General features: G+C 60.0%; 103 protein-coding genes and 13 pseudogenes (1 of these 116 cut by a window edge). 48 read left to right on the top strand and 68 right to left on the bottom strand.

The annotated features are described in order from the left end of the window. Both AC1D1L_RS26635 and AC1D1L_RS26630 read right to left on the bottom strand, forming a co-directional pair. Positions 1-636, bottom strand: a pseudogene (locus AC1D1L_RS26635) (TniB family NTP-binding protein) (it extends 225 nt beyond the left edge of the window). 1 nt (position 637) lies between these two features. Then, a pseudogene (locus tag AC1D1L_RS26630) lies at positions 638-1,322 on the bottom strand (Mu transposase C-terminal domain-containing protein); the annotation flags it as partial. Between AC1D1L_RS26630 and AC1D1L_RS26625 the strand changes: the two are divergent. After that, positions 1,205-1,891, top strand: coding sequence for an EAL domain-containing protein (locus AC1D1L_RS26625; RefSeq protein WP_477344284.1), 687 nt, complete (start codon positions 1,205-1,207; stop codon positions 1,889-1,891). The pseudogene AC1D1L_RS26630 and the gene AC1D1L_RS26625 overlap by 118 nt on opposite strands. Before the next feature lie 924 nt (positions 1,892-2,815). On the opposite strand, the gene AC1D1L_RS26620 is transcribed toward AC1D1L_RS26625, so the two are convergent. Next, the gene (locus tag AC1D1L_RS26620; RefSeq protein ID WP_477344283.1) at positions 2,816-4,267 is read right to left on the bottom strand and encodes a CYTH and CHAD domain-containing protein; all 1,452 of its coding nucleotides are present in this window, start codon (positions 4,265-4,267) and stop codon (positions 2,816-2,818) included. Positions 4,268-4,456: 189 nt separating this feature from the next. Between AC1D1L_RS26620 and AC1D1L_RS26615 the strand changes: the two genes are divergently transcribed. From AC1D1L_RS26615 to AC1D1L_RS26600, 4 genes are all read left to right on the top strand, one after another. Next, positions 4,457-4,642 (top strand): hypothetical protein, encoded by a 186-nt coding sequence (locus AC1D1L_RS26615; RefSeq protein WP_199201365.1) that lies wholly within the window; start codon positions 4,457-4,459, stop codon positions 4,640-4,642. A 224-nt stretch (positions 4,643-4,866) separates the two neighbouring features. Continuing rightward, positions 4,867-5,100, top strand: coding sequence for a hypothetical protein (locus tag AC1D1L_RS26610; RefSeq protein ID WP_477344282.1), 234 nt, complete (start codon positions 4,867-4,869; stop codon positions 5,098-5,100). 15 nt (positions 5,101-5,115) lie between these two features. Then, positions 5,116-5,325: a hypothetical protein gene (locus AC1D1L_RS26605; RefSeq protein ID WP_477344281.1), complete on the top strand. Its 210-nt coding sequence runs from the start codon at positions 5,116-5,118 to the stop codon at positions 5,323-5,325. A gap of 64 nt (positions 5,326-5,389) precedes the next feature. Beyond that, the gene (locus tag AC1D1L_RS26600) at positions 5,390-5,602 is read left to right on the top strand and encodes a hypothetical protein (protein ID WP_199201362.1); all 213 of its coding nucleotides are present in this window, start codon (positions 5,390-5,392) and stop codon (positions 5,600-5,602) included. 159 nt (positions 5,603-5,761) lie between these two features. On the opposite strand, the gene AC1D1L_RS26595 is transcribed toward AC1D1L_RS26600, so the two are convergent. The 4 genes from AC1D1L_RS26595 to AC1D1L_RS26580 all read right to left on the bottom strand — a co-directional run bounded on the left by AC1D1L_RS26595 (position 5,762) and on the right by AC1D1L_RS26580 (position 7,035). Next, complete coding sequence (locus tag AC1D1L_RS26595) at positions 5,762-6,223, bottom strand: phasin (RefSeq protein WP_199201361.1); 462 nt, start codon at positions 6,221-6,223, stop codon at positions 5,762-5,764. A gap of 73 nt (positions 6,224-6,296) precedes the next feature. Then, a complete protein-coding gene (locus tag AC1D1L_RS26590; protein WP_477344279.1) occupies positions 6,297-6,689 on the bottom strand; it encodes an antitoxin Xre/MbcA/ParS-like domain-containing protein in 393 nt (130 codons plus the stop codon). Continuing rightward, on the bottom strand, positions 6,611-6,955 hold the full coding sequence (locus AC1D1L_RS26585) for an antitoxin Xre/MbcA/ParS-like domain-containing protein (RefSeq protein WP_477344278.1): 345 nt from the start codon (positions 6,953-6,955) through the stop codon (positions 6,611-6,613). Before AC1D1L_RS26585 ends, AC1D1L_RS26590 begins: the two co-directional genes overlap by 79 nt. Further along, positions 6,922-7,035, bottom strand: coding sequence for a hypothetical protein (locus AC1D1L_RS26580; protein WP_477344291.1), 114 nt, complete (start codon positions 7,033-7,035; stop codon positions 6,922-6,924). The genes AC1D1L_RS26585 and AC1D1L_RS26580 overlap by 34 nt, the downstream gene beginning before the upstream one ends. A gap of 296 nt (positions 7,036-7,331) precedes the next feature. Here AC1D1L_RS26580 and AC1D1L_RS26575 point away from each other — a divergent pair, with 296 nt between their 5' ends. From AC1D1L_RS26575 to AC1D1L_RS26555, 5 genes are all read left to right on the top strand, one after another. Beyond that, positions 7,332-7,640 (top strand): GGDEF domain-containing protein, encoded by a 309-nt coding sequence (locus AC1D1L_RS26575; RefSeq protein WP_199201360.1) that lies wholly within the window; start codon positions 7,332-7,334, stop codon positions 7,638-7,640. Positions 7,641-7,816: 176 nt separating this feature from the next. Next, complete coding sequence (locus AC1D1L_RS26570; RefSeq protein WP_477344277.1) at positions 7,817-9,013, top strand: DUF932 domain-containing protein; 1,197 nt, start codon at positions 7,817-7,819, stop codon at positions 9,011-9,013. 220 nt (positions 9,014-9,233) lie between these two features. After that, entirely contained in the window at positions 9,234-11,384 is a 2,151-nt protein-coding gene (locus tag AC1D1L_RS26565) for a ParB/RepB/Spo0J family partition protein (RefSeq protein ID WP_199201358.1), read from the top strand. Between the two features lie 234 nt (positions 11,385-11,618). Beyond that, the gene (locus AC1D1L_RS26560) at positions 11,619-11,867 is read left to right on the top strand and encodes a hypothetical protein (RefSeq protein WP_477344276.1); all 249 of its coding nucleotides are present in this window, start codon (positions 11,619-11,621) and stop codon (positions 11,865-11,867) included. An 83-nt stretch (positions 11,868-11,950) separates the two neighbouring features. Then, on the top strand, positions 11,951-12,631 hold the full coding sequence (locus AC1D1L_RS26555; protein WP_477344275.1) for a DUF1419 domain-containing protein: 681 nt from the start codon (positions 11,951-11,953) through the stop codon (positions 12,629-12,631). A gap of 108 nt (positions 12,632-12,739) precedes the next feature. On the opposite strand, the gene AC1D1L_RS26550 is transcribed toward AC1D1L_RS26555, so the two are convergent. Further along, positions 12,740-13,135, bottom strand: coding sequence for a hypothetical protein (locus AC1D1L_RS26550; RefSeq protein ID WP_199201356.1), 396 nt, complete (start codon positions 13,133-13,135; stop codon positions 12,740-12,742). Between the two features lie 468 nt (positions 13,136-13,603). On the opposite strand from AC1D1L_RS26550, the gene AC1D1L_RS26545 reads away from it, so the two are divergent. Next, a complete protein-coding gene (locus AC1D1L_RS26545; protein WP_244748466.1) occupies positions 13,604-14,287 on the top strand; it encodes a transposase in 684 nt (227 codons plus the stop codon). Positions 14,288-14,323: 36 nt separating this feature from the next. On the opposite strand, the gene AC1D1L_RS26540 is transcribed toward AC1D1L_RS26545, so the two are convergent. Continuing rightward, positions 14,324-15,517: a DUF1173 domain-containing protein gene (locus AC1D1L_RS26540; RefSeq protein WP_477344290.1), complete on the bottom strand. Its 1,194-nt coding sequence runs from the start codon at positions 15,515-15,517 to the stop codon at positions 14,324-14,326. Positions 15,518-15,699: 182 nt separating this feature from the next. Between AC1D1L_RS26540 and AC1D1L_RS26535 the strand changes: the two genes are divergently transcribed. From AC1D1L_RS26535 to AC1D1L_RS26515, 5 genes are all read left to right on the top strand, one after another. Beyond that, positions 15,700-20,262, top strand: a complete 4,563-nt coding sequence (locus AC1D1L_RS26535; RefSeq protein WP_477344274.1) for a strawberry notch-like NTP hydrolase domain-containing protein — start codon at positions 15,700-15,702, stop codon at positions 20,260-20,262. Positions 20,263-20,275: 13 nt separating this feature from the next. Further along, positions 20,276-21,331 (top strand): DUF7146 domain-containing protein, encoded by a 1,056-nt coding sequence (locus tag AC1D1L_RS26530; RefSeq protein ID WP_477344273.1) that lies wholly within the window; start codon positions 20,276-20,278, stop codon positions 21,329-21,331. A gap of 248 nt (positions 21,332-21,579) precedes the next feature. Then, on the top strand, positions 21,580-22,521 hold the full coding sequence (locus AC1D1L_RS26525; RefSeq protein ID WP_477344272.1) for a DUF2493 domain-containing protein: 942 nt from the start codon (positions 21,580-21,582) through the stop codon (positions 22,519-22,521). 63 nt (positions 22,522-22,584) lie between these two features. Beyond that, positions 22,585-22,845 (top strand): type II toxin-antitoxin system prevent-host-death family antitoxin, encoded by a 261-nt coding sequence (locus tag AC1D1L_RS26520; protein ID WP_057143280.1) that lies wholly within the window; start codon positions 22,585-22,587, stop codon positions 22,843-22,845. Continuing rightward, a complete protein-coding gene (locus tag AC1D1L_RS26515) occupies positions 22,835-23,254 on the top strand; it encodes a hypothetical protein (protein ID WP_199201351.1) in 420 nt (139 codons plus the stop codon). The genes AC1D1L_RS26520 and AC1D1L_RS26515 overlap by 11 nt, the downstream gene beginning before the upstream one ends. 512 nt (positions 23,255-23,766) lie before the next feature. On the opposite strand, the gene AC1D1L_RS26510 is transcribed toward AC1D1L_RS26515, so the two are convergent. Beyond that, positions 23,767-24,159, bottom strand: a complete 393-nt coding sequence (locus tag AC1D1L_RS26510) for a transposase (protein ID WP_477344289.1) — start codon at positions 24,157-24,159, stop codon at positions 23,767-23,769. A gap of 19 nt (positions 24,160-24,178) precedes the next feature. Continuing rightward, the gene (locus tag AC1D1L_RS26505) at positions 24,179-24,802 is read right to left on the bottom strand and encodes an IS110 family transposase (RefSeq protein WP_477344271.1); all 624 of its coding nucleotides are present in this window, start codon (positions 24,800-24,802) and stop codon (positions 24,179-24,181) included. Positions 24,803-24,941: 139 nt separating this feature from the next. Between AC1D1L_RS26505 and AC1D1L_RS26500 the strand changes: the two genes are divergently transcribed. Beyond that, positions 24,942-25,475, top strand: coding sequence for a hypothetical protein (locus AC1D1L_RS26500; protein ID WP_199201349.1), 534 nt, complete (start codon positions 24,942-24,944; stop codon positions 25,473-25,475). 40 nt (positions 25,476-25,515) lie between these two features. Here AC1D1L_RS26500 and AC1D1L_RS26495 read toward each other — a convergent pair whose 3' ends face one another. Continuing rightward, positions 25,516-25,812: a DUF736 family protein gene (locus AC1D1L_RS26495; RefSeq protein ID WP_446720631.1), complete on the bottom strand. Its 297-nt coding sequence runs from the start codon at positions 25,810-25,812 to the stop codon at positions 25,516-25,518. Positions 25,813-26,171: 359 nt separating this feature from the next. Between AC1D1L_RS26495 and AC1D1L_RS26490 the strand changes: the two genes are divergently transcribed. Further along, complete coding sequence (locus tag AC1D1L_RS26490) at positions 26,172-26,495, top strand: DUF736 domain-containing protein (RefSeq protein ID WP_006205585.1); 324 nt, start codon at positions 26,172-26,174, stop codon at positions 26,493-26,495. A 57-nt stretch (positions 26,496-26,552) separates the two neighbouring features. Beyond that, positions 26,553-26,894 carry a hypothetical protein gene (locus AC1D1L_RS26485; protein WP_199201348.1) on the top strand — a complete coding sequence of 114 codons (342 nt, stop codon included), beginning with the start codon at positions 26,553-26,555 and terminating at the stop codon, positions 26,892-26,894. Positions 26,895-27,011: 117 nt separating this feature from the next. Here AC1D1L_RS26485 and AC1D1L_RS26480 read toward each other — a convergent pair whose 3' ends face one another. After that, positions 27,012-27,419, bottom strand: a complete 408-nt coding sequence (locus tag AC1D1L_RS26480) for a hypothetical protein (protein ID WP_477344270.1) — start codon at positions 27,417-27,419, stop codon at positions 27,012-27,014. After that, the gene (locus AC1D1L_RS26475; protein ID WP_199201346.1) at positions 27,416-28,096 is read right to left on the bottom strand and encodes a ParA family protein; all 681 of its coding nucleotides are present in this window, start codon (positions 28,094-28,096) and stop codon (positions 27,416-27,418) included. Before AC1D1L_RS26475 ends, AC1D1L_RS26480 begins: the two co-directional genes overlap by 4 nt. A 439-nt stretch (positions 28,097-28,535) precedes the next feature. On the opposite strand from AC1D1L_RS26475, the gene AC1D1L_RS26470 reads away from it, so the two are divergent. Together AC1D1L_RS26470 and AC1D1L_RS26465 are read left to right on the top strand one after the other, a co-directional pair. Next, positions 28,536-28,943: a hypothetical protein gene (locus tag AC1D1L_RS26470; RefSeq protein WP_477344269.1), complete on the top strand. Its 408-nt coding sequence runs from the start codon at positions 28,536-28,538 to the stop codon at positions 28,941-28,943. Then, a complete protein-coding gene (locus tag AC1D1L_RS26465) occupies positions 28,940-31,180 on the top strand; it encodes a relaxase/mobilization nuclease domain-containing protein (protein WP_477344268.1) in 2,241 nt (746 codons plus the stop codon). Before AC1D1L_RS26470 ends, AC1D1L_RS26465 begins: the two co-directional genes overlap by 4 nt. A gap of 213 nt (positions 31,181-31,393) precedes the next feature. On the opposite strand, the gene AC1D1L_RS26460 is transcribed toward AC1D1L_RS26465, so the two are convergent. Both AC1D1L_RS26460 and AC1D1L_RS26455 read right to left on the bottom strand, forming a co-directional pair. Then, a complete protein-coding gene (locus AC1D1L_RS26460) occupies positions 31,394-32,032 on the bottom strand; it encodes an FMN-binding negative transcriptional regulator (RefSeq protein WP_199201343.1) in 639 nt (212 codons plus the stop codon). Between the two features lie 28 nt (positions 32,033-32,060). Further along, the gene (locus AC1D1L_RS26455) at positions 32,061-32,726 is read right to left on the bottom strand and encodes a helix-turn-helix domain-containing protein (RefSeq protein ID WP_477344267.1); all 666 of its coding nucleotides are present in this window, start codon (positions 32,724-32,726) and stop codon (positions 32,061-32,063) included. A gap of 87 nt (positions 32,727-32,813) precedes the next feature. On the opposite strand from AC1D1L_RS26455, the gene AC1D1L_RS26450 reads away from it, so the two are divergent. Beyond that, the gene (locus tag AC1D1L_RS26450; RefSeq protein ID WP_477344266.1) at positions 32,814-33,950 is read left to right on the top strand and encodes a trans-sulfuration enzyme family protein; all 1,137 of its coding nucleotides are present in this window, start codon (positions 32,814-32,816) and stop codon (positions 33,948-33,950) included. A gap of 38 nt (positions 33,951-33,988) precedes the next feature. Beyond that, positions 33,989-34,291: pseudogene (locus tag AC1D1L_RS26445) on the top strand (LysE family translocator); the annotation flags it as partial. Positions 34,292-34,387: 96 nt separating this feature from the next. On the opposite strand, the gene AC1D1L_RS26440 reads toward AC1D1L_RS26445, so the two are convergent. The 12 genes from AC1D1L_RS26440 to AC1D1L_RS26385 all read right to left on the bottom strand — a co-directional run bounded on the left by AC1D1L_RS26440 (position 34,388) and on the right by AC1D1L_RS26385 (position 47,348). Further along, positions 34,388-36,535 (bottom strand): type IV secretory system conjugative DNA transfer family protein, encoded by a 2,148-nt coding sequence (locus AC1D1L_RS26440; RefSeq protein ID WP_199201340.1) that lies wholly within the window; start codon positions 36,533-36,535, stop codon positions 34,388-34,390. Positions 36,536-36,546: 11 nt separating this feature from the next. Beyond that, on the bottom strand, positions 36,547-37,572 hold the full coding sequence (gene virB11, locus AC1D1L_RS26435) for a P-type DNA transfer ATPase VirB11 (RefSeq protein WP_006339839.1): 1,026 nt from the start codon (positions 37,570-37,572) through the stop codon (positions 36,547-36,549). Further along, entirely contained in the window at positions 37,569-39,032 is a 1,464-nt protein-coding gene (virB10, locus tag AC1D1L_RS26430; RefSeq protein ID WP_477344264.1) for a type IV secretion system protein VirB10, read from the bottom strand. The genes virB11 (AC1D1L_RS26435) and virB10 (AC1D1L_RS26430) overlap by 4 nt, the downstream gene beginning before the upstream one ends. Continuing rightward, entirely contained in the window at positions 39,032-39,817 is a 786-nt protein-coding gene (locus tag AC1D1L_RS26425) for a TrbG/VirB9 family P-type conjugative transfer protein (protein WP_477344263.1), read from the bottom strand. The genes virB10 (AC1D1L_RS26430) and AC1D1L_RS26425 overlap by 1 nt, the downstream gene beginning before the upstream one ends. 8 nt (positions 39,818-39,825) lie before the next feature. After that, positions 39,826-40,545 (bottom strand): VirB8 family type IV secretion system protein, encoded by a 720-nt coding sequence (locus AC1D1L_RS26420; protein WP_477344262.1) that lies wholly within the window; start codon positions 40,543-40,545, stop codon positions 39,826-39,828. A gap of 66 nt (positions 40,546-40,611) precedes the next feature. Further along, positions 40,612-41,655, bottom strand: coding sequence for a TrbL/VirB6 family protein (locus tag AC1D1L_RS26415; protein ID WP_477344261.1), 1,044 nt, complete (start codon positions 41,653-41,655; stop codon positions 40,612-40,614). Between the two features lie 182 nt (positions 41,656-41,837). Then, on the bottom strand, positions 41,838-42,545 hold the full coding sequence (locus AC1D1L_RS26410) for a type IV secretion system protein (RefSeq protein ID WP_477344288.1): 708 nt from the start codon (positions 42,543-42,545) through the stop codon (positions 41,838-41,840). Between the two features lie 36 nt (positions 42,546-42,581). Continuing rightward, complete coding sequence (locus AC1D1L_RS26405; protein ID WP_477344260.1) at positions 42,582-43,739, bottom strand: transglycosylase SLT domain-containing protein; 1,158 nt, start codon at positions 43,737-43,739, stop codon at positions 42,582-42,584. Beyond that, positions 43,723-46,125: a VirB4 family type IV secretion/conjugal transfer ATPase gene (locus AC1D1L_RS26400; RefSeq protein ID WP_477344259.1), complete on the bottom strand. Its 2,403-nt coding sequence runs from the start codon at positions 46,123-46,125 to the stop codon at positions 43,723-43,725. The genes AC1D1L_RS26405 and AC1D1L_RS26400 overlap by 17 nt, the downstream gene beginning before the upstream one ends. Then, complete coding sequence (locus tag AC1D1L_RS26395; RefSeq protein WP_006339854.1) at positions 46,122-46,415, bottom strand: VirB3 family type IV secretion system protein; 294 nt, start codon at positions 46,413-46,415, stop codon at positions 46,122-46,124. Before AC1D1L_RS26395 ends, AC1D1L_RS26400 begins: the two co-directional genes overlap by 4 nt. 3 nt (positions 46,416-46,418) lie before the next feature. After that, the gene (locus tag AC1D1L_RS26390) at positions 46,419-46,733 is read right to left on the bottom strand and encodes a TrbC/VirB2 family type IV secretion system protein (RefSeq protein ID WP_023720448.1); all 315 of its coding nucleotides are present in this window, start codon (positions 46,731-46,733) and stop codon (positions 46,419-46,421) included. Positions 46,734-46,745: 12 nt separating this feature from the next. Continuing rightward, positions 46,746-47,348 carry a lytic transglycosylase domain-containing protein gene (locus AC1D1L_RS26385; protein WP_477344258.1) on the bottom strand — a complete coding sequence of 201 codons (603 nt, stop codon included), beginning with the start codon at positions 47,346-47,348 and terminating at the stop codon, positions 46,746-46,748. A gap of 138 nt (positions 47,349-47,486) precedes the next feature. Between AC1D1L_RS26385 and AC1D1L_RS26380 the strand changes: the two genes are divergently transcribed. The 3 genes from AC1D1L_RS26380 to AC1D1L_RS26370 are packed head-to-tail and all read left to right on the top strand — an operon-like array spanning position 47,487 to position 48,795. Then, a complete protein-coding gene (locus tag AC1D1L_RS26380; RefSeq protein ID WP_477344257.1) occupies positions 47,487-48,089 on the top strand; it encodes a hypothetical protein in 603 nt (200 codons plus the stop codon). Continuing rightward, positions 48,086-48,634, top strand: coding sequence for a thermonuclease family protein (locus tag AC1D1L_RS26375; RefSeq protein WP_477344256.1), 549 nt, complete (start codon positions 48,086-48,088; stop codon positions 48,632-48,634). The genes AC1D1L_RS26380 and AC1D1L_RS26375 overlap by 4 nt, the downstream gene beginning before the upstream one ends. Beyond that, on the top strand, positions 48,631-48,795 hold the full coding sequence (locus tag AC1D1L_RS26370; protein ID WP_477344255.1) for a hypothetical protein: 165 nt from the start codon (positions 48,631-48,633) through the stop codon (positions 48,793-48,795). Before AC1D1L_RS26375 ends, AC1D1L_RS26370 begins: the two co-directional genes overlap by 4 nt. On the opposite strand, the gene AC1D1L_RS26365 is transcribed toward AC1D1L_RS26370, so the two are convergent. Next, positions 48,792-49,136, bottom strand: coding sequence for a hypothetical protein (locus AC1D1L_RS26365; protein ID WP_477344254.1), 345 nt, complete (start codon positions 49,134-49,136; stop codon positions 48,792-48,794). The genes AC1D1L_RS26370 and AC1D1L_RS26365 overlap by 4 nt on opposite strands. Before the next feature lie 338 nt (positions 49,137-49,474). Here AC1D1L_RS26365 and AC1D1L_RS26360 point away from each other — a divergent pair, with 338 nt between their 5' ends. Further along, positions 49,475-51,088, top strand: coding sequence for an RcgA family putative transporter (locus AC1D1L_RS26360; protein ID WP_477344287.1), 1,614 nt, complete (start codon positions 49,475-49,477; stop codon positions 51,086-51,088). Beyond that, positions 51,078-52,103, top strand: coding sequence for an RcgR family putative quorum lactone hydrolase (locus tag AC1D1L_RS26355; RefSeq protein WP_477344253.1), 1,026 nt, complete (start codon positions 51,078-51,080; stop codon positions 52,101-52,103). The genes AC1D1L_RS26360 and AC1D1L_RS26355 overlap by 11 nt, the downstream gene beginning before the upstream one ends. A gap of 452 nt (positions 52,104-52,555) precedes the next feature. On the opposite strand, the gene AC1D1L_RS26350 is transcribed toward AC1D1L_RS26355, so the two are convergent. Continuing rightward, positions 52,556-53,062: a helix-turn-helix domain-containing protein gene (locus tag AC1D1L_RS26350; RefSeq protein WP_477344252.1), complete on the bottom strand. Its 507-nt coding sequence runs from the start codon at positions 53,060-53,062 to the stop codon at positions 52,556-52,558. 118 nt (positions 53,063-53,180) lie between these two features. Between AC1D1L_RS26350 and AC1D1L_RS26345 the strand changes: the two genes are divergently transcribed. The 4 genes from AC1D1L_RS26345 to AC1D1L_RS26330 all read left to right on the top strand — a co-directional run bounded on the left by AC1D1L_RS26345 (position 53,181) and on the right by AC1D1L_RS26330 (position 57,142). Continuing rightward, positions 53,181-53,783 (top strand): hypothetical protein, encoded by a 603-nt coding sequence (locus AC1D1L_RS26345; protein WP_477344251.1) that lies wholly within the window; start codon positions 53,181-53,183, stop codon positions 53,781-53,783. A 57-nt stretch (positions 53,784-53,840) separates the two neighbouring features. After that, entirely contained in the window at positions 53,841-54,299 is a 459-nt protein-coding gene (locus tag AC1D1L_RS26340; RefSeq protein WP_477344250.1) for a hypothetical protein, read from the top strand. A 178-nt stretch (positions 54,300-54,477) separates the two neighbouring features. Beyond that, complete coding sequence (locus tag AC1D1L_RS26335; protein ID WP_477344249.1) at positions 54,478-55,953, top strand: hypothetical protein; 1,476 nt, start codon at positions 54,478-54,480, stop codon at positions 55,951-55,953. A 19-nt stretch (positions 55,954-55,972) separates the two neighbouring features. Continuing rightward, positions 55,973-57,142, top strand: a complete 1,170-nt coding sequence (locus tag AC1D1L_RS26330; RefSeq protein ID WP_477344248.1) for a restriction endonuclease — start codon at positions 55,973-55,975, stop codon at positions 57,140-57,142. An 837-nt stretch (positions 57,143-57,979) separates the two neighbouring features. On the opposite strand, the gene AC1D1L_RS26325 is transcribed toward AC1D1L_RS26330, so the two are convergent. Further along, a complete protein-coding gene (locus AC1D1L_RS26325) occupies positions 57,980-58,939 on the bottom strand; it encodes an aminotransferase class IV (protein ID WP_436175220.1) in 960 nt (319 codons plus the stop codon). 226 nt (positions 58,940-59,165) lie between these two features. After that, a complete protein-coding gene (locus AC1D1L_RS26320) occupies positions 59,166-59,621 on the bottom strand; it encodes an Lrp/AsnC family transcriptional regulator (RefSeq protein ID WP_199201326.1) in 456 nt (151 codons plus the stop codon). A gap of 451 nt (positions 59,622-60,072) precedes the next feature. On the opposite strand from AC1D1L_RS26320, the gene AC1D1L_RS26315 reads away from it, so the two are divergent. The 3 genes from AC1D1L_RS26315 (at position 60,073) to AC1D1L_RS26305 (ending at position 62,530) form a co-directional block, all read left to right on the top strand. After that, complete coding sequence (locus tag AC1D1L_RS26315) at positions 60,073-60,291, top strand: hypothetical protein (RefSeq protein ID WP_244748511.1); 219 nt, start codon at positions 60,073-60,075, stop codon at positions 60,289-60,291. Between the two features lie 159 nt (positions 60,292-60,450). Then, positions 60,451-60,630: a hypothetical protein gene (locus tag AC1D1L_RS26310; protein WP_199201325.1), complete on the top strand. Its 180-nt coding sequence runs from the start codon at positions 60,451-60,453 to the stop codon at positions 60,628-60,630. A 712-nt stretch (positions 60,631-61,342) separates the two neighbouring features. Continuing rightward, positions 61,343-62,530 carry a Fic family protein gene (locus tag AC1D1L_RS26305; RefSeq protein ID WP_477344247.1) on the top strand — a complete coding sequence of 396 codons (1,188 nt, stop codon included), beginning with the start codon at positions 61,343-61,345 and terminating at the stop codon, positions 62,528-62,530. A 297-nt stretch (positions 62,531-62,827) separates the two neighbouring features. Here AC1D1L_RS26305 and AC1D1L_RS26300 read toward each other — a convergent pair whose 3' ends face one another. From AC1D1L_RS26300 to ccoN, 13 genes and pseudogenes are all read right to left on the bottom strand, one after another. Further along, a complete protein-coding gene (locus AC1D1L_RS26300) occupies positions 62,828-63,097 on the bottom strand; it encodes a type IV toxin-antitoxin system AbiEi family antitoxin domain-containing protein (protein WP_244748507.1) in 270 nt (89 codons plus the stop codon). A gap of 43 nt (positions 63,098-63,140) precedes the next feature. After that, positions 63,141-63,740, bottom strand: a pseudogene (locus tag AC1D1L_RS26295) (MBL fold metallo-hydrolase); the annotation flags it as partial. A 4-nt stretch (positions 63,741-63,744) separates the two neighbouring features. Next, a pseudogene (locus AC1D1L_RS26290) lies at positions 63,745-63,927 on the bottom strand (fumarylacetoacetate hydrolase family protein); the annotation flags it as partial. Next, positions 63,888-64,100 (bottom strand): hypothetical protein, encoded by a 213-nt coding sequence (locus AC1D1L_RS26285; RefSeq protein WP_199201601.1) that lies wholly within the window; start codon positions 64,098-64,100, stop codon positions 63,888-63,890. The gene AC1D1L_RS26285 and the pseudogene AC1D1L_RS26290, both read right to left, overlap by 40 nt. A gap of 290 nt (positions 64,101-64,390) precedes the next feature. Continuing rightward, positions 64,391-64,655: pseudogene (locus AC1D1L_RS26280) on the bottom strand (alpha-hydroxy-acid oxidizing protein); the annotation flags it as partial. A 20-nt stretch (positions 64,656-64,675) separates the two neighbouring features. Then, positions 64,676-64,831: a cbb3-type cytochrome oxidase assembly protein CcoS gene (gene ccoS / locus AC1D1L_RS26275; protein ID WP_136622694.1), complete on the bottom strand. Its 156-nt coding sequence runs from the start codon at positions 64,829-64,831 to the stop codon at positions 64,676-64,678. Further along, entirely contained in the window at positions 64,828-67,128 is a 2,301-nt protein-coding gene (locus tag AC1D1L_RS26270; protein ID WP_477344246.1) for a cation-translocating P-type ATPase, read from the bottom strand. The genes ccoS and AC1D1L_RS26270 overlap by 4 nt, the downstream gene beginning before the upstream one ends. Beyond that, positions 67,125-67,622 carry a FixH family protein gene (locus AC1D1L_RS26265; protein WP_477344245.1) on the bottom strand — a complete coding sequence of 166 codons (498 nt, stop codon included), beginning with the start codon at positions 67,620-67,622 and terminating at the stop codon, positions 67,125-67,127. Before AC1D1L_RS26265 ends, AC1D1L_RS26270 begins: the two co-directional genes overlap by 4 nt. Continuing rightward, complete coding sequence (gene ccoG / locus AC1D1L_RS26260; protein ID WP_436175218.1) at positions 67,619-69,184, bottom strand: cytochrome c oxidase accessory protein CcoG; 1,566 nt, start codon at positions 69,182-69,184, stop codon at positions 67,619-67,621. Before ccoG ends, AC1D1L_RS26265 begins: the two co-directional genes overlap by 4 nt. A 203-nt stretch (positions 69,185-69,387) precedes the next feature. Continuing rightward, the gene (gene ccoP, locus AC1D1L_RS26255; RefSeq protein WP_019856557.1) at positions 69,388-70,251 is read right to left on the bottom strand and encodes a cytochrome-c oxidase, cbb3-type subunit III; all 864 of its coding nucleotides are present in this window, start codon (positions 70,249-70,251) and stop codon (positions 69,388-69,390) included. 2 nt (positions 70,252-70,253) lie between these two features. Beyond that, a complete protein-coding gene (locus AC1D1L_RS26250; protein WP_027033462.1) occupies positions 70,254-70,403 on the bottom strand; it encodes a CcoQ/FixQ family Cbb3-type cytochrome c oxidase assembly chaperone in 150 nt (49 codons plus the stop codon). Between the two features lie 10 nt (positions 70,404-70,413). Continuing rightward, positions 70,414-71,145 (bottom strand): cytochrome-c oxidase, cbb3-type subunit II, encoded by a 732-nt coding sequence (gene ccoO / locus AC1D1L_RS26245; protein WP_027033461.1) that lies wholly within the window; start codon positions 71,143-71,145, stop codon positions 70,414-70,416. Positions 71,146-71,156: 11 nt separating this feature from the next. Then, a complete protein-coding gene (gene ccoN, locus AC1D1L_RS26240; protein WP_199201320.1) occupies positions 71,157-72,767 on the bottom strand; it encodes a cytochrome-c oxidase, cbb3-type subunit I in 1,611 nt (536 codons plus the stop codon). Between the two features lie 150 nt (positions 72,768-72,917). On the opposite strand from ccoN, the gene AC1D1L_RS26235 reads away from it, so the two are divergent. Next, a complete protein-coding gene (locus AC1D1L_RS26235) occupies positions 72,918-73,436 on the top strand; it encodes a hemerythrin domain-containing protein (RefSeq protein WP_006329234.1) in 519 nt (172 codons plus the stop codon). 3 nt (positions 73,437-73,439) lie between these two features. Here the strand turns inward: AC1D1L_RS26235 and AC1D1L_RS26230 are convergent, their stop codons facing one another. Beyond that, positions 73,440-74,195, bottom strand: a complete 756-nt coding sequence (locus AC1D1L_RS26230) for a Crp/Fnr family transcriptional regulator (protein WP_136622685.1) — start codon at positions 74,193-74,195, stop codon at positions 73,440-73,442. Between the two features lie 157 nt (positions 74,196-74,352). On the opposite strand from AC1D1L_RS26230, the gene hemN (AC1D1L_RS26225) reads away from it, so the two are divergent. Beyond that, the gene (gene hemN / locus AC1D1L_RS26225) at positions 74,353-75,702 is read left to right on the top strand and encodes an oxygen-independent coproporphyrinogen III oxidase (protein ID WP_436175217.1); all 1,350 of its coding nucleotides are present in this window, start codon (positions 74,353-74,355) and stop codon (positions 75,700-75,702) included. Positions 75,703-76,239: 537 nt separating this feature from the next. Here the strand turns inward: hemN (AC1D1L_RS26225) and AC1D1L_RS26220 are convergent. The 6 genes and pseudogenes from AC1D1L_RS26220 to AC1D1L_RS26195 all read right to left on the bottom strand — a co-directional run bounded on the left by AC1D1L_RS26220 (position 76,240) and on the right by AC1D1L_RS26195 (position 80,657). Beyond that, the gene (locus AC1D1L_RS26220) at positions 76,240-76,509 is read right to left on the bottom strand and encodes a DUF2274 domain-containing protein (protein WP_436175216.1); all 270 of its coding nucleotides are present in this window, start codon (positions 76,507-76,509) and stop codon (positions 76,240-76,242) included. Positions 76,510-76,521: 12 nt separating this feature from the next. Continuing rightward, a pseudogene (locus AC1D1L_RS26215) lies at positions 76,522-77,015 on the bottom strand (TraB/TrbI/VirB10 family type IV secretion system protein). A gap of 689 nt (positions 77,016-77,704) precedes the next feature. After that, positions 77,705-78,714 (bottom strand): annotated as a pseudogene (gene trbG, locus AC1D1L_RS26210) (P-type conjugative transfer protein TrbG). Between the two features lie 8 nt (positions 78,715-78,722). Continuing rightward, a pseudogene (locus tag AC1D1L_RS26205) lies at positions 78,723-79,221 on the bottom strand (VirB8/TrbF family protein). A gap of 657 nt (positions 79,222-79,878) precedes the next feature. Further along, on the bottom strand, positions 79,879-80,268 hold the full coding sequence (locus AC1D1L_RS26200; protein ID WP_477344244.1) for a hypothetical protein: 390 nt from the start codon (positions 80,266-80,268) through the stop codon (positions 79,879-79,881). Continuing rightward, the gene (locus tag AC1D1L_RS26195) at positions 80,259-80,657 is read right to left on the bottom strand and encodes a hypothetical protein (RefSeq protein ID WP_477344243.1); all 399 of its coding nucleotides are present in this window, start codon (positions 80,655-80,657) and stop codon (positions 80,259-80,261) included. The genes AC1D1L_RS26200 and AC1D1L_RS26195 overlap by 10 nt, the downstream gene beginning before the upstream one ends. A gap of 302 nt (positions 80,658-80,959) precedes the next feature. Here AC1D1L_RS26195 and AC1D1L_RS26190 point away from each other — a divergent pair, with 302 nt between their 5' ends. Continuing rightward, positions 80,960-81,250 (top strand): ZinT/AdcA family metal-binding protein, encoded by a 291-nt coding sequence (locus AC1D1L_RS26190; protein WP_436175212.1) that lies wholly within the window; start codon positions 80,960-80,962, stop codon positions 81,248-81,250. 1 nt (position 81,251) lies between these two features. Here AC1D1L_RS26190 and hemN (AC1D1L_RS26185) read toward each other — a convergent pair whose 3' ends face one another. Then, on the bottom strand, positions 81,252-82,577 hold the full coding sequence (gene hemN / locus AC1D1L_RS26185) for an oxygen-independent coproporphyrinogen III oxidase (protein WP_477344242.1): 1,326 nt from the start codon (positions 82,575-82,577) through the stop codon (positions 81,252-81,254). A gap of 1,345 nt (positions 82,578-83,922) precedes the next feature. Between hemN (AC1D1L_RS26185) and AC1D1L_RS26180 the strand changes: the two genes are divergently transcribed. Both AC1D1L_RS26180 and AC1D1L_RS26175 read left to right on the top strand, forming a co-directional pair. Continuing rightward, positions 83,923-85,086: a porin gene (locus AC1D1L_RS26180; RefSeq protein WP_477344240.1), complete on the top strand. Its 1,164-nt coding sequence runs from the start codon at positions 83,923-83,925 to the stop codon at positions 85,084-85,086. Positions 85,087-85,409: 323 nt separating this feature from the next. Continuing rightward, positions 85,410-85,673, top strand: a complete 264-nt coding sequence (locus AC1D1L_RS26175) for a hypothetical protein (RefSeq protein ID WP_436175209.1) — start codon at positions 85,410-85,412, stop codon at positions 85,671-85,673. Positions 85,674-86,068: 395 nt separating this feature from the next. On the opposite strand, the gene glmS is transcribed toward AC1D1L_RS26175, so the two are convergent. Both glmS and AC1D1L_RS26165 read right to left on the bottom strand, forming a co-directional pair. Then, positions 86,069-87,892 carry a glutamine--fructose-6-phosphate transaminase (isomerizing) gene (gene glmS, locus AC1D1L_RS26170; protein ID WP_436175208.1) on the bottom strand — a complete coding sequence of 608 codons (1,824 nt, stop codon included), beginning with the start codon at positions 87,890-87,892 and terminating at the stop codon, positions 86,069-86,071. Positions 87,893-88,346: 454 nt separating this feature from the next. Beyond that, positions 88,347-88,993 (bottom strand): annotated as a pseudogene (locus tag AC1D1L_RS26165) (acyl-homoserine-lactone synthase). A gap of 542 nt (positions 88,994-89,535) precedes the next feature. Between AC1D1L_RS26165 and AC1D1L_RS26160 the strand changes: the two are divergent. The 7 genes and pseudogenes from AC1D1L_RS26160 to AC1D1L_RS26130 all read left to right on the top strand — a co-directional run bounded on the left by AC1D1L_RS26160 (position 89,536) and on the right by AC1D1L_RS26130 (position 97,362). Then, the gene (locus AC1D1L_RS26160) at positions 89,536-90,288 is read left to right on the top strand and encodes a carbonic anhydrase (protein WP_436175207.1); all 753 of its coding nucleotides are present in this window, start codon (positions 89,536-89,538) and stop codon (positions 90,286-90,288) included. Positions 90,289-90,687: 399 nt separating this feature from the next. Further along, complete coding sequence (locus tag AC1D1L_RS26155) at positions 90,688-91,377, top strand: B3/B4 domain-containing protein (protein ID WP_436175206.1); 690 nt, start codon at positions 90,688-90,690, stop codon at positions 91,375-91,377. An 84-nt stretch (positions 91,378-91,461) separates the two neighbouring features. After that, on the top strand, positions 91,462-92,100 hold the full coding sequence (locus AC1D1L_RS26150) for a LysE family translocator (RefSeq protein WP_436175205.1): 639 nt from the start codon (positions 91,462-91,464) through the stop codon (positions 92,098-92,100). An 18-nt stretch (positions 92,101-92,118) separates the two neighbouring features. Continuing rightward, positions 92,119-93,006 carry a dihydrodipicolinate synthase family protein gene (locus AC1D1L_RS26145; protein ID WP_436175433.1) on the top strand — a complete coding sequence of 296 codons (888 nt, stop codon included), beginning with the start codon at positions 92,119-92,121 and terminating at the stop codon, positions 93,004-93,006. 111 nt (positions 93,007-93,117) lie between these two features. Then, positions 93,118-93,245: pseudogene (locus tag AC1D1L_RS26140) on the top strand (IS630 family transposase); the annotation flags it as partial. A gap of 14 nt (positions 93,246-93,259) precedes the next feature. Beyond that, positions 93,260-93,861: pseudogene (locus AC1D1L_RS26135) on the top strand (ISKra4 family transposase); the annotation flags it as partial. A gap of 984 nt (positions 93,862-94,845) precedes the next feature. Beyond that, positions 94,846-97,362 carry an ATP-binding protein gene (locus tag AC1D1L_RS26130; RefSeq protein ID WP_436175204.1) on the top strand — a complete coding sequence of 839 codons (2,517 nt, stop codon included), beginning with the start codon at positions 94,846-94,848 and terminating at the stop codon, positions 97,360-97,362. Between the two features lie 122 nt (positions 97,363-97,484). On the opposite strand, the gene virB11 (AC1D1L_RS26125) is transcribed toward AC1D1L_RS26130, so the two are convergent. From virB11 (AC1D1L_RS26125) to AC1D1L_RS26075, 11 genes are read right to left on the bottom strand one after another with little or no spacing between them, the layout of a single operon-like run. Next, positions 97,485-98,525, bottom strand: a complete 1,041-nt coding sequence (gene virB11, locus AC1D1L_RS26125) for a P-type DNA transfer ATPase VirB11 (RefSeq protein WP_069091240.1) — start codon at positions 98,523-98,525, stop codon at positions 97,485-97,487. Further along, positions 98,509-99,648, bottom strand: coding sequence for a type IV secretion system protein VirB10 (virB10, locus tag AC1D1L_RS26120; RefSeq protein ID WP_136621949.1), 1,140 nt, complete (start codon positions 99,646-99,648; stop codon positions 98,509-98,511). Before virB10 (AC1D1L_RS26120) ends, virB11 (AC1D1L_RS26125) begins: the two co-directional genes overlap by 17 nt. Next, complete coding sequence (locus AC1D1L_RS26115; RefSeq protein WP_436175203.1) at positions 99,645-100,526, bottom strand: TrbG/VirB9 family P-type conjugative transfer protein; 882 nt, start codon at positions 100,524-100,526, stop codon at positions 99,645-99,647. The genes virB10 (AC1D1L_RS26120) and AC1D1L_RS26115 overlap by 4 nt, the downstream gene beginning before the upstream one ends. Beyond that, positions 100,523-101,236: a type IV secretion system protein VirB8 gene (locus AC1D1L_RS26110; protein ID WP_027033433.1), complete on the bottom strand. Its 714-nt coding sequence runs from the start codon at positions 101,234-101,236 to the stop codon at positions 100,523-100,525. The genes AC1D1L_RS26115 and AC1D1L_RS26110 overlap by 4 nt, the downstream gene beginning before the upstream one ends. Next, positions 101,233-101,391, bottom strand: a complete 159-nt coding sequence (locus AC1D1L_RS26105) for a type IV secretion system lipoprotein VirB7 (RefSeq protein WP_080680416.1) — start codon at positions 101,389-101,391, stop codon at positions 101,233-101,235. Before AC1D1L_RS26105 ends, AC1D1L_RS26110 begins: the two co-directional genes overlap by 4 nt. A gap of 26 nt (positions 101,392-101,417) precedes the next feature. After that, positions 101,418-102,305 carry a type IV secretion system protein gene (locus tag AC1D1L_RS26100; RefSeq protein ID WP_436175202.1) on the bottom strand — a complete coding sequence of 296 codons (888 nt, stop codon included), beginning with the start codon at positions 102,303-102,305 and terminating at the stop codon, positions 101,418-101,420. A gap of 58 nt (positions 102,306-102,363) precedes the next feature. Next, on the bottom strand, positions 102,364-103,038 hold the full coding sequence (locus AC1D1L_RS26095) for a TrbJ/VirB5 family protein (protein WP_436175201.1): 675 nt from the start codon (positions 103,036-103,038) through the stop codon (positions 102,364-102,366). Between the two features lie 13 nt (positions 103,039-103,051). Then, positions 103,052-105,421 (bottom strand): type IV secretion/conjugal transfer ATPase VirB4, encoded by a 2,370-nt coding sequence (virB4, locus tag AC1D1L_RS26090; protein WP_027033430.1) that lies wholly within the window; start codon positions 105,419-105,421, stop codon positions 103,052-103,054. Continuing rightward, entirely contained in the window at positions 105,421-105,747 is a 327-nt protein-coding gene (locus AC1D1L_RS26085; protein WP_006329140.1) for a type IV secretion system protein VirB3, read from the bottom strand. The genes virB4 and AC1D1L_RS26085 overlap by 1 nt, the downstream gene beginning before the upstream one ends. Continuing rightward, entirely contained in the window at positions 105,747-106,112 is a 366-nt protein-coding gene (gene virB2 / locus AC1D1L_RS26080) for a pilin major subunit VirB2 (protein WP_032925931.1), read from the bottom strand. The genes AC1D1L_RS26085 and virB2 overlap by 1 nt, the downstream gene beginning before the upstream one ends. Before the next feature lie 14 nt (positions 106,113-106,126). Next, positions 106,127-106,909 carry a type IV secretion system lytic transglycosylase VirB1 gene (locus AC1D1L_RS26075; protein ID WP_436175200.1) on the bottom strand — a complete coding sequence of 261 codons (783 nt, stop codon included), beginning with the start codon at positions 106,907-106,909 and terminating at the stop codon, positions 106,127-106,129. A 1,304-nt stretch (positions 106,910-108,213) separates the two neighbouring features. Here AC1D1L_RS26075 and virG point away from each other — a divergent pair. Then, complete coding sequence (gene virG, locus AC1D1L_RS26070) at positions 108,214-108,939, top strand: two-component system response regulator VirG (RefSeq protein ID WP_436175199.1); 726 nt, start codon at positions 108,214-108,216, stop codon at positions 108,937-108,939. Positions 108,940-109,028: 89 nt separating this feature from the next. On the opposite strand, the pseudogene AC1D1L_RS26065 reads toward virG, so the two are convergent. Then, positions 109,029-109,480: pseudogene (locus AC1D1L_RS26065) on the bottom strand (IS66 family transposase); the annotation flags it as partial. Positions 109,481-109,601: 121 nt separating this feature from the next. Beyond that, the coding region (locus AC1D1L_RS26060; RefSeq protein WP_477344234.1) for a Ulp1 family isopeptidase at positions 109,602-114,292 on the bottom strand (4,691 nt) is incomplete at its 5' end.

Raw genomic sequence — 114,292 nt, 5'->3', positions numbered from 1 at the left:
CGAGGAGCGTCAGAAACTCCTCGCCATATTGCCATCGCGGCACTGCGTGCAGGTCGAACCGGCTCGCCATTTCGCTGGTCGCGTTGATGAAGTCGAAGACAGCGACTTCCCCGATCAGGACCGGCGAGATATCGTACTGACGGCCGATCCGTCTTAGGAAGGCAAAGACCGCCTCCGCATCGCGAGTCCGGCCTCGCAGAGCATTGTGGAATTCGTCGAAGATCAGGACTCTCGGCCTCAGACTGTGGAGCAGATGATCGAGTTGCTCGGCCTTACGACCGACATCCCGGCCGTTGCCAATCGGCGCTCGCAATGCGTGCAAGATACTTCCATAGAAATGGGTGAGACCGGCACCCTCGTGCGTTTGAACCACCCATACCCGCTGCTGCTCGGCGGTTTCAGATGTTCGACGGCAAACCGTTCCGCGATCATCGTCTTGCCGTTGGCGTAGGGCCCGAGAAGCATTAGGCCGCGAGTCCGCAACGCCGGCGGCCGGGACAGCAACTCGGCAAGGCGTTCATGCGCTTGGACTGCCACCTTATGTCCGATCCATCGCGGCGCCTGGATGTAGGCGATCCGCTCTTCCATGCTGCGGTCAAGAACCGGGCGAACGTGGTCGAGCAGATGATCCGCCATGTCACCAATCCTCGACCGGCAGGCGGCGTTTCTGACGCACGGGATGATCGGCAGGCGCTGGCGTCGCCGGACGCATCGCATCATAGGGTTTGGGCGCTTCGGCCGCGTGGGTTCGGCGCACGGCATTGCGCAGATCGACTTTTAGAAGGTTTTTGTCCCCCAGCGATCTCCGCGATCCGCCGGCGGAGCGTCACCTTCTCCACTTCCGATCGCGCGTTCGTAGCACGTCGGTGCGTGCGATCACCATCGTGCTCCCATAACGTCATCGGCGAGAGCGCACCATCGCGCCTCTCGACCGCCCGAAACCCTCTGGTCTCCGGATCCCGGACGTAGATGTGGCTAATATCGCGGGGATCGTATCGCACCTCGACCCTCCCCAGCCGGTCTCGCTGCGGAACCAGGCCGCCCAGCCACGGTGAAAAATAGTCCAATGCGAACATGCTGACGCCCTGCGGCGAGATGCGCCTCTCCGTCCCAGGCATGAATGCCAGCAAGACCCCTATAGGATCATCGTCGAAGCGGGGCAAATCGTGCGCCAGCCGGTTCCATTCTGTCGCCGGCACCTTCAATGTCCTCGCGTTTTGCTGAAGGTTATGGTCGATCACCGCAAGCGCGACGCATCGCTCCAGATCGGCGAAGCAGAGACGGGCTCGGCGCTCTGCGGGATATTCGTCGCGGTCCGCTATTAGTGCTCGCAGTCAATGTCTCCCCGGTCCAGTTCCGCAAGGCTGAAGACCTTGTCGGTACCGCTGCGCTGGCCCTCGCCAGGAGCGGTCTCGAGCCGCAACGGCTGGAGATCGAGATCACGGAATCGGTCCTTCTTGCCGGCAACAGCGCTAACGTGGCTGTTCTCGAGCAGTTGCGCGCCCGTGGTATTCGCATTGCCCTCGACGATTTCGGCATCGGCTACTCGAGCCTGAGCTATCTCAGGCAGTTCCCGTTCAGCAGGCTCAAGATCGACCGCTCCTTCGTCCGCGAGATCAATAGCAGCACGGAGTCGCTCGCCATTGTCCGAGCTATCATCGGCCTTGCCACCAGTCTAGGCATCGACACGCCGAGGGCGTCGAAACGGTCTCGCAGCTCGATACGCTGTGTGCCGAACGCTGTGGCGAGTTGCAGGGCTTCCTATTCAGTCCGCCGGTCGCAGCCGAAGACATCGCAGGGGTCATCGGCGCGTTTTTCGAGTATGGGCTGGTGCGTTCAGCCTGATCAGCATTTTAAGGCGTTAAAGGTTGGCAAGTCAGAAGGCCTATGATCTTGAGTACGGGTTCCCTCATGTTCCCTGTCAAGGCTGACGGCTAAAGCATCGGCTGCTTGGGCCGGCGCGCAAAGGAATCTGTGGCTAAAGGTGCACTGAGCTGGCGCTCAGAGACGACAGTTGATCAGATTCTTATCCGCGGGTTGGATATCGCCTTCCGTGTCTTCGTACCGGGGCTCTCCTCGGCCTGGAGGGCGGGCGTCGGGCGGATTTGGCGCGGCCGCATAACTAGCGATGGGAGTCCCCCGCCGTGGCGGGCACTGTGCGGCGGGCTGGGCGTGCGACCTCCCGCCCGATCGCCACCGAATGTCGAGGGCCCGCCAAAAACTCGCAGGTCTCCCCCGCCAGAGGTCACCGAGCCTTGCGGCATACAGACGCTGCTTCCACGCCTGCTAGGCGGTCTCAATATCCAGCAGACACAGATGTCCTTCTCGACCATCGTGTTGGCAACGCTGCAGGATGTACCGTTTCGCCGCCCAGCGCCGAGCGATCACGTGCGGGCGGGAGGGGCATCGGGGGGTACTGACCGTGTCGTTAGCGATAGAGGCCAGCGTCGGCCGCATCCATGCGGGCGGCAGGCTGCGGGCGTTGAGGTGCCGCGACCCTTTCGGCAGCGCCGGAGATTCCAGGTCGGGACTGATTGTGATGAGCGAACGCGAGCAGCGCATCGAGGTTCTGTCAAATGTCATTGAGCGGCGGATGACAGCAGCGTTTAGCCATCGGGTCGTGGTGTTACGGTTATGCTGGGAACTCGGTTCCATGCGTAGCCGGGGCAGGTGCCGGCACCGGCCGGCTCGAGCACTGCATCAAGCCCAAAAACAACCGTCACGACTTCTCTCCCGTCCGCGCGATCCGCCTCCGCGTCGCCTGCTGGCAAGAGGTGCTGGAACTTCGTCGGTCCCTGTGGTTCTGCATGCTGCCTCAACGCCAGAAGCGCCTCGTGTTGACAAAGGCGTCATGCGCTTCCTCGGCGTCCTCAAGAAGCTTGAACTTGTCTTCGGTGCTGAAGAGATCCTTCGCACCAGCCACATCCGAAAGCTCCAGCGCTGCCAACATATCGGGCGCGGTGGCGATATCGTTTAGGCTGCCGAGCTGATCCTGCAGGCCCTTCATCGCCTCGATGAACCATCGATGGCGTTTGGCTTCCGCCTTGCTCTCGTAAAGCGGCTCGAAGAACTCCGCCGCATAGCGCAGCTTCTTTGCGGCGATGCGCACTTCATGGCGAGTCTCGTCATTGGCATCGATGAGACTGCTGCCGCCTTTCGCCACCTTTTTCCAAAGTTTATCAAATACACCGGAGGCGAAATCCCGTGATGACTGCTCGTGCCAGGTTGTGTCCGTTTGGTCGGTTCGCCAGTCCCTGATGGAAATCCACTCGGCGGCATCGATCATCAACGAGCGGGCGCGCACCGAGGAGAGCGATGCTTCGACCGCCGCATAGGCGTCGTCGCGCGCGTCTTGAAGACGGCTTGAAAGAGCCTCGCTCGAAGTGCGGTCGATCATCACGTCGATATTGCGCGCATCGCCAAATTCCGAAGCGAGCCATGTCAATTCTTCGCGCAGGCGGTCGAAACGGCTGTCGTCGAACAGCGACTTGCACATCGAGCACAGCGAGCGCAGCCGTCGCAGCGACACGCGAGCCTGGTGCAGGACCTCGGCATCGCGGGACCAGCCCAGCGCCGTTTCATTGAGACGAAACTGTTTGAGACAGGCCGCTGCGATGCGCGCGAAAGCCGTTGCCGCGCTCATCTCGGACGTGAGTGGGGTCGAAGCCGCGTTCACAGCACCGGGCGCCGAGCCAAGTAGACGATAGCCCCGTTCCGCTTTGCTCAGCACCCCGAGATGCGCCGGTGTGATCAAGTCGACTTTCCGGGCGAGCGCAAACAGCGCTGTCGGTGAGCCCGCCTTCTTTTCCAACTCGATCTCGCATAGCGGCGCCTCGCGATCGGCTGCAACGACCTTGCCAAGATCCAAAGCAACTTCGATCGTAGCGTCGCCATCCATCACATTCCAGGAATACCGTTTGACGTGAACCTCGAACACAGGCGCGAGGCTTGGGCCAGCCCCTGCAAGCAGGTCCTGGACCTGCGGATCGTCAAGTATCGGTGTATCGCCGGCAACCGGTCGCTCCCATTCCTGGCGTGTGAACGATCCGGCCGCGGCGCCATCGCTGGCTTTGAGGGTTTGGATCTTTTCATTTCCCGATTGCCGAATGCGAAGCGACAGGCCACGCTCGGACAGATCCCGTCCGCGGGTGTCGAAATAGATGGATCTCTGCTGAAGAATGGTGGGCGAAGACCCGAACGGATTTTTCTTGAGGAGCGATCCCGCACCCGACCGCGAAAGCTCGAGCTTCAGTTCCGTTTCCTGCATGATGTCCTCGCGCCGCGTCGCTTCACGGCAATCGAAGGGGTCCCCGCATGGTGCGTCATAAAGCTGTCACAAACAACCGCCCGCCTCGAGCAACTGCGGCCAGACCTCGAACCGGCGACCATAATGCGCGAGACGGAACCACACTTCTCAGTCCTCGTTGATCCTGGGATGCGGGAGAAGGACACAGAGATGGCTACCAAGGAAAAGAAAGAAGAGAAGCAGGCGAGCCGCGTGGTGAAGGGGCAAGAGCTGGAGGTGGAGCACCTGACGGAAGTTACCGACGTCTCGCCGAAACAAGCGCGCGATTTGTTGCGTAAGCATGGTGCCGACTGGCCCAGGCTCAAAGATGAAGCCGAAGATTTGAAGGAAGACTGAAATTCTCGGCGCGGCTTCTTCTTTCTGTCTCTCCGCCTCATTGCGGAGCGGCACTGACCGGCCTGGCTGGTTATGTCAGCGAAGGGCCGCTTCGCCCGTATTAGACAGCGGGCCAGCCGGAACGCGCGCTGGCGAGGCGCCTCATGAGCGTGAATTTAGCTTCAGCTAATAAAGGCGCTCTGCTAGACTTGCTAGTGGGGAGCCAAGGGACGGAGTGTCTCCTAATGGATGCGACCGAATTGCAGGCGATCAGCGACGCTCTGATGCGGATCGTGACGCCGGATATGACGCCCAAGCAATTGATCAAGGCGGCACGGAAAGAGCGCCCGAACGCGTCAAAGAAAGACATCGCCCGCGCGGCGTTCTTCTCGATTATCGCCAATGCCGACCAAGACCACGGAAAGGTCAAGAACCTACAGGCCTTCGCCATAGCCGAGCGTCTAGACGGCGGCTCTTGATCAGGAGCATGGCGCTTGCGCCCAACCAATGCCGACCGAATAGCAATCCGCGAGCAACAGATTGAGATTTGCCGCGACATGATCGAATCGGAAGCGTCACACGATTGGGGCGATGCCGTTCAGTTGGCGCGTTTCTCTCCCGATATCATCGAGGAATACAAGCGCTTGATCGCCACTCTGCAACTTATTGCGGACGGGCTGAGAAACCTCGAAACCAGCGAATGAAACAGGCGTCGCGCGATAGGCCGAACTCCTATACGCGTTATCGCAATGCATTGGAGAAAGCAGCGTGCCGTCGAGATCCTTCGAGAAGGACGTTCAGATACCGCTACAGCATCTTGCTGCCGCGACGTTGGTGCATTGGCAGGAGATCCCCGAAGCGGTGCGCTGCGCGATTGTCGAGACGGCGACAAGCGGTGCATTCTCCGACTTGCCGCGAACCACCTTATTGCATGAACAAATCGCGCGGCTTGTCCGCTACAGCGGGGAGAACCGCGACTAATGCCCACCGGACCCAGAGGACAAGAAGCGCCGAAAACCGTGAGGCCGACGTCATTGCGATGCGGTCGGGCAGGCAAAGCCGTCCGACCAGATGGAAGAAGACCGGCGCCAGGTTCCTGAGCGTAGAGAACTGTCCTCCGGTCTCGGTTGCATGAAGCAATCAGGCGGCCTTGCGTTCCTTCAAAGCCTTGTCAAAGGCATCCTTGATCGGCTTGGATACGTCCTCGCTAGCTCTCAACATCAATGCCTGAATGGCCTTGGCCTGCTCGGCGGACTTCTCGATCTGTTTGCGCAGGAATGCGGTCTGCAGTTCGAAAAACTCGGACGGCGACTTCACGGCAACCAGTGCTTCGAGGAGCGTGAAGCCGGCTTCGGCATTGGCTTGCAGAGCGGCAATCGTCTGCAGGAGCATCTCGTTGCCGGTGGTCTTGGCCATTTCAAAGGTCGACTCGAAAGCCCCTTGAGTCGTTTCGGCGTCCGAGCTCAATTTGGAAAATACTTCCTTCGACTGCTCAACGCTTTGATCGGCGACAGCGCGGATTTGGCCGGCAACCTTGGACGGGTCGACGGTAGGGAATTCGACGTTCTCGATCGTTTCAGTCTTGCCGGTGATCTTGGACATTCTTTCCATCCTTTTCCAGGGGCGACCGCAAAGCAAAGCCGCCTCCTTCATCTACGAAATCGCCGCAACGGATTTATGAAGCTGCCATGAATTTGCGCGAGCGGGCTGCCCCGGTGCTGCGCGAATGGAGATCAGCGAGGACATGACCACAGAGCCGGGATTCCTTGGCGCCCCGGCACTCCAAATGTCCCGTTGCGACCCGTTTGACGACTCTCACGCGATTCGCAGCCACGGTCTGCTTCGGGTCAAGCCTGCCGTTAGATGTTCTCCGAACGAAGGGCAGAGAAGGGTCGACTGCAGCCCTTGTATGCCTTGTCGAGTCTGGACAGGGCCGGGTCAACCAGAACCAGGCCAGTCTCGGATTGCTAATCGCCGCCAACACCTCGCTTATGCCCATGGCTGGCCGACCGTCGACCAACTGGGCGAGCGGGAAGACATGTTTGCGACCGCCCTTGCGCAGCGCCACAACTTCGCCCTGCGCCGCTGCCAGCGATGCAGCGTCGAGCGAGGGATGCGGAATTTCTCCTCCAGATAGGTCGACCCGGCAACCTCACCGGCCCAGTCTTCGATGAGCACCACCTGGAGGTCGGAGGCGCGATCGGCAATGTGTCTGGATACAGGCTTCCCATCCGTCGGTGCGGTGCTTTCACAGGCGCAATCAGACGCACCCGAATCGCAGCGGGAGATCCTTTTCGCCATCATGCCGAAGAACTCGGAGGTGAGCGCGGGCAATCGCCTCTGAACGAGCCGAGCGCGAGCCACTGAGGCTGTGGCAGGAAGGGAAGCGCGGCAGCAACGCTCCCGGCGATCATGCTGGCGGAAACGAGCGCTTCTGCGTCCAGGGAGAAGCCGCGCTGCATCAATCCCTTTTATACCGTCTGGGTCATTCATGATCGACTTGAACGCCACGCAGGCGGCAAAGCGGCTACAGCGAATTGACGGCCCAGGGGAGGGATCGCGCCAGATAAATAACCTTGGCCGGCTTCAAGTCTGCTTCGACGTTGAGCCAGTTCCACTCGACATGATCTTGTCCTGGATTGCCTAGGCTTTCTAGGAAGCATGCTTGTCGGCTCTAAGATCTTAGAAATCCCGGAACACCAACGGTGACGTGCGGTCAGGCGACTCGGTTGGACGGCTTGGCGGGGAAGAGTTCGGCGTCTTGTTACGCGGCGTGCGCAAAGAGCAGGCCGGTACGATTGCGGAGAACATCCGTCGGCTTATTGAAGGCCTTCCTCGGGTCAAAGGGCAACAAGACGGCGTGAAGGTGACTGTCAGCATCGGAGGCGCAGAGATCGCTCGCGATGCAGACACTCAGGATGTCCTGCGCACTGCCGGACGCTGCCTTTTTGAAGCGAAACAACGCGGGTGCGGAACCGCGTTTCGTTCGACTATGAAGCAGCCAAGTTGCGGGTCGTGACACCGTAGCCGGTCGCGTGGGGGCGGCGGAAAATGCACCCGGCAGGCTGTTTGCACCGACAGTGGGGCGGCTTCTAGTGGCGCGCGGGTGCCGGCAGAGGAGGAGGGCGGGCGGGTTGCGGTGGCGGGTAAAGGTCCGGGAGAGAGTCTTCCGGCGCCCGCCGAGGAGCGACACCCATGACCCAGATGGAAATTCATACGCCCAAGCGCACCGAGCGTGCCGGTTACAAGGTCGACGTCAGCCGCGGCCAGCGCATCGGCCGCGTGTCGTCAGAATGGTTCAACCGGCCGGCGGACGAGCGATACCTGTCACTCACCGACCTGCGGAATTCGGTGAAGAGCGGGTCGGAGCGCAGCAAGACCCGCATCGTCGAAAGTGAGCTGATCCGCGTCGAGGCCAGCCGCGACGATCCGGCGCGCCTGAGGCTGATGTTGCCCGATGCGTCGGCCCCAGTTGCCCCCACGCATTGGAGTTTTGGCCAACTCGCCAGCCGGGTCGGCGCGCCGGCCACCTATCTGCGCCAGCTACCGGCTCCGCTCGCGGCGATCAACCTACAGCATGGTCTCCTCAACCATCGCGCCGAGCAGGTTAAGACGCTGGAGATCGAGAACGGACGCCTCGAGTTGCGGGCGGTAACAGGCCCTGACTACGGCAGAATATTTGACTCAGAGCTGGTGGACGCCGTGCAGAAGATCGCCGGCAACGGTACCGGCGACACCCGCTGGAAGGTGCCTGGTGTGCTCGACTGGTCGACCGGTATCTACAATCCGCACGTCGACATCTCCCGCGACACCACGACGCTCTATGCGTCAGATCGCGATGTCTTTGTGTTCCTCGTCGACGATCTGAACCCGATCGAGGCCGGGCGGCTGCCGAATGGGGAACCGGATCTCTATTTCCGGGGCTTCTACTGCTGGAATTCCGAGGTCGGAGCCCGCACCCTCGGGATCGCCAGCTTCTATCTGCGCGCGGTTTGTCAGAATCGCAATCTGTGGGGGGTGGAAGATTTCGAGGAAATCACCATCCGCCATTCAAAATACGCGGCCTCCCGTTTCGCCCTGGAAGCCGAGCCGGCCCTGATCCAGTTTGCCGATTCCTCGCCCATGCCGTTCGTCAACGGCATGAAGACGGCGCGGCAGCGGATCGTTGCGAGAGACGACGAAGATCGCCAGGGCTTCCTGCGCAAGCGGGGCTTCTCCAAATCCGAGACCACGAAGATCATCGATACTGTTCTCCTTGAGGAAGGCAGACCACCGGAATCGATCTTTGATTTCGTGCAGGGCATCACGCGGGTCGCGCGCGACAAGCCGCATCAGGATGTCCGCTTGGAAATGGAGGGCAAAGCCAAGAAGCTTCTCGATTTTGCCAACTGATCGGGCAAAGGCCGGCGGCGAAAACTTTCGTCGCCCGGCCTCGTCTCCGGACCGTCTCCATCAATCCCAGGGCGGCCCGCCGGGCTGCTCGGTCGCGTGAGATCCGCGAGCCGGGGCCAAGGGGCGCGAGGCCTGGAGGCAGAGGGGGGAGGGGAGGGTTTTTGACGGGCTTGGAGGTTCGGGGAGAGGCCCCGGGCCGCCCGTCATGGAGAACCTGACCATGGCAAAGAACGCCATTCAGAAGATCGCGATGAACGCTGCGGAGAATATTCCCTATGACAAGCTGATGCTGTCGCAGAAAAATGTCCGGCGCATCAAGGACGGGGTGTCGATCGAGCAGCTGGCCGAAGACATCGGACGGCGAAAGCTGATCCAGAGCCTGAACGTCCGTCCCGTGCTCGAAGGCGAGGGCGAGGAGACCGGCACGTTCGAGGTACCCGCCGGCGGCCGGCGTTATCTCGCGCTCGGCATCCTCATCAAGCAAAAGCGCCTGGCGAAGAACGAGCCGATCCCCTGCATCGTCAACCGCGGGCAGGAGACCTCGGCCGAGGAGGATTCGCTTGCCGAAAACCTGCGGCGCGCCGACCTGCACCCGCTCGACCAGTTTCGGGCCTTCAAGACACTCAGCGACCAGGGCCTCGATCCGGACGAGATCGGCGCCCGTTTTTTCGTGTCGCCGGCCACAGTGAGACAGCGTCTGCGGCTGGCCTCGGTGTCGCCGAAACTTCTCGATCTCTACGAGAAGGACGAAATCCGTCTCGAACAGCTCATGGCGTTTTCGATCTCGGACGATCACGCGCGCCAGGAGCAGGTCTGGGAGCGGATTTCCAGTTCGCACATGCAGGAACCATATTACATCAGACGCCTGCTGACGGAGACGACGGTGCGGGCCGATGATCGCCGGGCCGTCTATGTCGGTGCCGACGCCTATGAGGCGGCCGGCGGCGTCATCCTGCGCGACCTGTTCGAGCAGGATTCCGGCGGCTGGTACCAGGATGCCGCACTCCTCGAGCAGCTTGTCTTCGACAGGCTGAAGGTGGATGCCGACGCGATCCGCGCCGAAGGCTGGAAATGGGCCGAGGCGGCGATCAGCTTTCCCTATGGCCACACCTCCGGCATGCGGCGCATCTACGCCGAGGCGCAGGAGCTCAGCGCCGAAGAGATCGCACGCTACGATGCGTTGAAGGCTGAATATGACAAGCTGGATGCGGACTATGCCAAGGCCGAGGATGCCGACGAAGCAATCGAGGCGAAGCTCGACCAGCTGGGTTCTGATCTCGATGCGATCGATGATCGTCCTCAAAGCTACGATCCCGCCCAGAAGGCCACTGCCGGTGTGTTCGTTACCCTTGCCGCGAATGGCAAGCTCCAGGTCGACGCCGGTTTCGTGCGGTCCGAGGACGAGCCGCGGACCGAAACCGGCGATGTCGATGAGGGCGAGGAAGGAGGCGCTGCCGGCGGAACCCGCTCCAATGGCGACGACGATTGCGACGGTGTTGTCGTCAACGGCAAGCTGGTGAACGACGCCTCTGGCGACGACGGCGAGGACGACGGCATCAAGCCACTGCCCGATCGGCTCGTCTTCGACCTGACCGCGCAGCGGACGCTGGCACTGCGCAACGCACTCGCCGGTGACGTCGACATCGCCTTCGTCGCCGCACTCCATGCCTTCGTCCTGCAGGTTTTCTATCGCTTCGCGCCGGACACGTGCCTGGAGATCAGCCTGAAGAGCGCCAGCTTCAGCCAGGTCGACGGGCTTGCCGAGACATCCTGGGCCAAGGAGATCGCCGAGCGGCACGAAGCCTGGGACCGCGACTTGCCCGATGAAGCGGAAGCCCTGTGGGACTTCCTCCTCGGTCTCGACGAAGCGAGCCGAAAGGCGCTGTTCGCGCATTGCATCTCGCTGACCCTCAATGCGGTGGTCGAACCCTGGAACAGGCGAGTGAAGGCGCTCGATCATGCAGACGTGCTTGCACGCTCGCTCCAGTTCGACATGGTCGACGCCGGCTGGACGCCTACTGTCGAGTTCCTCGGGCGACTTACCAAAGCGCGGATCCTGCAGGCTGTCCGTGAAGCCCGTGGCGCAGACTCCGCGCAGCTGATCGACCACATGAAGAAGGACATCATGGCCCGCGAAGCCGCCCGTCTTCTCGAAGGATCGAACTGGCTGCCCGAGCCGCTGCGCCTCGAGGTCGATCAAGTGGCTGCCGATGCTGGTGACGCGGTCCCCGGCAACATGTCGGACGAGGCGGCTCTTGACGGCGATGCCGCCGAGCTGCCGGCCTTCCTTGCCGACGATGCGGATCAGTCCTCCGACAAGCCGGTGACATTCGACGGCGACGAAACGGACCAGCTGCAGGCCGCCGAATAATCAGGCTCCCGCTCCGAACGGGTCCGGCACCTCCGCCGGACCCGTTCCAGTTGCAACTCACTCTCAAGCCCGGGATCGCCATGGTGCGCCCGGGCGCTTTCGTTTCATGGAGGTTCACATGTTCGATTGGAACAGAAGCTGCTCCTATGACGAGCAGCAGAAGAGACGCTTCCACACGAACCGAACTTTGCCCTGCCGCAGGGAAGCTTTGACCTGCGCTCAAACAGGGCGGGCATGGCCGTTTCCGGTGAGATTACCCTGCACCATGAACGCGCCTACATCCAGGTCGGCCAGTTCGGAATGTCCTCAGGTCACGGCATCCTGATACGCACCTGCAAGGGGCGCAAGGACTACACCGGCGGATCCAATCATTTCGTCGCACTTGGTATGCTTGAGGACATTCCGGCGCTCGCGGCGGCTGTCCGTGCCATCACCGGGGTTGGTCGAGACGCTTTGCGTTCCTCCAATCACCGCGCCGCCTGAATCCGCAAGCCCCATCGACGCTGATGTACGCGCCGACCGCAAGGTCGAACAGTCGACACCCACAACACCATCACGCAGTTGCGATGACGCGGTCATGCCGCGCGTGGCCTACCTGCGTTCAGGAGAGCCCCATGACCTCACATCCACCCTTCAGGAAGGTGCTCGACGGCGTCGCCACCCGCGAGCAGATGTTCCAACTGTTCAGCCGACACAAAGACACACCCGGCATCGATCCGCTTTCCGGCACACCCTATTCAGGCGAGTGGTTCCAGATTCCCGCGTCAGAATACCACTTCATGCTCGATTTGCTGCCGCCGCTCTTCATGCGCACCGGCATGTTCGGCATGTCGGAGTTCAAGGCCGGCAACGTGACCAGCGTATTCTTCGCGATCCGGATCCGAGGCCGCGAATGCTGGTTCCACGGCTTTTGCGACCTCACGGATCGGCAGTCCCCAGACAAGATGCGAGCCGCCATTATCGCCCACGAGACCGGCGCGAGCGACAGCATGACTCGCGAGGAAAAGATCGAGGCGATCTGGAACATAACTCCTGTCGAACTCAGGGGGATCCCCCGCAATGCAGAGCCCGAGACCGGGTGGGCCGAACATCGCGGTAAACGCACAATTCTCGTTAACGCCGGAAGGCATGATGCTGTCTTCAAGCGGCTCGATGATCTGTCGGATCTCGAGATTGACGAGCTCCTGTCCTCCGCGAGATCAAGCCAGAGCTCCAAGAAGGGAGGCGACGATAGAGGTTATCCCTGAGAGCGCCGCTCGGAAGCGAAACGTCCCTATAGCATGGTCCACCTTCTCCACTGAAATGGGCGCGCATCGGACTGGCTCGACGATATGATCGCCGAACAATACTTCGGATCAGGACCTGCCGCGCGGGATGTATCCGGCATTGCGCAAGGCGCCGATGAAGAGGCTGGCCGGGCCGGCGATACTCGTTCTGGCCTGCATCGGCAGCGGCAGAGTGTTCCAGTCCTCCAACGGAGCGATAAAGCTGGAGAAAGTGCCATTGACCATGAAATGGCTGATGGCCGCGCCCTGCTTGTCCAGCGCAAGAATGCCTGTCTGGTTGCTTGGATATCGGACGGCGGCGATCCGCTGCATTTCAAAGTCGCCATCGATGCGCAAATCAAAAATCAGGACGCCGTGGCTTCTGATGGCAATTTCTGCGACTTTTTCCGTGAATCCAAGAGGAAGCGCACGAACGCTTTCGACTGCCATCCCGAAAACAATCGCGTCCAGCTCATCCGCCGCCATGAGAAGATTTGCACCCAAGAAAATCAGGATTGCAATCGATGCAGCCGGTTGTGCACAGTCCATCGGATGCCGGCGGCTGTTAGTCCCTTGTGCGTTTGCCCGCCGGCAACGAATGATGGCGTGGGCGGCGCTCGATGCGGGGAGGGGTTCTTTACCGAACCTGGAGCATGCGAGCCTTGTCAGCGTGTCGAAATTTTTCAGCTGCCGGTGGATCGAGCGAAGTGGCGCCTATGGATGGCGGGCATGGATGCGCTCTGGAGGTCGCGTCAAATGAGACCTCGGCTCGCAATAGACTGTTTGCGTCGCGGTGATCGAGCCAGTCCCCGAGATCAGTGGAATCTCGCTTGCTCGTCGCTTGCCTTCTCCAATAAAGCTCTGCAAGAGCGATAAGATGCCTAGGCGCAGGATACTCGCTAACGCGAAACAGCGACTTGGCTTGCAAGTCGTCCTCACATCAAGGAAGGGACTATGAAGCGCCAGATCCGGCCATTTATCGTGGAACTGAAACAGAGGCGCGGTAAGCAGAAGCCAAGCCATTCGATCTGGGGCGATCTCGACCTGTCCAAGATTGCCACGGAGATGACGCAGCCGGGCTATGCTGCTCCGCTCCCAAATTCGGAGGTCATTGACTTCAGTATAAGACCACTTGATGCTGAAGAAGGGGATAAACCACAAGCGGAGTATATGATGGCCGATTTTCAGGACGCTCAGACTGTTCAGACGACAGTAGCGCCAGCCAAAGTGGAAGTGCCTGAATCGAAGAAGAAAGTTCCGCGAGCAAAGAAAGCGAAGTCAGAGCTCGTAAAGCCGGTCCGCAAGAACGGAGCGAAACCTGCGCCCCAGGCGGCCGAACCTGCGGTGGCAGTGAAGACCGCCCGGAAGACCTACTCTGAGAAAGAACGCGCCCAGAAGCTCGCCCAGATCGAGAAGTCGATCGCTGGCGGTGCGACCAGCAAGATTGCGGTCGGCCAGGCCGGCATATCGGAGCAGACCTACTATTATTGGAAGAGGGCTGTGGCGCCCGCTTCGGACAGCGGCGATCTCCGTGATCTTGTCGCGCTCGAAGAAGAAAACAAGCGCCTCAAGAACCTGCTTGCCGACCGTCTGCGCAAGGAAAATGCCGAGCTCAAGAACAAGCTGGGCCTTGCGTAAGACATACTGAGCCACGTTGGAAATTCCGCCCGACGCTCAAAGGGGTAGCGGCGGCATATCGCCTTCGCCGACCCGCCACACCCAAGAGCCGATCTCCGGTCGCGCGGCGATCATTTCGTCGAGCGACGCTTCGTAGTTTTCGTCCGCTCCGGCCGGAACGACAAAGAGCGCTATCGGGTCGTCCCTGTTCTGAAGCAACGCATTGGCGATCGGCTGGTCGGGTTGCAGGTCAAAGCGCAATCCCTTCACGCTCTTCTCGCGAAGGCGGGCGAGCCCATCGACGAGCCTTTTCTCCGGGACCGTCTCGTAAGGAAACCAGTTCTCGGAGACCACCATCAACGCAATCTCCTCGACAATGGCGAGGCCGGCCGGGTTCAGTCCGAACGTCGCGATCGTCATGAGATGCGAGCTGGAATCCGCTGCCCAAAGGGACAATTCTTTTTCAAAACGCGCCTGCAAGCGGCGATGCAATGCATCGTCGATCATGAAGGGAAAACCGGGCAAATGCCTGATGACAAGTTTCTGACCGGAACGAGCAGGAACAATCTCTTTCACCTCGCCGACCAGGACGAGCAGTTTTCGGGGGCCGGATTTCGGCGGGAGCGCCGTGCCGAGAACCGCGTTGCGACGGTGCTCAATGGCTTGCTTGTTCTCAGCGCGAAATGGCTCGGGCACGAACAGGATATCCGCGAGCGGGCCGCCCCTCACCGTCATTTGCCCGGCAGCCTCGAGGAGATGCCAGCGGACATTCCACCAATGTCGCTTGCCAGCCCACCTCGATGTCCAGACAGTCAGTTCGGCCTCGTGCCAGAGATAATGAAGCAGGCCACGCAGCGACATCCTCGTGGGATCGGCGGTTAGACTGGCGGAACTTTGCCCTGCAGGCACGGATGCGGCCCGGCTCCCCGTCTTCGACAGGCTGAAATCCAACTTGAGAGCCGCCATGCCGCTTTGCGGATCGAGCAGTATCGCGCCGCCCAACAGTGCGCCCAGGCCGGACAGTTCGTAAGGCGATTCATAGGAATCACAGGATGGATCATGCCCGCCGCCGCTCAGCGGCATGCGCTTGATCAGATGAAGGTCGCCGATGCGGGCGATGTACATCGGGCAGCCCGGCTCGCGGCACAGGCATAGCGGACGCTCGGCGCGGGTATAGGCGTTCGCCAGCGCCGACTGCAGGTCAGGCGCTGCCTCCTCGTAGACCGCACTGCCAATTCTGAACCGTCGCATCCCCTCCACAGCTCCAGGTCGCCGCCGCCCTGTGCGCGCATTCAAGTCATGGGTTTGCAAAGAGCGCAACCCCTTTGGTGCATCGGCGCCAGAGGCAGAGGGGAGCAGGGAGGAGCGTGGCCCGGCTGGCGCGGAGAGAGTGTCGGCGCGGGCGCCACTCCCCTCTCGCGAAGGACATTTCCATGAACATTGTTTCGACTACCTCGACCGTCGCATGTACGGCTGGTTCCCTCGACGCGCCGACGCCGGCCTCCATCAACAACGCAGAGGCGATCCATCAGGCGGGAAGGCTGCTTCTGCCTTTCCTCGAGCAGGGCAAGCCTGTCACCACCGCCGCACTGCGCACCGCCATGGCGACCAGTTTTGGCGGCAGCGATGCTCAGGGGTTCTGGGTCTGGAAGGACGCCTATGAGGCGCTCGAAGTCGCCCAGGTGCTGTTCTTGCGCCGGTTCGGCCCTGCGATCCTGTCCCGGTCCACCACGCCCCAGGCAACGCTGGCGATGATCAAGCGCATCGCCGATCTTCTTCCCACCCATACGCGACGGTCCGACGAGAGCCAGGCCATGCAGCAGCTGTCGACGCCCTTGCCGCTCGCCTTCGTCACGGCGCACGCCGCGGCGATCGCATCTTGCGACCTGGTTCTCGAACCTTCGGCCGGCACCGGTCTGCTCGCCGTCCATGCCGAGATGGCGCGCGCTTCGATCGCCCTCAATGAGCTTGCCGCGACGCGGGCCGATCTCCTCGGACTGCTGTTTCCAAGGGTCCCCGTCTCGTGGCACGACGCGGCCCATATCGACGATCATCTCGACGCGGCCATCGAGCCGTCCGTCGTCTTGATGAATCCACCGTTCAGCGTCGGCGCCTATGTCGACGGCCACGTCACTGACGCGGCATGGCGGCATCTCTTTTCCGCATTCGCCCGCCTGCGCGCCGGCGGGCGCCTGGTCGCCATCACCGGCACCGGGCTGTCTCCCGAAAACCCCAAATGGCGGCCGGCCTTCGAACGCCTGCAGCAGCAGGGCATCGTCATCTTCACCGCGGCGATCGACGGCCGTGTCTACGCCCGCCATGGCACCGCCACTGAGACCCGCCTGACAGTTATCGACAAGGTACCGGCCACCGACCCGAAAAGCTTCGTCTGGTCGCCGAGCAAGGCCACTGAAGTCGAAACGCTGCTCGCCTTGATCACGGATCTGCCGCCCCGGACACCGGGTGGCTTTCCGGATTCGATCGGCACCCTATCGAACGGGATCCTGCGCAATGCCGCCATGCAGAGGGCCGCCCGATCCGCGGCGAGAGCCGGACCCGTTGCGGCCGTTGCCGCCGTTCCGCAGGTCATCCGGCCAGTCCGCCCTGTTGTCCTCCGGGCAAAGCCCACCCGCCCCATCATCGCGAGCACCCCCCCGGCTGTTCCCCTCGCCTATGAGCTGCGCGACTGGATGCCGGAGGACGGCGGCCGGCTCACCGACACGATCTACGAACCCTACGCGCTCCAGTCGATCGATATTCCCCGCGCAAAGCCGCATCCGACGCCGCTCGTGCAGTCAGCCGCAATGGCCGCCGTCGCGCCGCCAAAACCTTCCTATCGGCCGCTTCTTCCTGATGCGATCATCGACGAGGGCCTGCTGTCGGACGCCCAGCTCGAAAGCGTCATCTATGCCGGCGAAGCCCATTGCGGCCATCTCGCCGGCGCCTGGAGGGTTGACGAGACCTGCGAGGTCGTCTCGGCCGCACCAGAAGGGGCTGCGAACGCTGTCCGCTTCCGCCGTGGATGGTTTTTGGGCGATGGAACCGGCTGCGGCAAGGGACGGCAAGTCGCAGGCATCATACTCGACAATTGGCTGCAGGGGCGCCGCCGTGCGATCTGGATTTCCAAGTCGGACAAGCTACTGGAAGATGCCCAGCGCGATTGGGCGGCACTTGGTCAGGAAAAACTTCTCGTCCAGCCGCTGTCGCGCTATCGGCAGGGCACGCCGATCTGCCTTGCCGAGGGCATCCTGTTCACGACCTACGCGACGCTGCGCTCGCAGGAACGGGAAGGCAGGAAATCCCGGATAGCCCAGATCCTCGACTGGGTTGGCCAAGAGGCGGGGAGGGCCGAAGGCCCGACAGGGAACGGAGAAGAGTCGGCAGGGAGGGCCGAAAGCCAGACAGGAATTGGAGAAAACCCGTCGGGGGCGAAAAAATCGTTCGATGGCGTCATCGTCTTCGACGAGGCCCACGCCATGGCCAACGCCGCTGGCGGCAAAAGCGAGCGTGGCGACGTCGCGCCGTCGCAGCAGGGCAGGGCGGGACTGCGGCTGCAGCACGCCCTTCCCGACGCGCGCGTCGTCTACGTCTCCGCGACCGGCGCGACAGCGGTCGAGAACCTGGCCTATGCGCAGCGTCTCGGCATCTGGGGCAGCGAGGATTTTCCATTCGCCAACCGCGCCGAATTCGTCGCCGCGATTGAGGATGGCGGTGTCGCGGCGATGGAAGTGCTCGCCCGCGATCTCAAATCGCTCGGCATCTATGCGGCGCGGTCGCTCTCTTATGACGGGGTCGAATACGACCTGCTCGAGCATGCATTGAGCGACGAACAGATCCGCATCTACAACGCCTATGCCGATGCATTCCAGGTCATTCACAACAACCTGACCGCTGCACTCGAGGCGACCAACATCACCAGCAAGGCCGGCACGCTGAACCGCGACGCAAAATCGGCGGCGCGTTCAGCCTTTGAGAGCACCAAGCAGCGCTTCTTCAGCCATCTCATCACCTCGATGATGACGCCGACCCTGATCGGCGCGATAGAGCAGGACCGCGCCGACGGTCATTCGGCGGTCGTGCAGATCGTCTCGACCGGCGAGGCGCTGATGGAACGACGGCTGGCCGAAATCCCGACCGAGGAGTGGTCGGACCTGCATGTCGACATCACGCCGCGCGAGTACGTCGGCGGCTACTTGATGCACTCCTTCCCAACCCAATTGTTCGAGGAATATTCGGACGCGGAAGGGAACGTCTATTCGCGGCCTGTCCACGACGAAGATGGCAATCCGGTTCAATGCCGCGAGGCCGTTCGCCGGCGCGACGAGATGGTCGAAAAACTCGCATCGCTGCCGCCGGTCGGCAGCGCGCTCGACCAGATCATCCACCACTTTGGCACCGACACCGTCGCCGAGGTGACCGGCCGGTCGCGCCGCATCGTGAAGAAGACCGGCCGCGACGGCATCGAGCGGCTGGCCGTGGAAAACCGCCCTGGCTCAGCCAATCTCGCCGAGACCCAGAGTTTCATGGATGACGACAAAAGCGTACTGATCTTCTCCGACGCCGGCGGCACAGGCCGCTCCTACCACGCCGATCTCGGGGTCAGGAACCAGAGGCTGCGCAAGCACTATCTGCTCGAAGCCGGCTGGCGCGCCGACAACGCCATCCAGGGTCTCGGGCGGACCCACCGCACAAATCAGAAGCAACCTCCGCTGTTCCGGCCCATGGCCGCGAACGTGAAAGCCGGCAAACGCTTCCTGTCGACGATCGCACGACGGCTCGACACGCTGGGCGCGATCACGCGCGGCCAGCGCCAGACCGGTGGTGCCGGGCTGTTCCGCGCCGAGGACAATCTCGAAAGCCTCTACGCGCGGGCCGCACTTCGCCAATTTTACATGCTGCTGCATCAGGGCAGGATCGAAGGTTGTTCGCTCACCACCTTCGAGACGGTGACCGGGCTGTCGCTGACGACCGACGAGGGCGGGCTGCGCGACGAACTGCCGCCGATCACGACCTGGCTCAATCGCCTGCTGGCGTTGCGGATCGAAACCCAAAACCTGCTGTTCGAGGTGTTCGAGCAACTAATGACGGCGAAGGTCGAGGGCGCGATCGCTGCCGGCTCCTATGACAAAGGCCTGGAGACGATCACGGCGGAGAGTATCGTCGTCACCGATCGCCGCACCGTCTACGCGCACCCAGTCTCGGGCGCGCAGTCGCATGTGCTGACCGTCGCGCGCAAGGACCGAATTCGGCCGCTCAGCCTCGTCGACGCGCTGGCCATCGTCCGGGCCGAGCCGCAAGCGGTTCTGCTGGTGAACGCCCGTTCCAACCGTGCGGCGATCCGGCTGCCCACTGCGAGCCTGATGCTCGACGACGGAACCATCGAACACCGAGTGCGCCTGCTGCGGCCGACGGACGAACAGCGCTTCGGGCTCGACGCCCTTGCCGAGACCCACTGGCAGCCCGCCGATCGGAATCTGTTCTGCGACCTGTGGCAGGCAGAGGTCACTGCCGTCCCGGAGTTCACCACCAGCACCTTTCACATCGTGACGGGCCTGCTGTTGCCGATCTGGCGTCGGCTGCCGGATCATGATTGTCAGGTCTATCGGATCCAGACCGATGCCGGCGAGCGCATCATCGGGCGTCACATCGCGCCGACCCTTGTGGCGACCATGTTGCGCAATCTGGGTATCGATCATGTACCGGCGCTCGCCCCGCAAGATGCCTGGACCGGGCTCGTGGAAGGCAGGATCGGACTGCAACTCGCCGATGGCCTGATCCTGCGCCGCAGTCGGGTCATGAACGACCACCGTATCGAGCTGATCGGCTTTACCGACGCTTTTGTTCCCCGGCTGAAGGCGCTGGGGCTGATCTCCGAAATCATCTCATGGAAGCTCCGGCTGTTCATCCCGACGAGCGAGAAAGGGCCGTCCATCCTCGCCGCGCTGCTCGACCGCCACACACTGGTCGGCGTCACCGACCGCGCGGCAGCGGCGTGAGGGGGAGACGATCATGACCGTCTCGGCCTCCGAGCTGGCACGCCGCCTTGGCGAACATGCCGAGGCGGTGTGCCGCGAATATCTCTCCAACGGCCATCGCTCCGGCAACTACTGGATGGTCGGCGATGTCCGCAACACGCGCGGTCGCTCCATGCATGTGCGGCTCAAAGCGGTGGGCGGCAAGGCAGCCGGAAAGTGGGTCGACGAGTCGTCGGGGGAACATGGCGACCTGCTTGACGTCATCGAGCTGAGCTGTGGTCTGGTCGACTTCCGCGAGGTCGCGGACGAAGCACGTCGCTTCCTCTCCATGCCGCTGCCATCGCCCCAGCCTGCGCCCCAGTCCCTTGGCGCGCATCGCCAGCCTGCCGCGGCACGCGGCTCCCCCGACGCTGCGCGTCGCCTGTTCGCCATGTCGCAGCCGATCGCCGGCACGCTGGCCGAACGATACCTCGCCGGCCGCGGCATTCTGCTCTCCGTGCATGAGCGTGCGCTGCGCTTCCATCCCGGCTGCTACTACCGGGATTTCGTGACCGGCGAGACGCGGACCCTTCCCGCCCTCATCGCCGCTGTCACCAGCTTCGACGGGCAGATCACCGGCCTGCAACGCACCTGGCTTGATCCCTCGGGTCAGGGCAAGGCGCAACTCGCCGATCCACGCCGCTCTCTGGGTCATCTCCTGGGCAACGCCATCTGGCTTGGCCTTGAGCCCGGTGCGCTCGCCCCGGTCATGGCCGCCGGCGAGGGGTTCGAGACGATGGCGTCGCTTAAGGTGGTGATGCCGGCGCTGCCGGTTGCCGCCGCCACTTCGGCCAATCACCTCGCCGGCCTGATCTTGCCGCCTGGCTGCCGTCGCCTCTACATCGCAGCCGATGCCGACGCCGCCGGCCGGCACGGCATCGAGCGTCTCAGCCAGCGGGCAGCCGAGGCCGGGATTCTCGCCTTGGTATTGCGGCCGCAGCTCGGCGACTTCAACGACGATCTGCGTCATCTCGGCCCGGCCCATCTCGCGGCATGGCTCAGCGACCAGCTTGTCCCGGAGGATGCCCGTCGCTTCCTGCCACCCGGATGAATGGGTCGGGCCGGCACGCGGGCCGGCGCGACGTCGCCGGATAGCCTGCAGGCATGGCGGCGGTCCACCGGAGAGGCCGCGCCAGCGGCCTGCCTGAGAGGCGACCCCTGCCACCCCCCGGTCACGGCCGCAACGGCTTCGCCGTCCTTCGCTCGCGCTCCGGCCTTCGGTGCGGCCGCGCCCGGCGCGCGGCCGGGATGCGCTGTCAGGCCGCGATAGGCGCGGCCACAACCGACGGAGACACCGCCATGACCTACGACCTTCCTCTCGACGACGCCTACGAGCCCTACCACGCCTCCTCGCCGACTGACCGCGTCATCCTCGAACTGCAGATGTACGGCCATCGCCCGCATCAGGACGAACCTGATCCTCGGCCACTTCCCGACGACGAAGTGATCCGGGCCGGCCTCGCCGGGATCGTGGAAACCTTCGCCGGCATGCTTGGTGACACGAGGCTCGAACCCGATCTCGACGACCTGCTCTGGTCCTTCGCAAACGTCTTCCACCGTGCCGCCGAGCGCGTCGTCCGCAGCCTCGACCGCAACGAGGAGGCGCAGCGCTCGAGTCAGCAGGAGCAGGACGGCTCGGAGGTAAAATCGGTCGAGCTGGAGCGGCTGACCGCGGAAGGCATCAGCTATATCGAGCGCCGCAACGTGCTCGAAATCATGCGCGATGAGGCCGCCGACCTCTACGAGGCACAAACCGGATCGGCATGGCGGCCGCGCACCGGCTCCAAGGTCTCCCACCAGGCGATGACCGCTGCGGTGATCGACTCCAGAGACTTCCTCGCCGCCCGCCGCCGCGCCGAAACCGAGGTGCTGGTGCCGGCCGGCACCAAGATCGCCTTCGCCGGCGGCCTCGACTGCAACGATCATGACCGGATCTGGGACGCGCTCGACAAGGCCCGCGAGAAGCATCCCGACATGGTCCTGCTCCACGGTGGCAGCCCGCGCGGCGCCGAGCGCATCGCCGCCTGCTGGGCCGAGAACCGCAAGGTCACCCAGATCGCCTTCAAGCCGGACTGGAACCGTCACGCCAAGGCGGCCCCGTTCCGCCGCAACGACCAGCTTCTCTCGGTGGTGCCCTACGGCCTGATCGTCTTTCCCGGCTCCGGCATCACCGACAACCTTGCCGACAAGGCGCGTCGGCTGGGCATTCCCGTCTGGCGGTTCGCGGAGGGCGGCGCGTGAGCGCCGTTTTCTTGCAAATCCAGAAAATCCAGATAATATGGAGACTGATCAAGGAGTCCAGCCATGCGCCAGTTCACGACGGGGGATCTCAACAAGCAGGTAGGCGACGTCACCGACGTTGCCAGCCGCGAACCCGTTATTCTCACCAAGCACCGGAAACCCCGGTTCGTGCTGATGAGCTACGAGCACTACGAACGGATGCGCATCGGCGGCGATCCCCGCCGCGCATATCATGTCTCCGAGATGCCGGAGGAACACACGGAACTCTTCGCCGCCGAGATCGACCGCTTGGCGCGCGGGGAAGGATACGATGATGAGCGGTAGATTTCTGCCTGGTCAGGTGATCTCCTACCCGTATCTTTGGGCATGGCAACACGAGCGCGGCGAAACGGAAGGCCGCAAGAGCCGGCCGACCTGCGTCGTCATCACTGTCCGCGGCGCAAGAGATGGCCTGACCCATCTCGCGCTCCTGGCGATAACCACCCAGCCACCGACCAGTGATCGGGTCGGTTTGGAAGTCTCCGCTATCGAGTGCCGCCGCGCCGGTCTGACCGATCTCAAACGCTGCTGGATCGTGGTTGACGAATACAACTACGATATTGCCGAACGCTCCTGGTACATCGAATCCGACGGCAAGCCCCTCGGTCGTTTCAGCAAGGCATTCATGATGAAGATCGCAGGCGCCTTTATCGAAGCGCGCAGCGAGGGCCGCCGCGTCAGCCGTCTGGATTGACGTTCTCTTTTTGCGGCCATGCGCTCGATCCAGGGCGTGAGCCTCTGGCGGGCTGACAAAGACAACTAGCTCCAAGCGCGAAGCGCCACTAGCCAGATGCGCGTAGCGCCTCCGGCAGCGGCAAGGTCCGGGCGCGCCGGCCTGCGGCCGGTCGGGCTCTAGTCGCGGCGTCCCGCCGCTCCCCGAGCCGGCTTGGCCGTCTCGGCCTTCGGGTGACGATCCCTTCTTCTGTAATCGGTGGTACCTAGTCAATGGTCAGATCAAGGGCATGACCTCTTAAAAGGGTTGTTTCGGTTGCCGTTCGATTTGCGCGGTTCTAACCGCATCCTGGATCTCTCTTCTGTTCGGGGTCCGTCGCTAAGCGCGGCCCCATGATGGGCTACGAGGGTCAGCCGTCCAATCTCGCAGGGGCGCGGTTTACATCGCAATGTGCCGCTAGGATCGTCACGGACTGGCTTTCCCGTCGTCCAGGCTGGGTTTTAGCGCAAGGTTGAGAGTGCGAAGGGTATCGGCTATGTCGCCGGTATCTGCACCTCATCCCCCGGCTCGAACCGGCTCCCGGATATCCAAATACGGTGCATGATGACCGCGAGTTTTCGCGCGACCGCAACAGTTGCCTTTTTTAGACCGCGACGGCGCGCGATTGCGATTCCCCAGGAGCGAAGCCGTGACTGTTTACCGATCCGGGTCATCAGGGCCGATGCAGCTTCGTAAAGCAAATGGCGCATCATCCCGTCGCCGGCTCGACTGATCCGGCCTGCTCTATCGATTTCTCCAGACTGATAAATCCGAGGGGTCAGACCAAGGAGCGCTCCTGCTGCCTTCGATGAAGAGATGCGAGCGGGATCATCAACTGTCGCTCGGTAAGCAAGGCTTGTGATGGGACCTACGCCGGGGATCGTCATCAGCCGCAAGCAGACGTCGTCAACGAGCTGCGCGTTGGAGGACCTTGTCCATCTCTTTCCGTTCGTTTCCGAGTTGTTCAGCCGATCGCAGAAGCGGCCCGATCGCGATCTCCAAAGCCGGCTTTTCGGCAAGCAATTCGCGTACGCGTTCAGAAAACTTGCTGTGATGCGTCGTTCCCATCTTCAGCCCGTGCATTCGTAGGAGCCCGCGGATCGTGCCCTGAATTTGAAGCAAGGCCGCCACGATTTGCCGCCGCGCCTGAAGTGTTGTTCTCACCATCTGCGCTTCGAATGATTTCACATGGACGGCTCTATAATGTCCGATGCGCATCATTTCGGCGAGGCCGCGAGCATCATTCTTGTCCGTTTTGACGGGCCGCGTGGAAAGAAACCGCTGAGCATGGTTCGTCTCAACGCAAACAGCCGTAAAGCCTGCTTCCGTCAAATGACGATGCAACCACTCAGACAAGGGGCAGGCTTCCAGCCCGACCTTGTCAATGTCGACCTGCCAAGCGGTGAGTTTGTCGATGATGGGACCAGGTTCGCTATCCACCTTCCCTTGCCAGACGATTGTGCCGTCAAGCTCAAGAATGCAGATAGAAGTTTTATTCAGGGAGATATCGAGTCCTACTACTTTGCGCATACCAGGCTCCTGTCTTGGGGAATCGGCAGAAACACTAGCAGGTGCTGGCGCTGACGACCGATTACCCCATCTCGCGCAGGGCCCGCGGGAGAGGGCGGCTAGCGCGGGGCGGGGGACGCTGGAGAGAAGGAAAGTCACCATGTCGATGATATTCATAGGTGGATCACGCGAGATATTCGAGCTGCCGGAACCTGCCATCGCTCGCATCGGCGCAATCGTTGCTGCCGAGCATGGCGTGCTGGTTGGCGACGCGCCTGGAGCCGATGCCGAGGCGCAGGGCCTGCTCGCCGGGTACAAGTATGAGCATGTCGGCGTCTTCCATGCCGACAAGGAACCCCGCAACAATCTCGGCGACTGGGCCGCCTACCATGTTCCTTCTCCTGAAGGAGTTCACGAGCACTGGTTCCACGCCGCCAAGGACCGGGAGATGGCGCAGCGCGCCGACTTTGGCATGATGGTCTGGGACGGCGCATCACCCGGTACGGCCGTCAACGTGTTTCGGCTCGCCATCGCGAACAAGCCGTGCGTGATTTACGATCTGACCAGGGGCCGGATGGCGACGACATACAATGTGAAGGACTGGTGCGCCATGCTCCGCCATGCCGGTCCGGACATTCGCCGCCAGGTCGAAGCCCGCATGATGCCGGACGAGCGTCTGGCGTTGCCAGGATGATGGATGCGGTCCAGCCGACAGCCCGGCGGGTTCCTTATGTTCATCCGGCTCCTCGCCGCCTAATCCACTTGTATGAGCGGGCGGAGCCGGCCCCTTTTCCACGCGCAGAGCGCCGGGCGTTGTGCGGATGATCATCTTGACCCGTCTCGCCTCTGAAGCGGGTGCAAGCCTGCCGAACAACATCCTGGCTTGCCGGGTCATCCAACCTGACTGCGCGGTATCGTCCCGAGGGGCGTGAAGTTCGCTGCCAGCCGGCTCCGATCTCGAAACCGCTATGCCGCCATTCCGAACACGCAAGGAGGTCACGCGCCGGGCTGCTGTTCGATGTGTTGGCAATGCCGACGACATGACCCGAGAGGCTGCAGCATGTTCCTGCGATCCGGCAGCGTTGCGTCGGCGGTCAAGCGATGGCGGCCTGGGTTCTTGTCCATCTGCCGCATCCGGGGCCATTCCCGTTTCATGTCGCCTTTGTAGACGACCGCCTGCTTTGTGCGGTCAACCCCCGTTGGGGGTACACTCGGCGAATATTCAGGAAAATTCGATTTCTGTTTTTGGTCTGCGGGCAGGCGAAGGGCCTGCCCGCAATTCTTCGGCAAATAGAATTTTCCAGAATTTTCGCCGAGATGACCGCAGCAGGACGGCCCTCTCCTTTGGCGCCATCGGGAATGGTCCCGATGCAACCGAAGGAGAACTACCATGGCCACCACGATCGCAAACCTCACCACCAAGGCCGACGGCTCGATGGAAGGCGTCTTTGCCACGCTCCGGGTCAATGCCCCGATCACCCTCATTCCGAACACCAACAAGTCGCGCGAGGACGCCCCCGACTACCGGATCGTCAACAAGCGCACGGGCTTCGAGATCGGAGCCGGCTGGCACCGCATCTCCCAGCGTTCGGGAGAGGAGTACCTCTCGGTCAAGCTGGAAGCCCCCGAGATCGGCGTGATCTTCGGCAACCTCGCTCCCGCCCCCGGCGGCGAGGAAAACAAGAAGGTCATCCTCTGGAACAACCCCCAGTGAGGCATCGGTGGCCGGCCCCGCAAGGGGCCGGCTCCCCACCGGCAAAAGGAGGTTGCAATGAGCCGCTACACCATCACTGTCACTGGCACCGTCACCGGACAGGGCCGCTCGGACCCAGACGCTGTCATCGGCTACGACCCGCCACTTCGAACCTACTTCCTTCAAGCGTTCCCGCACGAAGAAACCGACGAGCCCGGTCTTTGGCTCGGCACCCACGATCGCGCTTTCGAAACGCTTGAGGATCTTCACCGCGCTGCCATCTCACACGGCTACGACTTCATGCCGCTGTCGCCCAAACTGGCCGCAAAGCTGGCCGACGACAAAGCGGCAGCCAGCGGGCGTCCGGTGCAAAACGCAATCCTCGGCCAGGTGCTGAAACACCTCAACCAACCCAAGTAGGCAACACGTCTCAGGGCCCGCGACGGAACACTCCGTCGCGGGCCCTTTTTTTGCGCGTAGCAAAAGAGCCACGAACATCACCCGCTACAGCAAGAGACAGCGACTCCAAACCGCCGATTATTCCTTCGGCAGTTTGTGCTTATGAATGCGGATATAGTCCTGGACAGCCTTTCGCAGCAGTTCGGTCATGCTGTGCCCGTTGCTGATCGCCAGCAACTTGAACTGCCGCTGCTCCGCAGCCGTCAGGTAGTAGCCGCAGCGGATCATCTCCTCCTCGCGAATCTTCTTTCCGGCGATGGGGTCCTTTTTCTGACCCTGCCGCAGCAGCTTGCGGAAATCGGGCCCGACTGCCGGTGACGGCTTTGTCGATTCCTGCATCTGTGGCGCAGCTTGCTCCTTGTACCCTGACGGCTCGGCCTTCGGTGGGATGAACATGCTGGGCAGCGCCGGCGGCTGCGTGGAGATCGCCTTCATCATGCGGGCTTTCTTGTCGTCACCGGGTTTCGGTGCGGTTTCTTCGCTCATGCCGCGTTCCTTGTGGCTTCGATGAAGGTTTGCAGAAGGTCGTCAAAGACCCCTTCACTCTCGGCAATCGCCTTCGCATCGGGCACATCGGGGCTGTAAAGGGTCTGCCCGGTCTGGAGGTCACGGTAGGCAACGCGATTGTGCAGGACGTGTTCTGCAATCGGCGTGCCGTTGGCCTGGATGATGGCGCGCAGTTCGGTCAGGGCTCGCGCCCTGCCATCGATGATGGTCTGCTTGGTCAGCACGAATATCGCAGGCAGCGGTCTCCCCCGGCTCTCGACCGCCAGCGGGATGTAGTGGTCGGTGATCTGGATGGCGGCGGTCACATCGTCGAGGGCAAAATAGACCGGCACGACGACGATATCGGCGGCGAAGAGCCCGGCCATGAGGTTATCGTTTGTGGTGCCTTCCGTATCGATCAAGACGACCGAGCGTTCACCGTTGTGAGTGGCTGCCGCGCGAAGGATTTCCTGCGGGGTCATCGCGCTCACCATCTGGAGCCTGTCAGGACGATTGCCAGCTTCGCCCAGCATCTGGAACCAGCGGTTCATGTTCTGCCGCCGGTCGCCGTCGATGAGAGTGACCGAATAGCCCCTATGCAGCGCGACGGATGCGAGGGCACGCAGCATCGTCGATTTGCCAGTGCCGCCCTTGGGGATCGCAGCGGAGATGATCATGGGGGCCTCCTTCCGGCGTTGTCTCCTTGTCTCCATGTTAACATGGAGACAAGTCATCATGGACACATGAAACAAAATCACGGTCGAAACATCATGACATAGTCGACGGGGAAGCCTGGTTTGGCAACCCAGGCGCGCACAGATAAGGGCTCGCTAAAGATGCAGTTTTTGCGCAGCTGCTTTCGTCAGAAAAGAAGGTCCGGTGGCCCATCGACTGCGCATTTCCGACTAAGCTTTGCCGGCTGCGCATAGGGCCCGTTGTATCCATGTTAACATGGATACAAGTCGCCAACGCATCATAGACACATCGCATCAAATCACGATGGGAACATTTCGCCCGCGCTGCTGCCGCTATTGGCAGGATAGCCTATTTTGTGATACACACAAAATAGGCGGCGCGGCCCTGGCGGGCCTTAGCGCCCGCAAGCGGGCTTGAGAGATGGATGCAGACGCCCAGAAAGCAGCGGTGAAGAGCGCGTCACGACGCTACGGCGAGGTGACGCACATCCGATTTTCGGCTGACGAGCTGGCCAACCTCAAAGCCATTGCGGAGCGGGACGGCGTTACCGTCAGCGAGGTCGTCCGGCGTCTCGTGCGGGCAGAGGTCGGGCATCTACCTATCGCGTCAGAGGCGTTGCGGCCGGCGATCTTGGACATGACCGATCAGCTGCGGCGTGTCGCCATCAATTTCAATCAGGCCGTGCGCGCCATGAACGACGGCCGTGTTGCCCACGATGAGGATCTTGAGCAGGCGCTGATCGCGGTGGGCGACCTTGTGCGGCAGTTTCGCGATGAACTGAAAACGATGACCGTCGAGTCTCGCAAGGCGAGGGAGGCCAGGCCATGAGCGGTCGTCTTGCTGGCTACGGGGCCGAAATCGAACGCTATCTACGGGGCGGGTCCGGCGTGAAGCGCGGGGAACTGGACGACGACAAGTCCGCGACGGGCGCCCGACGCGAGGCCAGCGAATTCCAGGCGATGAAGAGTCATGAGCGGACCGGTGGCGGCGGACGCCTCGGGCAAGGACAAACCGGCGCGACGCCAGGTGGGCGCAGGAACGCCCCTCGTTCGTCGCCGGGAGGATTGGGGGCGGCGGGGAGCTCCATGTCCAGCAGGGCATCGAAGTCCGCTACGGCGGCGAGTTCGCCCAGGGCCGCTAGCGCGCCGATCATGGTCTATGGCGCCACGCTCGCCGGTTTCCGGCCGGAAGAGGAGGAGGAGGAAGACTGGAAGCGGCGCGGCGGCGGCGGCCGTGGTGCGGGTCGCGCGAGCGCTACAGGGCGAGCGGCGCGGGCGGGCTATCAGGCGCGGGCCGTGGCGGCACGGGCAGGCTATGCGGCGGGTGCGCAGCCTGCTGTGTTTAAAGTCATGCCCAATCCTCCGTCGACCAGGGAAGCCGCCGCTCGGCTGCTCAATTACATCGGAAAGCGCGAAGACGAAAAAGGCGAGAAACACGACATAGAGATTTTCGACGAGGATGGGCAGGTCCTTGCGACAGGCGCCGCACGAAAGGCGTTCCTGGAGACGTTTTGCGAGACGTTCGAATCGCCCTTGGAAAATACCAATTTCTTGGAGGTTCGTTTCGAGCTCGCCGGCGAGGTCACCGATGCCGCCTTGAGCGAGGCCTTGAACAAGGCCTTCGGCGGAAAACCGTTCATCTATGCACAGGATGGTCAGGCGGTGCAGGTTTACGCGCACACCGATGAGCGGGCAGGACCGCTCGCCAAGGCGCTTGCCGGTGGTCGGGAGAATTCGCGCAGTAAGGCTCTCGACAAGATCGAGGCGCGGTTGTTTGAGGCCATGGGCGCGGCGGGGGTGGTCGCCAAGGCAGAGGTAACGGCGGCCGTGAGCCGCGAACCCAAGGCGAAATACTTTTTGCAAAAGTTCATCCGTACGAACAAAGACGTCCGCACTGCGAACGGCGAGCCAATTCGGGGCGCGAGGAACCCCGCCAAGGCGGCGGCTTCGGTCTATGAACAATGGCGCCCGCAGTTTTCGGGACGTGAGCGCCGCAATGCCTATCACCTGCTTTTCTCCGCAAAGGCCAGCACCGATGCCAACGCCGTCATGGCCGCGGCGCGCGCCGTGATGGAGGAGCGAGCGCCAGGATACAAGTTCGTCCTGGCGCATCACAAGGACACCAAGCACGTCCATATCCATGCGATGGTGCAGGCGCGCTCTGCCGACGGTGAGCGCCTGAAATTCTACAAGCCAGATCTGGTCGCCTGGCGCGAGACTTTTGCGGAAAAAGCACGCGAGAACGGCATTGCGATGGTGGCGACGCGGCGCATGGATCATGCGATGACGCGGCCCTTCACGAAGGAGCATGCCGGAGCCTACAGCCGCGCCCAGAGCGATCCGCGCTACCAAGTCAGCGCCAGGACGATCGAGCGGGTGGAGGCCAAGCGGCAACGCCGTTTGGATGGACAGTCCCTTGTGGTGAACGGCGATGCAATCGCTGCCGCATGGCAAAAGACTGTGACGACGATGCGGACCGCGGGCGTGGTCGGTCAGGCTCTCACGGCAGCGGAGTCGATCGGCAACAATTTTCTGCAGTTCCGTCGCGATCGGACAGGGGAGGGGCAACCAGGTCCTGCCGCGGGTCGCGTGACGGATCAATTGGGGCAGAAGTCTTTCCTGTCCCATCCCGGTATGAGAGAATTGAATGCACTGATAGGAGATTTGAACATGGCGCAAACCCCCTTGGAAATGCGGCGTCAGATGGCCCGCGTCAATCAGGCTCTCGACAACATGCGCGAGACGCTGCCGCCGGCGCATCAAGGACAATTCGAGCAGTATCGTGAAGAGGTCAACGACAAGATGCACGACCGTCTCGCGCGGCTGCAATTCGAGCGGCAGCAACAGCGTCGCGGTGGTGGCAGTGGCGAACCGATCCCCGAGCGCGAGGCCCGGGGGCGAGACCTTCCAAGCCGGGCCGATTCCCGCCAGCCGGAGCAGCCGCGCACCGGCACCGAGCAGGAGATGACAGCCAAGCAGAAGAACGCGAACAAACAGAAGGCTCAGCAGGCTGAAGAGCAGGACCGCAAGACCCAGCGCTCAAATGATAACGATTACGAGCGCTGAACAAAGATTGCTTGCCGGCCCTTAAGGCGCGGGAGAGTGCAGGCAAATGTCGCTGAGGCTCGTTCGTGCCTCCGAGGTCCAGGATCGATAGCCACGCATCTCATTGCGGGGCAGTCAGTTGCTGGTCCCGTTTCAAGCGAGCCGAGGCATTTGTCTCTCAAGGTCACCCGTTGGGAAATCCAGCACCTGTGCTTTGTCGGGACAAGATAGCTGCTATTCGGATTTGGCCGCTGCAGCCGCGAGCATCGCCTGTCCCAACTCATCAGCGCCTTGCGCAATCAGCGTCTCCCCGGCGTTCTGGATGTCGCGCAGCTCCTTGTTCTGACTGAGTTTGAATTTTCCAACCAGGCTGGTGATCTCGATCTCCAAGGCCACGATCGCTTTTGTCATCGTGTCTATGAAATCCTTCGGTGCGTCGCCCATCTTCCACGGGGCTGGCTGGTTGGCCTCCTGCATGTGAGTAAGCTTCGCGACGTTGCGGCGCACATAGCGCTCATCATCACGAACAGTGATGCGACCATGGGCGTGGGCCACGAGATAGTTCCAGGTCGGCACCTGCTTATGGAATTCGTGCTTGCTGGGATACCAGTTCGGCGAGATGTAAGCGTCGACCGCTCGGAAGACGACGAGGACTTCGTCGCCATTGGCGACTTCCTCCCAGACAGGATTTTTGCGAGCGACATGGCAATTGAGGACGCCCTTGTCGCCCTTTGAGCGATCCAGCTCGAAGGGGATATGGTTCGCGTCGAGGGAGCCATTGCTGTGGGTGATCAGAATACCAAACGGGTGTTTTTCGATAAGATCGAAGAGGGCGTTCTGATCGGGTACGGCGAAATGCGGAGGAACGTACAAGGGGGAATCTCCTATTGAAGGGCAGTTGTCAGTGGTCAGCGAGGTCTTGGAGCAACAGCCAGGGGGACGTCGCTGCCTGTGAAGAGGGGGCCGGAACCCGCTGTCCGCCGCGCTCGAGAACGGCCATCGAGAAGTGGGCGGGCACGTCGGATGCCGCAGCATAAGAGTGGGGTTGATCGGTAACGAGGCGCGCACTCTCGCCTGCATCTAGAATGATCTCGTGGCTCCCCACCGTGACCTTGAGCGAGCCTTGGGTAACCGAGAGCAGTTCGCGGGTATCGGGACTGTGCGCATCGGCGGCAAATACATCACCCGGCATGAGCATCCAGCTCCAAAGTTCGAACATCGTGCGTCCCGAGGTCGATGTGTGAAGTTTTGCGTGGCTGCCTTTGGCGCTCGTCCAAAGCGTCCTGGAAATACTCCGTTCGATCGGGTGGTCGGGTGCTGTGGAAGGTGCGTCGTTCAGCAGATCGGCAACGGAGAGCGAGAACGCCGCCGCCAGACGGCAAAGGATGCCGATACTCGGGTTTGCCTTACCCTGTTCAAGCGCTACAACCGTCCCTTTCGACAGGCCGGTCAATTTGGCCAATCGATCGAGGGTCAGGTTTTGGTCGCGTCTCAGATTCTGGATCCGGGTAGCGATCGCCTGGCCAAGCTCGTGCTCGGTCTCCAAAGGTGTGGTGGTCTCGGTCATTATATTGACTTGGGTTTTCTCATCGCTTACGGTCAATATAATGACCGGCGCAAAATTGCAACCGCGCCTTAAAAAAGGAATTGGCCAGTGCGCTTTGAAACGAAGGCAATCCATAGCGGTCGAGCTGTCGATCCATCCAGCGGCGCAGTTTCATTACCGCTTCATACCAGCACGACCTTCGAGCGCGGTGCCGACGGCTCGTTTCCTTTTGGGTTCGAGTACATTCGCGATGCAAATCCGACGCGCAATGCATTCGAGAAGGCGATGGCCGCGCTCGAGGGAGGACATGAAGGAATAGCCTTTGCGTCGGGCATGGCTGCAATCGCTGCGGTCTTTGAAAGCCATCCCTCGACGGGACGGATCGTCCTTCCCGACGATATGTATTTTGGCATTCGCTCGTTGATTGACGAAACCGATATCGGGTCTCGCTTCGACTTCGCCGCCGTCGATATGCGCGATCTCGATGCGGTACGCCCCGCGGTCACCTCAAAGCCGACTGGCCTCGTCTGGGTCGAGACGCCGTCGAACCCGATGATCCGCGTTGTCGACATTTCGGCCATCTGCAAAATCGCGCATGACGCGGGTGCCTTGGCGGTGGTCGACAATACCTGGGCCACGCCTGTGCTGCAGCGGCCGCTTGAACTTGGGGCGGATGCGGTCATGCACTCGGCGACAAAGTACATTGGCGGCCACTCGGATCTGATGGCGGGCGTCGTTGTTGTCCCGCACGCGTCGCCACTCGGACGGCCGCTACGGATGGTCCAGAAACACAAGGGCAGCGTCGCAGCACCCTTCGACTGTTGGTTGGCGTTGCGGGGGCTGCAGACATTGCCGATACGCATGCGCACTCATTGCGAAGGCGCCCAGAAGGTTGCGGAGGCCTTGGCGTCCCATCCACGCGTCGAGAAAGTGCTCTTTCCTGGCTTGCAAGATGATCGGGGATACGATCTGGCTACGCGGCAAATGAGCGGTTACGGCGCGATGCTTTCCTTTATCGTCGAAGGTGGAGCCGATGCTGCGATGGCGGTGGCCGCCCGCCTCAAGCTTGTCGTGCGGGCGACAAGCCTTGGCGGGACGCACTCCCTGATCGAGCATCGCGCATCCGTTGAGGGTGCAAAGTCCAAAGCGCCGGGCGGATTGCTGCGAATGTCCGTGGGGCTCGAGCACCCTCAGGACATTATCGACGACCTGATGCAGGCTCTAGGCGCAAGCCTCAATGTGTAAAGCAAGACCAGATGGCCCTCGTCGGGCAAGGATCTGTGATGGGCCATAACCTAAGCCATCTCTTACTCGTCTCTGCCGCCTACGTTATCGCAGCCGGCAGCCCGGGCCCGAGCACCATGCGGATCATGGGAACGGCGATGCATCAAGGCCGCCAGGCTGCCCTCGCTCTGGCCGCCGGCGTTGTCACCGGCTCGGTTTTCTGGGGCGTCATGGCCGCCACCGGCGGTTCCGCCCTTCTAGCCAGCTATGCCCAGGCTCTCGTCGTTCTGAAAATTCTAGGGGGCTGTTATCTGCTCTTTCTTGCGTTCAAGGCGGCGCGGGGAGCTTTGACACCCGACAAGCCCGACAGTGCCACCACTATGGCCAACCGGCCGGTGGCCGGCTTGTTTACATGCCGCTGGCGAGGCTCGTGGTCGGCGATCGCCGTAGATTCTCGGCTAATCGACTAGATCAGGCAAAGCATCTTCGACGATGCTGAGATTTCGATCGAAAGTCTCGGTGTCGGCTGCGTTGGCGCGCAGAGACCGCACCTTGTTCAGGATGGCCGCAACCGCCGCTTCTTTGTCGGGCGCTATACGTGTTGTGACCGCTTTGGCCGCCAAAGCGGAAAAATCAACGGCGGCATAGGCTGGCACAGCTGCAGCGTCTGTCGCTTTCAGTCGTTCTTTTGCTATTGCGCGCCGGCCTGGAGTCGGTGCTATGCGGCCTGCTTTTGCGGCAAATGTCGCGCCGCGTCGCAGGCGGGCTTGCAGGAGACCGGAGCGGTACGCCGGTGCTGTCGGCACAATCGTCGGGACAACAGGAGATGGAACCGCCGCGGAAGCGTCCAATGCAGGGCTTTTCGTGCGCGAAGCGTCGTTAGAGGCGGGCAGGGGCAGGAACGCGCGTTTGGCGAGCTGGCCGTCGGCGAAATAGAAATTGCGGGTACCGAGGATCGGCAGTTCACCGCGCGGCAATATGATGACCTTGTTCTTGTCGAGCGTACGGATTTCATCTGGCCGCATCAGCGGCCGCCGTACTTCCTTGCGGTGTTCCGAGCGCGTGTAATAGGTGTCGAACAATGTTGCCTTGGTGCGCGTCACGTCCTTTTGCACGTCCGACGTTTCGCCGAGCTGCTCGGAAACATAGCGCAGATCGTCCGCGTCCTGCGCACCGAAAAAGATCTGCACGCGAGCGGCGTTGATGAGCGTCTTGCGTCCTTCCTGGCGATAGATCTCGTCTACGGCCTTCAGCGACTGCACGAAAAACCACATGGAAACGCCGTTGCCGCCGAGCACGCTCGCCATTTCGGTCACGTTTTCGAGCTTGCCGAGGTTCTGGAACTCGTCGAGCAGCACAAGCACCGGATGCTCGTCCGCACGCGGGATAGTTTCCGACATGAAGTTCATCATCTGCGTGATCAGGACGTTGAACAACGGTCCAAGCGACGTGATCTGCTCGCGCCGTACGTCGAGATAAAGAGAGATCCGGTCGCGCTTCAGATTGCGAATATCGAACGTGCTGCGCGAGGTAGCTCGCATCAGGCGCTCGTTGAGAAAGGGGGCCATGCCGGTCCGCACGCCGGCGTAGATTCCGGAAAACTGCCGCTCAGACATTTCAAAATAGGGCAACAGGGTTTGCAGCGTAAAATGCGAACATTCGCGGCGGCGTTCCTCGCGCAGCGAGCCGATGAATTCGAGGAGCGGCTGCTCGGCGCCGTTCATGATCTCGAGGATTGTGGCAAAGGTCTTCTTCTCGTTCGGGATCGCATGCGATTCCATGACGAAGGACGCGATGCCGGTAAAAAGGAGGCGGGCATCGTTAACCCAGTAGGGATCCGCGTTCGAAGGGGGGCGCGGAAACAATGCCGCAGCGATGTTGCGAAGGTCGATGTCGCGCTGTGCTGAGTCCAGCGAGATGAAGTCCATCGGATTGTAGCATGCGGTATTTCCGTCCGGATCAGCCGGCGCGAAACGCACCACGCGGCTCATGGTCGAACGGTAACCAGCAGTCGCCGCATAGGTCTCGCCCCGCAGATCGAGAACCACCAGCGAATGCGGCCAGGTCAAGGCGTTCGGGATGATGAGAGACGTACCCTTACCGGAGCGCGGCGGCCCTATCACGAAGCCGCCGATATCATCGCCATCAATCCACAATTTCTTGCCACCAATCAGCTTGCGCTGCGTCAAGTGGATTTTGCCGGAGCGCTGATCGCGCCTGGGCGACAGAATTTCGGCGAGCTTGCCGCCAGCTCGACCGACGAAGACGCCGCCCACTTTCGTAAGGCCGGTTTTCGATATGTCGCTCATAGTCATGAAGCGAGAGTCATTGCGCTTTCTCGGACGCATGAGAAACAAGCTGACAAGTGGCAAGAGAAACCCAACAAATCCCGCCGCAATGGCGTATTGCACCCGGTCAAAATTTCTTGCAGTCACGTCAGCCCAGGCCAGACGAACAACCGGCAAGGGATTGGCGTTCAGCTGGTCAAACAGGACGTGGGAGCCAGTCCGGTACCAATCTGTCGCGACATAGGCGACCGTGAAGAGCAGGGCGCCCATGGCCATCGCCATGAGCACCATGAAAATTGCTGTTGCGACTTTCTGCATAGGTGTCCCCGTTAGATTGTCTCCGCCTTGGTGAACTTGATCTCGCTGATGCCGCGCCGGCCGCCTTCGGTACGGACCATCTGGACGACCACCGGAATGACCTCGCGCAGGTAGTCGAGGATTTCGCTCCGTGAGAGGCCCGAGCTGCCCTGCATGACCATGAGCGCCAGCCGCTCGTAGGCGGAGCGGGCGGAATTGGCATGAACGGTGGTGAGCGAACCAGGATGGCCGGTGTTGATCGCCTGGAGGAACGCGAAGGTTTCGGCGCCGCGTAACTCGCCCAACAACAAACGGTCGGGTCGCATGCGAAGCGAGGCTTCGAGAAGCTGTTGCGCGGAGACTTTGGCAAGGCCCTGGTCGCCCTTCGAGGCTATCAGCGTGACGTTGTTGGGAGCCGGCAGCCTCAGTTCGCGGGTGTCTTCGATCGTGATGATCCGTTCATGAGGCGGGATCTCCTTCAGGAGTGCATTCAAGAACGTCGTCTTGCCGGTCGACGTGCCGCCTGAAACGACGATCGAGACGCGGTTGCGCACTGCATACTGCAGGAACTCCATCGGCGACGTGTCCTGCAACATCTCGACAAGTCGCTTTTCTTCGGTTGAAAGCGCCAAGCCGGCGCCCATCGCCGTGTTCTCGAAGGCGCCGAGATCCTTGTAGGCATCAAGGCTCATATCCATGATGACCTGCTTGCGGATAGAGATAGCCCCGCCTTCGGGAGCCGCGGGCGGCAAGATGCATTGGATGCGCTCACCTGAGGGTAGGGCAGCCGACAGGACCGGCTTTTCTTCGTTGATGACCTGATTTGTCGCCGAGGCGACACCCGTCGAGATATGCCTAATCCAGCCGGGCGTGACCTCGCGCTTGACGACGTGCTCCATTTCCTTGGCGCCAAGGCGTTCAACAAACAATTCACCTGGCCTGTTGATCGCAATCTCGGAAACCGAGTCTTCGTTCAAATACGACCATATTGGCTCCAGATGAGCGCGCAGGACCGGGGCTCTTGCCCAAGGGTCGGGGAGGGGATGCACGGCGTTCATTTCACCGGGCTCCCATAGCCGGGATAAAAATGATCCTTTGGCGTCGCGTAAAGGGGCGTCGGATCGATCGCGGCCTTCGGCCGCCCACCTGCCTTCATTCGTGCAACTTCTTCCTGAACGGGATCGGCGTACAAATCCGAGAAATCGAGATCTCGCCGCACCAGCACGACGACCGATGTGCCCTGGTCCACATAGACTGTCGGGCCAATGTTCTGCGTGTCGCGAAACGCCTCTTGAGCGAGTTGCTGCAGGGCGGTTGATGACTTATCGAACGCGATGCCGCGGGCGTCGCGCTGCGAACCATTGCCACCATAAGTTACGGTCGTGGTCTCACCGGTCACGGGATCGGTCGTCGACACCTGGCGCTGTTGTCCATCCTGGGTCTTATCGCCAAGCGAGGACAGATATTCAGAGACCCCGCCAACGACGGAAAGCATGATAGCGTTGCCGTACCGTTCAACCCAGTGCGTATCGACACGTCCGCCCATGCCGCCGCGGCCGAGTGCATCCGCACCGGGCGACGTGATATCGACGGAAATGCCGTCCGAGCGGATGACCCTGTTCCAGACGATGAAAACACGCTTTTGTCCGCGCGCAAGCCCCGAGCGGTATTCTCCGGCGAGGCGCGAGCCCTTCGGAATGAGGATCCGCCTGCCGTCGAGCGAAAACACGTCCTCACGCACGACAGCGCGCACCGCGCCGGGAAGGTCGGTGTTAACAGCGGTTTCCAAATAGCCGCGAAGGATCGTTCCTTCAGGGATCAACGCGTCGGTACGCCGGAAGACCCTGGCCTTGACGATGCCGGAAGAACTTGCCTCGGACTGCGCCAGGAACGCCTTGTTGGGATCACTGTCGGCGCCGGGGATCGGGACGATCTGACCGTCGGGCGCGATTTCGGCCTGTGCCGCCTGGGCGCCGGTATCTGTCGAGCCGGTTTCACCATTTGTCACCATCTGGTTGGATCGTAGGCGTTCCCACACGGCCTTTTCATGCTCGGCGGCCTCAGCCTTGCGACGAGCCTCGTCCTCAGCCGCGGCCTTGCGGCGGGCTTCTTCCGCCTCGGCCTTGCGGCGAGCTTCCTCGGCCGCCATTTGTGCCTCCAGCGTGCGCCGCTGCGCCTCGAGATCCGCACCCTCCTGCACGGTCTGATCGACATTGTCGGCTTGCTGCGTGCCGCTCTGGTCGGCGGCCGGTGGCGGCACCACGATCTGGTCGATCGTGCCGTCGGCAGGTTGCGGCGGTTCGTTCAACGCCGGCGGGCGGAACTCGGGCGGGTTGAAGTTTTCCTCGCCATCGCTGCGAAGATCGCGCGATACCGGCTCTCGAGGCCAGTTCAGCCATATCAACGCGCCTACGAGCACCACGCCGAGGCCGACCAGGGCGATTTTGGTACCCACACCCGCACCGCGGCGCGCCACCGTCGGGCTGCCGTCCAGTTGGTTGTAATCGATCTGGGTCATCACCGCCCTCCGCCGGATCCGAACAGGGTGGAACCGCCTGTCAGTTTCGTTGGACCGTAGACCTGCTCGACGGGATCGATGGCGTTGGGTCGAGCCCGGTTGTAGAGGCAGAGCGTCTTGCCATCGGCTCGCAAGGTGAATTGCCGTGCCACCTTGTCGATGACGGTGTATTTGCCCTGAGTGCGAACGTTGACCAGAGACTCATGGCGCTTGTCGTCGACCACGAAAATCGCCGGAATGTCACCCTTGAATTCCAGAAACACCTTGGTGCCGTCGTCGAATACGGTGCGTGGCTTCAGGCTGTCATCGCCTTTGTACGCATAGTCGTAATTGAGATCGGCATAGTTCAGGTCCTTCAAATCCGGATCGGCGGCGCTCTCCTTGGCCTGTGAGAGCAGGCGCGCGTTAATATCCTCGTCCGGGTATTTGAACCGGACCTGGAAGGATGCCCGATCGCGGCTATCGTCAGTCCCCTCCAGTAGCAGCGAGTAGACACGACGGTTGGTGACAACGTTGACATTGGTCCACGCATCGCGCTCCAGCGGCTTGACGAAGAGGAATCGCGATCCGCGTTTGGGGATGATCGACCAGCCTTTCGTGTCGCCGGCGGAGACGGTTTCGATGACTTCGGTCGGACTGAGTTCGACCATGGTTGAAATACCGAGAGCGGCGCGCACCGTGGTCACGTCGTCGTTGTTGAAGGTGACATATCGGATGCGGCCATCGCGTGCGGCCGCGCCGTGGATCGTCCCGAGCAGAAGGGCGGTCGCCAGGGCGAGTCTCACGCGCCATCTCATTGCAGGCTCCCCGCAGCCGGCGCCGATTCCTGGTCGCGGCGGTAATCCGTGACCTGAAATCCCAACGGGTTGTCGAAACGCCATTCGTTCTTGAGCGGTGTTGAGGTGTAGCGGAACTTTATCACCGCCACCCAATTGTCGGCGGTGGATGAATTGTCCCGCCGCGTCGTCGTGGCAAAGCGCACCGAGGCCGTGTTGCGATTGAGCAGGGAAACCGACTTGATCTCGACCGCTACAGTGACATTGCGGCCATAGGTCTTGTCGAGCGATTGCGGATTTGCTGGCGTGTACAGCCATGTCAAATCCTTGGACGCCGCGTCGGTGGAGTAGAGCTGCGCCAGGTCGTAATTCTGTTTCAGTTCACGGGAATCGTAGGTTTCGCGAGCACGAATATAGCGGACGAGATTTGCCGCCGTGACGGCTTCGTTCTGGGACAAATCTCCAGGCTTGAGCGCACGCATGATCTCGAGGTATCCCGTCGATTTGTCGACCTCGATAACATACGGTTCGAACTGCCGGAGCGGCAGGATCAGCACGAGCGCCAGCAGCGAAAGCACCGCCACCAGTCCGGAAACGCCGCTGACGATCCAGGCCAATGTACGCGATCGCCGCATTGACCTGTGCGTGTCGTCTTCCCACGTCGCGCCCGCCCTGTAATAGCGTCTGTCGACGAGCTCGCTGCCGCTGTTAGCAGCTGTTTCCGATGGTATTGACACTTACTATTGCCTCGTTTGCGTGACGCATCCTGGTCCAGGACCGCGATCGGTGATCGTTCTTGTCTTCTAGGCCAGAGGCCTGGCGTTATCGCGCGCACCTTGCTGGATGGCTGACCGGGCTGCGTCGTCCGCCCTTGCTGCTCGCGGAGACCGAAAACTGTTTGCCGCGAGCTGCCGGGCGCCCCGAGCGGCGCGGCCGGCGGCCCATCGTGCACCGGAGTAGCGCACGGCGTTTCTGCCGAAGTTTCGATAGGGGTTGTATGCGCCCACGGTGCTGAGATACCCGCCGCCATTCAGGATCGAAGCAATCGAGGGTATCTGCATGAGAACGTAGATCCCGATGATCGTCACCAAAACCAAGGGCAGTACCAGCGACATCTTGCTGTCCATGGTCGCTCCACCTGATGTGGCGGTGTTCAGCGCGGCATTAACGAGCGAAAAGTAGAAACCGAGAAAGCCGTAGATCAGGACTTGTTGGATCATCAGAAAGGTTGTCAGCGATAGGAAGCCTTCGCTCATGCGCGAGGACCAGCGGTAAAGCCAAAGAATGATCCATATCGGCGCCAGAGCGAGCGTGATGAACAACATCACCTTGGCGGCGATGATCGCGGCAATGGCAAGCGCTGCGAAGATGATGGCCGACAGCAGGACGAGCAACGACAGCAGCGCGCCAAAAATGTCGTAGAAGGATCCGCTATAAACCTGATTGGCGACGTCCTGCGCCCCTTGGTAGAGGTTGTCGATAAGCGCTGGAATTGCCGCCTGGTCGCTGAGCTGATTGCCGGTGGCTCGCGACACGGCGCCGACGATCACCTTACCGACCTCATCTGGAATGCTTTGCACGAGCTGATAGATCGTCGCGGAAAATGTGCCCCATCCGGTCAGCAGCAGATAGATGATGACGGCGCGGCCAAGGCGATAGGCCGCTTCGAGCGGCGAAATCGACTCCCGCCCGCTCAGGATCGAATAGCCCCACCACACGATATAGAGGGTCAGCATGAGGGTGAAGACGTTGCCCATCGCATTGCCCAACTGCGTATAGACGGTGCGGACGAAGTCCTCACCAATGTTGTCAATGCCACCCAGAATGCTTGCGGCGAGACCGTTCATGGATCCTCGTCAATGATGCTGGCGAACGGCGTTGAATTGACCGGTTTTAGCGCGCCGCATTCGTCGGTGTGGGCATACGCCAAAGGCCCGCACGGCGCTTTCCGTTCGCGATTTGCGCATCCAAACAGCACTGCGCCGAGCCCAATTACAGCGCATATGCGCAGCACTCGCCTCGACAAGCGCTAGCCTCCGCTCTTGCCAAATTCCGCGAACGGATTGATGTTGCGCGGCGTCATCATCTTCTGCACCTGGCTCTGACGAAGAAGGTCCCCCTTCAGCTTCTCATTCAGGGCCGCGACCGCGCCGTTCTGGACACCGATCAATTCGTTGACCGCGCGCGCGTTTTCCAGCTGCATTCGTGTGTTCTGGTCCACCGATCCCTTGACGTCCTGCGACTGCCCGATCTGCCCGCTCGCGGACTGCAATGACTGTTGGCGCTGGGTGACGCCCTGCGAGGCCTGCGAAGTCAGCGCGCTTAGCAGTGAGGCCACATTGACGCTGCCGCCATAGGCTGTGTTGACGGCGCTCGTTTCCTTGCCGGCGATCTGCTGGAGTTGCTTCACCAGCTGGAGCCCATTGATGACGGCGCCGGCGATTTTCTGGATTTCGGGGGAAAGGCCACCAAACGAAAGCGCGCCGCCATTCAGGATCGATCCGAACGACGGAGCCTGAGCAATCGACATGTTGCCGCCAAGGCCCATTTGTCCGATGCCGAGCGAACCGTCACGACTGCCGCTGAGAGCCTGCAGGATCTCCTCGCTCTTTTTCAGAATATCCTTGTTCGAATCCATGATGGAGTTGGTGTTCTCCGCATTCTTGCGGGCGACATCGAGATTGGCGCCATCGATGACCGCAATCTGTGCAAAGCCCGCGCTCGTCCAAAGCGCCATGCCGGCAGCAATCGCGAATTTCTTCATGTCAGCCTCCTATTGCTGTAGAGAATTGATCACGCTGGCAGCGCCGGCAGGATCACTGGTGATGATGATCGAGCGGCTGTCGGCCGAGCTTGCCCCCGCGTTCTCAAGCGCGCATGGAAGCCACCGGCCGCGATCGATCTTCAACCGCTCCAGTTCCGCGGGATCACAAGAGAACGGGTTTGGGGAGCCGCGCTTCGGCTGTTGCACCAGCTTGGACGACTGCGATGCCTGAACGTTCTGCAACGATAGAAGTTGAGCCAGCAACGCCGTAAAATCCCCGGCCTGGGCGAGGTACTGGTTGGTGACCCCAGCGTTGATCCCACGAGCCGACGAGTTCAGCTCCCAAGCGTCCTTGTATTCGGTCACCTGGCCAACAGAGCCCGACAGCGCGTCGATTGCCGCGCCGTTGGCGCCCATCTGCGATGAACTTGCATCGAGACCGCCAGCCGCCTTCCTCACCGCGCCCATGGCGTCGTCCTGGGCCGAGCCGCCCGCGCCGTCGGCCGTTACGATCGAGAAAGGTGGCGGCGCGGCGGCCGGAGCCTTGCCGCTCGATACATAGTCGTTGAAGTAGCTGTTCCAGCGGCCGACACCGCCGGCCCACCCTCTTTGCTCGGCTGCGTTCGATCCATTGTAGAAGGAGGCGAGACAGCTGTAATTCGTCGCCCCGCACTGCCTCACGCCCATTCCGAGATATTTGACACCGCCTTCGACGTTCTGCTCGTTCACGTCGCGGTCAAGTCCCATGGACTTGCCGGTGCCCTTGGTCAGTTGCATCACGCCTTTGACGCCGGTGTGGCTCCCGGCGCATGTGTCGAAGCGCGATTCCTGATAGGCAACGGACAGCGCCAGGCCTTCTGGTACGCCGTATTTTTGCGCGTAATAGCGGATCATCTTCACGTTGCCCGCGTCGCGCTGCAACGCTTCGGCCGGGGATCGGCGAAACATTTGTGAGCGGTATTTGTTCGAATAGGTGCAGACGACGCTTTTCTTCTTGTCGGTTTCGTCCTTCTTGGACTCATCTGACTTCGTGCTGTGCTGCTCGTCCTCTTGCCGCTTGTCGAGGTTCGGCCCGTCGATGACCGCGATCTGAGCGACAGCCACGGTCATGCTTTCCGCCGTCGCGAGAGCCACGGCCAGACAAAAGCTGCTAAGCCGCTTCGTCATGCTCGTTCTCCCATCCGCAGAAGTACGGCAACCACATCTCCGGCTCGTCGCCGAAGGTCTCCCGCAGCCGTGCGCATTCCTTGCTGTTGGCTTCGTTCGAGGACAAGACCTTGATGAGATCGGGCATCGCCGACAAATCGAGCTTGGCGACGATCGAGTCGCTGTCGTGCTTAACGAGGAAGGTGCGTGTTTCCTTCGCGGTTCGGCGCACGAACTCGAATTCCTTCGCTGTCAGCGAGAAGCGTTCCATGTAGGAGTCTTTGCTCGCCTTGGGATTGGGGAAGAAAATGTTGGTCTTCGTTTGCTCGATCAGTGACGACGAGATGGAGGAACTGACGACGTCTTCTGCTGTCTGCGTGCCAAAGCCGACCACGCCGTTGCGACGACGAATGGTCTTCAGCGTCTCATTGATGAAAGCAGCGAAAACCTCGTCGTCCAGCAGCTTCCAACCTTCATCGAGGAAAAGCATGATCGGCGAGCCGTCGATGACGTCTTCGAGACGATGGAAGATGTAGAGCAATGCCGCCGAGCGCAGCTTTCGATCGCCCAGGATCTTCGTCATGTCGAACCCGACAACGGGTTTCGAGAAATCAACGAGATCGACGGGATTGTTGAAAAGCCAGCCCTTGTCCTTTGGGTCGAGCCAGGGTTGTATCCGCGCCGCTAGATCATTCATGCCAGGCATGAGCGAGCCTCGCAGCACTTCAGGCAGCAGGTCGAAGGTCCGCTGTTCGCGCGGGATCTTGTAGATCATGTCGACGGCGGCGTTGGTGAYGCGCATCTCCGCCACGTCAAGCACGCCGCCTTCCGGTGTCAGAATATAGATGAGCAGATCTTCGAGGAACGAACGGTTTTCTGCCGTGTCATCAAGCTGCAATGGGGCGAACCCAGTCGGCTGAGAAGGCTCCATCACCTCGTAACGACCGCCAAGCGCTCGAACGAAAATTTCAGCGCCGCGCATATAGTCGAAATAGACACATCGCGGGCGCGGCATGATGCGCATGGCCTGCGCCATCAGGAACGACAGCACCACGGTCTTGCCCGAGCCGGTCGGGCCGAACACCGTGAAGTGCCCGACATCGTGAACGTGGAAATTGAAATAGTAGGCCGTCTGACTGGTCGTCTCGAGCAAAGCGATTGGCCGTTTCCAATGCAGCCGCTCACGCTGGCCGGACGGGAAATTATGTCCTGAAAAAAGACCGGCGAAATTCAGGGACGAAATCAAAGCACGTCGCGCGATGTAGCTGAAATTTCCCGGCAACTGCGCCCAGAAGGCCAGTTCAGTGTTCAGTGTCTCGCGTACCGGTACGATCGACATGCGCGAAAGCTCGGCCGTGATGTCGGATAGCGCACGGTTGAGGCCATTCATGTCCGGCGCCAATGCCATGACGCTCATGTGATGTTGCCCGAAGACGACTTCGCCGCCAGCCAGTTTATCGGCGCCATCATGGACAGACTCCTCGACCGTCGTGCCCGCCTCGTCGGAACCCTCAACCTGGTTGGCGATGGTGTTGATCTTGCGCATCGCCGTTACCCGGTCTTCGATCGCGAAACTCTGCGTCAGGACAAACTCATGTGGCAGGCGCAAGAGACCGTCCAATGAGCCCGGAGCGGTGAACGGCGGGTATTCCTTGATCGACACCATGGCACCGAGCTTGCCTGCGTCCGGCCCGCGAAGTTCCATGGCCGACTTTCCGAAAAACAGCTGCCGCGTCGCCAGCACATCGCCAAGGCTCATGCGCGGCAGAGGCATTTCCACGTCGACGCCGCCGGCGAGGATCTTCGCCAAGAATTCCGCGGGCTCGGAAAAGAAGCTGTCGCGGCGCTTCACGACACCGAGAAGACGCGCACCATAAGCCGTGAAATCCTTGACCATGCCGTCAAGGATGTCATGCAGTTCGGCCATTGCCTCTTCGCGGGTTTCTTCGCCTGCTGTGCTGATGCGGAATGCATTGAGCGCCTTGTCCACCCAACCGACACGGCCGACCATCGGGCGGCGTATGACCGTCAGATACGCCTCGTTGACGAAAAGGTTTTTTGATCCAAGCTCATCCATGTAGCGGGCGTCGAGCTCGGCCACGAAAGGATTGTCAAAGTCGCCTTCGATCTCCGGCGTCACGTGGCGGCGGATGATCGTTGTGTAGACGGCAAATCGAGAGGTCGACAGATTGCGGAATGTGGTGTTGCGGTTGAACATTCGGCTGTTCAACTCCGCCTGGTCCATTGTCTGGAACGGCAGGCCGCTGAGCTGGATTGCGCCGACCAGAAAGCCGCTCTTCGTCACGATCAGATTGTCATCGACATGGCGAAGGTAGGGGATGTGCATTGCAGTCGGCTTCTCCCGGCGCCGCTCGCGGCCGAATTTCAGATCCGCGTCGAGGCTCATGGCGAATAGCTCCTCGCCCCCCAGAAAGTGAGGTTCGCCACTGCTCCGCGTTTGGAGACGCGCCGCTCGAAAATATGAAAGATGTAGGGATCGCGCTGGCACAGATAGGCACTGACCAGATGCACCACGCCGAACACGCCAAGACCGAGCATGAAGCTGCTCGTGGCGATAAAGCCGATCACCGCCAGGATGCCGTTCAGTGCAAAAACTTCATATCGCACACCCCATTTCATCGGCGGGCGTGTCAGTGGCAGGCTGACCGGCTCGACATAGACTTCCTCGTCGTCCATGGCTCAGCTGCCTCCTGCCGTCGCGCGAACCGCGTCCACTAGCTGGGCAGCGCCGAAGATAAGAGCGATGCCAATGATGATGGAGAATGCCATCATCCATGCCAGCCGGCCTGTCATGGCAAGGAAGCCGAGAAAACAGACCGCAATGATGGCGAATGAACGCGCTATGTTGCCCTGCAGAACTCCGACGAACCACTCCAGCACATTTTCGACTGGAGCCGCCGACTGGGCGTACGCAGTGGCCGGCGCGAGAGCTATTCCGACCGCCGAGGCCAAGGCCAGTTTCAGGGCAAATTTGCCCGCTTTCCTGTATTCCACCCTTGGCTCCTTTCAGTTGCTGAAATCCATGACGTGACCATCCTGCCAGGCGTCCTCGCTTGCTGGCGGAGCGGCCGCGAGCATTTCGGATTTGGTCAGGGCGGACTTCTTCACGACACCGCCGAACTTCCAGCGGTTCAGTATCTTCACGATGTATTCAGCCGTCTCCGGATTCACCGGAATGCCCTGCGCCTTGTAGACGCTGTTGGGCCCGGCGTTATAAGCCGCCAGCATCAGCAGCGGATCCTGGAACTCGTCATAAAGGGACTTCAGATAGCGCAGGCCAGCCCGAACATTCGCCTGCGTATCGCAACGGTCGCTCACGCCGAGATCGGCCGCCGTTCCCGGCAACAACTGCATGATCCCAAGGGCTCCGGCCTTGGACGGACCCTGATTGGCGCCGAGATCGCTTTCAGCCCATGCAATCGCCTCGGCCAGATCAGCGTCGAAGCCTTCGTCCTGCGCGATTGAACGCACAAGTTCGGCGACTTCAGTACGGTTTCCGGTCTTGCACGCCCCAGGCCTCTGCGCCCCGCCTGAGGCATGGGCTTGCGCCGGCGTTGCAAAGGCGACTGCGACGCGGTCTGATGCCAGATCCCTGGCGTGCGCTTCCAAGGACATTGTAGCGGCACAAAGGGTCAACAGAAGAGCTGTTTGAGTGTTCATACTGTCGCCAAAATTTAACACTTTACTATGGCTACACGCAGCCCTAGTAAAGTGTCAACACCATATGCACCTCAGGGACGGATTTCGATGAAACAGATTGCCCTTTGCACGGTTTTGCTGCTCCAGGGCACCGCGGCTTATGCTGCCGGCGCTGACGCCCCAAGCGCCTTCGCGCAGCCGTCGGAGCACTACCTGCTCCAGTTTGCCAAGCCGGGCGAGAAGGTGTTCGTCTATGAGCGCTACGATGCGAAAGGCGCGCTCTTTCAGCGCGACGCGGCGACCCTCAGTTCGCCGGTTAAGGTGCCGTCGGCGACCGAGCGCGTCATCAACGGCGTGGCCTATCGACTGCGCGGCCTCGCGGCCTGCCCAAAACCAAAGATTACCTACAAGACGCAGGAGTGGGACTGCACGAAGGCCGCGCAGGACTATGAAGAAGGAATCTACAACCATCGTGCTTCTGTCGTGCTTTGCAAAACGCTTGTGCTGCAGAGCAGGAAGGGGGAGCCCGACGCCGTGTCGTGTTTTTCTCTCGTTGGTGCGGGCAATACAAACGACCCGTACAACGTCGCCTACGACGATGACGAAATGGTTTTCTTCGACATGGCCGCAATCGGACGCAACAAGGACGGCAAGTCGCTGCGCCCCGATCTGGAGCACTCCGCCGACCTCGGTGGACAGTTCCAGGAATGAAACAGGCGCGCTTTGCAGTGCTGGCCGTTTTTGGTTTGTGCGCATCGGCACAGGCCCAGGGTGCATCCGAATCTGCCGCGCCAACGCCCTTCGCGGTATCGAAATCGGCTCAACTGCTGACCGGAGATACCTGGCGTGACGGCGACCACCTTTTCCGCCTCTATGGTGTGCAGTCATGTCTTCGGGGCACGTCGGCTGAACAGCCAAATGGGAACAAACTCGATTGCGGGAACATCTCGCTGGCGCACCTGGCCGCCCTGTTCGATAGCGCGGCGGTGACATGCCAGCCAATCGGCTACGCCCTCGACAAGGCGGCCTTTGTCGTCTGCGGTGCGCAGCTGAATGGCGACACAATCGACGTCGGCACCGCGCTCATCGCGACCGGATACGCGTTCGCCGCAACGACAGCAAAGGGCAAAGTCGTCAATGAGAACTACCTCGTCGCGGAAATCAACGCTAAGATGAAACGTGCAGGTTTGTGGGGCACGACGTTTCAGCATCCTGTTCAGCTGCTGCTAAATAAGCCGTCGGAGAGACAACAATGAAGTACGACGATGAGGCGCACAAATATTACTATCCCGTGGAAGGACGCGGTGACGGCGCTATGGGCGGAGCCGCGGCGTTCTTGGCTATCATCTTGGTGCCTGCAGGGATCTATGCGGCCTGGAATACCGTGGCCTCCTGGATTTCAGCGCTCTTCTCCTAGGACTGCAGTTTCGCGAAAGAACCGAGCAACGCGCGAAAATCGTCGACATCGACCTCGCACCATTCGTTCCCTAACAACCGCCGGAAATGAGCTGCCTTCATTTTCATCTCAATGACATCGGCCACCGGCGCAGCGGCCGCGCGCCGACGCGCGATAACCTCTTCCGCCATGACCGAATCCAATCGCCGGCCGGTCAGGGTCGCGTCCGGCCCTTCGGCCCCCATCCATCGCTTGCCGAGACGTTCAACCATGGCGACTGCTTGACGATGCGCCGCGATCAGATTCGGGACCCCGTCGGCCTCTTCCACCACTTCGTTGTTACAGACCACTTGAATGGGCATCGATTGGCTCCACGCTCATGACAATTCGTAAATGATACTTGGGGAGGCGAGAAAAATAGGGATGGCTTCATCCCTCTGCTTCTCAGGCTCCCGAAGCCCTGGCTTCCCCTACTTTTCGCTCATGCGGTCGCGACCGATCCGGGCAGCTCAGTGCCTTGGCCGGCGGTTTGCGAAACATCTCCCCCGCAACAACCGTGTGCAGCCTCTCCAGCGGGTCACCAGTCATCGATCGTCTCCCGTGCCGGCCAAATCCAGTTGATAAAAGCGTTGATTGAGCACGAAGGCACGATAAGATACGAAGCCTAGCGAAGCGGAACGAAACTAGAGCCTATAAGTTGTTGTTTAAGAACGGAAAGTTATTTCTCCCTCCGCCCAGAGACGGGAGTGATTTCAAAGAATTATTCAAACGATTGGCGGCGGCGGGCGCGGGTCGACTGCTGGGCAAAGACGGGTTTCCTGCCGGCCCATGGACGCCCGAGCTCCTTGCAGAGGCGATTTCACAGATTGATTCCAACCGGGTTGGGGTCGATCTACGAACGGTGCAGCTTTGGTTTCAAGAGAACGAGAAGGGAATTAGCACTGCCAACATTCGTTGGCTGGCGAGGATTCTTGGATGCGATGATCCGGTCGCAACTAGCGAATGGCAGATGGAGCTTAGTGCGGCGCAATCGCGGCTATCGATCAAGAGACGAGGATGGAGGAGATCCGGAAGCAGCGTTGCACAGAAGATTCCAGATACGGCACTGACTGCGACCTTCGACGACGAGACAGACTCCCCAGCAGTGCTGACACGGGATACTGACCCCAAGGGGCCGAGCCGGCGTTTTAGTTTGGCGAGGAAATCGGAGGCGTTTTTTAGTCGCGGATCTCCCCTGAATTTACCGGCGTCGGTGTTTGCGGGTGTCACCGCTCTTGGGTTTTTGTCGTACCTTACGGGGATTCACAGCGTGACATATGGCCGGGCGGATGGCGTCGTCAAGCAGGTTGGGTTTCTTTGGACAGCGAATTGGACATTCGTCTTCATGGTATTTTTGCCACTGTTTTTTGCCTTCGTGACAGAGCTGGTCACCTTTTGGAAAGATGAAGGCCGCCGAAAGCTTGTAGCGCAGGGCGACAAGATGGAAAGCGACGATGCCTGGGCGCGCAGCGTACAAGCTTCTTCGTATTCATATTGGGCGGTTCTTTTGATTTGTGTGGTATTCGCCGGTCTTTTTCAGTGGATCGGCGTGTCTTTAATCCCGTTGCTCAAAGGTGGTGGCAGCTATGCGACAGACTGGGGCTCGTTAGCTATTGTACGCCCTGAAGTTATATCGGTTCCGGAAGCGATCGTATTCACGGGGCTCGCTTACCTATACATGTGCCTATGTTTTTATTTGTTCTTCGTAGGTCTAATTTTGCTTTATACAGTGATCCATGATCTTTGGAAAATTGGAAAAGCAGCGAGTAATCCGCCCGAGGTGGATTATCAATACGGGTTCCATGAAGTCAGCCTCAGGGTTATTCGTGCGATTTTTCGGTGTACTGTTTTGGGGCTTCTGATCGCCATAGTCATGAAGCTCCAGAGTGCTTACCTAACATCGCGTGGGGAGAATATTGTGGCGTGGTTGGTCGGCGATATGTCTTCCGCCTTCTATGGGCGAAATGACGTGAGCGCCGTGATCAGCTACCGTAGGCCGACCCATTATAGTAGCCTTCTTATCGCTATTTCGACCTGTGCTGTATTTCTGTACGGCTCCATCCGTTTAGGTGTCGAACCTCGGTTTCGTATGTCTTTGTGGAAGATGTCAGCGATCGTAGCGTTACTCGTGGCTAGCTACTTGCTGATCGATGCATTTGCTGGCTTTTCGATTCTTCTGGGCGTTGGAGTGCTGTTCGCAATATATGGCCTGTTTGATCCAGGGTTGGGGCGACGGCAAGCGATTAAGTTGGGAAACAATCAGAGTGTATCATAGTTGGCTTGATCATTGGGATGAGCGGCGGGCGCGACGCGGTGAGGAAGGGAAGAAATCAACCGATTTCGCCCTTGACGCGGAACGCGCCTTTCCAGGTGCGGATAAGATAACAAGTATGGAGGAATTCTGTGCCCTTGCGGACCAAGCCGTGGCTGATCCAGCCTTTTTCGATGACCCGAATGTGAGTGATCAGGGGTTTGAAAGGCTAGATGGGTGGCTCAAATTTCCATCGGACATATCTACTGATATCGAACAGAACAATGTCGTCTCGGCGAAAATCACAGAAAGCGGGTCGTTCGATCAGGCGATGGTGATTTTTCACCATTGGAATGCAACCTTCCGGAATCGTCAGATCGCCAACTTTTTCTCGCAACGTGGCATCACGGTTGTCGAGATCGCTATGCCTTATCACTTCGAGCGCAGCCGTCCCGGCTCCGCGCACGCTGACTATATGCTTAGCCCCAATCTCGGTCGAACGATTCAATCTGTAAGGCAGGCAGTGTTAGATGGGCGAAAGCTCATACGTTGGTTGAAGATCGAAGGCTATCGAGAGATTTCAGTTCTCGGTATGAGCTTAGGTTCCTGGGTTGCGGGCCTTCTCGCGGCGCACGACTCGGCTGTGTCGAAAGCCTCGTTGTTTCTCACGGCGGGGAGTCTAGCGGATATGGTTTGGACGGGTCGCGCGACACGATTGATACGTGCTAGTCTTGAGCCCGAGATTGAGCTGACCGATCTCAGAAGGGCCTGGGGTCCACTTAACTTGGAGAATCACGCACATAGTTTGGCACGGCCTGATCTCGATCTTCACGTTGTGTTGGCTAAGAGAGACAAAGTGGTGTTGCCAGAGCTATCGGAGAGGTTCATGCAGAGGCTGAAGGACGCCGGAGCTAGGCCAAATATTTTGGAATTAAACTGTGGTCATTATTCGCTCGCCATGCCGCCATACATTTTGTTGGCCGGTTTGAGCTTGAAGCGGTTTCTGTCGGGTGCTGACAAGTCTGCCCGGCGAGCATGAGTTTGACGTTGGCCGGTCAGTTCACCAGCAAATTCTCTGGTGGGCACCATGACACGAAAGTGATGAATCTGGGTCGCCCCCTACCGGAACCGACCCCTGGAAGTGGCCGACGACGGCGCAAGCGTGACACCGGCAGTTGTGGAAAAGGCCACGACACCCGTCTTCTCTACACGCGCCGGCAATCACACCGGGCTAAGTTTGACGGCTTGTCTCAATGGTTTCGACCCTCAAGGGAAAGCTCTTCATCAGCCGACGCCAGCACAGTCGTCCATGTCAACCCTTATCATCCCCGCCGCTGCAACAGGCTAGCAGCCGACGATGACAGCAGCGGCTCGACAGCCGCGGCGGGGGTGCTAGTCTAAAGTCGGCCGCCGGGCCTGACGGGCAGGGGCATGGGAGCGGTCGCCGGCTGGGGGCGTATTACAGGCCCTTTAGGGACACTCGTCAGGCGGCTAGATGTCGGCTCCGCCAGGCGGGATCTTTTCGGAAAAGAGGAAGGTCGCTGGATCAAGTTTCAACGCCTTGGCGATCGCCGCAATCGTGTCCACGCTGATATTGCCGCTCGCGCGTTCCAGTTTCGTGAATGTCGCCTCCGCCACGCCGATTAGTTCGGCCATCTCATAGCGGTGTAAGGTGCGTCGTTGTCGCTCAATCTCGATGATATACGCCAGACGCTTGCGGATCGCATTGTCGTCCAACTGATGCGCCCATTCCGCAACCTTCTTCCCGCCGGCGAGCAGTTCTGCAAATGACACTTGCAGTGCGTTTGCCATGATCTGCAGCGTCGTCAGCGTGACATTATTTTTCTGACGCACAGTCTGAATATAGGTTCGGTAGGCGAGTTTCTCGCCGTCAGCGGTCCGAAACAGCTCGGCCATATGCATATGGGATAGGCCACGTTTGGCTCTCTCCCGCTCAAGCGTCAGAGCAATGTTGACGCGCAACGGGTTGTTGACCACGCCTCCGTCGTCTCGTTTCATAAATCGATGTAGTCGCACAAACCTGCCTTTTCGACCTGTCCTTTTTCGCGCGGATCATCCATAGTAAACTGTCAAATCCGCAGCGAGGAAAAAGGCTATGACCATACTCAAACTCCTACTGGGGGGTGCCGTCGCCATCGCGGGCGCCGCAGCTCTTCCATCCCAATCAAAAGCGTCGGAATGGGGCTGTCAGGTCCTCCTATGTCTTTCCGGCGACTGGCAAGGCACCCCCTCGTGCCACCCGCCAATTTACAAGTTGATTGCGGCGATGGAAGCCCCGGGTTTTAATTGGCCGACCTGTCCGCAAGCCAACTCCAGCGCGGCGAGATTTGAGAAGTATGAGGATTGTCCATCTGGCTGGCAAGCCGTTGGCAGCCCCGAATCCGGTCGGCCGGGCTTAGGTCAAGAACGGAACATCTGCCGCATCGCGGCCGATAGGCTCTCCTTGCCCGTTGTTTTCAAAAACAACGCCCTCGGCGGGCATCATGGAGACGGAACACGTCCGGTCCAAATCGAAATCGACGGTAAGGTGGTTGCGGCAACAATCCAGACCGCGGGAAACGATCGAGGGCATTCCCCTGGTAATGGCCCCACCTACTACACCATCCCTCGACCGATGCGCGGAAAGCCCTGGTTCATCGAGTATGATGATGCGAACGGCGTGCGTCAGAAAAGCTGGTTCGATCTCAGCATGCCGTAAGCCAGGCGATCACGCAGGATAAGGCACTATGGGGGTGACAATTCAAGGAGGTTTGTAGTGTACAAGGCGCTTCTCCTGTCCACTGTGATTTTGAACACAGGCGCAATGGTGACGGCGGCTGGCCAGAGCGACAAGCCGCGATCAAGCGTGGACAATCCTATGTGGCCCGCTTCACTGAAATGGGACTGCAAGACCGCTGCCAAAATCGTGTGTGAGCGTGATGGCAGTTGCTCAATGGCTGAGGACCACACTGGATTTGTGCTGAACTACGGCAGCAACGAAGCTGAGTTCCCGGCCAGCAATGTCAGGATCAAGCGCCACTATCAGCAGACCGTGCAGGCAAGTCCTTTGCAGCAGGAAGTTAAAGTCGAACTGGCCGACAATCGCGTTCTTTGGCTGACGGCTGTGGATGCCAGCCGAACTTATTCAGAAGCATGGGTCGGCGCACTGAGCGAGTTGAAGGGTGGCGCGGTACTGATGGTATCTGAGGGAGTCTATTGCATGCCGCACAAGTGAGTGGGCCGGAAAGCCACCGGCGGCGCCGACTGACCTCCGTAGCCCCCGCACCCTGCTATACAAAGTTGGGGTGAACCACCAAAAGGTCGCGCATAACGACAGCATCGCCACACTCTGAAGACGATGGTAATGCTGCGGACAAACGTATGTCCTTGAAGACATGCGGAGGGGGAATGCCATGGCAACTTATTTTAACGAGTATTTTGGCGTGAGTCGCGATCACGTCGACGACTACGGCGCGTTTAACGTCTCGATAATCAACGACCTGCCGCTTTTCATCGACCCTTTCCTGCTTTTTCACAGCTCCGAAGCCTGCTACCAAGCGCTCCATGCTGACATCCTGAAGTATATCAAGTTTCTGCGCGACGCTGTGATCGCCGGTAGAATCAATAAGGACCTGATAGCAGCGTGGTTCTTCTTTTCGGAGGTGAGGCAAAACTGGCTTGGCTTCTCGCTTGTCGGCAACGGCGGCTCCGGGCTCGGCGAGGGGTTCGCGAACGCCCTCAGCGGCAACTTGGCTGACCTGTTCGCGGACTTCGGCGAGGAGAAAATCACGAAGGGAAGCCACGTCGAGAAGGTCTGCCTCGTCCAGGGCGGCGTGGGGCGCGACAATATCAGTGACTTCACCACCAACCTGATCAAGGACTTCCTCTGCAGATACACGGAGGCCTTCGCCCTAGCGCACATAGACGCCGGTCTGCGAAGGAAGGTGTGGGTCGACAAGGCGCGCTTTAGCTACGAGACCAACGCGTGGGAGCGCCGGCAGTACGAGCTGCCTTGGCTTGCGCGGGACCAGGACTTCGTACTGCTGACCCCAAAGGACATCCTGACCCGCGACGAGAACTGGATCAACCGCACAGACATGATCCGGGACTTCGAAAACATCCCGACCGCGATCGCCGACAACGAGCTCAGGGGGCAGGTCTTCGCCTATTTCGAAACCGTGATGGCCAGACATAAGGACCGGGAGCCTAGCCAGCGAGAGCGTGATGAGGCGGCCGTGAAGACCATCATCAAGTTCCCGGCGCTGGTCGACTACTACATCAAGACCAAGGAGCAGAACGGCGACGAGGCCGTCGACATCAGCACCGAGCGCGTGCTGCTCACGCGCCAGATCTTCGAGGAACAGGTTCGCCTCCTGCAGAGGGACCTCGCGAACTTTACGCCGTTCTACTCGATTGCGGGAAGCACCTACGAGGAGACACACCAACGTCTGGCGTACCTGAAGGACGTCATTGAGAACAAGGGTGGACACCGCATCTTCTGGCACGCCGGGAAGGCCATCCAGCGTGAGAGCGACCTCCACGTACTGGCAAGGCTGGTATGGTTTGGGTCGCCCTCCGACGTGGGCGCCGAGGCGAACGACGGCCGCGGGCCGGTCGACTACAAGATTACGCGGGGCGCCTTCGACAAGACCCTGATCGAGATGAAGCTCGCGAAGAACACATCGCTGAAGCGGAATCTGGAGAAGCAGCTCCCAATCTACCAAGCGGCAAGCGACGCCAAGGAGGGGATCAAGGCCATCATCTACTTCAGCCTAGAGGAGAAGATCAGGGTCGATGCCATACTGGACGAGCTCCAGCTGGCGGGCCACAAGGATGTCGTCTTGATAGACGCCAGGGCCGACAACAAGCCCTCTGGATCGAAGGCCTAGCCTCATGGCCAGCCCAATCATGGAAGCTCTCAAGCAGTTTGCGGCAGCGGAGGCGAACCTCGCCAAGGCGGAGAAGCTGTGGGAAGAGCTGCAGGAACTGTTCCCCGGCGGCATCAGCGTAGGCGAGACCCCGGAGTATGAGGACCGCAGCCGTTCGTTCTCGATCCTGATAGGCGCCCTGCCAAGGATCGACGGGTGGCTGCCTGAAGTCTCCCCGCCGGACTGGGACGCAATTGTCAGCACACGATTCGACTTCCTGGACCTGGGCGACCCGATGGCGGAGGCTCAGTTCGAGGCGTCGGTCTGGGAGTCGGGCCGCGGGCTACGCGAGTACAGGTTTAGGTTAAACCAGAAGCGTCGCGAGCTGATCCGGGACGCCTTGGTGGCCGTAATCGACAAGTTCGACATCGACCTCCGCGCCGTCCGCCAGGAAGTCGGCGACCCGGAGCCGAGTAAAGCAATGCCGAAACACCTCTGGAAGCCTCTGCGCGACCATGCAGACGAAATCGAGGTTCTGCTGGGGGGCAGTGTTCAAAGGCCGTCGGGATGGGGGAACCTGCGTCGACACCTCGGGTTCGGGCAAGCGTCTGATTTGTATGACATCGAGAACCACGACTGGCCAAACGTCAGGGCAGAGTTGAGGAAGGGACTGTATGGCGTCAACGAGCCCGTACCTGTCGAGGCAGTGGATCTGGCGGACCTAGTTGCATCGAAGCCCCGAGGGCCAATCACGATCGCGCTGGACTGGAAAAAGCTTGACGACGACGGTTTCGAGCGCCTGATATTTGCCCTTATCAGCCATGAGGTCGGATATGAAAACCCCGAGTGGCTCATGAAGACCCGGGCGCCTGACCGAGGGCGCGACCTCTCCGTGACCCGGGTCACCACGGACCCGCTGTCAGGGACGCGCCGGCAGCGAATAGTGATCCAATGCAAGCATTGGCTGTCGAAGAGCCTTTCGTTGCCGGACGTCGTCGGGGCGCGAGAGCAGACCAGGCTGTGGGAGAACCCGCGCGTGGACGTCCTGATCATCGCGACGACGGGACGCTTCACAGCCGACGCCGTGCAGTGGGTAGAGAAGCAGAACATGGACGGCTCGCTTCCCCTGATAGAGATGTGGCCCGACAGTCACCTCGAGAGATTGCTTGCTGCTCGTCCTGCCCTGATTGCCGAATTCCGGCTTAGATAGGATTTGACCAAGTTGACCACGAGAGTTTTTGAATGGCCAGGGGCGACCTCGACATCCTCGTTGCCTGACACCATGGCCGAGCTCAGGCTGGGAATATGCATCGCAGGACACGGTGAAGTGGGACAAGCTCGTTGAAGGGTATCGAACTGAACGGAGAGCTCCGGCGTGTCCTCAGCAAACGGAAGGATGGGCCGCGGCCGGATTCAGACAAGCGCTCAAGGACCCTTGGTCGACGTGTTCTGAGGCCATTGCATAGACATCGATTCCGCGAAGTCTCATAACGGACGCCGGTCAGGGCAAACGGCACGATTCGACAGTAACTCCGGCCACGCAGCCGAAATAAACTCACCTGCAAAGCGAGTTTTATGGACCTAGGCTTAGGGCTGTGAAATAATTTTCCAATGTAGGCAAGGTATATAAAATACCGACACTATATAACTAGGCATGGCGGAGAGCCTTGACTGACTTACTATGGCAACAACGCAAGTATATCGTGATTAAAGTCGCATAATCTATCTTATGGAACTTAGAGGCAGTTCCAAATCTGTTGCAGTTTGGCGTCTGTCTGGTCGACGCATTCGCTGCCTTTTTTCCGGAAGGAAACTGCTTCCACAATGCCATTGATAGCGTTGAATTAGGTGTTTGTGGGCCGCGAAGCGGAGCTCCTCAATAGAGGAGCGTAGCGGCCCGTCACCCGCTCGGATTTGTACAGGCCCCCCGCCTTCAGGCCGGCCAGTTCGTTCGAGAGATGGGAAATGAAAGCGTCGGTCATCGGCAGACTCAAGGCAGCACAGCCCTCCCGCACTGGGGAGGAACGCTCGACAATATATCGCCGTACTATGCGTAATTTACCGCGGTCGACCATGCCGGATCGGCATGCTTCTCCCAATACAGGTCGGTCAGCTGGCGTGTTAGAGCGCCAACCTTGCCGTTGCCTAGAACCGTCTCGTCAATCTTGGACACCGGCATGATCCCGCCCGCTGTAGACGTGATGAAAACCTCATCGGCGCCCTTCAATTCGTCGCGATCAATGTCGCCGGCGCTGACGGAGAGGCCCAATTCATCGCATAGGTCGAATACGGTCTGCCGGGTAATGCCGGCAAGAACGCCATAAGCCGGGGTCTTCAAGCGGCCGTCCTTGACGGTGAAAACGTTGAAGCCAGGCCCTTCGGCAATGTTGTCATTGATGTCGACGATCAATGCCGTTTCGGCACCGTAGTCGTACGCGTCGAACAGTCCTTTCACCAGATCGAGCCAGTGATAGTTCTTGATGGTCGGATCGATCGACTTGGGCGGGATCCGAACGGTGTTGCTGATTGCGACATGCAGGCCGCGCTCCAGCTGCTCCTTGCTGGCAACCGACCCGAAAGGCACCGCGAATGCGATGAACCTGTTCTCCGACTGGCGTGGGTCACGGCTAAAGGTGGGCGAGCCACCTCGCGTGCAGACCATTTCCACATACGCCGACTTGTGCCCGGATAGCGCCACGCAGGTAGACAGGATTTTCTCGATCTCACTACGGTCGTAGGGAACCTTCATGCGGAGCTTTTCCATCCCGCGGAAGAACCGGTCCAGGTGCAGGTCCAGCCTGAAGAACCTTCCGTCCCATAGATGAACGGTATCGTAGGTGGCATCGGAATGCAAAAAACCCCAGTCCAGGACGGACACTTTGGCTTCGGACATCGGCAGGTACTGACCATCCATGAAGGCTATGCCATGAGGATAATGTCGTAGATCCCGGTGCCGTTGCTCTATGGCTGGGAGAGCCGTTGCAGGTTCGGCTGCAGCAATTGTCATTCCCTAGTTCTCCAATCTTGCAATCCCGCACAAGCGGTCACGAATCGCCGCCGCGAAACTGCCCCAGCGGCTCCGAAACGGCAGCACACCGCGCGTGCCCGCCTTTGGGTACGGCCGCCGATACAATTAAATCGCAGACTTCGATGGATTGATTGCGATCAAAGTGGCGCCTCCGCCGCAATGAACGCTTCAAAAACGGGATCGAAGTGAGGGAAACGTTAAAGGGCTACACTAGCACCCGTGGCTCAAACTTCACCCGATCTAGGGCAATCATGCTCTTGAATTTGCGGACATTGGGATTTGTGTAGAGTTTGGTCTTTACAAAAACGTCGAAGGCCTCGACGTCCTCCACCGCTACAATAAGAACGAAGTCGGCATCGCCTGTGACCATATAGCATTGAGTGACTTCTTTTGCCGCCCTCATAGCCCGCTTGAAGTCGTCAACAAGGTCTAAACGCTCACGATCGAGTTCCACTGTCACGACCACGGTCAGCGACTTCCCGAGCGCCTTGGCGTCGACTAAGGAGATATCAGCGGTGATGATTCCGTCTGCGCGGAGCTTATTGACACGGCGCATGCATGAAGCGGCAGACGAACCCACGAGGTCCGCAAGCTCGGAGAACGACAGCCTGTTGTTCCTTTGAAGGGCGCCGAGTATCCGCCGGTCAAGATCATCTATCATACCAAAACCCTAGATGCGAAACCCCGATGTGGCGTTATCGATTCGAAACGGCCGTTGCAAGATCGGACGCTCAATGAAATGCTAGCTCAATCCTAGGGTGCTATCATTGCAATCCTCGCGGAAACGCGGCCATTTCTTTTCACTGCAAATTTTGCCCAAACTATTCCAAACGCTTGCGGCAAATTTCTGCACATGATGCCAACCACTTGACCCTGCGACGGACGTAAGACGTCGATGAATGGATTCAGTAGCACTCAGTCGAAGAGTTTTATCACCTGGCCGACGAAGTCACAGTCTGGCGCAGGCATCTTCATCAAAACCCAGAGCTGGATTTCGCTGTGCATGAAACGGCTCGGTTCGTTGTGGACAAACTAGCGTCCTTTGGAATGTCAGGAAAACCATTGTTTCGAGGATCTGTGGAACACCATCGAGACCGGATGGCCGGAAAACGGTGCGGGCGCTCGCGGCACGCCGCCTGTCGGCCGCCATCTCCTTCAACGTGCTCGGCATGCAAACGATCTTGCGCGCGCGTGTTCCGGCGACGCGCGATCGGCACGCGCTGATGATCGAGGCCAAAATTCGCTGCGAGCACAAGATCGGCGAAGAACTCGGCGTCCTTCCTCCGCCGCTCGAGCGCCGTGCCGATAGGCGTCAACCCTGCTGGCAATGAAAGGTGAGTTCAAGGATTTCGGCGACCTCTGTTTCCGCCTCGGCTTCGAGGTGCTCCACAACAGGACAAGCACGCCTTTCCTCACATCGGACAATCCGGTCTGCAGCTACGATCCGCGTCAGCTCGGCCCTTTTGCTCAGCCTCGCTAACGCGACCCGATTGCCTACGGAGATTGCCGAAGGCTATCGGGTGTTTCTGCGCGATCCCGCCAATCGCGCTTTGCTCAGGTTGCTGGAGGCAGAGACCGGAGATCAAGCCTGGTGGTCCGACGCAACGGAGCTACGCCAGCCGGCATCCAACGCCGGTGAATATATTGCCGGCGAGCCGTCGCATGTCTGACGCTTCGCAGAATTGGTGACTGAACTGCCCACGCTGCCTAGCTGTATCGCGTGAGCAGAAGACAGAGGTTGTATAGCGTGAATCTGCCGAACTTGCGAAAACGCGCTTGCCCAGAGCCTGTTCGAGCGCTGCGCGGAGCCGCTACCGAAATTCCATAATCCGTTCATCGGCGCGCCTATGACTGGCAGACGTTGCTTACAGGCGTATTTGCTCTTGTCGGCGCGTACTTATTGTGGGTTCAAATCCAGCGTCAAAGACGCCAGTTGCGATTTGAGAGCGAATGGATCGCGCTCAAACGCAAACGTGAGAACCTGGCGGCCCGCATCGGGTTTCCACACGCGCTCGCAGAGCTCAGCAGATATTGGGCTGCCTCGTTCGAGTCCTCGCGCAGCCTGGTCGCAGCGTCGCGTGCCTCCGCAATCTCTGGAGAATCATTTGGAGTCGCCTATATTTTCCTGGTCGTATATCCTAGTCAGCGCGACCGGCGAAGTTCGGCCAAGCGATCGGCCAAATCGACCTACCGATCGCTATCAATGCGCTAAGCATAGCGAATATCGGCCATCATCGGCATCGGCATTGGCGTCGTCGATCAACCGTCTCGGTGAAGCTGAGGTAGCGCTAAACATCGGCCAAATGATCGGCCAGTTATGGGCGCTCAGCTAAAATTTCTGTTGACATATACGTACTTAGCGCGATCTAACATCGGCCAATTATGGAAGAGACCGTACAGCGCATCGAGCCGGCGCGCCTGGAAGACGTTGCGGAGCCTATCTCCGACGCGCTGGCTGAGCTGTCAGCAAGCTCGGCGGTTCTCGGCGCCAAGCTGCATCCGCGCACGGCCGCGAACCTGGCGGATCTCGTGCGCATCATGAACACCTATTACAGCAACCTGATCGAGGGCCACAACACGCGCCCCCGCGACATCGAACGCGCCCTCGCGGGCGAATTCGACAAAGACCAGGAACGACGCAACCTGCAGGTGGAAGCCGCGGCCCATGTTCGACTGCAGGGGGAAATCGATCGCCTGGCCGCAGAGGGTCAGCTCCCAGAACCGGCTTCGCTTGATTTTTTGCGCTGGCTGCATGCGGAATTCTACCGTGACGCCGATGAGGCGATGTTGCGCATTCGCGGCGCAGACAGAGAATTCTTGATGGTTCCGGGTCGGTGGCGATCACAGCCCGAACATGATGTCACTGTCGGCCGCCACCAGCCGCCGTCAAGCGATCGCGTCGAAGCGTTCATGGAGCATTTCGCTAGCCGGTACCGCTTCCAACGTACGGGCAAAGCGGCTAGGATATTGGCGATTCCGGTCGCGCATCATCGGTTCAATTACATTCATCCCTTCCCTGACGGCAATGGACGCGTCAGCCGCTTGATGAGTCACGCCATGGCCCATGAGGCAGGAATTGCCGCGCACGGGCTGTGGTCGATTTCCCGAGGCCTGGCGCGGGGTCTGGAAAGCCGCGGCGACTATAAACGCATGATGGATCACGCCGACATGCCACGCCAAGGCGATCGCGACGGCCGCGGTAATCTTTCTATGCGGGCGCTGGCGGATTTTACCTTATGGTTTCTACGCGTATGCATCGATCAGGTCAGTTTCATGTCCAGCCTGTTCGATTTGAACCAACTTGCCCGGCGTCTGCAGCGGTTCGTTCAACGCTACGACCTGAAGCCAGAAGCTTTCCGGCTGCTCGAGGAGGCGCTTCTGCGCGGCGAGTTCGATCGCGGTGAGGCCTCACGTATCGCTGGCTTGCCGGAACGTACGGCCCGCCGCGTGTTTACCGAGGTGCTCGAGCTTGGCCTGCTTGCGTCCGATACCCCGAAAGGACCGGTATCGCTACGCTTCCCAGTCGACACGTTGGACGAACTGTTTCCTAAGCTATTTCCGGAAACTTAGCGTTGCATAACTGCGCCTATAGTGTTGCCGATGCCCTTGTCACTCCAGCGAGTCCAGCCGCGGCTCGGGCGCTCGGTGAGTTCGTGGTCCGCAAGCTTAAACCTCCGTTCGATTGGGCGCAGGATGGATAGATATTGGGAACCGAAACAATCCGCAGAAATATTTTGGTACCTATGTTGGTTAGCGCTGCCGCTGCGCAAATCACAACTATTTGGAAACAAAGCGAAATCTTCTCGGATCGGATTCCGCCTCTGAGGGCGAAACACGTCTCCGCCGCAACGAGCGGCAAGACACGCGTTAGGAGCCGGACTTGATTGTAGTAAGGGCTGGCCGCGCCCACATCTCCTCCGGGACCGTTATGCGGTATTTTGTATCGAGTCTGCCGCCTCCGACCAGCACTCTGTTGCCCCTGCCAAGGCCAAGCTCGTCGAGCGCTTCGGGTTTGGGGAGCTTCTTCAGCCATGCGTAGGAATGGCGCTCGGCCATCCAATAGAACAGTCTGCATAATTTGACGCTCGTGCATTTGCGCAAGAGTTGCTCCATGCGCCTTGGCGAGAGCGTCGTCATACCCTGTAGAAGCTGGTCGGCATGCTCGAAGGAGATGGCGCCACCAGTCGGCGAAATGGCCGTCGCCGCAATAGCAGGCCGAATGGTACTCGACGATGTCGCCGGTGAACATGACGTTGGCGTCGGGCACGAAGGCGACGATGTCGCCTGCCGTATGCGCGCGACCAAGGAATTCAAGGTCCACCCGCCGTTTGCCCATATAGAGCGTTAACCGGTCGTTGAAGGTCAGCGTTGGCCAGGTCAGGCCGGGGATCGACTCGTGGCCCTGGAAGAGGCGCGGAAACCGGCCGAACTCGGAGTTCCAGTCCTCAGGCCCGCGCTCGGCGACCATGGCGCGCGCCTTCTCCGACATGATCGTCTGCTGCGCGCCATAGGCCGAAGCGCCGAGAACCCGCACAGCGTGATAGTGCGTCAGCACGACATAGTTGATCGGCTTGTCGGTGAGGGTCCTGACCTTCTCGATCACCTTGCCGGCCAGCCGCGGCGTGGCCTGGGCGTCGATCACCATCACCGATTTGTCGCCGATGATGACACCAGTGTTCGGGTCGCCCTCGGCGGTGAAGGCCCACAGGTCGCGGCCGATCTCGGTGAAGGAGATCTTTTTCTCTGCCACATCTCCGACAGATGCGAATTGCTTGGCCATGGTCTCAGGCTTCCTTGTTGTGTTGCGTCACCGTCTGCTCAATCGCGCCGAAGATCGAGTCGCCGGCCTTGTCTCTCATCTCGATGCGGACCGTGTCGCCGAATCGCATGAAAGGTGCCTTTGCCGCACCCTGCTCGATAGTCTCGATCATGCGGATCTCGGCAATGCAGGAATAGCGGACGCCGCCTTAACAGACAGGTTTGCCCGCCCATCGCCGAGCTTGTTCTTCTGGGCGGCGGCGGCTCGATCCTTGCCGCGCCGCTCCTGCTTTACGTCGTCGGCGTTTCCATCCTCCATATCGCCATCGGCACCAGCGCACTTGCCGTTTCGGCCAACGCGATTTCCAACTTCGCCGGCCATGCTACTGCTAGACCGCCGTGGTCGTGCGGGTCCTTTACGGTCCTTGCAACCGGCATGCCAACAGAGGTTTTGCGGACCTTCCTTGAAAGACGGGAAAACATGGGCACGGCCCCGCCCACGTCGGTTTTCGAACAAACGTGTCTTAGCCGCACACGGCTGAACTGTAAGACAGTCGTCGAATAGGTGAGAATAGACGACCGTCTGCTCTACAGATCACGCCTGAGTACATGAGGCCGTCTAATTACCCTGTTAGCCGAGGCGCCCGCCGCCACGTGCGGGCGATGCCGGCATCAACCGGCGGGCAGATGCGCCGAGGGCAACAAGCGCGCCTGAAGCCAGATCAGCCGAGCCGGTGCAGAAGCAGGCGACGGCCAACTGGCGGATGACGATCTCGAAATGCGCGACAACCGCCTCGGTGGACACCGTCGCCGCGCGCGGCACGCCGGCCGCCTGCCCGGCGATGTCCGCGCCCAGGCGGATGGCCTTGGCCACATCGACGCCGTCGCGGATCCCGCCCGACGCGATCAGCTTCACAGTTGGCAGTGCCCGACGTAACCGTCTGCACGCGGCTTGAATCAGCGTTCCGGCCGCTCGTTCCGGTCAATGAGGATACGCTCGGCCGCTCCGTCGAGATCCTCGTATTGACCAGACCTCAAGGCCCACAGGAAGCCAGACAGTCCAAGCCCGCCCGCCAACAGAGCAACAGGTATGAGATAAACCAGGATTGTCATGAGGGTTGCGCCAATGTGCCAGTGTGGGGGCGCCTGTCTGGCGGAGCAGTTCTCCTTGGCTCGTCTGGCACAAAACTTTGCAGCCTCGATGCATTGCCAATGACAAGCAGTGATGAGGCCGACATCGCGATCGCGGCGATCAACGGCGTGACATGCCCCAGAATGGCGATCGGCACGGCAACAGCGTTGTAGATGATCGCGATGGCTATGTTCTGGCAGATCAGCCGCCCTGCCTTCCGCGAGACGTCCAGCGCAAGGGGTACTGCCGAAAGGCTTTCACGCAGGAACACGAAATCGGCGGCGTTGCGGCCGATATCGGCGGCGGTGGCTGGAGCGATCGAGACGTGCGCCGCGCCCAGCGCTGGCGTGTCGTTGAGCCCGTCGCCCACCATCAGGACCTTGTGGCCGGCCTTGGTCAGCACTTCGATCCGCTCAGCCTTCTCGGACGGCAGCAGCGCCGAAACAAAACGGTCGATGCCCAATATTCTTGCGACATCGCCACAAGCGTCCGGGGTATCGCCCGACAGCATTTCGACCGACACGCCGGCATCCTTCAATTGTCCGACCGCCGCCTTGGCGTCGGCGCGCGTAGCGTCCTCGAACGTGAAGGAGGCGACGATCCTCCCATTCTTCGAAAGCACCGTCCCGCCATAGCCGCCATACTTGCCTTCGCCACCGGTCCGGGCTTTCCATCCGGCCCAGCCGCGCCGGCCAAGACGCCAGGTGCTGTCCGCGGTCGTGGCTTCGATGCCGAGACCCGGGTGCTCGCTGACGGCTTCCAGCTTCGGCTGGCCGGCAAAACCCGCGAATGCGGCGATGGCCTTCGAGAACGGGTGACGGGAGTGCGCCGCCATGTCGGCTGCGATCGCCAGCATCGCCAGCATCGCCGGATCGATGGTCGACGCGTTGACCAGCCTGGGCTGTCCGAGCGTCAGTGTGCCGGTCTTGTCGAACACCGCCGTATCAATCGCGGCCAGGCGTTCCATGGCCGAACCGTCCTTGACCATGATGCCGTTTTCGAACAGGCGCCGCGCCGCCACCACCTGCACGATCGGCACGGCGAGGCCGAGCGCGCACGGGCATGTGATGATGAGAACGGCGATCGCGATCGTCACTGCCCGGTGCCAGTCGCCGGTTACCGCCATCCAGCCAAGGAACGTCACGAAGGCGGTGAGATGGACCACCGGCGCATAGAGCGCCGAGACACGGTCGGCGATCCGCCGATAGTGCGCACGACCACCTTCGGCGGCTTCCATCAGCCGGACCATTTCCGCCAGGAAGGAGTCCTTTGCCGCAGCGGTCGCTTCGATGGTCAGGGGGCCGGTAAGGTTGAGCGTGCCGGCCTGAACCTGTTGCCCGGACGTCACGGTTTTTGGTGTGCTCTCGCCAGAAACCAGCGAGCAGTCGAGATCCGACGCGCCCCGAATGATCCGGCCGTCGACAGGGACCCTTTCGCCTGCGGCGACCAGAAGGTGCATGCCCGGTTCGATCTCGCCAACCGGCAGGTAGTCGCGCGCGCCATCGCCGCGCAGCACCATGGCGCCACGTGCGGCCAACTGGGACAGGCCTTTCACGGCGGTCCGTGCCCGTTCGCGCATGACGTGATCCAGGGTGCGGCCGATCAACAGGAAAAACAGCAACGAAACCGAGGCGTCGAAATAGGCGTGATCGCCATGATTGATCGTCTCGTAGAGGCTCATGGCATAAGCGAGCGACACCCCAACCGCGATCGGCACGTCCATGTTCATGCGGCCGTGGCGCAGTGCATTCCAGGCCGAGCGGAAGAAGATGCCGCCGGCAAAGGTGAGCGCCGGGATGGCGATCAATGCAGAGACCCAGTGAAACAGGTCGCGGGTAGCACCTTCGGCGCCGGACCAGACCGAGACCGAAAGCAGCATGATGTTGCCCGCGGCAAAGCCGGCAACGGCGACGGCGCGGATCAGTTCCGAGAGCGTCTTGTCCTTGCCGGCAGCCTCTGGATCGAACAGGTGCGCGTCATAGCCCAGCCGTCCAAGCGCGGCGACGAATGATGGAACCTCCTCGCCGCGCCACCGGACCGACACCCGTTTCGTCGACAAGTTGACACGCGCGTCTTCGACATTGTCGAGCTTTGCCAGCGCCGTCTCGATCGCCTGGATGCAGGCTGCGCAATGAACCGTCGGTACTGAAAGGTCGGTCTGGCGAAGACCATCGCCAACCAAGCGGCTCGCCAACCTGATCTCCTGGCCAGATGGCAGGACCGATGTGGTACCGGTCAGATCCATTGCCTGTTCCGCGCCGGGTGCACAGCAGCTCATTGCAGCGCTCCTTGCGAAATCATGATCCTGCGGACGTCGCGATAGGGTTGCGCCAGGCCGGCATCGGCGTCGACTTCGACGATCCAGACGCCGTCCTTCGGCATGTGCCGCGCCGCGAATTCCTCGCCGGAGGCGAGGGCGAGCGTAACGGACTTGTCCTCTTTCTCGTATGCGGGATGGCGAAACAGCACCTTGACGCCATGCAAGGGGACCGGCTTGCCGGTGGTATCGCTCAAGCTGTAGCGGACCTCACCCCGAGCGATCGTCAGTTTGCCGGTCCAGCCGAGTGCCGCCTGCGCGCGCCCTTCCTCGGCCTTTTTGTTGAATTGCTGGCTGGCCACATAGGTGTTCTCGACGACAAGGCCGGTCCAGCTCGTGCTGGCGAGTGTCGCCATCGTGAGATTGACCGCGATGATCACGCCGAAAAAGCCGAGAATGGTGAGCAGCATGTGCCTGCCGGTGAACTCACGCGCCTTTTGCGTATTGGTGCTCATCTGGCGATCTCCGGGGCGTTGAAGGTGGCGGTGTATTCGTCCGATTCGAAGCTCGCTCTGTCCTCGACGCGGAACTTGAAGGTTTGTGCAGCGTGCCGAACCTCACCCGCTGGCTGGCGCACGAAGACCTTCAGCATGTTCAGCCGGTCGGGTTCGACCGCGATGGCGAAGAAGCGAGCTGCCGGCAGATCACTGCCGACGACGCTCATTTCGGCTCCCTGCAAGCCCTGCATCGTGACGACGATCGTCCTTGGCTCGGGGATCATGTTAAGCAGCTTGACGGTGTAACCGTTGCGGATCGAGCCGTCGGACAGGGTCACGAATTGCGGATTGCGGTCGTGCAGGACGTTGATCTCGAGTCGGTCGCGCGTCAGCAGCGAATAGATCAAGGCAAGCCCGACCGCCGTCCACGCGCCCATGTAGAAGAAGGTCCTCGGCCGGAAGATCTTGCGAATATGGAAATGCGCCAACCTGGCGGAGAATGTGCTGTCGGCCGTTCTGACGAGTGAAGGTTTCACGGGACCGGAGCCGCCTGCGGTCGCCACCGCCATGTTGGCGTTGTAGTCGGACAGCGTCGCATAGGAGATCAGCCCGCGCTCCTTGCCGAGCTTGTTCATGACGCCGTCGCAGGCATCAAGGCACAGCGCGCAAGTGATGCATTCGAGTTGCTGGCCGTCGCGAATGTCGATCCCCATCGGGCAGACTGCGACACAGGCATTGCAGTCGACGCAGTCACCGACCGGCTGCCCCGCAGCCTGGACCTTCTTGGCGTGCCGCGAACGAGGTTCGCCACGCCAGTCATTGTAGGTCACAGTGAGCGAATTCTCGTCGAGCATGGCAGCCTGGATGCGCGGCCACGGGCACATGTAGGTGCAGACTTGCTCGCGCATCAGCCCGCCGAACGTGTAGGTGGTCGCCGTCAGCACCGCGATGGTGACGTAGGCGACCGAAGCGGCGGTGCCGTTGAATACGTCGCCGATCAGCGTCGGCGCATCGGCGAAATAGAGGATCCAGGCGCCGCCGGTAGCTGCCGCTATGACCAGCCAGATGGCGTGTTTCGACACACGCAGCACCAGTTTGCGCGCGGTCCATCGGCCGGCGTCGAGCTTCATGCGAGCGTTGCGATCGCCTTCGATCGCCCGCTCGACAACTAGGAAAAGATCGACCCATACCGTCTGCGGGCAGGTATAGCCGCACCAGGCGCGGCCGACGGTGGACGTGATCAGGAAGAGGCCGATGCCGGCCATCATCAGAAGGCCGGCGACATAGTAGAATTCCTGCGGCCATATCTCGATGAAGAAGACGTAGAAACGGCGGTTGGCAAGATCGATCAGCACGGCCTGATCAGGAGCAAACGGACCTCGATCCCAGCGCAACCAGGGCATCAGATAATAGATGCCCAGCGTGATCGCCATCACCAGCCATTTGAAGCGGCGAAAGCTGCCCGAGGCGCGTTTAGGGAAGATTTTCTTGCGCGGAGCATAGAGCGGCTGTCGTGTCTTGGCGGAGTTGACCGCTTTTGCCTCGAGCCGCTCCATCTGCGTTTTATCCAGCACGTGCATCTCCACTCGCGCGCGGCCTATGACATCGTTGTGCGACGGACTTGTCTGCTTCGACAGACGTCCGGTCTGCAGTGAGCCCGCTTCGCCGTGTGGGCCGCGCCGCCTTGCTGCAGGTCAATCGCCGCATGCCGGAATGGTGTCGGGGCCCGACTCGTGCCGGGCCCCGTCGCTTGGCGGGGAGGGCCGAGAATAGGCTTCCGTTCCTATTCTCCGCCGCCAAGCGAATGGACATAAACCGCAAGTTCCTTAACCTTGGTCTCGCCGAGACGCCCGATCCAGGCCGGCATGACACCGTGCTTCGGCGCGCGGACTTGGACGGCGATGGCTGTCTCGCCGGGTGCGTAGAGCCAGATCGCATCGGTCAGATTGGGCGCGCCGAGCTCTTTGTTGCCTTTCGCATTATCGCCATGACAGGCGACGCAGTTTTCCGCGAATACCTTGGCGCCGGGCTCGATAAGACTTGCATCCTGGACCTTGCCCGAGAGGCTGGCGACATAGGCGCCGACCTGTGCGATCTGTTCGGGCGTGATGATGTCACCGAAGGGGGGCATTTCCGACTGCCGAGTATCCGGGTCGGATGCGAAACGGATGCCGTGCGCGATCGTTTGCTGGATCTGCTCGGTCGTGCCGCCCCACAGCCAGTCATCGTCGTTCAGGTTTGGAAAGCCCTTCGACCCTTGGGCGCCCGAGCCGTGGCATTGCACGCAATTGACCTTGAAGGTAGCTCCGCCGGCCGCTACCGCGAATTCACGCAGCGCGTCGTCGGCTGCAATCTCGGATACGGTCTTCTGCTGGATGGCCGCGACATATTTGCCCTTGGCGGCTTCGGCAGCCGCCAGCTCAATCTTGACAGCGTTGCGGCTGGAATAGCCAAGCACACCCTTGGTCGCGGAAGACAGCATCGGCCAAGCCGGATACGCAATTGTATAAGCCACCGCCCAAGCGACGGTGATGTAGAAGGTTATCACCCACCATCGGGGCAATGGGTTGTTGAGCTCCCTTATCCCGTCCCATTCATGACCGGTCGTTGAGATGCCCGAGACTTCGTCGATATGCTCGCTGCTCATGATCAGTCGTCCTTGAGTGGAATCTGGGCGGCTTGATCGGCCTGTGTTTTGCCGCCGGGACGCAAGGCAAAGGCAATGCAGCCGACGAAGAAGAGCGCCATGGCAAGCAGACCCCAGCTGTCCGCGAATTCCCGCATCAAATTATAGCTCATTGCGTCCCCCTCAGCGGTAGCCGGCTGCATCGTCATAGGTCTTGAAATCGACCAGTGTTCCCAGCATTTGCAGATAGGCGACGAGGGCATCCATCTCGGTCACCTGCTGCGGATTGCCGTCCAGATCACCGACTTTGGCTTTCGGATAGCGTTTCTCGACGCCGGAGGCATCGGCATTCGGGTCGGCCTGGACCATCAGATCGGCATTGGCGTGCGCGATCATCTCATCGGAGTACGGGACGCCAACACGCGCGTTCGCAACCAGATGCGTCGAGAAGTCCTTCACCTCGATCGGCGCGTCCTTCAGGAAGGCATAGCGAGGCATGATAGATTCCGGCACCACCGAACGTGGATCCATAAGGTGCTGAACGTGCCATTCGTTGGAATAGCGGTTGCCGACTCGAGCAAGGTCAGGGCCGGTGCGCTTCGAGCCCCACTGGAAGGGGTGGTCGTACATGGACTCGGCGGCCAGGCTGTAGTGGCCGTAGCGCTCGACCTCGTCCCGGAAAGGCCTGATCATCTGGCTGTGGCAGAGGTAGCAGCCCTCGCGCACATAGATGTTGCGTCCGGCGAGTTCCAGTGGCGAGTAGGGCCGCATGCCTTCGACTTTCTCGATCGTGTTGTCGAGATAGAAAAGCGGCGCAATCTCGACGATGCCGCCGACGGTCACGACAAGAAGAGAGCCAACGAGAAGAAGCGTGGCGTTCTTCTCGATGATCGCGTGTTTGTCCATCAAGCCCATTGTCTGGCTCCCTATTCGGCAGGCCGGAGGGCGGGCTCGGAACCTGGCATTGGTTGCTCTTCGCGCTGGTGGCCAAGAATGGTCATGGTCACGTTCCAGGCCATGAGCAGGGCGCCGGTGAGGTACATCGCACCGCCGATGGCACGCATGACGTAGAAGGGATGCATGGCGGCGACGGTTTCGGCGAAGGAGTAGACGAGGAAACCCTGCTCGTCGTACTCGCGCCACATCAGGCCCTGCATGATGCCGGAAACCCACATCACCGCGGCGTAGACGACGATTCCGAGCGTCGCCAGCCAGAAGTGCCAGGTGACGAGCCGCAGCGAATAGAGACGTTCACGGTTCCACAGTTTCGGCACCATGTAGTAGATTGCGCCGAACGAGATCATGCCAACCCAGCCGAGCGCGCCGGAATGGACATGGCCGATGGTCCAGTCCGTGTAGTGCGACAGCGAATTGACCGTTCTGATCGACATAATCGGACCTTCGAAGGTCGACATGCCGTAGAAGGCGACTGCCATCACCATCATGCGGATGATCGGATCGGTGCGCAGCTTGTCCCAGGCGCCAGACAGCGTCATCAGGCCATTGATCATACCGCCCCATGACGGCATCCACAGCATGATCGAGAACGCCATGCCGAGCGTCTGCGCCCAGTCGGGTAAGGCGGTGTAATGCAGGTGATGCGGGCCGGCCCAGATGTAGAGAAAGATGATCGCCCAGAAGTGGACGATCGACAGGCGGTAGGAATAGACCGGCCGGTTCGCCTGCTTTGGCACGAAATAATACATCATGCCGAGGAACCCGGCGGTGAGGAAGAAACCGACGGCGTTGTGGCCATACCACCATTGCGTCAAGGCGTCCTGGACGCCGGAGAAGGCGGAGTAGCTCTTCGAGCCGAGGAAGGAGGCCGGCATCGACAGATTGTTGACCACATGCAGCATCGCGATTGTCACGATGAAGGACAGGTAGAACCAGTTGGCGACGTAGATATGCGGTTCCTTGCGCTTCAGGATCGTGCCGAGGAACAGGATGAGATAGGCGACCCAGACGATGGTCAGCCAGAGATCCACATACCATTCGGGTTCGGCGTATTCGCGGGCTTCGGTGATGCCGAGCAGGTAGCCGGTCGCGGCCATGACGATGAACAGCTGGTAACCCCAGAACACAAACCAGGCCAGTTTGCCGCCAAACAGCCGGGCGCGGCACGTGCGCTGCACGACATAGAGAGACGTGCAAAGCAAAGCGTTGCCGCCGAAGGCGAAGACGACGCCGGATGTGTGCAGCGGCCGCAAACGGCCGAAATTGAACCAGGGTTGGATATTGAGGTGAGGGTATGCCAGCTGCAGGGCAATGATCACACCGACGAGCATGCCGACGACGCCCCAGAATACCGTTGCAATGGCTCCGTAGCGGATCGGGCCATCCATGTAGGCGGAGGTGTCGATCGGAGCCGCCGGCTTGAAATCTGTGTTGCGCAGCAGGATCGCGGTAAAGCCAGCCACGGCGAAGAACAAAACCCCCATATGCTGGCGAAAAGGTCCTTCTACGCCGAAGCCGGCAGCCACCAGGGCCGCAAAAGCAAACAGGCTTAGAACGACGATCTCCGTGCCGAATTTCATGACATGTCCCCGACCAGGATTCCAATGCGCGGACGCCAAATCCGCGGTGCATTAATTCCGTAGTTGCCGCCTGCTCGCCCTGATCCATGTCAGAGCCGCACGATTTTGCTTCGGGCAGCATCGAGTTCGGGGCAATCAGAAGGTGGCGATTTGAACAAGGAAACGCAGCACGGGCCAACCCGCTCATGGACAAGTGCGGCTTTCTCGCGCCAGGCCGGCACAGAGGCGATTCCGGGCGAGGTCATGAAGCTTGCCCATCGGGAAAAGCTGGAGCTCTGCTTCTCGCTGGAAAGCATTGCCGATGCACTGCCGAACGTCGACCGCCTCAAATGTCTTGGAACGGCCAAGAAGATCGTTCCGCTGCTCCGTGACATTCATGGGTTTGAGGAGAGGGTGATTTTCCCTGCGTATGAGGCGCACTTGACTCCGGCCGAGGCCAAACTTGCCTCTACCAGCCGGTTGCGCATCGAGCACCTTGAGGATCAATGCTTCGCTGGCGAGGTGGCCGAAACGCTCCTAGCGATCGGTCATGGTGATCCGATAGAGAGCGCGGAAGCTGTCGGATTCATGCTACGCGGCTTCTTCGAAGGCTTGCGGCGACACATCGCTTTCGAACGCGAGCATGTCCTGCCGCGGATCGTAATAAGCGACGAGGGCCCCGACGCTTAGGTCTCATTCAAAGGCCGGTTGCCGCGCGCCTCGGCCGCCGCAGCGCTGCTCCAGCCGGCTCATGCTGTCGACCGTTACATGGCGTTTGTTCTCGATCCGGATCACGCCGTCAGCCCGCAATCGCGTAAGCTGGCGGCTCACGGTCTCGTTCGTCAGTCCAAGGAAATCAGAGATGTCGGCACGTGTCAGCGGCAGATCGAAGCATGCCGACCCAGCCGCCGGGTCGATACTGGAATCCATATTCCGGGCGATCATGAGGAGAAAGCTCGCCACCTTCTCCGGTGCGGTCTTGCGCCCGAGAGTCACCATCCATTCAAGTGCCTCGTCGAGTTCGTCCAGCGTCTGCTTGAGCAGGCGATGCTCGAGTCCCGGTGATTCCTTCATTATCCGTTCAACGGCCGCCTTCGGAAACGAGCACAGCGAGACGGAGGTTGCCGCTTCCACATTGATCGTGCTTTTCACCTTGAAGGGCCGTCCCAGAAAATCCGGTGCGAACCGAAGACCGACAATCTGCTGGCGGCCGTCCGAAAGGCACTTCGTCAGCTTCACAACGCCTGAAAGCAAGTTTGAATAGCTGTCGACGGCCTCGGCGTCGGCGATCAGTTCGACCCCCGGCTCGAGCTTGTGCCGCGACGAAGTTTTGGCGAGCCCAACCAAATGGTTTGGATCGAGCGCACCGCAGACGCCGCGATGTCGTGCTGCGCAAGACAGGCAAAGAACGGGAATGCCGGAACTGTGAATGTCTTGCCGTACTGTCATTACGCTCGCGCTACCGATCCCAAGTTTCGGCAGGATAGCAAGCGATGGCAGAGAAATCCTTGCGGCAGTTTGTCCGTGCTGGAGGCTGACCGAAATCAGGGCTTTGGCTCTTCGACGCGTCCAGACTTCCGGCGAGGCAAAAACGGCGGACCACCAAATGAGACCGGAATTAGCTGCCAGGCTTGGCGAGAACGTCCCGCGTTATACCAGTTACCCGACCGCGCCGCATTTCCATCCTGGCGTCGACGCTGATGTCTATCGAAGCTGGTTGAAGGCGCTCGAAAGCGGTGACGAGGTCTCGCTCTACCTGCACATCCCTTATTGCGACCGGCTGTGCTGGTTCTGTGCGTGCCATACAAAGCAGACCCGCCGCTACGAGCCGGTGGCTTCGTATCTCCGCTCGCTTCACGCGGAGATCGCGACTGTCGCCGGTCTTGTCGGCGGCAAGGCCCATGTCCGCGCCGTGCATTTCGGCGGCGGCTCGCCGACCATGCTGAAGCCCGAGGATATGATAGCCTTGGGAACTGTCCTGCGGGATAGCTTCGATTTTCTTGCCGATGCGAAGATCAGCGTCGAAATCGAACCCAACGACATGGACGAAGCCCGCCTTGATACACTTGCCGAGATCGGCATGGCGCGGGCAAGCCTCGGCGTTCAGGATTTCGATCCGAAGGTGCAGAAGGCGATCAACCGCGAGCAGAGCTTTTTGCAGACCAAGGCGGTTGTCGACGGCATTCGCTCTCGCGGCGTAGGGTCCGTGAACCTCGATTTGCTTTACGGCCTGCCGCATCAGACCAGGGAGAGCGTCTGTTCCACCGTGGCGCAGGCGCTGACTCTGGAGCCGGACCGGATGGCGCTGTTCGGCTACGCGCATGTGCCCTGGTTCAAGAAGCATCAGACTATGATCGACGAGGCATGGTTGCCGGGTCCGGCCGAACGGTTCGCTCAGTGGCAAATTGCCGCCCGTCTGATCATGGGCGCCGGATACGAGGCGATTGGAATAGACCATTTCGCCAAGCCGGATGATGCGCTTGCAGTCTCGGCTCGCGCGGGAACAATCCGCCGCAATTTCCAGGGCTACACCGAGGATCGCTGCGAAACACTGATCGGGCTCGGGCCGTCATCGATCAGCCGGTTTCGACAGGGCTATTCGCAGAACATGCCGTCGACAGCCGAATATGGACGCATGGTCGAGGGGGGACATCTGGCCACGGTCCGCGGCATCGCGTTTTCCGAAGATGACCGTGTTCGCGGCTGGATCATCGAGCGCTTGATGTGCGATTTCGGCTTTTCAGCAGCCGAACTGGTGGAACGCTTCGGGGAAGCCGGACAAAAGCTTCTTTTCCAAGCAAGCTCCATCGCCATTGGCGACCCTGCTCGACCGCTTGAACTCCAAGGTGACAGTTACGTCGTATCGGCGGAAAGTCGTCCCTTTGTAAGGAGCATTGCAGCGAAGTTCGACAAATATTTCGAAAGTGGAACGGCCAGGCACTCAGTGGCAGTCTGAGTGCCACAGACGAACGTCACCGTCTTCAGTCGATCGCGAACCTCCTCAAAATCGCCGAAACCAGCAGCTAACAATTCGATAGTGCATATGGCGCCACTTTACGATGCTGTGACGACGCGGGTATTTCCCAAAGGGGGTCGCATGGCAGAGGGCTGGGACCCGCTGGAACCCTGCAGGCAGGGCTCCACTTCGTATCCGCCCAAGCAGGTTGGATTGTTCGGCCCAGTCTTTCACTGAATGTCAGCGACGCACCCCATTGCGGCTTCCGCTACTCAGCGCTGCGGCTCTTGAATGCCCCTTTGAGATGAGCTCATTCTGAGTAACAACCGCACGGCGTTCCCACGTGTCTGAAACCATGCATCAGTGCGGCTAGCACGCCCTGCGCCTGTTCGCGGTTTCCGGGCCGCCCAGGCACTTACTTGACCTCCAGCTGCTCGAAGTTCGCGCATAGGCCTTACATGACGGATCGGTAGGCCGCGACCGCCGGGAAATTAGGCACCCGGGCGGCTGCGCCAATTGACCAACTTTATGCTTCGATTACTCGGACTCTGAACCTGACACGCGTCGCGATTTCTCTGACATGCCGGCGGCAGGCAAGCTTTCCTTTCTGGCCTTGGCAAACGCTCTGTCACCTTCCAGAAACCCTGCCAGCATGAAAGGTATGAGTTCCGCTACCGTTTCAGACTCGCCATAGGTCTGGCGGTAAAGCGCCGCATAGTCCTTGAGTGTTTGGTTCAGGTCCGCGCTAACGGTGATGGTCATCTTCGAAGGTGTCCGGTCTGGAATTCCAAGTTTCAGATCTGCCATGATTACTCCTGTTCAAGTCGGGTATGGGCGCAGCACAAGATCCTTGTGTACAATCACGCGTAGGGGCCAACCGGGGCGGACGATAATGGTGGGTTGAATATTCAGGTTCTTTTCGGTGATGCGCTGGCCGGCTTGACTGATGTTTTGCTGAGTGGATTCCCAGCTCGCCTTAACTAGGTCGCTTTCGTTTTCCCCAAAGCTCAACTCGGTACCACCGCCCAGTAGCGTCGCTAGAGCAACTCCCTTGATCAGCTGCCAAGTGTGAAAATCGACCTTGTCCTCAAGCCCGGCAGCGCTGGCAGATTGTCGATTTCGATCGAGGAACCGTCGGGCAGGATTATTCGCTGCCAGACCAGCAATGCGCGCCTCTGCCCAAAAGCCACGACGCTGTCATAAGTGCCGATGAGGCGTGAGCCTTGCGGAACGTGCACATTCTCGGTGACCTGTGCGACGACAAGGCCAGGCAAGTCGGAATTTATGCCGGTGACGAGACTGGCCGCAATCATGCTGCCGGCCATCAGTTGGTAGGGTGAGGCCGGCGTCGGCAGCGCGTGCTGATTGTAGGTCCCGCTTGTGTTCCGCTGACTGATAAAATCGAGCTTGCGCTGTTGGTTGTTCTGGTCACCCTCGGCTGGGGCAACGGAAGCTGACGCGCGCGTCGCTCCGGATTGCGGAAGCGCCTCAGACGGCTGCTGCGCACTCGGCCCGCCGCCGGCGACATCTGTCTGTCTGGGTCGATTGTCGATCCGGAATAAGACTTGCGACTCGCGCGCCTCAATTGCTTGCTGGGCAAGGCGCTGCTCCTCGGCGGAGATATCCTGCCCTGGCGCGATGCCGAGCTGACGTTGGCGTTCAAGAATGGGGCGACCGAGGTCGCCGGGCAGTGGCGGTCCGAGCACAGGGACCTTCGGCATGATCCCGGTATAGTCCTTGGGAAGCGCTTCTAGTCCCTCGGCGGGTGGCTTGCGCTCGGTGTTATAGCGGTCCTCTGCCTGGTGCTTGATACGCCATGCCGGTCCTTGAAGCGCCATCATCGTGACGCCCAGAATGGCACCCGATCCGACTGCAGCGATGGCGACGATCACACCGCGCCTGAATCGGACAGCGCGGCGGGGCGAGGCTCGCAATTGCAGCTGCTCGGGATCGAGTTTCGGCGGCGCATCGGATCGGGAAGTATCGGTCATGAGCGCTCCCCTCACCTGCTGGTCCGCGCAAAGAGCGGAATCCGCCGCGGCGGTTGCCGGCCGTCAGTCCTGGTGATGCGCACCACTTGCTGCTGTTTAGCGCCGAGGCGCAGTTCGGCGGCAGCAAAGAGGCGATCGACGATGTAATAGTTGCCGCGCATACGGAAGTTGACGAGCTGGTCATTGTCATCAGCGCCGACGATGAAGAGAGGAGGCGCTTCACCCTGATCAATGCGACGGGGGAATTCGATATAGACCTTGCTGCCATCGTCGAAAGCGCGCATCGGCCTCCAGGGTGGTGTGTCGCCGGTGATTGAATACCGGAAGCGGATATTCTCGAGCGCCACATTCGAAGCTACCGGCATGGCACCCTCGGCTTGAGCGTTGCGCTGGCGTAGCGCGATGATCTGGTCCTCGCTATAGGTCCAAGAGATCGCCGCCATTGAGGTTTTCTCGGTGCTTTGAAGCTGCAAATGGTAGGTGCGTCGATCTGTGGTGATCACCAGATTGGTGGTAAGCCCCGGCGCGAAGGGTTTTACCAGCACATGGTGCGCTGATTGTCACCGGTGCCGCTGACGGTATCGCCGATCACCCAACGCACCGTGTCGCCGGCCGACAGGCTGTTAGCTTCTCGCCCGGCTGGAGTGCGATATCGGTGACGCGCTCCGGTGCGGCGTAGAGCTGATAGAGCGCGCCATCGGCGAATGGATAAACCTGAACCGCATTCATGTACCCATACCTGGTAGGTTGCTGCGTCGCTGCTTTATTGGCATCGGAGACCCGTTCTTCAGGAGAGCGCTTGTCTTCGGCCACCCTGCCCGGATTGGGCTGTAACTGACCGGGTAGCGGCAGCGGCTTTGGCACCTCGACTATCTTGACCGGCTTCTCCGGCGGCTTCTCGATTGCGGCTGGTTTGAAATCGGCAGCATCATAGGAAATCTCAGGCGGCGGTACCGGCTTCGACGCGCAGGCGGAGAGTTGTAGAGGCCGACAGGATCAGCACGGCACGGACCGACGACATTCTATTCTTCATTGGTGGACTCCTTTTGGGGAAACGGACGTCGGCGCAGCACTGTCGAGCTCGCGCGACCAATCGATGGCGTTGATGAAGACGCCGAGCGGGTTGTTGCGCAGTTGGTCAGTATTGCTTGGCGGGCGGATCACGATGGTGAGGATCGCGGTCCAGCGCGTCGTGCTGGCAAGGCTGCAGCGCTCAAAAACCTGCCCATTTGACCTGGAACGAGCTGTCGGAAGCCCTGACCACGCTGGTCACTTGCACCGACACGCTGCGTGTGCCGATCTGACCGGAAGGATCGTTCGCCTTGGCGTACTCGTTGAGAAAGAGCGCCGCGCGGTCGGTGGCGAACCCGGCCGCCAAGGTCAGACAGCCAAGAGCCATGAACCGCCAGTTGCGGGCCTGCACTCGAGATGAGCCTATGCGCTCGTCCCAGAGCTGCGCGGCCTTCTCATACGGCGTGACCGGCTCGGGCGTCTTGCCATAACCTTGAATGGGTCGCTTGAATAGCATTTAGTCGTCCTTGTCGTTGAGAGAGGGATTGGCGCTGCCTCCCGGCCTGTCGCCTTCACGGACGGCCTGCATGGCGGCGTGACTGTGGGCACGGGCTGTCTGTTCGGAACGCAGGCGCCTGGCCCAGCCGGGCGCGGCATCAGCGACCGGACCAGTATGGCTTCCGGTCATGGATGCGGTCGGCGCACCACCGGTCGCGGTCCAGGCAGCTTCGCGCCCGGCATCAACGCTGCGCCCGAAGCCTCCTGCGGCAGACGGTCTGAGGTACAACAAGCCTATCGAGATCGGATCGCGAGGTAGCCCTGCCCGCCATGGGAATTCCTCAGGCGAGTACCGACATATTGGGCGCTGCCTTATAAGTGGAAGGCGCCTTCCCGTTGCCTCTATCGCAGATAAGTTAGCTTCCGGCCTTCGCGCTGGGTTTCCCAGCTGGACTGCGTTTCAGTCTCAATTCGCTGTGCTTCTTGTGAGCCAGACACCATTTCTCGGACGGTGAATTGACGACATTCATTGTCCGACAAGCTCTCGCCGGCGATCTGTTGGGCAGAGGCGGCTATCACCCCGGCCGTGGCACATCCGCGCGCTGCAGAACTTCGATGAGCCGCCGGCTCAAACGCCCAGGCGGATGCAAAGATCCATAGATGCGTTCCGCCAGCGCTAGTTGCCAAGCATATGACCGGCAGTTCGCAACGCGCCTAGGAAGAGGCCGGCATGGTGAGTGACATCGATTTTGGCCTGCATTGACACCGGCATGCTGGTCCAATTCTCCAACGGTGCAACGAAGCGGGAGAAGGTACCGTCGACGACGCAGTAGCGGCTAATAAGGCCTTGTCTGTCCAACGCCAGCACACCAATCTGCCCGCCTCGATATCGGATGGCTGCGAGCCGTTGGACCTTGGCGTCATCATCGATCCGCACATCGAAAAGCAGGTTTCCGCGGCTCCTCGCGGCTATCTCCGCCGCTTTGTCATTGAAGCTCAAGCAGAGTGAGCGGACGCTTTCCACTGCCATCTGGAAAACCAACAAATCCAGTTCATTCACGGCCATGTGGGCAGTTGAGCCAATAAATGGATGATTGCAATGTCGCACACGGCTTGTTCACAGGTGTCGGCGACTGATCGTTCGTGGCTTTCTGTCCGCTGCCGGCGATGAAATATTTGAAGGACGGCGGGTCCCGTATTTCCTGTCGCCTTGGCAACCGCGGCGGCCACCTGCCGGGCGGCAGCGGCAGAGATAATGTCATAGACAGGTGGAAGCGTGGCCTTTCTGCCCTTCAATAGTTCCCTGACCCTACAGATTTGCACGCGCGGCCGCAGCTTGCCGCCCGCCTCAACGGATTCGGCTTCTCTGGCAGCACGTTCCATTGCTGCGGTCGCCTTGTTGAGCGTCACCAGAACGCCAAGCTTCGTGGCTGGCAAGATCGCCAACTTGCTCAAGCTCACGACCTCTATTCGATGGACGGGCACGGCCGTGCATCGCCGCGGCAGGGGACAACATCGTCGTGACCGACCCTCAAGCCCTATATCGTGTCGGCGGGATCGTTCACCAGGAACGGCGAGATCGCCGTGGAGGGCAAGCCCTTCCACATCGTGGCCGTCGGCGGGAGCGGCAAGATCCACGATCAAGCAGCTGAGAAAGATCACGCATATAGCCACGATCCCGCGGTCCAGCCGATCTACATTTGAGGACGACCAGATCAAGCAGCGCGCCCTGTCGAATTTGGGTCCGGGATTGGCAGTTGGTCTATCCCTTCCTGACGATGGAACGCTCGATCCAGTCATGGCTTATAAGGCGGAGAGCGGCGACCAGAGCGCAGATGAGTACGCGCCTACTACGAGATCGGCTATCGCACCAATTCGAGCGGATCACGATCGATGGCGACACCGTGGCTTTCTTCGAGGGCGGGAAGCCGCTTGAGGCCTGCTACGCCGGCGACGGCTGTGAAATCCTGACCTCGAAGAAAGGAAACCGCATGGGCGTCAAATTTCGCTTCGGCGTCGCCTTGGCCTCCTCACACTTGGTTGGCTGACTCAGCGGGCAACCCGGTCGAGAAAAGCGTCGAATGCGGCAGCGACAACGCGCATCGCAAAGCGATGCTGCCGCCGTACGCGGACAAAACCCTTTTCGATGTCCACAATCCCGTCCTTGGCAAGCATCGCCAAGCGTTCAGCTGAATCGAGAAAATGGATCGGATCAGATCCGTGGGCGGCACAGATTGCCGGCACATCGGCCTCGAGATCGCACATTAGTCGCTCGATGATTGCGGCTCGCGCGCGGTCTTCGTCGGTGAGACGGTAGCCCTTTGACGTCGCCAGACGGCCAGCTGCGATGTGCCGGCAGTAGGAATCCCGTGTAACCTCGTTCTGGACGTAGCCCTCGCCGACACGCCCGATAGCCGACGCGCCGAAACCGATCAGGGTTTTGCAGGTGTCGGCCGAGTAGCCCAGCGAGTTGCGCCGCAGGCGACCGGTTTTCTGTGCCAGCGCGAGATCGTCGTCCGGCAAGGCGAAATGGTCGAGCCCGATCTCTCGGTAGCCGGCGGCAATCAGCGTCACGGCAATGGCCGCATCCTGTTCGGCGCGGGCAGCGCTGCCCGGAAGCGATGCCTCCTCGATGAGGCGCTGATTCTTAATAAAGGACGGAATGTGCGAGTAGCCGAACACCGCAAGCCGGTTGGGGCGCATGGCGACCGCCGCCCTCGTGGTCTCGACGCAAGACTGCACCGTTTGATGCGGGAGACCAAAGATGAGGTCGAAGTTGATGCTTGTCACTCCATGCCGACGCAGCATTTCGACGGCAGCCGCCGTCTGCGCCTCACTCTGGACCCGGTTGATCGCTTTTTGAACAATGGGATCGAAGCTCTGCACGCCGAGGCTCGCGCGGTTCACGCCGGCTGCTTGCAAGGCTTCGGCCATATCGGCCGTGAACCTGCGTGGATCGATCTCGACGGCGATCGTAGCTGTTTCCGCAAGCGCAAAGTGGCGGCGCAGGAATTCCGTCAGGGCGAGGAACTCAACTGGCCCCATGAGAGTTGGCGTTCCGCCGCCGAAATGCACATCGCTCACGGGCAGCGCCTGCGGCGCGTGCTCCGAGACCAAACGTATCTCGTCACGCAGCGCCGCCAGATAATTAACGATCGGCGCATCATGGCGGGTGATGGTGGTGGGGAAGCCGCAATACCAGCACTTTGATCGGCAGAACGGAACGTGCAAGTAGAGTGACGCCGGATCGTTAGCCGGTAGGTTCCTGAGCCATTCCTCATAAGCGTCGGCGCCGACCGCCCCAGAGAACTCCGCGACAGTCGGATAGATGGTGTACCAAGGCAGGCGGGCTTCGCGATGTTTTGTGGTCTGCAACAGTTACCGTCCCATGTTGTTGCCTTCCATCCTTACCACTGCGCTCTCCTGTGTCTTTGCGCTATATCAGTCCGGTCCGCTTTGGGCCCGATTATTTCGCAGCGATAGCCCCATTCAGCCTTGGCTGGACAGCGATGGTATGAGCACGCACGCGCTGGTCAGCGACAAGCGCCCTGGGTTTCCCGTCGAGACTTTCCCGCACACCGTTTGGTGCTACTATCCTATCCCCTCCCTTCAGCGTCCGATGGATCGCAGCATGCCCCATCCGACCAGTCGATTCGGCGTTGGGACCAGACTTTTGCTCGCCGGCTGGTGCGTAAGACGGCCTCACGTAGCGATACCTGGCATCTCGATGAGTTCGTCGTATTAATTGCCGGCACGAGGCTTTGGCTGTGGCGCACCGTCTGTCAGAGCGGGAATTGTGCTCGAGGAGGCCGTCCAGGTCCGCCCCTGCCAAGGCTGCAAGCCGGATGAACCAATTTAGAAAGTAGCGCTACGCCAGGCGCATGATCACCGACAAATCGCGCTCCTGTGGCCCGGCAAAGCGCCGGAGTGAAGCGCAACTCAAGCATCGCTCGCAGCTGACAATCGAGCGAATTCGCATGTGCTTCCGTAAAAACAAAAATGGCCCATGCACGGCTTCCGATTCAGAGAGGGGCTTACAACGGCTCGTCTCGACCTTCCCGCCTTTTGGAACCACTTTGTCCGGACTAGCTGGAAAGCTGGTGCACCTCGCCACCGCCGAGGTGTGGCCCTTCGCCCTAACGAGGACGCTTACGCCTAGGCATGTCGGCATCAGTGGGGCATCTCGGCTGACGTACCGAGCGGTGCACTCGCATGATGTCAACAATGTCGAGGCTCAAAACAAACAAAAGCTATCGCCATTGAACGATACTGTCGCGAAGCGAACAGACGAACCATGTCCGAAACATTTGCTTTTCGTGCTCAGCTTGACCCTCAGAGCAAAAAAGGAAACGCATTCCAAGGTCCGACGGCAAACTTGAGTGTCAATCGTAGCTTGGTCGTGAGGTTGGCACGTCACTTGCGGGGTGATTTTCGAAGCCGTTGTGACGGTACGCCCGCAGCTATCGGAGATAATCATGGCGATCAACTCGGAAGTGTTTGATTCCTCTCCGGGCATTTCAAGCAGGTGATATGAGAACAACAACTTATCGTGTGAAAGTATGATTCAGCTTCATCGCCCCTGTTGTTGAATAATTATTATGATCCGCGTGTCACACTGCGATAGGCGCAGCGCGATGTGCATCGTTTTCGATTGTGGGGACAGGAAGGGCTGGCTCGTTCGTTGACGTCCCCTTCTTCAATATTTGAACGGAGATCAAGAATGAACATCAGGAGCCTCCTGCTCGGCTCAGCTGCGGCCCTGATCGCCGTTTCCTCTGCCCGAGCCGCCGACGCCATCGTCCTGGCCGAGCCTGAGCCCGTTGAATATGTCAAGATCTGCGACGTTTACGGCGCTGGTTACTACTACATCCCCGGCACCGAGACCTGCCTGCGCATCGGCGGCTATGTCCGTTACGACATCGGCCTCGGCGATGTCGTATCGTATGACCAAGCTAGAACCACGGATGTGAAGACTGGCGAGGCCCAGGCCATATGGCAAAACCACACGCGCTTCACATTCAAAACTTGGACCGGGCAAGAGACCGAACTCGGTACATTGCAGACCTACATCCAGACCCGCATGAACTACGGCAAGCACACCACCTATTCCGGTTCGGACAGTCCTCGATACTATGCCTTCAGCCAAGGCATCACGTTGACTTTCGCCTGGGTTCAGCTTGGTGGCCTCCGAGTTGGCAAGGACTGGTCCGCCTTCGACATGTTTATTGGCTACGCGGGCGACGTGCTCAATCAGATGCTTATCCCGTACGGCGCCTTCGATACTAATGTGGTTCAGTACTACTTTGACGCCGGTAACGGCTTTTCGGCTGTGGTTTCACTCGAAGAAGGCTCGGGCCTGGTCGGCACCATCGACAGCTACGTTCCGCACCTAGTCGGTGGAGTGAAATACACACAACACTGGGGCGCGATCACCGGCGTTGTCGCTTATGATAGCAACTACGAATCGGTCGCCGGCAAGGTCCGCATCGACGTCGATGTTACCGACCAACTCTCGCTATTCGGAATGTTCGGCTACGGCTCCAGCGGCAAGCTCAACGATGACGTCACTAACGCAATCGACGCTCATGGTCGCGGGTTCTACAAAAGTTGGGGCGGTAACTGGGCTTTCTGGGCCGGCGCCACTTACAAGCTCAATGAGACAACGTCGTTGAATCTTCAGCTCTCGGGTGATCAGCTCAGGAACTATGGTGTCGCTGCAAACGTTGCCTATGCGTTTCTTGCAGATTTCACAATTACAGCCGAACTCGACTATGACCGCTACGGCGACTTCGCCGTCGGCAAGGTCGACCCTTCCATTAGCTGGGCTAATGCCAACAAAAAGAGCAGTGTCGGCGGCATCCTCCGTTTCGAACGTTCATTCTAACGGGAGGAAGAGCTTCATCTCGAGCGGCGAATGACGATTATGCGGGGGACCTGCCACGCCTGCGGCAGATAAGCCCTGACACGTTTGCAATCGGATACAGCTGCGATTAGGGCGCGGCCGATGCCCCGCTTGCCGGGATGTGACAGCTGGTAAAGCGTTGCGGCAGGTTTGCTGGCGGTCCCGGCGCTTGCGCTGACGCGTGCGGCGCAGTCCGGCGACACGGTGGAGGCCGCCGGCAGATGGGTGGGCGCGTGATCGCCGAAGCAATCGCCGAACTCGCCCAGGATCCCAGCTTCGATAACGACTGAATCGGCGGCGACCCAATGCAACCTTGGCTTCCGGAGACCGCGCTGACCGCCGCCGGCCTGACCGCGCTCGCCGCGCAGGATGCTTCGGACAAGCAAATCACCTGCGTCAAGGCGCCCTTCAAGTCGCTGATCGACCATGTCTTTGTCTCGCCCAATCTCGTGCCGTGCGGCCACGATTTCATGATCCTCGCGCTCGACCGAACCATCGAGCGGTTCCTGGAAGTGTCCGATCATCGCCCGGTCCTCTTGCGACTGGCCGGGCCTATCGGTGAGCGTTAGATCCAGAACGAGGTTACACGGGATTCCTACAGCCCGCACATCGCAGCTGGCCGCCTGGCAAAGTCACGGGACAACCGTCTCACCGACGAAGACCGCGGCGAGCCGCAATCATCGAGCGAGGACGAAATAGTGGACAACGAAGGGTTTTATCCGCATGCGGCAGGAGGATCGCTTTGTGGTTAGCGCTATTGCTGCGTATTCGATGCTTTTCTCGACCGGGTTTGCCCGTAGGCACAGCCAAGCAGCGTGAGGGGAGGCCAAAGGGATAACCAATCGTCGCTAAACGGCATGCTCCAGCAAATAACGGCAAGGCGGTAGCGGCGCGCTTGAGCGCCGGTTGAAGTGCTTGGAGTTTTTCCGAATGGGCGAGCGTTGCGACTAATGAAGGCGTCACATCATTCGACGGTGACTGATTTTGCCAGGTTGCGTGGCTGGTCGAGATCTGTGCCCATGAAGAGCGCCGTGTGGTACGCAAGAAGCTGTATCGGCAGCGAGAAGATCATCGGCGCGATAATCTCGTCGGTGGCCGGCAGCACGATCGTGTGCATCGTATCGAGTTTCGATGCGGCTGCCCCTTTTCCATCGGTGATGAGGATAATGCGCCCTCCGCGGGCGGCCACTTCCTGCATGTTGGAGAGGGTCTTGTCGAAAAAGCGATCATGTGGCGCGATGACGATCACTGGCATGTTCTCGTCTATCAATGCGATAGGACCGTGCTTCAATTCACCCGCCGCATAGCCTTCAGCGTGGATGTAGGAAATCTCCTTGAGCTTCAGCGCACCCTCCATCGCCAGCGGGAAATTTGTGCCACGGCCGAGATAAAGGACATGATGACACTTTGACAGTTCGCGCGACAGAAGCTCAATCTCCGGCTGGATGCTGTCCAGTACCTGCCTCATGAGGCGCGGCAATTCGGTGAGGCTCTCGACGAGCGCCTGCACCTCATCTTCGGTCACGGTTCCGCGGGCCTTGGCTGCGTGGATGGCGAGTGCGGCAAGAGCGGCTAGCTGGCAGGTGAAGGCCTTGGTGGAGGCGACGCCGATCTCTGGGCCGGCAAGGATCGGGAAGACCACATCGGCCTCCCGAGCGATGGTCGATTCGCGCGCATTGACGACAGCGCCAATTTTCAGCCCAAGCTGCTTGCAGTACCTCAGCGATGCCAGCGTATCGGCGGTTTCGCCCGACTGTGAAATGAACAGAGCCGCAGACTGCGGCGACAACGGAATCTCGCGATAGCGGAATTCGGATGCAACATCTATTTCGACCGGCAGGCGCGCATAGCGCTCGAACCAGTATTTTCCGATCAGCCCGGCGAGATATGCGGTGCCGCAGGCAGAGATCGCCAAGCTCGGGATCTTGGCGAAGTCGATGCCAAAAACCGCATCGGCACCATTTTCGATGAAATTGATATAATGACCGAGCGCATCGGCGATGACCTCGGGCTGCTCGAGGATTTCCTTCTCCATGAAGTGGCGATGGTTGCCCTTGTTGGCCAGAGTGGCCACGGCCACGGAGGTCTGGCGCGGACGCGCGACGGGGTGGCCGTCGTAATCAAAGATATCAGCGCCCGTCCTGCCGACAACGGCCCAGTCACCGTCGATGAGATAGGTGATTTCATTCGTGAATGGAGCAAGCGCGATCGCGTCGGAGCCCAGGAACATTTCGCCGTCGCCGTGACCGATCGCCAGCGGTGGTCCATTGCGCGCCGCAATGATGGTCGACGGATCATCCTCAAAGAGGATGGCAAGCGCGTAGGCACCCCTGACGCTTTTCAGCATGGCATGCACCGCCTCACCACGCCTCATGCCCTCCCGGCGGTGCCTTGCCAAGAGATGCGCAAGGACCTCAGTGTCGGTGTCGGTCTGGAACTCGGCTCCCGTCGCCGCCAATTCGTCTTTCAGTTCGGCGAAATTCTCGATGATGCCGTTATGGACGACGGCCACACCATCCGTGAAGTGCGGGTGTGCATTGCGTTCCGTCGGTGGCCCATGGGTTGCCCAGCGGGTGTGGGCGATGCCGATGGTACCACCCAGCGGCTCTTCCTTGAGTCTCCTCTCGAGATTGACGAGCTTGCCCTCCGCGCGCCGGCGGTGCAAGGTGCCCTCGGTGATCGTCGCAATGCCGGCCGAATCATAGCCGCGGTATTCCAGACGCTTCAATGCGTCGACCAGGCGTTCCGACACCGGCTGTTGCCCAACGATGCCAACAATTCCGCACATGTTCTTCTCCGAATTCTTCCCGGCAGCCTTAGCCGACGCAGACGAGGGACGCCGCCCGGCATGCGCTCAGTTAGAGTCTTCTAATGGAATCCGGTAAGTTCGGTAAAATTGATTGTTGGGATAGCCATCATCCACGCCATGGATGAACTAAACCTCAGTCCAATGCGGGTGATGTGAACCGGGGGCGTACGCTTCCGCCTTCAACGGGCTGCGCATATCATGGCCGGCGCCCTCACCTGCGTTAATAGCATGCAAGCCGGCCGGAGGAGACGGGGAATACTTGGGCCGAGTGCGAATGGGTAGCCCCGCACTCTTTGATCTCGCCGTTCAATTGTGCGGACGCTGCTTCATGCATCATTCCTCGGTTTGCTTCTCCAGGCCGGACGCAATGACTCCTTTCGGCGACGAGAAGCAAACCCTCTTCCGATCCCTGGGGCCACGCACCACGTCTTGGCTATCCGCATGGGCCGTGCGGCAGGCCGAGAATCGGTTGCCACGGTACCGGCCCATTCAGACGTCCCCTCCAGCGGATGCGCAACAGGCTGGCGTGAGAGATCTCGAAAACCCGGCCACCGCCTCCGTTTTGCCGACGGGCTGCGGCTTTCCGATGCGCGACAATGGCCACGTTGCGAGGCGAAGGATCCGTTCCATACGCGTATCGGTCACCGTCACGATCCGGGTGAGATTGTTGGCCAAGCCGAATTCGATCATGCCGGCGAAGAGCTCGTAGGTTGCTTGGGCAAGGCCGCCTGCCGCCTTGGGCGTTGATGGGGGCAAATCGAGCGCGAAACGGCTGCTTTCCCATATGTCAGGACTCGCGGGCGCCACAGCCTCACCCAGCAGCGCCGGGAATGTGTCGCGCAACATGGTCGGCCCAGTGGTTGGCAAGAGGCGCACGCAGCCACGAATTCGCCAATCGGATCCCTTGAGCAGCAGATAGACAGGCTTCAAGTCGTCAAAGGTGTCTGTTTCCATTTCGCTTCCGGTCTGAACTTCCCAATCGCAAAGCGCACAGCGATGCAGCCTGGAGACGTTTACAGCTATCCTCGCGGACGGATCCGGATCTCGCCTGACCGGAGGCAGCCAGCCTGGCAACCGCATGGATCGTCCGAACGCGAGCTTTGCTTGGCATTTTCCAGATGGAAGGTCCCCTTGGCCTTTGAGACCTGCTTTCCAAGGCGTATTCGCGAGTTTTATCCATGCCTTTATGGTCTTGGAGAGCGTGGCGGGCAGGCTACACAGTGGGTGGCCGAGAGGTCGGGAATCAGTTGGAATGGAGGAATTCGTCTCGCCAAAGAGGGGATCCTTTGCAATGCACTGCCTGCCCGACACTGCCGCTTCAACGTTACGCGCCACATACCGCCGAGTAACAGCCGGACCGGCGACGCCGGCTGTGCTGGTTGTTGGCCTGATCAGCGGCAGCACGGTGAATCTGAGCCACGTCGCCAGCCATTTCTACGGACCGGCGAGCGTAGCCTCCAACGATCGCCGGCGGCGACGCTTCTTCCAGTTTACCAGTTCGACGAGGACTGGCTGGCGTGTACGCTGGTGGCGCGGCTCAACCTACGCCCGCCCTTGCGGCTGTGCCTTGACTGCACCAATTGGAAGCAAGGACATAAGGTCGCATCAAGGAGCGAGGCAATATGCATCGTCGTAACCTGATTAGAGGATTCATCGCGCTGGGCGTGTGCCCGATCTGCGCCCAGACCGCGCGTGCGGCCAGCGCCCATTGGGGATATGGCGGCTCGGTCGGGCCGGAGCATTGGGCCGATCTGGACACGAGAAATTTCGCCTGTTCGGCGGGCAGGCAGCAGTCACCCATCGACATCGCCGGCACGGTAAAGGCGGATATACCGCGCATCGACATCAGTTGGCTCAAGGGCGGCGGCAGGATGGTGAACAACGGCCACACCATTCAAATCAACATGCCGGAAGGCAGCACCTTGACTCGCGGGGATCGCGTCTACCAACTGGCACAGTTGCATTTCCATGCGCCGAGCGAGCATCACGTGGCGGGCATGAGCTTCCCGATGGAAGCGCATTTTGTCCATAAAGACAAAAAGAGCGATACTCTGGGTGTGCTGAGCGCCCTTCTTACGCCTGGCGCGACAAATATCAGCTTTGCCGGTCTCGCCAAGGTCTTTCCGGCCCGGCCCGGCGAGGAGATGGCAGTTGACGAGTTCGATCCCAACGGGCTTTTGCCGGCCTCGCTCGGCTACTGGACCTATGAGGGATCATTAACGACTCCGCCCTGCACCGAAAACGTGGAGTGGATGGTTGCAATGGAACCGGTCGAGGTCGACACCGCAGACATCAAGCGGTTTACGACGCTTTACGCATCTAACGCGCGGTCGATCCGTCCCTCCAATCGGCGCTTCATCCTAGGCCTCAGCTAAGGTCATCGCGCGCGTCAAGCAAAACCGCGGTAACAATCGGGGGATTTCGAACAGTACGACGCCACCCTGGTGGCGCTGGCATCGACCATAATGCCCTAGGGTTCACAACAGCATGACCGGATCATGGGGAACTTGTGGGCCGCTTGCTTGCGGAGAACTGGGTGGCGTCACCGACACCCGTACACTCCGGCCTGGATCTGCTTGATCAGGGATTGATAAATTCGACGGGTCGCTCCCGTGCTGCGAGAACCTTCCTTATACTGGACCAATTAAAATCTCCAAAAGTGGCAGTTTAGTTTGGACCAGTAAACTGCAATATTGGCTTGCAGTCAGGGAAGCGATCGTGACTGGTCGCGCCGGTCATGGATTGCTTGCGCGCGAACTGATGGAGTTGCCTGGATGTTTGAGGGTCCCATCATCGACGGTCGAATTAAGAATATTGCATCGGGATTTAGAGCCGTGAGCGTCTACGTCGATGCCACTTCAGCTGGAGAAGGACGTTTCGATCCCCGATTGCTTGGTGAAGCCTGCGATTGCGCGTTGGCGGATGGCCCGGCTTGGGCAGAAGCTCATCTGGCGAGTTGGTCCGACGCCGACGTCGTCTTTGGCGCGAAGCCTAACCGTACGCCGTGCTCAGCCCAGGCCCTCAGAAAGCGGGTTCTGAAAGACGGCACTCTTTCGACGATCAACCCGATCGTCGATCTCTACAACGCCATCAGCCTGAAATACGCAGTCCCGGTGGGTGGAGAGAATTTTGACGCCTATGTCGGAAGACCCCACCTGACGATCGCTGACGGGAGTGAGACGTTCGACACCATGGTGAATGGAGAGGCGGTCAACGATGCTCCCTTGCCCGGTGAGGTCATCTGGCGCGACGACATTGGCGTCACCTGCCGACGCTGGAACTGGCGACAGGGCACTCGAACCCGCCTGAAGACCCTAACAGGCCGGATGTGGTTCGTATTGGAGGCGTTGGAGACCATGCCGGACGATGCATTGGCAGAGGCGACGGATGCCATGGTCGGAGGGCTGAATGCCTTGATGCCTGGCTGCAAAATCGCGAGCCAAGAAATTGCCATCGCCGGATGAGGTTTCCGGTCGAGCGAGCGGATCCATGGCCGCCCGGGGCATCCGGCGCGATCGATCCGATCGAGATTATCAAGGGCTGAGAGAATGAATGTCGATCTCCATCAGTTGCTCATCGTCTTTGCTGCATATGTCATTGCCGCGGGGAGCCCCGGCCCGAGCAACATGCGCATTATGGGGGTTGCGATGGCGCGCGGCAGAGGTGCTGCGCTCATGCTCGCCTCCGGCGTCGTCAGCGGCTCGATCTTTTGGGGTTTTATGGCCTCCACCGGCATCTCCGCCCTGTTGGCCAGGTACGCCCAGGCACTGCTCGTTCTGCAGGTTTTCGGGGGGCTTTACCTGCTATTCCTCGCCTTCAGGGCGGGACGGTCGGCGCTTACGTCGAACGAGAAGCTGGCGGTGCGCGCATCGACCGACCAAGTCGCTCTTTCGCGGGGTGAGCTCTATAGGAAGGGCCTCTTGATGCATTTGGCGAACCCAAAATCCGTGCTAGCATGGATCGCGCTCGTCACGCTGGGGATCGGCCCGAATTCATCGTGGCAGAGCATCGCGGCGATATTGGGTGGCTGCGCCATCCTAAGTGTCACGATATTCTGCGGCTACGCCATTGTCTTCTCCACACCGCCTATGGTGGCTCTGTATCGCCGCTGCCGCCGCTGGATCGAAAGTCTGTTGGCGATGTTCTTCGCGTTCGCCGGGCTGCGTATGCTGCTTTCCCGTATATAGTTTCGAAAGGAATGGATGATGACTTTGTTTCGCGGCCTGTCGGCGTTCCCCCTTACGCCAACCGATGCGGAAGGGCATGTCGACACCGAGGGTCTGGCTCGTTTTCTCGAGCGTATTCAACGCGCCGGAGCGGACTCCATCGGCCTTCTGGGGAGCACGGGCGGTTATGCTTACCTCACCAGGGAAGAACGCAAGCGTGCCGTTCAGGCTGCCGTGGAATGCATCGGCGGCAAAACGCCTCTTGTCGTGGGTGTGGGTGCATTGCGTACCGATGAAGCTCAGGCTCTGGCGCGCGATGCCAAATCCGCTGGCGCTGACGGCCTGCTCCTGGCACCGATGTCCTACGTTCCCCTGAACGAGGACGAAGTCTTCCAGCACTTCGTCGCGGTGGCCGAGGCGGGGGAATTGCCTTTGTGCATATATAACAATCCAAGCACCACGCGCTTCACATTCAGCGACGCATTGATCGCCCGGCTGTCAGAGGTGTCCAACATCGTCGCGGTGAAAATGCCTCTGGCAGCGAATGACGATTACGCGGGGGAACTGGCACGTTTGCGGTCGATGACGCCTGACACGTTCACAATCGGATACAGCGGCGATTGGGGCGCGGCGGATGCCCTGCTTGCCGGATGTGACACCTGGTACAGCGTTGCGGCAGGTCTGCTGGCGGTCCCGGCGCTTGCGCTGACGCGTGCAGCGCAGTCCGGCGACGCGGCGGAGTCCACTCGGTTGAACCGCGCTTTCGGGCCGCTCTGGACCTTGTTCAAACACTACGGCAGCTTCCGCGTTATGTTCGTCATCGCCGACTACCTCGGTCTGGCGCACGTCCAGCCACCGCGCCCTATTTTGCCGTTGCCGGAGGACGCCGGAGATGACATTAGGCAGGCATTGGAGAAGCTCGAATAGCCGAGCAATGGCATGCCCAGTGCAACTGTTAGTTAGGCACCCGGCGCGCAGGCGTTCCGCGCACCGTTCGAGATGGAAGTTGGGCGGCGCAGAATTGGATCGGGTTGGTCGCGCTTTGGCTTTGCGGTCTCTTCGGTGGTGAAATGGTCGCAACGTTATCGTGCTCCGGTAGCGCCGGGAAGATGGGCGGCCATCGCAAACGCGTTCTGCAGCCGCATCGAACTTTCATCCGCGACCAAACGACCGGAAGTAGAATTTCGAGCTGATCGTAGGCCGCTCGCTGCCTGAAGAGGGTGCTCCGCGCTACATCGGTTTCGTCTATGGCTATGATCGCGAGCCGCAACGGCGCATTCTCGACCATCTCAAGAAGCAGCCCGTCCAAGCCAATCAGGATCTCACCTTCATCACCGACGGTAGGGAAGAATCGCCGACTGGTTCCATATCACCGTGCGCATCAGGCAGTTCGTGCAAGGGCTCGAAAACCAGGACGAGCAGACCGGACAGGACCTGCTCGAAACTCTGCGCAGGATCAAATGGCATCTCTGGCATGTTGACGTCTATCGGGCCCGTCACGAAATCGCCGACCTGCAATTCGACGCGGAAGGTCTCGAAACAGGCTAGCCGAACATGCGCAAGTTCCTGACCGCCATCGGCGAGTTCACCAGGCCTACATCGCCTCCAACAGTGCCAGCCTGATTAATTACGGCGACGTTAGCGGTCCGGAGATCGCATCTCTTCGGCCCTCGTCAAGGCCACCGTCAACGCCGTTCCAAGCGGGTCGCCAACAAATGGCAGATGCAGTGGAGCAGGATCGGCGCACATCTTCTGCTGCAAACCCGCACGCAGATCCTCGATGACCGTCCCGACGCGCTTGGCGTGCAGCCCCTCACCTCGCCCGCGCCCCGCGGTGGTTCTTGCCAAGAGACGCTCGCTCGCATCTAACGAAAACCGCCGCTGCATTTAGCTGCATCCATTGTTCGGATGCGTGCGATCCAAACAATCAATTTGTTCAATCAGCTTCTTGAAAGCTAACCCTTGTTTGGTGGAACATGGGCTCTGGTCGTCGACGCTGGCTTAATGCAGGGGCTGCACGCAGGAGATACAATGCACAGAGATCGCAAGCGGGTTAGCGGCATAATGGCTGGCCGACCGGTGTCATCCCCAGGCTGCTGCAGCGTGCGGCTTGTCTGTCCCTCCATGATCTCTCGGAAGACAGTTCCGAATACTGCGACCGGTTGCCCGCCTTGTGTGTCGCCTCGATCTCATAACCGATGGTGAGCTGCTCAATGGGCTATCCTTCGCCGGATAAGAGATGAAGTGCGAACGCTCTCGGGGATCATGCCGATCGTACGTACGTCCTGCTTACTCTGGTCAGGCATAGGGCGCAATTTGTTGGCCCAGCTATGAAACTCTTGCCGGAAGTTAGCTTTGCCGCGTGCGTGATGGCTTGAGCGGACTGACGCAACGAAGGCTCAAGAGTATTCGGTTCCTGCGGTCATTATGACGAGACCCAACGGTACCTTCAACATCGGCGTGGTTCGACTCGCCGCGCGAAAACAGGCAAATCTCGATTGAATCCGTCACGCGGTGTCAGCCTGGCATTGGTGCCTTCCCTTCTCAACAACTATCAAATCAGCATTCACGATAGCCCAGTTATCGTTCTCACGTGCCGTAACGCCGTGCCTTCAGTTTCCACGTTCGCGTCGAGCTCGCGAGTGGCCAGAGTTCGGAACAGAACGGTCGAAGTCTAATCGCCGCGAAATTCAACGGAGGGTCAGCGGGGCCAAGGGGGCAAAGTGCGACGGTGTCTAAGCCGTCTTTATGAGGGGAGAGGTACACATGGCTTTCCTGTTCCAGCAGCATCCGGCCGCATACCGAACCGATGCGGAGCTAGAATTCAGGTCAGACTTTCGCAACCCATGCGCTGCGGGTCGAACGCCGTTTCCTTGGGAAACATGGCTCAGTGGCGACAAAGCATTTGTCCTCGCCTTAGCCGCCTCGATTGCGCTCTTGGTCGGGACGCAGAGGCAGGCCCCCAAGATCAACGACGCGGTCATAAGCGAGCTGCGAACGATTCAGATCAACGATGCATTGCTCCAGCGCGACGTCGCCCGTGCTCGGACCGACATGGAAGTGGACCACTCGGTTGCTTCTACCGGACAGGCATTGCAAAGGAATCTTGAAGACTTGCAGCGCGATTTCGAGATTTCGCCCGATGAGGCCTCCGGGCAATCCAGATTGCTCGCGCAGCTCGTAAACTCGATCGAAAACACGCAGGCTGCCATCTCAGCCTTGGTCAAGCATAATCAGCGTATGCAAAGCTCTCTCGCAGATCTTGCTCGTTCAATTGACCGCCTTGAGGGCGGCAAGCTTGAACTCTCCGAACTGATCGTGTTTTCAGTCGAACCGGGGCTTACCCTCGCCTCACAGATGGAGCTTCTCGAAAGATTTACTCCGGGCCAGGCCCGAGCTGTCGCGGATGTCGTGGCCAGGTTCCGCCCTGTCCTGTCTTCTTTATGGAGGTTGGAGCAAGCTGCCGATCAGATCGCATCCCTCGACACGTTCTCCAAGGCTGCCGAACTGGAGCGAGAGCATCTGAAAGGCTACAGTTTGGCCGGCGCGCAGGCGCAGCGTACGTGGCTTTTCTTTGGCTCTGTGTCCATATGCCTTTGCTTGGCAGCGATCATTAGGGCGTTCAGGCAGCATCTGCGGACCAACCGGTTAGAAAAAAGGTTGGAGCTTGAAGAGGAATTGAGCGCGATCGAAGCTCGCTTCAACGATAGTATAGCAAAGAATGCCTCGGCGCGCTGTTCCACCGAAGCAGCCCTTAGACTCATTCAACGCGTTTTCGATGCGGACCAATGCGCGCTTACTCTGGTGGATCCGAGTCTCATCAGGCATACCGAGTACTTTGTGGCGAACACGTGCATGCGCGTCTGGAACGTCGCGCTTATTGATGAACTCGTTTCACTTGTCCGCGCCGGACGGCCAGTGTTTCGCGTCATCCCGGCGGCGGAAATGGTTCGGACCGCCAGAGGCTCTTCCGGTGTTTGTCAAATTGTTGGTTGCAGCGCCTCCGGTCAGCAGGTTGCCGTTTGCATCCTCGTCTTTGAAGGAGATCGCTCACTCCCTTCAGCCGACGACCTCCGGGTTCTTGCCAGTTCTATTGCGCGTCTAAGCAACCATCTTGAAATGCAGCGTATAAATGCGGAACGCGACCTTCTGGTGAATCGATGGGAGCATGTGGAAAGGCTGAGGACTGTCGGCACAATCGCAAGCGGCGCTACACATGAATTCAATAATATTTTAGGATCAATAATTGGATTTTCAGAGATCGCACTAGGTCTTGTGCGTCGGCCCTCGAGAATTCAAAACTCCATCAACCAAATCATCTTAGCTGGACACCGAGCCAAGCTGATCGTTGACCAGATTTTGGCACTCAGCCAAAAACGCAAGCGCGTGGCAGTGCCTTTCAATATCTCCGAAATTGTAATGGACCTTGCGCCACTGCTGCGCATTACAGTTCGTGCAGATGTTCAGTTGCATTTCAAGATCAACGGGCAAACGGTTGTCGAGGGCAGCCCAACTGAGATACAGCAGATCCTTATGAATCTGTGCAAGAACGCATCGGAGGCTGTCTTGAACGACGGCCGTGTCGAGGTTGGCGTTTCTCGGACCCGCATCTGCGAAACAAAGCGGTTGGCTCAGGGCACCTTGAGACCTGGAGATTACGTTCTGCTCTCCATCAGCGACGATGGCCCAGGAATCGCAGGTTCGGTACTTCCGCATGTCTTTGAGCCTTTTTTTACCACACGCTCTCGCGTCGGCGGGACCGGGCTGGGTCTTGCTGCAGTGGACAGGCAGGTGTGCGCGCTCGCAGGATGCCTAGACGTCAACTCGGTTGTTGGCCGAGGTACGCGCTTTGATATTTACTTGCCAGCCTCCGAGGAGGAGCCAGTCAGCGCTGACGTCACTTTCGGCCCATACAACGGATCACCGGCCAACGGCGGAATCATTGCAGTCGTGGAGCCCGATCCAGCAGAGTTGGAGATTCACAAGGACAATATCGCCGCGCTGGGTTATGAGCCGATCGGCTTCGCGACCTTCGAAAGTCTCTGCGGCTGGATCGAGAGCGGGAAGGCAGCTGACCTGCTGATTTTGGCGAAGACGCCTTTCCTCGAGCGAGGACGGGCCGAGCCCGTATGCCCCACCATCATGGCGGTGCCTTTCATAGTCATCGGTGACATCGACCCCATGCCGGTCACATCTGACAATCAGGCCTTCGTCCTTCGGCTAGCGAGACCGGTCTCGTCCAGGACAATAGAGCATGCGATTCGTATAATGATGATGGCGTGATGCCGCCGACGCGCTCATTCTATGCAAGTAATGTGAGAAGGCCTGGCAAAAGACATCGAAGCAGAACAAAACGACGCGTCGCATCACAATGGACTTATCGATGCAGAGACGTTGTTCTAGCCTTAGTGCTTGTTAAGGAGGTCGGTTACTGTCTCTCCCCGTCGCCGGGCATCGGCGGCAAGCCATACCTCTCCCACCTCGTACAGGTCACCTTGGGTGTGGAACGGCACAATGACGTCAACGGCAGCCGACAGCATGTCAAGAAGCGTTCGATCTTCCACAGCGGCTCCTTGCGGGCTGCTCTTGACGAGGGAAAAGAGCTTTTTGAAGCCCTGGACCGGATCAGCCCCATGGATCGTTGATATTGATCCCGCATGGCCGGAGACGACTTCGCTAAGGTAGGCCCATGCAGCATCATCGCGCATCTCGCCGAGCAATATTCGATCAGGGCGCATGCGCAAGCTCGCTTGCAGCAGTTGCTCGGCTGTCACCGCACCTACGCCGGCTCGGTCCTTTGGATAGAGTAACCGGACATGGTTCTCGTGCGGGATTACAAGCTCCAGCGTGTCCTCGATACTTATCAGTCTCTCTTGCGGGGGTATAGCGTTGATCAAAGTCTTGCTCATTGTCGTTTTGCCGCTTCCAGTAGGTCCGCAAAGCAGCATCGTGAGCCGTCCCGAAACACACGCTTGCAAAAACTTCTCCAAGTCACCATCGTCGTATTGCTGAAGAATAGTTTCGTCCTGCCGCTCTTGGCGCTGTTTTCGTGACCGCCATTGATTCCAACGTGAGTATTCGTAGCGAGAAGAAACTTCCTTCAGTTCGGTCACACGACTTGAAGGACGCCGTATCGTCAGGCTTACTGTTCCTGAGGGAACAGCGGGCGGCAAACAGATCTGCAGCCGCTCTCCGTTCGGCAGCTCAGTCGCACAGAGGGGGCTTTGCGGTCCGACATCTTGCTTGCGCAGCGCTCCAGCGAGAATCGCGATGTCCTCCAGATCGTTATAACCTAGCGGTAGCGGATGTTTCGTGAAGACGCCGGCTTGTCGCACAAACGCTTCCCCAGGCCGGTTGATAGCGACCTCTTCGGTCCTCGGCTCCTCAAGCCATTTCAGAACGGGGTCGAGAAGCAAACGCAATTGAGGGTCAGCCTCCGATCGCATTGTTGTCTCTCCGGCGTTGGCGATGTTGGGGGGCTGGCGCCACGACAGTTGCCGTGAGACCGTATACATCCGAGAAATCGAGGTCGCGAGCCACAAAGATGGATACAGCATCTCCCTGGTTTTTCTTCAGGGTTGGCGGAATGTTGACCGTCGCTCTCAGTGTCGTCTCGACGGCTTGTCCGCCATTGCTCTGGAAGCTGTTGATGCCGCTTCCTCCGCCAGAGCTCGCCGCGTATTGACCGGCCGCCTGGAACGCGCCTTGAAGGACGCTCATCAGCATTGCTCCGCCAAAGCGTTCCCGGAAGTGATTATCCACCGTGCCAGGCACTCCGGAGCGGCCGAGCTCGTCAGCACCCGGCGATGCTATCGAAACGAGGGCATGGTCAGGTGTTTCGATGCGCGTCCACAGCACGAAGACACGCGCATCCCCCTGTTCGAGACCGTGCTGGATCTCGCCAATCACGGTCGTCCCACGATCCAAGAGCACGACATTGTTGGTGGCGCCGCGGACGTCTTTAGGTAAGACGCACTTCACATAGCCGGGTAAATTTGTGTCGACCGCCGTTTGCAAAAGGCAAGGAATGATCGTTCCCTGAGTAATCACGAGATCAGGGTGCGGCAAAAGTGTGGCCCGGCTCGGCTCCTGTATATCTGGCTTCAATCGGCCTGACAGATCGCCACCGATCGAGATCTCATCCGCGGTCGCGGGAGCATCCTTGTGGTCGTCTTCGCTCCGCTGAGCCACGTCGGGCTTTTGACTGCCGCTGCTGTAGGCGAAAATTGGTGATTCCTCGGGCGGCGGTTCAGCTGCCGCGGGTTGCGGTGTGGATGGCGCAGGATCTGCCGCCTGCGCCGCCTTTGCAGGTGCTGGAGGTTCGGGAGCAAGCTCAATAGGCACGGGGCGGAACGGCTCGGCGTTGGGGGAAATTGGCGGGTTTGGCTGAGAGGGTTCGTCTTGTGTGCTGGGACGACTTCCGAGCCAGATGAGCGACAGAGATGAGATGAGAACAAGACCGGCGACGGCCAATTTCTGTGGTCCCGAAACATGCCGGCGGGCCGGCTCCGAGACCAACGATGCGGATGCATTTACATCGTGTCCCGACTGTGGGCCGGTTTCATTCATCGGCCCGAGCCTTTCAAAACGCGCCACACGTCGGGTCTCACTGTACCGGTGCCCGGCGCTCGTCCAACAGGATCATATGCCCTGTTGAAAATCGACAATACCGTATTGCCATCTCTCAGACGCCATTCCCGGGCGACTGCGGCTACTTCAACAAAGTCGCCTTTGACTGTGAAGTTGGCAGCGGCTTCCTTGCCGTCGGGATTGATAATGTAGAGGGAGGGTATACGGGAATTGCTTGCGAAGCCAAATACGGTGGTAAAGCCATTGTCGAAAACCTGCAGCGGCGCTAGCGATCGATCGCCCTTTGCGACGTAGTGAAAATTGCTTTCGTCGGAACTGGCAGTTGTACCGGGCCGATTCAACAAATCCTGAACCCTCTGTTCCTGCAGCACCTTTGCCCGGGCCTGACCAAGAATCGAGCGCTTTTCTGCTGCCTGTCTCAAAGCAGCGGCCTCATCACCGGGATAGGTGAACTGCACACTGTAGTATAAGTCAGGTTGCTGCTCATCTAGTTTTGGCATCGCTCTCGTTGAAATGCTGAAGACATATCTGCGGGTACCGGACTCACTGTCGGCCAGAACGACGACCGGCTGCGGCGGCAGGATCCGGCTGGCCTTAAAGAACAGGTAGTTGGCGCGTGGGAGCGCAGCCAAGTCTTTGCTATTGGAAACGGCCACGGCTGCGACGGTCTCGTTGGCCGCGAATGTGACGACCAGCGTTGCCCCCACCGCGGTCGACAGGCGCACCACTTCGTCGGGACGGTAAGCCAAGTAGCGCATCCGCGCATCATGCTTGCCGGCAAGCGGGGTGTCTTCCGCGGAAGCCTCCAGCGTTAAGAGTAGTGAACAGGCCAGTGCCAGAAACGCTCTTTTTGTCATGGCTGCACGTCACCCAGGTTCGACACGCTATCTTCCGAGGTTTGATAGGAAGTGACGAGTAGACCTCCCGGATTGGTGAGCCTTGATTGGGCAGGCAGATCTGTCAGGCGCTCGTAGCGGATGGTTGCTGTCCAGGTGGTCACCAACGGCATCTGCCCATCGATGGAAAGGGTGCGTTTGTATCGGATCTGTTGAACGTCCGGACTGATGTCGTTTGAGGAAATATGCCCGACTTCGAGCTTGCCGAGCTTGCCGACTGTGACTTGCGGCGAGGTGGGATTCGGATAATTGAAGAAATCTTGATATTGCTGCCGCACAGCCGGTGCGCTGAAACTGGATACGAGGTCATAGCCGTATTGGGCGGAATCGGCTGTGTAGCTCTCGCGCAGGCGTACATATTCCCACAGCGAAGCATTTATGACGGCTCGCTCTTGGGTTGCCGGCAGTCGAGAGACTGACACTTCGCTGTCAACTGTTCCATCCGGGCGTACCCAGAGGAACACAGGTACGAGCTTGGCCAACGGGACCATGGCAGCGATGGTAAATGCCTGCGCAACATTTCCTAGGACCGCCGCTGCCGCAAAGGCTATGAGGGCCTTTGACAGGCGCCGCGCAGACTTCGCTCGTGAAGTTTGAAACGCTTCCACCTTCTTATAGTGGGCGGCTAGCGTTTCTCTCTCCACCAGAAGGGCATGTTCAGGAAATTTCACTTGGGCTCTTTCGCACATTCGACTTGAAGATCTTCAGGGGAGGTTTCCCATTGTCCCACGTTCAGTTGGAATGGCGAACCCGTGCAAGTCGCAAGCTTATCGGTTGTCTTGCAGGCCGCCAAAGCCAGTATTGACAAAAGTAGATAGTATTTCATGTTGAGGTACCGCCCTTGTCGATTGATTAACCACCTGCCGTTTTGGCAATGCGGCGATTGAGGCTGCTAAGAGATTGGTTCGCACCTGCCCAAGAACCGCCGGCTATGCTGCTGGCGATCGTCGGAAGCGCGACGATCAAGGCGTCACCAGCTAGGAAAAGCATATCGAGCTCGTAAAGCCCGATGATCTTGGCTGCTGTCGTACCCTTGTATTTGATCACCGCAAGCATGACTCCCAGCGCGACTGATTCGGCCGCGATAACTATCGTTGCAACGATGTTGAGGAGGACAAGCAGCAGCCCGTATGAGAGCAGTTGGCCGATCCATCTGGTAGCCATGTCTCGAGTGTGATCAAAAAGATAGCCTACAAGAACGAGGGGGCCGATCGCCAGGAGCACCTTCGTCAGAATTCCAACGGCATCATAGATCTCGAACGCTGTCCAGAGCGAGCCGTACAAAATCCATTGCGCTCCCTGGAAGGCAAGTATGTCCTGCTGATTCATTGGCCCAATTTCGGAAGCAATCCGCTGAAAGGCACTCTGACTTGCAGCGAACATTACGTCGAGCTTCTGGGGGATACCGATGAAGGGCAAGGCGCTTCCGCTGATCTGGTGGGCAAGCTTTGGAATCGTGTCGTCGAAGACCGATTCAATGTACAGCTGATAGTTGGCCTGCCCTAAGATGAGGGCGACGACAATCGATACCGTGACTACGCGCGAGATACCTCCGCGCGCGTCGACTTGACCGCGCATGACCAGAAAGCCTTGGATTATGATCCAGAGCGTGACGCACGCAACCAGAGGCGCACTGACCGCCTCTTGGACGTTTCCAATCACTTTGTGCAGCCCCACCGTAAAGGCCCCATGAAAGATCGCGTGTATGGCCGTGAATGGCGCAGGAATTCTGAAAACCATTGCGTGAACCTTATTTTGCCCCTGATCAGCGCAGATGAGCCGGATGAACTAAGCGTCGCTACTCAAACATTCTGGCGGTGTCCTGGCGTTCGCGACGCTGCATCGCGGCCTCCTCTGCGGCGTGAAGGCTCGCTTGTGCAGTGGCCATCGTCAGCAGACTCGTGGCCTGGACATTTTGGATAATCGCATCATGAATCTGCTTGAGGACCAGACCGTTGGTGACGGTGGCCTGCACAATATTTCCCGAGCGGGAAAGCTGACCAAGCGTGTTGTCGTTGGCCTTAAGGCGCTTGTCCATTACGCCCAGAGTGTCGGCCGCAAGAGCTGCGGCATTGATGGCACCAGCGATTTGTCCCTGTAACAGTTTCGCTTCTGAATCCGTGCCGTCGACTTTCCGGTTTGGGTTGTCCGCAATTGCACGCGCTTTAATCGAAGTTGGCGCCTGACCCTCAAACATCTGCCTCTCAAGCTGATTGCCCGACGGGTAGTGATTTCCTTGGTTCAGTGAACTTAGCAGCCCCGTGACACCGAATGACGACTTTAGTATCTCCACCATTTCCATCGTGGAAGCGAGCGTCTGGGCTGACTTTATCAGGATCTGCGCAGTGGAAACCGCTGTTAAGCCCGCTTGTGTTACTACCGCCGGGTCGATGACGACAAATTGCGACCGGGCCTGTCCGCTAAACAGAAAGGAAGCGGCAAGCGTCGTTGCTGCAAGCGTGGGAAATCTCATGAATATTCCTCCGTCAGTCTTGAATTTCGTTGTAACGAGCCATGAACTTGTCGAGCCACGCACTTGGGGCATCTCCGTGCTGGTCACGAAGCTGGTCGACAAAGCGCACGGTGTTGGCCCGCCCCGAGAGTACGGCTACATACTCGCGCATCTGGCCAAGATCGAATTCGCAAACAACACTCCCGCTCTCGCGCTTGAGCAAAAACTTGCGGCTGCCAATTGCCATTCCCTGGCGGATTGCCTCGAACTCCTGCGTGGTGCACTTCAAGCCATCGACATACGCGGCCCGGTCGGCCGTCGGTGATGGGTAGAAGATCTTGGTCATGCATTGTGCAACGAGACTGGCCCCGAGGGGCGATTCAAGCACGTGTTCAGGCTGCTGCGTTGCGAGTATCAACATGCCGTTGTTCTTGCGGACGGTGAGCAGGAACTTGTCGATAACAGCCGAGAACTGCGGGTTGAGCAGATAGAAGCGAAATTCGTCGCAGCTCATGACGAACCGACGGCCATCGACAACAGCGCCCACGCGGTGCAGAAGATATGCGGCGGCCGGCGCACAGACCTCCTCAAATTCCAGGAGCTGCGTCATGTCGAAGCCGGTAATGGAGGCATCCAGCCTGACTTCGTCCTCATCGCCGTCAAAGGCCCATCCAAGCGCATTCCCTCTACACCACCGCTGCAGCCGTGCTCCCGCGCCCTCCGAGGGGCTGTGCAGCAGGAATTCGCGCAGGCCCGCAAGTGAGCGCATGGCGGGTTCGAACGAAAGTTGACGAAGAATTCCACGTTCCAGTCGACGGCTTTCCTCCGGCGAGATCGGACCACGGCCATCACTCTCGATGAGGGCCATCAGCCATTCGCGCAGAAAATCCAACGAGGCGGAGGTGTTGTCCAGTCCGCGCAGAGGGGCCAAGCCGCTCGGAGCGCCTCTGCGCAACGCAAGGTATGTCCCTCCCGTGGCTCGCACCAGCAGTTCACCACCCCGGTCTTTATCGAAAAAGACGATGGCGCCATTGCGATCGACCACGCTTTGCTCAAGCATCGCGAGGATAAAGGTCATCAGCGTCGTCTTGCCTTTGCCGACGGGTCCGAATATCGCCGTCATGCCGACGTCATTCTCATGGGGGATGTAGTCGAAAGACGTTCCACCGTTTGTGCGAAAGCGCGCAACAGCTTTGCCCCAGTGGCCGGAGCTGGAACCGCTGGGGAAGTTCTCAAATGAGACAAGCCCGGCAAAATTGTACGAGGTGATCGCCCCGGGGCGCGTGCGCCACCTGTTGTTCCCCGGGAGTTGGGACCAGTACGCGGCCTCCATGCCGATACCCTCTTGGACGATAACGGCGCCTGTGTCGGCCAGCCTTGCGCGCGCATTTGCTGCGCGATCTGCAAGGCTATTGAGGCTGTCGCCATAGACGCACAGGCTCAGATGATGCGAACCCATGACGAACTCGTTGCTTGCCAGTGCGTCCTCTGCCTCGGCAAGTTCATTGATCTGGGTGAGAGCCTTGTCGCCGGCGCTCGTCATCTGGCTGGATTTAAGGCTAAGCTTCGCATGAGCTTGTGGCCGAGTGAGGAAGGAAAAGCTCTGGCTCAGGACAAGCGGGAAGTTGGCGGACAGTAAGGGATTTAGCATGCCTGGCCGCGTCGTCGCCGGATATTCACGGAACGAAAACAATGATCCCACGGAGCTATCCCCGGGTCTTCGAATCTCAAGCGCCCGCTTCCCGCAGATGACCCGATCAGTGTAGATCGAGGCGCCAAGCGAGCCGGTAACCATCGGAACCGGAAGAAACCGGCAAGTCATTATCAGTCGAAGCGCCTCACCAATTTCCGTGAAGAGCACGTTGCCTTTCTCGCGAATACCCAACCGGCGCAGACCGTAACCGCCGAGTGAGCCAGCAATGATCTGCCAGAGGTCCTCCAGGCTTCGCAGTTGTGTGGCCAGATCGTTGTCATTCCGTCTGGGGGATTTGGCAATGCGCCAGCCGATCTTACCGATTGCGGTGCGGGGGGACACGACGATAGTGAGGAAGTGATCGTTGCGAAAGAGCTTGCCCGACAGCACATGGCGCTCATAGGCCTCGCTCAGACTGCCAGCAAATGCACTTTGAAACTGGCGCGATGCCGGCTCCGGCACATCGTTGTTGCGCACAAGATGAGCGTATAGCGTGACATTGTCATCCGCGATGTTGCGCAAGAGAGTGTTGAACGCGCGGCAGCGCGAATTGCGCATCTCTGCGTCTTCCAAATCAAAGGGCAGGCCGTTCACGTGTGCCATGGCCATGATCGATCCGTCTTCCAGCAGGACAACCTGATCGCTGAGATGACCGACATACGGAAGATAGATCTCGCCAGATCTCTCGGTCCGGCCACTGGCGCCAAACATTACACCATTCCTCTTCCGCGTTTCGGCACTCTGATCGGATTGACGCTGACGCTCGCGCCACCCCAGACCGGCCCGTCCACGCTTCTGCCGGCCGTCTGCAAATAGAGGAGCGCTACGCTTGCGGCGTTATAGTCACGCTCAACCACCAGCCGTGCCCCGAACCAGAGTGGCACGAGCACGATTTCATAAAGTGGGTTTTGAAGGACAATGATGACGAGACCAGCCAACATCATCAGCAATCCGGCCAGCGTCAGCGGCACCCCCAGAAACAGTGCGGGACGTGTCGCCGCCACATAGAGGGTGCTCACTTCCAACCGGTCGCTCATCAGCCACCGCCTATGAGCGCCTTGCCCAGGAAGCTTGCGCCGAACATGATGACGATCCCTCCAACGACACCCGCAACCAAGCCAAGTGAAGCACGACCGAACATCCAAGAGATGCCGATGGCCACGAGTCCGAGCACCGCCAGTGATTGTCCGAAGGGGCCAAGTATGAAGGTGCAGATATTCTGGACCATCTTGGCGGGATCCGTCCCTCCGGTCACCTGAGCCGAGGCTGGCCCGATGGAGAAGACCGTCCACGCGGCGCCTGCAGCAGCGGCCGGTACATATTCAGCCGTCGTGCGCAGCATGGAAAAAGGCGAAGGAACACGCGTTTTAAGCGCACGAAGTATTTTGAATGGCTTCATCATTGTATCTCCATGGTTCAATCGAATACGAGTTTGTTCGGGTTCGAGGGTTCCCGCTCTTCCGCAGCCTGGCTGCCTGTCGGGCCGGAGGGATCGGCCCCGGAGCGGTTTGACTCATACGAGCCCCAGATGTCCCAAGAATTTTGGTTGGGCTGCTTTCCATTGGCCTGTTGGCTCTGTTGGAGCAGAGGCGGCACGGCTTTCCTACCGGATGCCTCAAGGTGTGGCGCATCTGGAGCGGTCGGCTCCAGCGTTCGCTCGAGATGACTCGCGATGTCCTTTGCAGCCGACTCGACCTTGCGTACATAACCGTTGGTGAAGCCACGCGTGACGTCGCCCGTGTTGTAGGCCGAGATGGCACGGCGAAGCGCCAGTTGCTGCGCCGGAGCAGTCGTGCCGCCGGCATACCGGCTTTCAAGCAAGTGGGCGGCGGCCGATAGCGAGGCGCAGGGCTCGAAAGCCTTTTCCGGCGTGAGATTGAGGAAGGAAAAGTTCTTGCTGTTTATCTGCATCAATCCGACATCGACAGAATGTTGTGCTTCGAGGCGGTTCTTGATGCCCCGCGTCGCTTCCAGGCGGTCTATCCAGCGAAGCTGCTCACCTGTGGTGTTGTCATGAGCCACCAGCGTTTCAAAGCCACTTTCAATTTTGGCAATCGCGGCGAGCGTGGACGGCGCAACCCAGGGAGCGCATTTGCGCGACAGGCGGTGGAATTCACGGGGCGAAAGTGGCGCGGGCTCGGCTGGGAATGACATGGATGTCAACAGGGCGATGGCCAGCGGCCAAGCTGCAATAAACATTCCTATCCCCTACCTTTCGAAGCGTCAGGACCGGTTCTGGCCCTGTCCGGCACGCGCTTATCGGGCAGGTTTGTTACTGCGTGATGTTCAAGTTCAGCTTTTTCGGTTTCAACTGAAGCAAAGAGCTTGTTCGTGTCCGGGTGCATGGGCACCTTGCGCATGCGCGGGTTGCGCGGGCGCGATCAGCCGGCACATCTCGACCATCGTGGTGGATCATTCCAGCGCGGGATTGCCCGTCCCGGCCGTCCGTTGCTCCTGCAGCGTCAACCGCGACTTGGCATGGGCGGTGATGGAACCTTGTGTCAGCGCCTGGCCGAAGGACAAAATGGCGAGCTTGGCGGGTTCATCTCAGGCTGCGGAAGCTTGGGTCGATCGAACGCGAGAACCGACTAGGGCGCCGAGCTGCCCAATGTTGCGGCATGCTGCCGTTGTTGCAAGAGACAGCCATGCGCCCTGCATACTCAGGCATTGGTTGAAACCGCGAGTTCGTCCGCGAAGCTCGTCGGAGGCGCAAATACGCGGGACGAGGGTCAACTGGGAAGACGTGGCGGCGCAGCCGGCCTGGTGCGAGACCTGGTTCAGTTGTTCGGCCGCGCCGCGAACTGGTGGTCACGCACAATCCCATCGGCAGAAACCGCAGGCGGATTGACGCAGTCCGACAGCGCTCTCGACAAGTACAGTGACAGGCTCAAAAGGAAGGTATTGCATCAACCGAGAAATGTTAGCTCGCAAGGTAGCCGTAACCGTAACCGGACCTGCCGATCGCCGGGAACAGGATTGGCGCCGCCGGCCACCTCCCAATGACCTGCCTTGGGCAGGAGACATACCGTTGGCACAAGGCCACTATAGCGAATCACGGCCGTTCTTCGTCCAACCGCCTCTGCGATCAGTCAACCGCCGCGCTGCTCCCCGCGTCCGAGCCGCACGCACGAGCGGGAGGATTTCGAGGTGATCCAGGTCCGCAAGCGCCAGAAACGGGAAGAAGATGCAAGGACATGGCAAGCGACCGGGCGTCCGTGCCGTCGTAATCAAGTGGTGTTGGCAGGCCTACACCAACGGCGGAGCTCGCCAATTAGCGAAGGACCACTCGGCAGGGTCATACCGGCGCTTGCAGCTGTGTGGTGGCCACCGGCTGCCTGGATGCGATCAATTCGCTGTGGATGAAAAGACCAGGCCGAGCAACGGCCTCACATTGGCCGCACGCACCGGCGAGTGGTAGCAAGGGGCAGCTGTCCTGCGTTGGTGCCCCAAGGGTTGCTCGGCAACAGCTTTAGACAAGGGGATTCAAGATTGAAGGTGAGCCGTTGAAACATGTTCTTGTCATTGACGATGATGCCGCAATGCGACGCCTCATCTCCCAGTATCTCATGATGCATGCCTTGAAGGTGACCGCAGTCAACGATAGCAAGCAGTTTAACTACGTTCTATCGCATGAGCCAGTTGATCTCGTGGTTGTTGACCTCAACCTAGGCCGGGAGGATGGGCTTGCCATCGTCCGCAACCTGGCGACAAAATCGGATTTACCCATCATAGTGATCAGCGGCGACCGGCTTGATGAGGCGGAAAAAGTCGTTGCGCTTGAGCTCGGCGCAACCGATTTCATCCCCAAGCCTTTCGGGCTGCGCGAGTTCTTGGCCCGCATTCGAGTAGGGCTACGCCAGCGCATTTCCAGTCCGCGGACGAAAGATCATCGCTCATTTCGGTTCGGAGCCTGGAAGCTCAGCGTCAAGCAGCGGCGACTGATCTGTGCGGAGCGTGGCGAAGTCAAGCTTACCGCATGTGAGTTCAACCTGCTGATCGCGTTCCTGGAGAACCCCCGCAATGTCCTATCCAGAGAACGGCTTTTGCTCGCGAGCCGTGTGCGTGGAGAAGAGGTCTACGATCGAAGTATCGATGTCCTAATCTTGCGCTTGCGCCGAAAGCTGGAGGCTGATGCGGCCAATCCAAGGCTAGTCAAGACATGCCGTGGTGCAGGGTATTTCTTCGACGCTGACGTAGACGTTAGCTACGGAGGAACCTTGGCCGCGTGACAGGAGCTATTCTGGAGATTGGCTGACGAGGCTGATGAAGCGTGGCGGTGTTTTCTGGCGGCCCTTAGCTCGGCGCCTGGATGTCGGACCCAAGGCAGCATCTCGTCGATCTGGCTGGATAGGCTGTTGACGATCCTGGTGGTGAGGACGTCGGCGAGATAACCGAGTGACTCGACACCATTGAGCCTGCAGCTTTCGATCAGCGACGCAATGACTGCCCAGTCACCGCCGTTCGAGCCGGCGAAGAGCGCGTTCTTGCGGACGGATTGAGCGCTCGACGGTGTTGTTGTCGATCTCGGTGCGACTGTCGTCAACGAAGCGCGAGAGGCCTTCGCAGCGTGAGAGCGTGTAGCGGATTGCCTCGGCGACCCTTCTGACCGATCAGGCCGAGCTTTCACGCAGCCAAGGTTCAAGATGGCGACAATAGCGCGGCTATTTTCCCGACGCGTCGCACGGCGTTCATCGGCCGATCGGCCGCGGATATCGTCCTCGATCTTATTGAGGCGGGCGATCGTCTCAGCGCCTCGCTGGCGATCGGCGAGTTCCAGGCCTACATCGCCTTCCAACAGTGCCAGTCTGATCAATTACGGCGAGAGCTACCGGTCCGGAGATCGCATCAGCCTCTCCGTCGCCAAAAGAGCTGTTCTGCTTAGCCGTCGAGCTCAACGCCCAGCGTCGGAGCGCTCTCTGCTCCTGAAGGAAGCCATGAGGTCCGCTCGGGCTTGATCGGAGGCTTGGCCGATAGACGTTGTGTTTGCGTCGCTCGGCTGCCGCCCGATGGCGAGGCTTTGCGAATTGTCAGTCCTCTGCCTTTTCGCCGGTCTCAACGGCGCTGTGTAACGTTCAGTGTTGATGATGACGCCCCCGCTGTTCACGCGGTTGCTCCTGTGCAGTGTACTCGTCAGCTTGTCCTCGGCCTCGCGCGTCTGGCCCAAGTGCCGTTCCAACGGCGCTGGCGGGACCTGTCTGGCTTGCTGCTCTTGCAAGGCGGCGTGTTGCACCTGCGACCCGGCTGCTGCCAAAGCTTCGGCGGGGCTTGCGGCAAGCTCGTGCGGCAAGCGCCCCTCTCTCAGTCGGTTTTGCAGCGCCTGCCGATCGGCGACGAGGTAGTTGAGGTGCAGCGGCAGCTGCTGGTCTGGCCGCTCTTCGTTCGCCAATCGACGAACCAGCTCGCGCGTGCCGTCCACCACGAAGACGCCGCAGTCAACAGCGTTTTTCTGCTGCGCCATGTCGGGTGTTACCAGGGTCGCGTCCAGTCTTGTAGCGAGCTTTCGTGCAGGCGCGTCGTTGTATCGCTGTTCATTTTGCTGGATGGAGTCGTAGTGATAGGCGACCGCTCTTTCCGGATCGCGGCGATCTACGAGGAGCAGCGACCAATGGGTGCCGCGGTCAATACCCACCCCATCGTTCACTGGCACGAACAGGAAGTCGGATGGGCCGGCGTTTCGATCATAAATCGACTGCAATGTGCCTCGCGCGTCTTGCTGCTCCATGTGGCGCAGCAGATGGGAGACCGACGGATCGACCAGCCGCGTCCGGGCGGCGAGCGCTGGATCAGCCTGCTGCAGCTGCTGCTCGAGGAATTCGTAATCCCTCTGGATATGTTCGTCGCCCAGCAGTTGGGTGGCCTCGAGCACCGCCCCCCGGGGGAGGTTGGACGAGCCTGACGGAAGGGCTCCGATGTGTGCATCGGAGGAGGTGGTCAGATCGACCAACGGAACGCCGAGATGGGTGTCTGAGAGCCTGGCGGTCGCTGGCAAGGCGGGTCCCGGAGCCCTTACCGATACTGCTGCCGCTCCAGCTTCCCTCATCGCACCGCGATGGAGGAGCCAAACGTCGTTGCCCCCCTCCGGCCTCCGGGCGGTGTAGCCGTGACCATTAATATCGAAGTGCCATTCCGGCTTTTCCGCATCCGGCAAGAGGCCATGGCGGTTCAAGAAAGGGAGCATCGCGTCTGGGACGCGTTGAGTCCCATGGGAGAAGCCTTTGGGGGCGGCGGATGAGACGTTTATAAAGTCCTCGATCGCAGCGGGGGGTGCCTCAGACCTTGCGGAGGGCGCCTCCGCATGCAGCCTTCCGATGTGTTCGGCCCCTGTCCCTTGAACCGGTACCCCTTCCAATGGCAATTCACCCAACTGCCGGATGGGGGGGTGCATCGGCACGCGGCCGCCTTCGCTCGGCGGCTGCTGAATGGCGATGCTTTGCGGATTATCAGTCCCCTGCCTCTCCGCCGGCCGCAACGGCGCCGTCGAATGTTCATTGTTGATGATGAACCGCTCGGGTGGCAGGAGGTTGCCCTGGTCAAGCGCATCCGGCCAGGGCCGGTGTTGGCTGACAGCTAACGCTGGCGGGGCGGCGGCCTCAACTCCGGCGTGCCCAGAGCCGGCCGCTGCCAAAGCGTCCGCCACGATCCTGTCTGACGCAGGCTTCGCATCGCGAACCCGTTCAAGCGCCAAGCGGAGAAAATCGTTGCCTGGAAACAACACCTCGGCGAATTCGATCCGCGAATCATGATCCAGCCCAGAGATCGTCTGGCCCCGCCTCTCAAGCGCCTCAGAAAATCTGCGAAGACTACGACCATAGGCAACACGGGTGCTTGGGGCCAAGCTGCTGTCACTGGTCACTTGTTCCAAGACATGCGCATCTGCCTTTGAAGGCACCGTCACTGGCCACCGGCCAGTCGCTGAATAGCCCGGCTCATGATACGCACGCAGGACGTTCAACGCCGGCCTTATATCCCTTATGTCAGTGTCTTTCGGAAAGAAGGTATTGAGGTGATCGACCAGGGATTGGTGATTTTTTAGATCAGTCGCTTGGCCACGAGCACCGAGATCATTCGCCAATCGGCGAAGCGCATTCGAGTATATTCGCAGCGTCGGCGCGCTATGGTGTTGCTGAGCCTCAGCATGGGCGATCGCCTTATCAATCACGTCCCGGTGTTCGTCGGACAAGTGGGGATAGCGGTTAGCCGGGGCACCAACAGTCGCTGAATAGCCCGGCTCATGATAGGCACGCAGGACGTTCAACGCCCTCTTCATATCATCGTTTTTCGGAAAGAAAGCATCGAGGTGATCGACCAGGGATTGGTGATTTTTTAGATCAGTCGCTTGGCCACGAGCGCCGAGATCATTTGCCAATCGGCGAAGTGCATACCTGTATTTTAGGACCGTGCTCTCGCTATATTTTTGCTGAGCCGCAGCGTGGGCGATCGCCTTATCGATAAGGTCGCGGTGTTCGTCGGACAAATGGCGATAGCCGGTGGCACGGGCGCCACTCGCGACAGGTTCGGCTCGGCGCGGCTCGGCCACGTGCTGCTCAAAGCCCGCTTGCCGCGCTTGGCCAGCATCCGGCAAGGGGCCAGGGCGGTCCAAGGAAGAGAGCATCGCGTCTGGGACGCGTTGGGTCCCATGGGAGAACCCTTGGGGGACGGCGAAYGARACGTTTATGGAGTCCTCGATCGCAGCCGGGGGCGCCTCGGACCTTGCTGAGGGCGCGGCTCCCGCATGCAGCCTTCCGATGTGTTCGGACCCTGTCCCTTGAACCGGTACCCCTTGCAATGGCAATTCACCCAAYTGCTGCATGGGGGGCTGCATCGGCACGCGGCCGCCTGAATTGCCGATTTCGCTCAGCGGCTGCTGAATGGCGGCGGCTTGCGGCGTATTCAGGGCCCTCTGCCTCTCCGCTGGCCGCAACAGCGCTGTGTCATGTTCATTGTTGATGATCACCCGCTCGGGTGGCAGGTGGTTGCCCTGGTCAAGCGCATCCGGCCAGGGCCGGATCTGCTGTTGGCTGGCAGCCAAGACTGGCGGAGCGGCGGCCTCAACTCCGGCGTGCCCAGAGCTTGCGAAAGCGTCCGACACGCTTCTATTGGGGTCCTCCGGTCCAGCACGCATCCCTGGGTTGCTGAGCGAAGCCGAGGCGGCTTGATCATCCTGCCGCTGCTGAAGCACTTCGCGGAACCCCTGTTCCAGTCGCAGAAGCTCCTCTGGATTGGTTGGCGGCTTGTGAGCTCGATTATCGAACAGCGGCCGCAAGGCCTCGGGAACCTCCGCGCTGAAAGAAGGCGAGGTGGCTTGATCACCCTGCCGCTGCTCAAGCACTTCGCGGAGCCCCTGTTCCAGTCGCAGAAGCTCCTCTGCATTGGTTGGCGGCTGGTGAGCTCGATCATCGACCAGCGGCCGGAGCGCCTCGGGAACCTTCGCGCTGAAAGAAGACGAGGTGGCTTGATCATCCTGCCGCTGCTGAAGCACTTCGCGGAACCCCTGTTCCAGTCGCAGAAGCTCCTCTGGATTGGTTGGCGGCTTGTGAGCTCGATTATCGAACAGCGGCCGCAAGGCCTCGGGAACCTCCGCATTGTGAACCCGCTGCAGCGCCAAGCGGAGTTTCTTGTTGCCTGGAAACAACGCCTCGGCGAGTTCGGTCCGCGAATTGTGATCCAGCCCAGAGATCGTCTGGCCCCGACTCTCAAGCTCCTCAGAAAATCTGCGAAGAAGTCGACCATAGACGACACGGGTGCTTAAGGCCAACTCGCTGTCACTGCTTAATTTTTCCAAGATACGCGCATCTGGCTTTGAAGGCACCGCCGCTGGCCACCAGCCAGTCGCTGCATAGCCCGGATCATGATACGCACGTAGGACGTTCAACGCCGTTTTAATGCTCTGGTCATTCGGAAAGAAAGTATCGAGGTGATCGACCAGGGATTGGTGATTTTTTAGATCAGTCGCTTGGCCACGAGCGCCGAGATCATTCGCCAATCGGCGAAGCGCATTCGAGTATATTCGCAGCGTGTCCGCGCTCTGGTTTTGCTGAGCCGCAGCGCGGTCGATCGCCTTATCAATAACGTCCCGGTGTTCGGCGGACAGATGGGGATAGCTGGCAGCAGGGCCGCCAGCAGTCGCTGAATAGCCCGGCTCATGATACGCACGCAGGGCCTTCAACGCGCTCTTCATATCAACGTCTTTCGGAAAGAAAGCACCGACGTGATCGACCAGGGATTTGTGATCTCTTAGATCGGTCGCTTGGCCACGAGCGCTGAGATCATTCGCCAACCGGCGAAGTGCAAACGTGTATTTTCGGGCCGTGGTCTCGCTATATTTTTCCTGGGAGTGGGCGATCGCTCTATCAATAAGGTCCCGGTGTTCGCCGGACAGATGGTGATAGCGGGAAGCACGGGCGCCACTCGCAACGGGGTCGGCTCGGCGCGGCTCGGCCACGTGCTGCTCAAAGCCCGCTTGCCGCGCTTGGCCAGCATCCGGCAAGGGGCCAGGGCGGTCCAAGGAAGAGAGCATCGCGTCTGGGACGCGTTGGGTCCCATGGGAGAACCCTTGGGGGACGGCGAATGAGACGTTTATGG

The organism is Mesorhizobium sp. P2_D6 (genome assembly GCF_056404315.1).
Note: the sequence above shows the minus strand (reverse complement) of the source record. Positions and strands in the feature narration are given on the sequence as shown.

Coding starts and splice junctions, on each gene's coding strand:
- AC1D1L_RS26625 (WP_477344284.1), top strand. CDS start 1,205: ATGTCCTCGCGTTTTGCTGAAGGTTATGGTCGATCACCGCAAGCGCGA.
- AC1D1L_RS26620 (WP_477344283.1), bottom strand. CDS start 4,267: ATGCAGGAAACGGAACTGAAGCTCGAGCTTTCGCGGTCGGGTGCGGGA.
- AC1D1L_RS26615 (WP_199201365.1), top strand. CDS start 4,457: ATGGCTACCAAGGAAAAGAAAGAAGAGAAGCAGGCGAGCCGCGTGGTG.
- AC1D1L_RS26610 (WP_477344282.1), top strand. CDS start 4,867: ATGGATGCGACCGAATTGCAGGCGATCAGCGACGCTCTGATGCGGATC.
- AC1D1L_RS26595 (WP_199201361.1), bottom strand. CDS start 6,223: ATGTCCAAGATCACCGGCAAGACTGAAACGATCGAGAACGTCGAATTC.
- AC1D1L_RS26580 (WP_477344291.1), bottom strand. CDS start 7,035: ATGATCGCCGGGAGCGTTGCTGCCGCGCTTCCCTTCCTGCCACAGCCT.
- AC1D1L_RS26570 (WP_477344277.1), top strand. CDS start 7,817: ATGACCCAGATGGAAATTCATACGCCCAAGCGCACCGAGCGTGCCGGT.
- AC1D1L_RS26565 (WP_199201358.1), top strand. CDS start 9,234: ATGGCAAAGAACGCCATTCAGAAGATCGCGATGAACGCTGCGGAGAAT.
- AC1D1L_RS26560 (WP_477344276.1), top strand. CDS start 11,619: ATGGCCGTTTCCGGTGAGATTACCCTGCACCATGAACGCGCCTACATC.
- AC1D1L_RS26555 (WP_477344275.1), top strand. CDS start 11,951: ATGACGCGGTCATGCCGCGCGTGGCCTACCTGCGTTCAGGAGAGCCCC.
- AC1D1L_RS26550 (WP_199201356.1), bottom strand. CDS start 13,135: ATGGCGGCGGATGAGCTGGACGCGATTGTTTTCGGGATGGCAGTCGAA.
- AC1D1L_RS26545 (WP_244748466.1), top strand. CDS start 13,604: ATGAAGCGCCAGATCCGGCCATTTATCGTGGAACTGAAACAGAGGCGC.
- AC1D1L_RS26540 (WP_477344290.1), bottom strand. CDS start 15,517: ATGCGACGGTTCAGAATTGGCAGTGCGGTCTACGAGGAGGCAGCGCCT.
- AC1D1L_RS26535 (WP_477344274.1), top strand. CDS start 15,700: ATGAACATTGTTTCGACTACCTCGACCGTCGCATGTACGGCTGGTTCC.
- AC1D1L_RS26530 (WP_477344273.1), top strand. CDS start 20,276: ATGACCGTCTCGGCCTCCGAGCTGGCACGCCGCCTTGGCGAACATGCC.
- AC1D1L_RS26525 (WP_477344272.1), top strand. CDS start 21,580: ATGACCTACGACCTTCCTCTCGACGACGCCTACGAGCCCTACCACGCC.
- AC1D1L_RS26520 (WP_057143280.1), top strand. CDS start 22,585: ATGCGCCAGTTCACGACGGGGGATCTCAACAAGCAGGTAGGCGACGTC.
- AC1D1L_RS26515 (WP_199201351.1), top strand. CDS start 22,835: ATGAGCGGTAGATTTCTGCCTGGTCAGGTGATCTCCTACCCGTATCTT.
- AC1D1L_RS26510 (WP_477344289.1), bottom strand. CDS start 24,159: ATGACGATCCCCGGCGTAGGTCCCATCACAAGCCTTGCTTACCGAGCG.
- AC1D1L_RS26505 (WP_477344271.1), bottom strand. CDS start 24,802: ATGCGCAAAGTAGTAGGACTCGATATCTCCCTGAATAAAACTTCTATC.
- AC1D1L_RS26500 (WP_199201349.1), top strand. CDS start 24,942: ATGTCGATGATATTCATAGGTGGATCACGCGAGATATTCGAGCTGCCG.
- AC1D1L_RS26490 (WP_006205585.1), top strand. CDS start 26,172: ATGGCCACCACGATCGCAAACCTCACCACCAAGGCCGACGGCTCGATG.
- AC1D1L_RS26485 (WP_199201348.1), top strand. CDS start 26,553: ATGAGCCGCTACACCATCACTGTCACTGGCACCGTCACCGGACAGGGC.
- AC1D1L_RS26480 (WP_477344270.1), bottom strand. CDS start 27,419: ATGAGCGAAGAAACCGCACCGAAACCCGGTGACGACAAGAAAGCCCGC.
- AC1D1L_RS26475 (WP_199201346.1), bottom strand. CDS start 28,096: ATGATCATCTCCGCTGCGATCCCCAAGGGCGGCACTGGCAAATCGACG.
- AC1D1L_RS26470 (WP_477344269.1), top strand. CDS start 28,536: ATGGATGCAGACGCCCAGAAAGCAGCGGTGAAGAGCGCGTCACGACGC.
- AC1D1L_RS26465 (WP_477344268.1), top strand. CDS start 28,940: ATGAGCGGTCGTCTTGCTGGCTACGGGGCCGAAATCGAACGCTATCTA.
- AC1D1L_RS26455 (WP_477344267.1), bottom strand. CDS start 32,726: ATGACCGAGACCACCACACCTTTGGAGACCGAGCACGAGCTTGGCCAG.
- AC1D1L_RS26440 (WP_199201340.1), bottom strand. CDS start 36,535: ATGCAGAAAGTCGCAACAGCAATTTTCATGGTGCTCATGGCGATGGCC.
- virB11 (WP_006339839.1), bottom strand. CDS start 37,572: ATGAACGCCGTGCATCCCCTCCCCGACCCTTGGGCAAGAGCCCCGGTC.
- virB10 (WP_477344264.1), bottom strand. CDS start 39,032: ATGACCCAGATCGATTACAACCAACTGGACGGCAGCCCGACGGTGGCG.
- AC1D1L_RS26415 (WP_477344261.1), bottom strand. CDS start 41,655: ATGAACGGTCTCGCCGCAAGCATTCTGGGTGGCATTGACAACATTGGT.
- AC1D1L_RS26410 (WP_477344288.1), bottom strand. CDS start 42,545: ATGGCGCTTTGGACGAGCGCGGGCTTTGCACAGATTGCGGTCATCGAT.
- AC1D1L_RS26405 (WP_477344260.1), bottom strand. CDS start 43,739: ATGACGAAGCGGCTTAGCAGCTTTTGTCTGGCCGTGGCTCTCGCGACG.
- AC1D1L_RS26395 (WP_006339854.1), bottom strand. CDS start 46,415: ATGGACGACGAGGAAGTCTATGTCGAGCCGGTCAGCCTGCCACTGACA.
- AC1D1L_RS26380 (WP_477344257.1), top strand. CDS start 47,487: ATGAAACAGATTGCCCTTTGCACGGTTTTGCTGCTCCAGGGCACCGCG.
- AC1D1L_RS26375 (WP_477344256.1), top strand. CDS start 48,086: ATGAAACAGGCGCGCTTTGCAGTGCTGGCCGTTTTTGGTTTGTGCGCA.
- AC1D1L_RS26370 (WP_477344255.1), top strand. CDS start 48,631: ATGAAGTACGACGATGAGGCGCACAAATATTACTATCCCGTGGAAGGA.
- AC1D1L_RS26365 (WP_477344254.1), bottom strand. CDS start 49,136: ATGCCCATTCAAGTGGTCTGTAACAACGAAGTGGTGGAAGAGGCCGAC.
- AC1D1L_RS26345 (WP_477344251.1), top strand. CDS start 53,181: ATGACCATACTCAAACTCCTACTGGGGGGTGCCGTCGCCATCGCGGGC.
- AC1D1L_RS26335 (WP_477344249.1), top strand. CDS start 54,478: ATGGCAACTTATTTTAACGAGTATTTTGGCGTGAGTCGCGATCACGTC.
- AC1D1L_RS26330 (WP_477344248.1), top strand. CDS start 55,973: ATGGAAGCTCTCAAGCAGTTTGCGGCAGCGGAGGCGAACCTCGCCAAG.
- AC1D1L_RS26325 (WP_436175220.1), bottom strand. CDS start 58,939: ATGACAATTGCTGCAGCCGAACCTGCAACGGCTCTCCCAGCCATAGAG.
- AC1D1L_RS26320 (WP_199201326.1), bottom strand. CDS start 59,621: ATGATAGATGATCTTGACCGGCGGATACTCGGCGCCCTTCAAAGGAAC.
- AC1D1L_RS26305 (WP_477344247.1), top strand. CDS start 61,343: ATGGAAGAGACCGTACAGCGCATCGAGCCGGCGCGCCTGGAAGACGTT.
- AC1D1L_RS26300 (WP_244748507.1), bottom strand. CDS start 63,097: ATGACGACGCTCTCGCCAAGGCGCATGGAGCAACTCTTGCGCAAATGC.
- AC1D1L_RS26285 (WP_199201601.1), bottom strand. CDS start 64,100: ATGGCCGGCGAAGTTGGAAATCGCGTTGGCCGAAACGGCAAGTGCGCT.
- ccoS (WP_136622694.1), bottom strand. CDS start 64,831: ATGACAATCCTGGTTTATCTCATACCTGTTGCTCTGTTGGCGGGCGGG.
- AC1D1L_RS26270 (WP_477344246.1), bottom strand. CDS start 67,128: ATGAGCTGCTGTGCACCCGGCGCGGAACAGGCAATGGATCTGACCGGT.
- AC1D1L_RS26265 (WP_477344245.1), bottom strand. CDS start 67,622: ATGAGCACCAATACGCAAAAGGCGCGTGAGTTCACCGGCAGGCACATG.
- ccoG (WP_436175218.1), bottom strand. CDS start 69,184: ATGCACGTGCTGGATAAAACGCAGATGGAGCGGCTCGAGGCAAAAGCG.
- ccoP (WP_019856557.1), bottom strand. CDS start 70,251: ATGAGCAGCGAGCATATCGACGAAGTCTCGGGCATCTCAACGACCGGT.
- AC1D1L_RS26250 (WP_027033462.1), bottom strand. CDS start 70,403: ATGAGCTATAATTTGATGCGGGAATTCGCGGACAGCTGGGGTCTGCTT.
- ccoO (WP_027033461.1), bottom strand. CDS start 71,145: ATGGGCTTGATGGACAAACACGCGATCATCGAGAAGAACGCCACGCTT.
- ccoN (WP_199201320.1), bottom strand. CDS start 72,767: ATGAAATTCGGCACGGAGATCGTCGTTCTAAGCCTGTTTGCTTTTGCG.
- AC1D1L_RS26230 (WP_136622685.1), bottom strand. CDS start 74,195: ATGACAGTACGGCAAGACATTCACAGTTCCGGCATTCCCGTTCTTTGC.
- hemN (WP_436175217.1), top strand. CDS start 74,353: ATGAGACCGGAATTAGCTGCCAGGCTTGGCGAGAACGTCCCGCGTTAT.
- AC1D1L_RS26220 (WP_436175216.1), bottom strand. CDS start 76,509: ATGGCAGATCTGAAACTTGGAATTCCAGACCGGACACCTTCGAAGATG.
- AC1D1L_RS26200 (WP_477344244.1), bottom strand. CDS start 80,268: ATGGCCGTGAATGAACTGGATTTGTTGGTTTTCCAGATGGCAGTGGAA.
- AC1D1L_RS26180 (WP_477344240.1), top strand. CDS start 83,923: ATGAACATCAGGAGCCTCCTGCTCGGCTCAGCTGCGGCCCTGATCGCC.
- AC1D1L_RS26175 (WP_436175209.1), top strand. CDS start 85,410: ATGCAACCTTGGCTTCCGGAGACCGCGCTGACCGCCGCCGGCCTGACC.
- glmS (WP_436175208.1), bottom strand. CDS start 87,892: ATGTGCGGAATTGTTGGCATCGTTGGGCAACAGCCGGTGTCGGAACGC.
- AC1D1L_RS26160 (WP_436175207.1), top strand. CDS start 89,536: ATGCATCGTCGTAACCTGATTAGAGGATTCATCGCGCTGGGCGTGTGC.
- AC1D1L_RS26155 (WP_436175206.1), top strand. CDS start 90,688: ATGTTTGAGGGTCCCATCATCGACGGTCGAATTAAGAATATTGCATCG.
- AC1D1L_RS26150 (WP_436175205.1), top strand. CDS start 91,462: ATGAATGTCGATCTCCATCAGTTGCTCATCGTCTTTGCTGCATATGTC.
- AC1D1L_RS26145 (WP_436175433.1), top strand. CDS start 92,119: ATGACTTTGTTTCGCGGCCTGTCGGCGTTCCCCCTTACGCCAACCGAT.
- AC1D1L_RS26130 (WP_436175204.1), top strand. CDS start 94,846: ATGGCTTTCCTGTTCCAGCAGCATCCGGCCGCATACCGAACCGATGCG.
- virB11 (WP_069091240.1), bottom strand. CDS start 98,525: ATGCGATCGGAGGCTGACCCTCAATTGCGTTTGCTTCTCGACCCCGTT.
- virB10 (WP_136621949.1), bottom strand. CDS start 99,648: ATGAATGAAACCGGCCCACAGTCGGGACACGATGTAAATGCATCCGCA.
- AC1D1L_RS26115 (WP_436175203.1), bottom strand. CDS start 100,526: ATGACAAAAAGAGCGTTTCTGGCACTGGCCTGTTCACTACTCTTAACG.
- AC1D1L_RS26105 (WP_080680416.1), bottom strand. CDS start 101,391: ATGAAATACTATCTACTTTTGTCAATACTGGCTTTGGCGGCCTGCAAG.
- AC1D1L_RS26100 (WP_436175202.1), bottom strand. CDS start 102,305: ATGGTTTTCAGAATTCCTGCGCCATTCACGGCCATACACGCGATCTTT.
- AC1D1L_RS26095 (WP_436175201.1), bottom strand. CDS start 103,038: ATGAGATTTCCCACGCTTGCAGCAACGACGCTTGCCGCTTCCTTTCTG.
- virB4 (WP_027033430.1), bottom strand. CDS start 105,421: ATGTTTGGCGCCAGTGGCCGGACCGAGAGATCTGGCGAGATCTATCTT.
- AC1D1L_RS26085 (WP_006329140.1), bottom strand. CDS start 105,747: ATGAGCGACCGGTTGGAAGTGAGCACCCTCTATGTGGCGGCGACACGT.
- virB2 (WP_032925931.1), bottom strand. CDS start 106,112: ATGATGAAGCCATTCAAAATACTTCGTGCGCTTAAAACGCGTGTTCCT.
- AC1D1L_RS26075 (WP_436175200.1), bottom strand. CDS start 106,909: ATGTTTATTGCAGCTTGGCCGCTGGCCATCGCCCTGTTGACATCCATG.